This is a genomic window from Pseudomonas sp. ICMP 460 (genome assembly GCF_002723595.1).
Classification (GTDB): Bacteria; Pseudomonadota; Gammaproteobacteria; order Pseudomonadales; family Pseudomonadaceae; genus Aquipseudomonas; species Aquipseudomonas kitaguniensis.
In genome coordinates this window covers 1-105,614 of sequence record NZ_LKBR01000068.1, presented here as the reverse complement: position 1 = coordinate 105,614, position 105,614 = coordinate 1, and the positions used below count along the sequence as shown (strand labels likewise).

Genomic DNA, 105,614 nt, shown 5'->3' with positions numbered 1-105,614 from the left:
AAAAAGCAGATCTGCTGTGTACTCAAGACCCGCCCTTGATCTGCTTCTGATCTGCTTCAACCACTCAGGTCGGCTTTCAGGCCGCCGTGCTCTTGCTCTTGATCTTTGTGATCTTGATCTGAGAAGCGCCCCGTTAAACCACGATGGCCGCACGCAGGCTTGAATCCGTGGGTAACCCGGCAGGACGCCGGGTTAGCCGCGCTGGGCCAAGGATGGCCCATCGCGGCGGCCCACGGATTCAAGACTGTGGGCGGGCATGCCGAGCCTAAGCGAGGCACCGAGTGGTGGGGCGAGAGCGTTTTGGTTACTTTTGACTGGGCCGGCTTCCGGATCTATCAAAAGTGACTCGCTGTAAGAGCGAAACCGATATAAGCCATAACCCAAATAAAGGATATGTACCCAACCTGAAGAACACCCCCAAGCCCGATGCGCAACACCGCTACATCAGATCAGCCAAACAACCACTTCCACAACAGCACCAACACCACCACCGCCAACACCGGCCGCGCGATGCGGTAGGCTTTGGGGTGCTTGCGCTTCCACTGTTTGACCTGACCACTGAACTTGTCGCTGAAGGTCTTGCTCCAGGCATAGGCCTGGTTGATGCCGCCAACACGTTCGTCATCCAGATTCTGAGGCGCAGTAGCACGACCGAGTTGCTTGCTGACCCAGCGATTGATGCGCGTCATCAAACGGCTACTCAACGGGCGTTCAATGTCGCAAAACAAAATCACCCGAGTGTGTTCGGTTTCGTTCTTCACCCAGTGCACATACGTTTCGTCAAACATCACGTCTTCGCCGTCGCGCCAGGCGTAGACCTGGCCGTCAACGAAGATGCGGCAGTCGTCGGAGTTCGGCGTGGACAGCCCCAAGTGATAACGCAACGAACCGGCAAACGGGTCGCGGTGCGGGTTGAGGTGGCTGCCGCCGGGCAACAGCGCAAACATCGCACCCTTGACGTTGGGGATGCTGCTGACCAGGGCCACGGTTTTCGGGCACAGCGCCTCGGCGGATGGCAACGGTTTGTCGTACCACTTGAGGTAAAAACGCTTCCAGCCCTTCTTGAAGAACGAACCAAAGCCTGCATCGTTGTTCTTTTCCGCGGCGCGGATATAACCCTCGTCGAACAGGTGCATGGCCTCTTGGCGGATCACTTCCCAGTTGTCCTTGAGCACGTCCAGTTCAGGGAATTTGCTGCGGTCCAGGTACGGCTTGGACGGCACGGCCGAGAACAGGTACATCAAGGCGTTGTACGGGGCGAACAACGCCGAGTGGTTGACGAACTGACGCAACAACGGCAAACGGGCCTTGCCACGCAAGTGCACATACAACGTGCTGCCGATAAACAACAGCAGCACCGACAGTTTGGCGGCCAAAGAAAAGGTCATGCAGCAACTCCTGGAAATTAGCGCCTGGCGAATAACTTCCCGGTGAGGGGAAACCAAACGTAGCAGCCGCTCATCATAAACATTTGCAGCATTATGCAGAAGGCTTTGGCCGACCGACTGACATAAATCAACCCTCTGCACCCCTGATTGCGGGCCCTGCGTGGGAGACACGCAGCAAAACTGGTCAAGCCTGGTTTTCTTGATCAGTAAACAAATCGCTAAACAGCATGCTCGTTAGATAGCGCTCACCGGAGTCCGGCAATATCACCACGATGGTCTTGCCCTGCATTTCCGGCTTCTCGGCCAGGCGCACAGCCACGGCCATGGCGGCGCCGCAAGAGATACCGCACAAAATTCCTTCTTCCTGCATCAAGCGCAGGGCCATCGCCTTGGATTCCTCATCGGTCACCAGTTCCACGCGGTCGACCATCGAAAGGTCGAGGTTTTTCGGCACGAAACCCGCGCCGATGCCCTGGATCTTGTGCGGGCTGGGCTTGATCTCTTCACCGGCCAGCGCCTGGGTGATCACCGGCGATGCAATCGGCTCCACCGCCACCGACAGAATCGGCTTGCGCGCAGTGTTCTTGATATAGCGCGACACACCGGTAAGGGTGCCGCCGGTGCCGACGCCCGCGACCAGCACGTCGACGGCGCCGTCGGTGTCGTTCCAGATTTCCGGGCCGGTGGTTTTCTCGTGGATCGCAGGGTTGGCCGGGTTTTCGAACTGGCCCGGCATGAAGTAGGCCGAGGGGTCGCCGGCAACGATTTCAGCGGCTTTTTCGATAGCGCCTTTCATGCCTTTGGCCGGTTCGGTCAGCACCAGTTCGGCACCGAGAGCCTTGAGCACTTTGCGCCGCTCGATGCTCATGGACGCTGGCATGCTCAGCAGCAGTTTGTAGCCACGCGCGGCCGCGACAAACGCCAAACCGATGCCGGTGTTGCCGGAAGTCGGTTCCACAATGGTCATGCCGGGTTTGAGTTTGCCGCTGCTTTCGGCGTCCCAAATCATGTTTGCGCCAATGCGGCACTTCACCGAATAACCTGGGTTACGCCCTTCGATCTTGGCCAGGATGGTCACGCCACGTGGCGCAATCCGGTTGATCTGAACCAGGGGCGTATTACCGATGGAGTGCGCGTTGTCTGCAAAGATGCGGCTCATGACGGGGTCCTTAAGGCTATTTCAGGAAGGCCCCAAGGTTATGCCGCTGGCGTAGAGGCGTCCAGTCTGCGGAACGTTGCGCCCTGTACGCAAGTCCATCAATTATATGTAACCCGATATGGACAGAGAACCTACGCCATGAAACGTCGCTACAGTTGGCCGCTATGGACCGCCGCCGGGCTGGTGTTGCTGCTGGTCGCCTTGAACATCGCGCTGCCTTACGTGGTGCGCGATTACCTGAATGACAAGCTCGCCGACATGGGCGATTACCGTGGCGAAATCGCCGATGTAGACCTGGCATTGTGGCGCGGCGCTTACCGCATCAAAGGGCTGAAAATCGTCAAGGTCGACGGTAAGGTTCCGGTGCCGCTGGTTAACGCGCCGCTGATTGAATTTGCGGTCAGTTGGCACTCGCTGTGGTACGACCATGCGGTGGTTGCCGAGGGGCATTTTGTGCGGCCTGAAATCAACTTCGTCGACGGCGGCGCAAACAAACAGGCGTCCCAGACTGGTAAGGGCACCGACTGGCAAGCGCAGTTGAAAAAACTCCTGCCGATCACCCTGAACGAAGTGCGCATTGAGGACGGCAAGGTCGCCTTTCACAACTTCAGCTCCAAACCGCAAGTAAACATCAACGCCACTGAAATCAACGCCAGCTTGTATAACCTGACCAACGTGGTGGACCTCAAAGGCCAGCGCGATGCACGCTTTGACGGCAAGGCCATGCTGCAAGGCCAGGCGCCGCTGGAAGCCACTGCCACCTTTGACCCTTTCAATGATTTTGAGGACTTCGAATTCCGCTTCCGCGCGCGTGACCTGCAACTCACACGCATGAACGATTTCGCCTCGGCGTACGGCAAGTTCGACTTCAAGGCGGGCACCGGTGATGTGGTGATCGAAGCGCAGGCCCAGAAGGGCCAGCTCAGCGGCTACATCAAGCCGCTGTTGCGCGATGTTGAAGTTTTTGACTGGCAGCAGGACGTCGAAAACAAAGACAAAAATATTTTCCGCTCGATCTGGGAAGCCGTGGTGGGCACCAGTGAGACGGTGTTGAAAAACCAGCGCAAAAATCAATTTGCCACGCGCGTCGAACTCAGCGGCAGCGTGCACCAGCAAAATATCAGCGCGTTCTCTGCATTCGTGGCGATTTTGCGCAACGGTTTCATCCAGGCCTTCAACGCGCGGTACGAACAGCCCAAGCCGTCGACCGACTGATGCGGCGCGTGACCGGCCATTCAGAGACTGAATAAGGCGTCTGCGTTCACAGCCACCGGGGCTGCGCGGTATAGTCCGGGCATTGATGAATCTGAGGAATGAGCGATGAAGTTCGAAGGCACCCAGGCCTATGTGGCTACCGATGACCTGAAACTGGCCGTCAACGCCGCGATCACCCTGGAGCGGCCGTTGCTGGTCAAGGGCGAACCCGGCACCGGCAAGACCATGCTGGCCGAGCAACTGGCCGAATCCTTCGGCGCCAAGCTGATCACCTGGCACATCAAGTCCACCACCAAGGCGCATCAGGGCCTCTACGAGTACGACGCGGTCAGCCGCCTGCGCGACTCGCAGTTGGGCGTGGACAAGGTGCACGATGTGCGCAATTACCTGAAAAAGGGCAAGCTCTGGGAAGCCTTCGAGTCCGAGGAACGGGTGATTCTGCTGATCGATGAAATCGACAAGGCCGACATCGAGTTCCCCAACGACCTGCTGCAAGAACTCGACAAGATGGAGTTCTACGTCTACGAAATCGACGAGACCATCAAGGCCAAAAAGCGCCCGATCATCATCATTACTTCCAACAACGAAAAAGAGCTGCCGGACGCGTTCCTGCGCCGCTGCTTCTTCCACTACATCGCCTTCCCCGACCGCAGCACGCTGCAAAAAATCGTCGACGTGCATTACCCCAACATCAAGAAAGACCTGGTCAGCGAAGCGCTGGACGTGTTCTTCGACGTACGCAAAGTGCCGGGCTTGAAGAAAAAGCCTTCCACCTCGGAGCTGGTCGACTGGCTCAAACTGCTGATGGCCGACAACATCGGTGAAGCGGTGCTGCGCGAACGCGACCCGACCAAGGCGATCCCGCCGCTGGCCGGCGCCCTGGTGAAGAACGAGCAAGACGTGCAACTGCTGGAACGACTGGCGTTTATGAGCCGTCGCGGTAATCGCTGATGCTGCTCAACCTGTTCAACGAAATGCGTGCGGCCAAAGTGCCGGTGTCGGTGCGCGAACTGCTCGACCTGATCAACGCGCTGAAACAGCGGGTGACCTTCGCAGACATGGACGAGTTTTACTACTTGGCCCGCGCGATTCTGGTCAAGGACGAACGGCATTTCGACAAGTTCGACCGCGCGTTCGGCGCCTACTTCAATGGCCTCGAAAAACTCGACGACCACCTGCAGGCGCTGATCCCCGAGGAGTGGCTACGCAAGGAATTCGAACGCTCGCTGAGCGATGAAGAGCGTGCGCAGATCCAGTCCCTCGGCGGCCTCGACAAGCTGATCGAGGAATTCAAGAAGCGCCTGGAAGAACAGAAGGAACGCCATGCCGGTGGCAACAAGTGGATCGGCACCGGCGGCACCAGCGCGTTTGGCTCAGGCGGCTACAACCCGGAAGGCATCCGCGTGGGCGATGCCGGCAAGCGCCAGGGCAAGGCGGTAAAAGTCTGGGACCAGCGTGAGTACAAAAACCTCGACGATCAGGTTGAGCTGGGCACGCGCAATATCAAGATCGCCCTGCGCCGCTTGCGCAAGTTCGCGCGCCAGGGTGCGGCAGAAGAGCTGGACATCGACGGCACCATCGACCATACGGCGCGTGATGCCGGCTTGTTGAATATTCAGATGCGCCCGGAGCGGCGCAACACTATCAAGCTGTTGCTGCTGTTCGACATCGGTGGCTCGATGGACGCGCATGTGAAGATCTGCGAAGAGCTGTTTTCGGCGTGCAAGACCGAGTTCAAGCACCTTGAGTACTTCTACTTCCATAACTTTGTGTATGAAGCGGTGTGGAAGGACAACCAGCGCCGCACCTCGCAAAGCACCTCGACCCAGGATTTGCTGCACAAGTACGGCGCCGATTACAAAGTGATCTTTATTGGTGATGCGTCGATGGCGCCGTATGAAATCACCCAGGCCGGCGGCAGCGTCGAGCACTGGAATGAAGAGGCCGGCTATGTGTGGATGCAGCGCTTTATGGCCAAGTATAAAAAGCTGATCTGGATAAACCCGTACCCGAAGGACACGTGGGGGTATACGGCGTCGACCGCGATTGTGCGCGAGTTGGTCGAGGATCAGATGTACCCGCTGACGCTGCGCGGGCTGGAAGAAGGCATGCGTTTTCTCTCCAAGTAATCCGAATCCAAATCAGGATACCCATGCTGCAGGAAATCCAGTGTGGGAGGGGGCTTGCTCCCGATGGCAGTGTTTGAGTCAAAACATCAGTGACTGAAACGCCGCCATCGGGAGCAAGTCCCCTCCCACATTTTGACCTCGGTGTTTGTTAGACGGTGGCAAGGCGCTGTAGAAAGTCGCGGTGCTGGCGATGCGCGGTCTCTTGCACCACCGGCGCCAGGCGCAGTTTCTCGCCGGGCAGGTATTGCGCCAGCCGGGCCTGCGCCAACGGCGTGAGCGCACCCAAACGCGGGTAGCCGCCGATGGTCTGCCGGTCATTGAGCAACACAATGGGCTGCCCGTCCGGCGGCACCTGGATCGCCCCCAACGGAATGCCTTCAGAGATCAACGACGGCCCTTGATACTGCAACGGCGTGCCCAGCAGGCGCATGCCCATGCGGTCGGCGCGGCTGTCGATGGCCCATTCGGTGTTGAACGCGTCAAACAGGCTTTGCCCGCTGAACTGGCCAATCTGCGCACCCACAATGACCTCCAGCGGCGCCTTGGCAGGCAACCCCGGCTCACTCAGCACTTTCATCGCGCCGCCCGTGCCGGAATACGCCAGGCGCCCGCCTTCAGCCAACGCCTTGCCGAAACCGTCCAGCCCACCCAACGCCTCACGCACCACCGTGGCACAACTGCCCAGCACCTGCGGCGCAGTGAACCCTCCGGGCGCCGCCAAGTAAGCGCGCGCGCCGCTGAACGGTTGGGTGAAGCGCAAGCGCTGGCCCTTTTGCAGAATAAAACTGCGCCCGGGGCTGATCGCACGCTCATCGATGTAAGCGCCCAGGTCCGCACCGGCCAGGGCCAGCAGGCAATACTCTTGCGCCTGCACGGTAAAACCGCCCAAGGTGATTTCCACCACCGGCGCATCCAGGGCATTGCCCAGCAACCAATTGGCGCACGACATCGACACCCAATCCAGCGCGCCGCCCTGGGTCACGCCGAGGTGGCGCACGCCAAAACGGCCGGCATCCTGCAACAGGCACAGCGGCGTGCTGGCCTCGATCAACAAACGGCTCATGCCTGCGCCTCCAATGGCGTGTCATCGCCGCCCAAACGGATAAATTCGGCGTGGCTGACGGGCTCGAAACGCACAGTGTCGCCGGGTTGCATCAAGCTGTAGCCGTCGCGCTCACGGTCGAACAGCTTGGCCGGGGTGCGGCCGATCAGGTTCCAGCCACCCGGCGAGACCACCGGGTAAGCGGCGGTCTGCCGTTCAGCAATGCCGACGCTGCCAGCAGCCACGCGTTTGCGCGGCGTGCTGAGGCGTGGCGTGGCGAGCACCTCATCGACCAAGCCCATAAACGCAAAACCGGGCGCAAAGCCGAGCGCGAATACCTGGTATTGATGGGCGCTGTGGCGGCGGATCACTTCGTCTACCGCCAAGCCGCTGCGCTGGCTGAGCAAGCTCAGCTCAGGGCCGACGCTCAGGTCGTACCACACCGGCAACACGTGGCATTGGCCGCTGCCCTGGGCTTGGGGTTGCAAGTCGGCCAGGGCCTGGTCGATCAGCACCCGCGCCTCGGCCGGGGCCAATACCGTGAGGTCGTAATGCACCATCAAGGTGCTGTAGGACGGCACCAGGTCGACCAGTGCCGCGCCAAAACGCTCGCGCAGGCGCTGGGTGGCAGCGAGCATCCACGGCATATTGGCTTCGGCAATCACCTCAAACAGACGCACCATCAGACAGTCGATCGCCACCACTTCAACGCGTGGCTTCATGCTGGCCTCAACGCCTCGCGGATACGTTTCACCGCGGCCACGGAACTGGCGTTATCGCCATGCACACACAGCGTATTGGCCTGCAACAGCAAGGCGCTGCCGTCGCTGGCGGTCAGCGCTTCGCCTTGGCAAAGGGTCAAGGCTTGCTGGATGATGGTCTCGGCGTCGTGGTGCACGGCGCCCGGCAACTGGCGGGAGACCAAGTGCCCCTGGTGGTCGTAAGCACGGTCGGCGAACGCTTCGAACCACAGCATAACCCCGTATTCATCGCCCAAAGCCTTGGCCGCGCTGTTATCGCGCGTGGCCAACAGCATCAGCGGCAAGTCGCCATAGGCCGCCACAGCCTGGATAACCGCCCGCAGTTGCGCAGGGTTGGCCATCATGTCGTTGTACATCGCGCCATGCGGTTTGACGTAACTGACGCGCCCGCCTTGCGCGCGGCAGATGCCGTCCAGCGCGCCAATCTGGTAGTGCAACAGGTCCTGGATTTCCTGAGGTGTGTAGGCCATGGAGCGGCGCCCAAAACCTTGCAGGTCCTGGTACGCCGGGTGCGCACCGACTTGCACGCCGTGCTTGAAGGCCAGGCTGACGGTCTTGCGCATGATGCTCGGGTCGCCGGCATGAAAGCCGCAAGCCACGTTGGCGCAATCGATGAACGGCATGATTTCGGCGTCCAGACCCATAGTCCAGTTGCCAAAACTTTCGCCGATGTCACAGTTCAATAACAGACGGCTCACGGTGGGTGCTCCTATAGGCTGTGTATTTTTTACAGTGTGGGATTGTGGGCACGCAACGCGCAACTTGTCCTGACACCCCAACGCCGCTTATCGTGGAATAGCTCGATTTTTGGCGTTTGCCCGGCGCGGCGTCCAACTAATAAAAACCGATCCATGCATAAGAAAAGTTGATCCCATGAATTTGAAGTTCCTCGAAACCTTCGTCTGGGTGGCCAAGCTCAAGAGCTTTCGGTTGACCGCCGAAAAGCTGTTCACCACCCAGGCCTCGATTTCCAGCCGCATTGCCGTGCTCGAAAGCGAGCTGGGGGTGAAGCTGTTCCTGCGCGACTCGCGCGGCGTGAGCCTGACCCCGGAAGGCTTGAAGGTGCTCGATTACGCCGAGCAAATGATGGTGACGCTGCAGGGCTTGAAGCAATCGCTGGAAACCACCAGCAGCAAGGTCGGACGCATTCGGATCGGCGCGATGGACACGGTGATCCATACGTGGCTCAGCCCTTTGGTGGCGGAATTGATGGACCATTTTCCGCTGGTCGAAATTGAATTGATCGCCGATACCGCGCTCAACCTCAGCGATCAGCTGCAAAAGGGCTTCCTCGACCTGATCCTGCAAACCGACCTGCTGCGCCTCGAAACCGTGCGCAGCCTGGAACTTGCCAGCCACCCGATGGCGTGGATTGTTGCCAGCCATTCGATCTACAACCGTGACTACGGCTCCCTCGCTGAGCTGGCCCGGGAGCGCATCATCACTTACTCGAAAAATTCGCACCCGCACCAGGACGTGTTGAGCCTGATGCAGGCCAACGGGGTGGCCGCGCCCCGCATGAATTGTGTGAACTCGGTGTCGGCGATCACTCGCTTGCTGCGCGATGGGTTTGGAATAGGCGCCCTGCCCCCGGTGCTGGTCCGTGAGGAGCTGGCACGCGGGGAATTGGTGATGCTGCCGATGGCGCAGCGCTTGCCGAATTTGCAGGTGGTGGTGTCGTGGCGCGTCGGTGTGGAGCTGGTGGAGGAGATAGTCGGGCTGTGCCAGAAGGTAGTGGCGCGGTATGCCGAAGAGGTGGGTGAAGAGCGGATGGTGCTGAGCCCACAGGTTTCATTGAAGCAGGCGGATTAGCTGATTTAAGCGGTTATAGGTTGGGGGTGCGGCCTTGTGCACCCGGAAGCTGGCCCGGTCTTCCAACTGTGGGCGCTGTATCTTTGATGTAGCGCTGTCGCGCATCGGGCTGGTTCGGGGGTGTTCTTCAGGTTGGGTATATATCCGGTATTTTGGTTATGGCTTGTATGGGTTTCGCTCTTACAGCGAGTCACTTTTGATAGAGCGCAAAAGTAACCAAAACGCTCTCGCCCCACCACTCGGTTTCGCTCTTACAGCGAGTCACTTTTGATAGAGCGCAAAAGTAACCAAAACGCTCTCGCCCCACCACTCGGCACCTCGCTTAGGCTCGGTGTGCCCGCCCGAAGGCTTGAATCCGTGGGCCGCCGCGATGGGCCATCCTTGGCCCAGCGCGGCTAACCCGGCGTCCTGCCGGGTTACCCACGGATTCAAGCCTGCGGGCGGCCATCGTGGTTTAACGGGGCGCTTCTCAGATCAAGATCAAAAGCAAAAGCACGGCGGCCTGAAAGCCGACCTGAGTGGTTGGAGCAGATCAAAAGCGCTTTTGCATACACAGCAGATCTGCTTTTTTTTGCTTTTTGTGGGAGGGGGCTTGCTCCCGATAGCAGAGTGTCAGTCACTGCATCTGTGACTGATACACCGCCATCGGGAGCAAGCCCCCTCCCACAGTTTGAATGCATTCTGCTTGGGAGATTGGGTCAGCTTAGATGATCGTTCCCACGCTCTGCGTGGTAATGCCGCTCCGGACGCTCTGCGTCCCGCTTTTTCAGCCATAGAATCTCCCACATTTGACCGCATTCAGCGTGGGAGATTGGGTCGGCTGTCAGGCCGCCTGCTTTTGATTTTGATCTAAAGGCGCCCCGTTAAACCACGCTGGCCGAACGCAGATATTACGGAGCGGGTAAACCGGCAGGACGCCGGTTTAGCCGCGACGGGGCAGGGACGCCCCGTCGCGGCGGCCCGCTCCGTAATATCGGAGTGAGGGCATGCCGAGCCACAGCGAGGCACCGAGTGGTGGGGCGAGGACCTTTTGGTTACTTTTGGCTGGGCCGGCTTCCGGGCCTTTCAAAAGTGACCCGCTGTAAGAGCGGAACCGATACAAGCCATAACCTCAATAACGGATATGCACTCAAAACCCAAACAACAAACCTAAATAATTTTAATAGCAAAAACAATAGGTTATTTGTAGTTTGATAGGAGCGGGCTTGCTCGCTGCCACATTTAGCGCTGTGGCGGTTTTTAGAGCCCTTTAAGGTCGCGCTCTTCAATCGGCCGGCTCTGGCGCAGGCGCTTGCCGCCCAACACCACCCAGTCGATCAAGCGAAACAGGCACTCAATGCCAAACGATAACAACATCGCGCCGCCCAATCCCCAGCCCATGGCTTCAGGTGTCAGCAGAATCTGATAACTGTAGCCGTTCCAGGTTTCCAGACGAATCGCCGGGTCGGCGGCTATCGCCACCTGCAGCGCGCGAATGTACCAGGGCCCTTGCATCGCTTGAAATTGCTTGTCCAGCGCCACCTGACGGTCCAGCAAGGTGCCCAGGCTGTTGGCATCGCTGCGAAACACCGGGTCGTCACTCGCGCGGTAATGCGCCACCAGCGCCTGCAAATCACCTTTGAAGAACTGCTGCGCCGTTGCGTCAAACCCGCGCAGGCCAGTCTGCGCCTCGATCAAGTGGGCCTCGACACGCTTGGCGTAGTCGTTGATAAACCCCGGCACTTGCACACCCACCAACAGGCCAATGGCAAACAGCACCAATCGCAGATAGCTAAGCAACATGGTCGTTATCCTTACTCAGTGATGCCCTGGCTCACGCATTCACCGCGTCGCCACAGGCTCCATTGGCCCGGTTCATAGCGGGTCCAGTTTTCGTTGTCGGTAAGCGGTTCGGTCGCGATCACCGTGACCACATCATTGGGCGTGGTTTCGGCCTGAAAATCGACGATCACGTCGACATCCTTCAACCGTGCCGGACCAAACGGCGCGCGCCGGGTAATCTGCGCCAATTTGGTTGAACAGTAGCAAAACAGCCAGTCACCGTCGCTGAGCAAGCAATTGAACACGCCTTTGTTGCGGTATTCAGCACAGGCCGCGATCAGGTCAGGCAGCATCTGTTCGATGTCCACAGGCTCCGGGAACGCTTCGCGCACGCGGTTGAGCAGGTCGCAGAACGCCGCTTCGCTGTCGGTATCGCCCACTGGCCGGTAGAACGTGGCGCTCGGGTTGAAGTCGGCCAATTGACCGTTGTGCGCAAAGCACCAGTTACGGCCCCACAGTTCACGTACGAACGGGTGGGTGTTGGACAGGCACACCTTGCCTACGTTGGCTTGGCGGATATGGCCAATCACTACTTCACTTTTGATGGGATAACGCTGCACGAGCAGCGCGACTTCCGACTCGCTGCTGGCGGCCGGGTCCTGGAACAGACGCAAGCCACGGCCTTCATAGAAGGCGATGCCCCAACCGTCGCGGTGCGGGCCGGTGCGCCCGCCGCGCTGCATCAGCCCGGTAAAACTGAACACAATGTCGGTGGGGACGTTGGCACTCATGCCCAATAATTCACACATGCCAGGGCTCTCGCTGCAGGGCGGACAACGTTAAAGGCGCGGTTCGACCCGCATGCTGCCGGCAGGCGCCGGGCGACGGTACGGCTCGTCGTCTTCATCCTGGTTGGCGCGCTCGGCGGCCAACGCAGCATCGGTCGCGGCCTTGCGCTCACGGCGGGCGTTGGCGGCGCGCTCGATGGGCCAGCGGATCAACACAAAGACGATATACACGCCAGCGGCGATCAGCGTGTACATGAACAGATCGGAAACCGCCCGCCACGCGTTATTGCCGACCTTGAGCACCAGGTCCAGCGCGGTAATCGCCACGGCCGGCGCGAACTGGGTTTTGACCGGGTCAACGATGGTCGGGCTGAACAGCAGCACCGCCATCAGCAGTTGCAGCGGCTCGCGCAGCCAGCGCCAGACCCAGCGGGTCATGCGCCACCACACCAACAGGCAGCCTAAAGCGGCGAAGGCGTAAAGGCCCCAAGCGGTCAGATAGTCGTTCTCGGTCATGGTGTCCATGGCAAGGTAGGCAAACAGGCGGCTATGATAACGGCTTTTGCGTGTCTCGGCTGCAATGCCTGCCACCATCCGCCAGACAGAGAGTGATCCATGCCTTCATCGACCCACATCGCTGCCGCCCCGATTGCCCGCAAGGCCGCAGGCCAAGACCCGTACGCCTGGCTGCAAGCGCGTGACAGCGCTGAAGTACTTGATTACCTCAAAGCCGAGAACGCTTGGCAGGAGGCGCAACTCGCCGATCAACAAGCGCTGCGCGAGACCTTGTTCGAAGAGATCAAGGGCCGCATTCTCGAAACCGACCTGTCGCTGCCCTCGCCGTGGGGGCCGTACCTGTATTACACGCGCACCACCGCGGGTGACGAATACGCCCGTCACTACCGCTGCCGCCGCCCGGCGGACGACAGCAACGTGGTGGATGAAAGCACTGAACAATTGCTGCTCGACCCCAACGTGCTGGCCAATGGCGGGTTTTTTTCGCTGGGCACCTTCAGCATCAGCCCCGACCACCAGCGCCTGGCCTACAGCCTCGACACCAGTGGTGAAGAGATTTACACGCTGTTCGTGAAGGAATTGGCCACCGACAAGGTCAGCGAACTCGCGTTCGAGAACTGCGACGGCAGCATGACCTGGGCGAATGACAGCCTGACGCTGTTCTTCGGCGAGCTGGACGACACCCATCGCCCGCACAAGCTTTATCGCTACCGCCTGGATGGCACGGCGGCGCAGCAAGTGTTCCACGAGCCCGATGGGCGGTTTTTCCTGCATTGCTACCGTGCAAGCTCGGAGCGCCAGTTGCTGCTGGCGCTGGGCAGCAAAACCACCAGTGAAATCTGGGCCTTGGACGCCGACCAGCCGCACCTGGACTTTACCTGCCTGGCGCCACGCGTCGAGGACCATGAATACGATGTCGACCACGGCAAACTCGACGGCGAATGGACGTGGTTTATTCGCAGCAACCGCGACGGCATCAACTACGCGCTGTTTGTCGCCGCCGACACCGGCAGCGTGCCGACTGAAGACCAATGGCAAAACCTGATCCCGCACAGCGACGAGGTGATGCTCGACGGCGTGAGCTTGAACGCCAGCGCAATGACCCTGAGCCTGCGCATCGGCGGCCTGCCGGTAATCGAAGTGCACGCTCAGGACGTGGCGGCCTATCGCGTCGAATTGCCCGATGCGGCCTATAGCCTTTACGTGCAGAACAGCCTGGAGTTTGCCAGCCACAAGATCCGCCTGCGTTATGAAGCCCTGAACCGCCCCGCCCAAGTACGCCAGCTCGAATTGGCCACAGGCGCACAAGTGGTGCTTAAAGAAACCCCGGTGCTGGGCGCGTTCAACGCCGACGACTACGTCAGCCAGCGCCTGTGGGCCACCTCTGCCGATGGCACTCAAGTGCCGATCAGCCTGGTGGTCAAGCGCGACCAACTCGGCAAGCCAACCCCGCTGTACCTCTACGGTTATGGCGCGTATGGCCAGAGCCTTGACCCGTGGTTCTCGCATGCGCGCCTGAGCCTGCTCGAACGTGGCGTGGCGTTTGCCATTGCGCACGTACGCGGCGGTGGCGAACTGGGTGAAGCCTGGTATCGCAACGGCAAACAGGAACACAAGCAAAACACTTTCAGCGACTTTATCGCCTGCGCCGAACACCTGATCGCCCAAGGCCTGACCACCTCCAAACAACTGGCGATCAGCGGCGGCAGTGCTGGCGGCCTGTTGATCGGCGCGGTGCTCAATCAACGCCCGGCGCTGTTCCAGGCAGCGATTGCCGAAGTGCCGTTCGTCGATGTACTCAACACGATGCTCGACCCGGAGCTGCCGCTGACCATCACCGAGTATGACGAGTGGGGCAACCCTGCAGAGCCTGAGGTGTATGCGCGCATCAAGGCCTACGCACCCTACGAAAACGTCAGCGCCCAGGCCTACCCGGCCACGCTGGTGATCGCAGGTTACAACGACAGCCGCGTGCAGTACTGGGAAGCGGCCAAGTGGGTGGCCAAGCTGCGTGACACCAAGACCGACGACAACCTGCTGCTGCTCAAGACCGAGCTGGGTGCCGGCCACGGCGGGATGAGCGGGCGTTACCAGGGTTTACGTGACGTAGCGCTCGAATATGCGTTTGTGTTCAAGGCACTGGGGTTGATTTAAGGAACTTAGTGCGGCGGTTCTGTCTGAACACAGGACCGCCGACTGATTGATGGATCAATACTGCCGCTATGCCACAACCCACTTTGCTTAACGACGAAATCCGCGACATGCTCATGGACTGCGGGCTGTTCGACGCGCTGTTGCCGGAAGATTTTCACTTGGCCGCGGGCTACTTCAACATCAGCAGCATTGCTCAAGACGAGGCGATTTTTCTCGAGGGCGATGCCGGCACCTTCATGTGCATCCTCCACAGCGGCCAGGTCGCCGTGCAAAAAACCAATCACGCAGGCCAGCGCTTGACCATCGCCCCCCTGCGCAGTGGCCGGGCTTTTGGCGAAATGGCGGTGCTCGATGGTGAGCGGCGTTCGGCCAGTTGCGTGGCGGTAAGCGACAGCGTGGTGCTGAACCTGGGCAAGGATTCCCTGGAAAAAATGCTCAACGAGGCACCGCGCGTTGCCGCCAAGATCATCCGCGCGATTGCGATTGCCCTGTCCAAACGCCTGCGCATGGCCGATGGGCAATTACTCGCGCAACAGGTTTAACCGCCGGGAGTTTTCGGTTTGCTGTCGTTCTGCAGCAAGCCAGGCACGGTTTGGTCCTTCGGTGGCGTCGGCAATACGATGGGCACCAGCGCAGGTGAGCCGTTAGCGGTGGCCTTGGGGGCGACAGGCGGGGTGACCTGCGGGTATAACGTCGGCGTCGGCGTGCCCGGCGCGCCTGGGGTTGGCGCGGGTGCAACGGGCACGGTTTGCACCTCCTGAGCCTGCGCGGCACCCAATGCGAGCGCGCTCAACACAATGACCGTTAGAATGTTGCACTTCATCGATGGCTCCATGGCCTGACCGGAATGTCGTAAGGCTACTCCCAACCGCGCAAGAATGCCCTTCCCAATGAGATTTCCATGAAACGTTTCGTACTGCTCGACACCACCCCGATCCCCGACAACGGCGGTGCCTTGTGCCTGTTCGAATACGGTGAGGATTTTGTCATCAAGATCCAGGGCGGTGATGGCGGCCAGTTGATGAACACGCGCATGCACGGCTCCGAAGACGCGCTGGCGGAAATTCCCTGCCGCAAGGTCGCCGGGCGCCCCGGTTCGCGGGTATTGATCGGTGGTTTGGGCATGGGCTTTACCTTGGCCTCGGCCCTCAAACACTTGGGCAAGACCGCCGAAGTGGTGGTGGCGGAGCTGGTGCCCGGTGTTGTGGAATGGAACCGTGGGCCGCTGGGCGAAAAGTCCGGCCGCCCGCTGCTGGACCCGCGCACGGTGATCCGCATGGAAGACGTGGCCAAGGTGCTGCAGGCCGAGCCTCAGGGGTTTGACGCGATCATGCTCGACGTCGACAACGGCCCCGAAGGTCTGACGCAAAAAGCCAATAGCTGGCTCTACTCCGCCGGTGGCCTGGCCGCTTGCGCCAAAGCCTTGCGGCCCAAGGGCGTACTGGCCGTGTGGTCGGCCAGCGCCGACAAGCTGTTCAGCGACAAACTGCGCAAGGCCGGTTTCAAGGCCGAAGAAGTGCAGGTGTTTGCCCACGGCAACAAAGGCACCCGGCACACCATTTGGATTGCCGAAAAGCTCAAGGGCTGATCGCGCCGACCAAGCGGCCCGCTCCCACAAAAAGCAAAAGCAGATCGCTGTGTATGCTAAGTCCGCTTTTGATCTGCTTTAACCACTCAGGTCGGCTTAAGGCCGCCGTGCTTTGATCTGAGAAGCGCCCCGTTAAACCACGATGGCCGCGCGACAGCGCTATATCAAAGATGCCGCTGGGCCTCCCACACGTTCAACCCCCGTCAGCTTCGGGATTTGCGGTAATCGATCACATACGGCAGCTTTTTATCGACAGTTTTTTCCAGCTCACCCTGGTCCAGCTTGGTCATGCCGCCCAGTTGATGCGCAGTAAAACCACTGTCGCCGACCTGTGAGCCCGGCGCCAGGCTGACCATGCGCTTGGCGACGGCCTCGATCGCATCCTTATAGCCGCCTTTCTTGTTCAGGTTGAACGCGCTCAAATCGATCTGCGTGCGCAGCCAGTTGCCCCAGTAAAACTCCAAAAATTCCGGCGCAATCGCGCCCTCGTCCGGCTTGCCGTAGGCCGCCTTGCGGGTGAAGTACACCAGGCTGCGGAACGTGTCGTCCTGCAGGTTCTTGAAACCCAAGTGCGCTGGCAATTGCTCAGGCGCCAGCGTGCGGCCCTGATTGTCCTTAAGCCAAACCTTGCGCGCGGCCTGCATGCGCTGCCAGAACGCGGGCATGTCCGCGCTGGTGCTGAAATCGTCGGTAACCTTGACCCACATTTTCAATTGAGGCCCACCACCGGGTACTTCCCACAAGGTGGTGAAGCTGTGATGACCGTCGGTCAGGTACAACTGGCCGCCGGGTCCGACCACCACGGTTTTCATCGCATCGGGGTGGGCGCCCACCGGGTCTTTGCAACTGAAGCTTTGGGGTTGGTGCAGGTTGGCCTTTTTGGGCACTTTGTCAGCCTCGCCCTGGCCATTGGTTTCGCAGTATTCGTCGAAGACTTTGGCCGGCTTGTCGGCGAACAACGCCAGGCTGTAGCCAATCTGGTCAAACCCCACCACGGCTTGGGTGGGGTGCAGTTGTTCGAGGCTCACCTCGACGACCTGGCCAGGCTTGGGCGTTGAGAACGCTTGGGCTTGAGCCGCCAGCACGCTGAGCAGCAGCGCAGCGGTCCATGGGTATAAACGCATAGGTTTTCAGATCCTTGTGCAGGGTGTGAGCCGATACTACAAACGATTGCCGGTGCCAGGCTGTACCGCTGCTGAAAAAGCCAGCGGTCATTTACGGCGCGAGCGGCTAGAATCAACTGTATCCGTGAACCCCCAAATAGCCAGGAGCCATGATGAGCTCGACTAACCCGCCCTCCCACACTGCCAAGCTGGACCGCATTCTTGCCGATGCCCAGCGCGACCGGGAAATGGGCTACCGCGACAAAGCCTTGAAGATGTACCCGCACGTGTGTGGCCGTTGCGCGCGTGAATTTGCCGGCAAGCGCTTGAGCGAACTGACCGTACACCACCGTAACCATAATCATGATGACAACCCCCAGGACGGTTCCAACTGGGAGTTGCTGTGCCTGTACTGCCACGATAACGAACACTCGCGTTATACCGACCAGCAGTACTTCGGCGAAGGCTCCACCAGCAGCCCGACGATTGCCAAGGCGACGCACAACCCGTTTGCGGCGTTGGCCGGATTGATGAAAAAAGATGGATCATAGCGGCAAGCCGCAAGCCGCAAGCCGCAAGAAAAAGCCGATCTGCTTGCAGCTTGCAGCTTGAAACTTGCAGCTGCCTAACTTATAGCTTGCAGCTTGAAACTTGCCGCTATAATGCCGCCCTTTTAAGGCACCCTTCCCCGTGGGCAATAAACGCTACAGCTGCATCGGTCTGTATAACCCCAAATCCCCCGAAAACGTCGGTTCGGTGATGCGTGCCGCCGGCTGCTACGGCGTGGCCTCGGTGTTCTACACCGGGGTGCGTTACGAACGGGCGCGGGATTTCATCACCGACACCAAGAAAGTCCACCACGACATTCCGCTGATCGGCATCGACGACCTGAAAAAGATCCTGCCTCTGGGCTGCGTCCCGGTCGCTGTGGAACTGGTCGAAGGCGCGCGCCCGCTGCCCGAATACACCCATCCCGACCGCGCGCTGTATATCTTCGGCCCCGAAGACGGCTCGCTCGATAAAGACATTCGCAACTGGTGTGAAGACGTGGTGTACATCCCGACCACCGGCTGCATGAACCTTGCCGCCACCGTCAACGTGGTGCTCTACGACCGCTTGGCCAAAGGCAACAACACCCGCTCAGGCCCCAAATACTGATTTTTCGGGAACATCCGACGCCTGCCAACAGTCAGCTATTCACACTAGCCCTTGTTGGAGACAGACCATGAGCGACAGCAAAAACCTGCGACCTATCATCGAACACGCGCCATTTGAAAGCCAACCCGGCCAAAACGTGCACGGCTGGGAACGCATCGGCTCAGTCGCCGGCGGCGTCATGCTGGTCGGCAAAGGCCTGCGCCGTGGCGGTATCTTCGGGCTGATCCAGGTGGCAATTGGCGGCGTGGCGCTGGTGCGCGGCGTTACCGGGCACAGCTCGCTCAAAGACAAGCTGGAGCAGGGCCGCCAGGAAATGAACACCGTGCGCACAAAGATCGAGCGCGCAGGCCAAGAGTTGAAAAACTTGAAGACCAAGGCCGAAGTGGCCGCTGAAAAAGCCGTCAAAACCCCGGCCTGATCCACGCCTTGCAGAGGTGCAAGGTCAAACTGTGGGAGCGGGCTTGCTCGCGATTGCGCTGTCTCAGACGAGTATTTTTCAACTGACACAGCGCTATCGCGAGCAAGCCCGCTCCCACAAAAAAGCGCGTTTGGCCTAACCCATCAGCGCAGCAGTTTGGAATCCAGCACCACCGACGACTCGCCGATAACAGCGTCGGCCAACTGCACAAACTCGGCCGTGGTGACGCTGTTTGCACGCATCACCGCGTGTGCCAGGTCATCCAGCGAGCGTTTGTTGTGGGTTTTCACGCGGATCTCCCGGTCCAGCTCCTGCAACACCACCACCGCGCGCGAAACGGTTGCACCGCTGACGTGCTCGCCGCGCAGCGTGGTCACGTCCTTGCCTTCCTTGACCAGTCGCGCCTGGATCGCGGCATACCGATCATCGGTGATACCGCCCGCACGGCGCATCAGTTCGATGGCATAGAACTGCGCCATGCCTTCGCTGATCCAGTCACTCTTGCCGTGATCGTTAAAACGCCCGACGGCCTGCACCACTTCGCGAATCAACGGGCTGCTGCCATTTTCGCTGACTAGCGGCGTGCGGCTGTTGAGGTAGAGTGAGTCGCGCGACGCAAACACACCGCGGCGCATCGGGTCACTGGCGCCCAGCACCAGCAACTTGGCGGGGTGACGCGGAAACGCGGCCTCAATTTGCGGCCAGACGAACGTCAGCAACGTGAGCACATCCATGCGGCGCATGCCCTGGCCCTTGGGCGAAGCCACCGTGACGTCGGTGTCGCCCAAGCGTACGCGGCGGCTGCCAAGATTGCCGGCGAGCATCCAGCCGGTGGGCCGATCAAACAGGCGGGATACGTTGTCGATGCGAAAGGTGTTTTTGCCGATGCGCGGCCAGGCGGTTTCGACGCTTGCCCAGCCTGTCGGTAATTCGAACGCCAGCCGCGACACCAACTCGACGCCGTCCTGCTGGTCGAGCCGCGCCGGCGGCACCAGGTCTTCACCCCGGAACAGCGCCCAACCGGGGGTCATCCGCGCTTCATAAATGCCGGTTTTACGCGCGTGGGTCAGGCGTACACGGTAGGTCAGGCTGGCCTTGCCGGCGCTCGGTTGCCACAGGCCACGGTGGCCGTTGAGGCTCCATTGGCCGTCGGCCTTGAAGTCACTGTAGTCGCCGCCGGCGCCCAGGTCGAAGTTCAGGCTGCGCACCGCCGAACCTTGCGACACGCTCACGCGCACTTGCGCCTGATCGCTCTGCGGCAGCAGTTTGACGTGGTAGTCCAGCTCGACTTTGTTCGCGCACCACGCGGGCAGGCTCAGCGCCAGCAACACCAAAAGCGCCGCCAGCCGGGTTTGCAGCGTCATACACACGCCTCCTTTAGCCTGCACGGAAGATCAGGTAATCCTCCCAGTCGTCTTCGGGCACGCTGCCTTCGGCGAGCATGCGGCCAGACTGGGAAATGCGTTGCTGGTGCACCGCATCGCGGTCACCGCACACCAGGTGATGCCACAGCGGCAGGTCTTTGCGCTCGCTGACCAGGCGATAGCCGCAGGTTGGCGGCAACCATTTGAACTGGTCGGCCTGGCCCGGCGTGAGCTGGATGCAGTCGGGCACCGAGGCGCGACGGTTGGGGTAGTCGGTGCACTGGCAGGTTTTCAGGTCGAGCAGTTTGCAGGCGATACGCGTGTAATAGACGCTGTTGTCGTCCTCATCCTCAAGCTTTTGCAGGCAGCACAGGCCACAGCCGTCGCACAACGACTCCCATTCCTGTTGGTCGAGGTGTTCAAGGGTTTTGCGTATCCAGAAAGGTTCGACTTTGGCGGCCATGGCTCTGCATCAGTATCAGTAGGTGAAAAGGCCGCCAGTCTAGTGCCCAAGGCCGTTGCGGCCAAGCGCTTACGAGTGGCTGCGTTGCACCACTTGTCAGTCTGGCGGGGGCGCAGCAGTGTTGAGCGAGCGCGAATGCGAAGGTGACTTCAGCCTTTAACGCCGTTGAAACCCTGCCGTTGAATAACGGCAGGGCAAACCGTCAAGCGTTTGCGACGATCAGTTCATTGAAGGTTTTGCGCAGTTCGGCCTTTACCCGGTTATACGCGTCCATGATCTCCGGCACCATGAACTCGGCAGGCAGGCCATCCATATCGATGGGGTAGACTTTATTGTCTTTGCTCGAATACATGAAATTGCTCATCTGCGGATCGTTGTGATAAATGTCCATCGCTTCCATGCGCGCCAGCGCATCATCAACCAACGACCGCGCCGAAGGCGGCAAGCTTCCCTTCTCAATCTTGCTCAGGTCCACACCGTCGATTTTTTTCATTTTTATGTATTTGCGGCCCTCATCAATGATGACTTCAGCCACGCCATCGCCGTAGTACGTGTTCATGTTGACCACTTCCATGCTGGTGTAGCCTTCGGCCGTGGTTAACCGAGTAGGCCCCAGGTCCTTATAAACATGTTCGCCATCCAGGCTCGCATAAAGCGTCCCCTCCCCGCCTCGGCCAATCTCTGGCCCCAAATCGGATTTGACCGACACCGGGCTGCCGCCACGCGCGCCCAGCCGCCGCCACTGATCACCCTGCACATGCTCAAGCAACAGCGGGGTTTGCCGATTATTGTGATAAACCCGCGCCTGTACCGTGCCGTCTGCCGTGCGCGTTACCTGGCGCACTTCGTAAACGGCGGTTTGGCCGGCACTGTCGGTGTGGCGGATATGCGACAAATGCCCGTCAGCGGCAACATACACACCCTGATGATTGCGCGTTAGCCCGGTAATTCTGGACGCCGGCACGTTGAATTGGCCAAACAGGCCGTTGCTCAACTCGCCCTCCGGCACCGTCGATGCGCGGGTAATCTGGCCATTCACCGCGCGGGTTGCAGGCGTGAAATCGTCGAGCGGGCGGCCGTAGGGCAGCATCGTTTCGGCATCAAAGGCATACCATTTGCCCTTGTGTAACACGGCGCCGCCTTCAACGCTCTCACCCGCGACTTTGAACACGCCCGTGGCCGCTTCTGCATAGTGTTTACTGGCGACCTTCAACAGGGCATAACTGCCGGCCGCGCCCCTGAGCTGATTAAATTGCCGGCTCACAGCACGGCTGCTGTTGACTACCAACCTGCCACCGCTTGCGATCAAATCCCCCGCGCCGCTCAACGGGTTGAAGGCCTCGACAAGCGTTGCCCCGACAAACCTCGAAACCTTCGCCACCTTGCCCACTGTCGACACCGCACTGCCCACCACCTTGCCGGCCTGCGCAGCCTTGCCCGCGCCCAACGTGATCAGGCCAACCGCATCCATCGCCAGGTCGAAGACGCCTTGGCCAATGTTGCCATTACCAAAGTTGACGATGGCCGAGCGCAGCGGAATGAGGTTCAGGAAGAACTCGGAAATCGCCTCGTTACGCGCGCTGTCCTGATCATACGAGGTGACGCCCCTGGCCTCTTTCAACAGGTCATCATTCTTCAGGTCAAGGGCCTGCACAAACACATCGGCGATGGCATGACTGCGCGCCGAGCTGAAACTGTCAGGCGCCCGCGCGCCCTCGGGTTGCACCTGGAACTGCTCGGCGTACTTGGCTTTATCGGGCTCAAACAGCTGCGTTTTCGAGAGCACATTGGCCTCGCGCTCGTGCATTTTGTTCGCGGTAAAAGGCTCGGTGCGGCGGCGTATCAGAAAGTTTTGTTTCTGCACTGTACCGCGGCGCGTGTCGATCCGGTAAAGATCCACCTGGCCGTCACTCCCGGTGGCTTTCACCTCCAACGTGTGCCCCCTGGCGTAAAGCGCTGGCGGGGTAAATAAATCACCGGCGATCTTGTATTGGTCGGTACGGAAGAATTCCAGCTTGGCACTTTCGAGGCGCTTGCGATCTGCCAGTGGCAACGTCGAGATCAGATGCCGGACCCTGGCTTGCTGCCCGCCTTCCTGAGCGGTTATGGACGCATCGAACTGCGCCTTGAACGAGGTCGAAACATCCAGTTTGCCCTGACCGTAAAGGCTGCAAAACCGATTGATGGGCAAGCGTTTGTCATTGCTTATCCAATGATCTTCGCCCCCCAGCTTGCCCCCTTCCATCACGATATCGAGCATTGAACGCAGGCCGGGGTAGAGACCAGGGCGACCTTCCTTCAACCTGGCCTTCTGGATGTTCCTGACCTTGAAGAGGCTGACGTCCAGGCCAGGAAACGCCTCTTGAAGCTGGGCAAGCGCCATCGCTTCTCGGCTGGGAATGGGCGTTTGCAGCAAGCTGCTGGTGGTTTTCAACACGCTCAACTGGTCGTTATACGCGGCCCTCACGCGTTCCATCTGAATGGTTGACGGTGCCTGTTCAGCGGTGCCGAGAAAACCGTTGGCCACGCCCCAATTTATCAGTGCCTGACGGTCGATCTGCTGGCTGACGGCGGCGTCGGTATCGAGCTGCTCGGCGGCCAGCAAGACCTCTGCATAGCGCATGCCGAGCGTACGACCCGGGGTTTGCGCTTCGAGCCTGCCCACCGACATCGCCAAGTGTGCCCAGAGCGCGCTGGCGCAGGTCACGCCGGCCGGAATATCCCTGATCAGGAACTCCGGCGCCGTTTTGGCCAGCAGCAATGAAGCGGCCAATTGGGCGGTTTGCGTGCTCGCGCGGCCTTTCTCGACCAAGTGTTTACCCAACCCTTCAAGCACCACCGAAGGCGGTTGCCCCCAGTGCTGACTGTTCGCCAGATCAAACCCGGCAACGCTGTTGCGCGCGGGCGTGGCCAGGGACTCCGGGTCAAGCCCCAGATGGATCGCCGTCAACACATAGGCGCTGCTGCCGATGCCTGAGCCACTGCCGTCCAACCTTGACTGAATGGCTTGCCCCAGCGCCTGGGCTTTGGGTGAGCCGAGCAGTTGTTCCATCGCCAGGACCGGCGAGTTCAGCGCCGCTCCAGCCACCGCGCTGCCGCTGAGCAAATAACCGAGCGCGCCCTTCGCGCTGTCGGCCAGCGGCAAATCCGCCAAGCCGCTGCTGTTGTCGTGCATCAGGGCAATGATGTCGCGCTGGTCTTGCGCCGGCATCGCGACGGGCCACGACAGTGCGCCACTGAGGTTGCCCAGTGGATGGGCCTGTGCCTGCCTGCCGATAACGCTTTGTTGCTGCACCAGCGCTTCGAGGGTTGTCGGCACCTCCATGCCGCCACTGAGCAGATAGGCCTCAAGGCTGACCAGGCGGTTGGCAGGCAGCGCCTCGGGTGCCGGATAGGTCGAGTTCTCACACACGTACATCGTTGTGTTTTTCAACTGCGCTGCCAGCGCGGTTTCCATCTGCGCCCTGGCCCTGGATAACGGTTGGTTCGCCACGAGCTGCCGGGGCAGGTCTTGAATGATGTGGCGCAGTTTATCCGCCAGGGTTCGCCGATTACAGTGGGCTGCCAGCGTTGCGTCCAATAGCGCGGGGGGCGTCGGCGTTGGGTTAACGTGCGCCGGCACAAGCGTTGCGGGCGGTTCGCCCGTGGGCACGCTGGATGAATTTGAATGCGCGAAATGGGGCGTATAAACCCCAGGCGAAGTGAGCGTGGTCATGGTGATACCTGTCCTTAGTAAGAGAAAACCTTCAAAACGCGCAACCCTGCGCCTTCTGTGATCACTGGGTGGGGGCACCCGCGAAAGAGGTTCCATCTTGACTGTCAGGTTTTATGTACATGACCGAACGTTAAGCAATGCGCCCGATTGCCGGGCGCTGCCTTCAATAACCGCGTTCGAAGCGGACTTCTCCACGCAGCGCTTGCCTGGCCTGATACGCGCGCAGGTTTTCGACAAACAACGCGACCATCAACGCTGGCGATGTCGGCGCCGAGCTGTGCCCGGTCAGCAACAAGCCCCAGGCGGTCCAGAACGGGTGGCGTTGCGGCAACGGTTCCTGACGGCACACGTCGATGACCGCACCGGCCAGGTGCCCTTCTTTCAACGCCTCGACCAAATCGGCATCGACCACCGCCACGCCGCGCCCGACGTTGATAAACAACCCGGTCGGCTTGAATTGCTTGAACAGCGCCGCGTCGTACAAGTCATGCGTGCTCGGCGTGCTCGGCAGCAGGTTGATTACGTAGTCGACCTCACCGACCAACCGGCCCAATTGGTCGAGCCCGGCGACTTCGATAAACGGCGCCTGCTCGCGTGGGGAACTGGCGATGCCATACAGCTTGACGCCAAATGGCAGCAGAAAATCGGCAACGCTCTGGCCAATATCACCGGTGCCGACGATCAGCGCCTTGCGCCCCGACAGGCTTTGGCCCAGCCGGTTGTCCCATTTGCGTTCGACCTGGCTGACCAGCCGCGCGAGTACTTCGCGCTCGTGGCCCAGCATATACGTGAGCACAAACTCGGCCATGACCTGGCCAAAAATGCCCACCGCGCGGGTCAGTTGATAGTCACGCGGCAAGCCTTCGGCCAGCAACGGCGTGATGCCTGCCCAGGTCGATTGCAGCCATTGCGGCGTATGGCCCTGGCGCAGCAACGTGGCGAGCAAATCCGGCTGGCCAAGCCAGACAGGGCAATCGGCGGCCAGGCGCGACAGCTCGGCCGAGTCGCCGCTGGTCAACACTTCAACGTCCGGCGCCGCTTCGCTCAGCAATCGGGCGTAAAGCGGGTGATCCTGTTCAGCAATCAGAACACGCATGGTTCAAACCTTTCAAAAACAGTGCAGACGGCCGCCCGCATCCATGCGGCCACCGCCAACTAATACGAGTACAGGGGAAGCAGGTGCCCTGAACAGGGCACTGACCGATCACATCGGGTCGTTGCGGCGCAGCAGCTCTTCGGGCAAGTGTTCGATGTACTCGTCCTCGGCCGGTGGCATTTGCAGGTGGTAGCCCTGCTTATCGAGGTTCTCCAGCACTACCGTGATGTCCTCGCGCGACAGCTTGCGCTCCGGCGTCAGCACCATTTCAAAGGCCAGATGAGCCTTGCCGAACGCGACCATCAGGGGTTCCGGCACACGCTCCAGCGCATCGCTTTTGAGCACGTAAAGGTACATCCCGTCTTTTTTCAAGCTGCGATAGATCGAGCAAATTCGTTTCAAGGCTGTTCTCCGGCAGTCGCCAGGCTGTCGAGCAGCGCCTGGCCCATCAACTCGCGGCGCCAGCCACGCAGCGAGTCTGGCAATTTATACGGCCCGTCGGGGTAGCCACTTTTGACCAGCGCCTCAAGGGTTTTCTTGCGCAGCATCAGTTCCGGCGCCATCTCCAGGCGCTCAGCTTCGGCCTGGCCCAAGGCGCGCAGTTGCTTGATCAGCGTGGCGGCATCCACCGGCAGCGGTTCAGCAACGGCGGGCGGCCATTGGTCCATCGGCACGCTGCCGGCACGTTTGATCAGGTCCAGCAGAAATTGGCCATCCTGACGCACGGTGCGCGGGTGCATGTCTTCGATTTTGCCCAGCGCGGCAAGGTTATCCGGCTGGGATTTGGCCAGGGGCCACAACGAGTGTTCACGCACGATGCGGTTGCGCGGCAGATCACGGGCGCGGGCTTGCTGCTCGCGCCAGGCGCACAGCTCACGCAGCACGGCGAGTTGCGCACGCGAGAGTTTCCACGCCAGCTTGGCCTCGCGGTACACCTCGTACGGGTCGACTTCGCGGCGCAAGTTGGCCACCAGCTCGGCGCCGTCTTCCAGCACCCAGCTGTATTTGTCGTCGGACAGCTGCGGGCGCAGCCGGATATACACTTCGGCCAGGTGCACCGCGTCTTCGGCGGCGTAGCTCACCTGCGTCTCGGACAACGGCCGCTGCAGCCAGTCGGAACGGGTTTCACCCTTGGGCAGCTCGATATCGAGCACCGCTTGCACCAGCCGCGAGTAGCCCATGGAGAAACCGAGGTTCAGGTAAGCCGCAGCCAATTGAGTGTCGAACAACGGCACCGGCAAGCTGCCGGTCAGGCGCAGCAACACTTCGAGGTCTTCGCTGCAGGCGTGCACCACTTTGATAACGCCGGGGTTTTCCAGCAAAGCGGCCAGCGGTTGCCAGTTGTCGATGGTCAGGGGGTCGATCAGGTAAGCGCGTACGCCATCACCAATCTGGATCAGCCCGGCAATGGGGTAAAAAGTGTCGACCCGCATGAATTCGGTGTCGAGGGCGACGAATGGCAACTGCTGCCATTCGGCGCAATGCTGGCCGAGGCTATCGTTGTCGCAGATCCAGTGAATATCGATGGCCACACGGCTCTCCCTTGAAGAATGGCGCGCAGTATATATCGTGAAAGCGCTTAGCGAGCATCCGCAGTGCACACGCCATCATGAAAACTCCGACAGGAGCTGAAGAATAGTCCGACAGGCGGGAGTTAGCCTCTCTTACGTAGAACGTAAACACGCCAACGTTTTGAGCCCGGCAGGAACTCCTGGTGATTCAGCACCTTGAAGCCCGCCTGACGGAACTCATCCTCTACCGACGCCTGCGAGCTGACCGACACAATCACCGTGTCGCGGCTGACCCGATGGAATTCGCGCAGCAACGCCAAACGCGCGTCGCTGCTGGGTACATGGCGAAACAACTCCAGACAGAAAATGCAGTCCACCGCGTTCGCCGACAAGCCGATGGAAAACGCTGAGCCCTGGAACGTTTTGACACGCTTGAGCAGCGCCGCCGGGTGATGGGTGCACGCGTGGTCGAGCATGTGCTGGGAGTTGTCTGAAGCCAAAATCACCCGATTGATGTGTTCGGCCAGCACCGGCCAGAAGCGGCCGGAGCCACAGGCCAGGTCAAGAATCAGCCCCGGCTCGCCGGCCACTTTCAACGCCTGGCGCACCAACCGCTCATCGCGCCACACCGCCAGGCGCTTGCGCAGCGCTGGCGGGCGCGTGTCGCCGCAGACCCTGGCATGCTCGCGGTCGCAGTGTTCGGCGAATTCAATCTCGATAGAGGAAGGAGGTTGTGGCGACATCACGGGCTCATGTGGGTGGAACGGTAGTGAATGACCTTGATTCGTAGTTTAACCATTGCAACGTGAAAAAAAGGTCGAAGCCCTGCCGCGGTAAACCCGGCAACGCCCCTTGCTACCTGCGCGCGCAGCTGGAAATAATGACGCCCCCGATCATTCCCCAAGGACTCGCTTGCATGAAAGCTGCCCTAGCCCTGTGTTTATTGGCGAGCCTGGCGACTAACGCCTTGGCCGACACCGCCCCCTCGCGCCTCGATGAAGTGCTGCAGCGCGGCACGCTGAACGTCTGCACCACCGGCGACTACACGCCCTACTCCGCCCTGCGCGCAGACGGCACGTATGAAGGTATCGACATCGCCATGGCCGAATCACTGGCCAAAAGCCTCAACGCCAGCATTCACTGGGTGCCGACTACGTGGAAAAGCCTGATGCCGGACTTTCTGGCGCAGCGCTGCGACATCGCCGTGGGCGGTATTTCGGTGTCGCTGGAGCGCCAGAAAAAAGCCTTCTTCAGCCAGACGCTCGGCGTCGACGGCAAGATCCCGCTGGTGCGGTGCGCCGAGGTACAGCGCTACCAGAGCGTCGAACAGATCAACCAGCCGCAGGTGCGTGTGATCGAGCCGGCGGGCGGCACCAACGAGGCATTTGCCCGCGCCCATTTGGCCAACGCGCACATCCGCCTGCACGACAACGTGACTATTTTTGACGAGTTGCTCGCGGGCAAGGCCGACGTGATGATCACCGACGCCAGCGAGGCGCGCTTCCAGCAAAAGCGCAAGCCGGGGCTGTGTGCGGTCAACCCTGAGCGGCAGATGCAGTACGGCGAAAAAGCTTACTTGCTGCCCCGCGATGATGTGGCCTGGAAAAGCTACGTCGACCAGTGGTTGCACCTGAGCGTGGCCAATGGCGTTTATGCCGGCATTCTCGATCAATGGCTGGCGGCGCCCTGAGTCACGCCGGTCTACGCTGTTGTCACACCTATAATAATGAGGGATGAGCAATGAAAGGACTGTTCCGACTCACCTGGTTGCTGCTGTTGTGTTTCAGCCAGGTGCACGCCGACACGGCAGAAGATACCGACGCCCACGCCGCCAAGGCATTGCTGGCAAAGGCCTTGGCGTATTACCAGAGCAATGGCGACAAGGCGTTTGCCGCGTTCAGCCGCCAGGGCGAGTTTATTGACCAGGACCGTTATGTGTTTGTAGTCGACACCCAAGGCGTGTTGCTGGCGAGTGGCGGCCCATCCTCTGCATTGATCGGCCGCGATGTGTCTGAAGTGCTGGGGCCGGATTTGCGTCAGTCATTCAAGGACGCGCTGGCGGTGCCCGAAGGTCAGGGTGTGCAACAAGCCGACTACCGCTGGCAGAACTGGAACGACGGCAAGGTTGAGCACAAACATGTGTTTTATCAGCGCGTCGGCGCACGGATTCTGGCGGTGGGGTATTACTTGCCACGCGCTACGCCGGAGCAGGCGCGGGCGTTGAGGGACAAGGCGGTAAAGGCCTTGGCCAAGGATGAAGCGGGCACGCTGAAGGCGATCAATTCGTTGCAAGGCGGGTTTCTGCAGGATGACTTGTATGTGTTTGTGGTGGACCTGAATACCGGCCGCTATGTGGCGCATGGGACGAATGCGCGCTTGGTGAATACGGATTTCGCCAAGGTCAATGACCCGGACGGCAGGCCGGTGGGGGAGCCGATTTTGAAGCTGATGGCTGAGCAGGGTCAGGGCGAGTACACATACCGCTGGAAAAACCCGGTGACTGACCGGGTCGAGAACAAGCACGCGTATTTGCGCAAGGCGGGGCATTTGATGGTGGCTGTGGGGTATTACAGCCCTTGAGCTTGAGTACACATCGGTTATTTGGAAAAGCGCTTTTGTGGGAGCGGGCTTGCTCGCGATTGCGCTGTGTCAGTTGAAAAATATTTATCTGAAACACCGTCATCGCGAGCAAGCCCGCTCCCACTGTTGACCGAGTTGAGCCGTAAGCGGCCGTTACGCAAATAACGAAATTACCGCGCCTTATCGCCGCGCCCGCGCAAAAGCCTGTCAGGCATCGCAACAGCGGCCGCCAGCCCCAACAGCGAGACCGCCGCACTGACCATCAACAAATGCCGAAACGTCAGCGCCAGCTCCCCACGCAACGCATCCTGCGCTGGGCCGGGCGCGGCGTTGAGGCCGTCGAGCAATACGTTGCCGGAACTGCCCTCGCCGCCCAGCGCGCCACTCGCCAAATGCGCAAAACTTGAATCCTGCAACAATGCCAGCAACAGCGCCGACATACAGGCCACGCCCACCGCCCCACCCAGGGAGCGGAACAGGTTGGTGGTGCTTGTGGCCACGCCAATATCGCGCTGCTCCACCGAATTCTGGGTGCCCACCAGCGACGTCGGGAACTGCATGCCCGCCGCAATCCCGCACAGCAGCATAAACACTGCGGTCAGCCACACATCCTGGGGCGCGCTGTACGCCATGCCCAAAATCGCCAACGGGCTCAGCAATGCGCCGGCCAGAATCATCGGTTTATAACGCCCCGTCACCGAGGTCAGGCGCCCGGCCGTGTAGGCGCCCACCGGCAAACCAAACGCCAGCGGCAGCAGATGCAAGGCCGCGCTGTCGGCCCCGGAGCCGGTCACCGTCTGAAACCGCAGCGGCATCAACACCGTCAGGGAAATCGCCTGAAAGCTGGTAAAGAAAATCGTGCACCAACACAACACCGCGCTGCGGTTGGCGAACAAATGCATGGGCAACAAAGGCTCCGGCGCGCGGCGTTCGTGCCACACAAACACGCTGAGCGCCAGCAACGCGCAGCCCAACAAACCCAGCACTTGCGGGTCTCGCCAGCTATGGCCCTGGCCGATTTCAGTGATGCCCAGCAGCAAGGCCGTCAGGCCGATGATCATCAGCAAGGTGCCGAGGTAGTCGATAATCGGCTTGCGTTGCGGCACCGGCAGCCCCACCAGAGTGCGGTGGGCCACATACCAGGCGCCTGCGCCCAGCGGCAGGTTGATCAAAAACACCCAGCGCCACGACAGGTACTCGGTCATGTAGCCGCCCAACACCGGCCCGGCCACGCTGGCCACCGCGTACATGCTGCTGAAGTAGCCTTGATAACGCCCGCGTTCGCGCGGCGGGATGATGTCGCCGATAATCGCCTGGCTGACCGAGATCATGCCGCCAGCGCCGATGCCCTGAAGCACCCGCGCCAGCACCAGTTGCTCCATGCTTTGCGCCATGCCGCAAAACAGCGACGCCAGCGTGAACAGGCCCATGCCGATCAGCATCATCGGCCGCCGCCCGTACAGATCACCGAGCTTGCCGTAGATCGGCACCGCCACGGTCATTGCCACCATGTAGCCGGCGATCACCCAGGCCAACAGGTTAACGTCATGGAACTGCGCGGAAATGGCCGGCATCGACACAGCAACAATGGTTTGGTCCAAGGCCCCGAGGAAGATCGCCAGCATCAAGGCGGCAAGCACACTGCGTATGGCAGGAACCGGTGGTGCGGGTTGATTCAGGTTAGTCACGGCAGACCCTTCGAGCAAAACCCGCAGGTAAAGAAGGGCCCTGCGGGAATGCTCAACATACTACTGGATAGCAGCCTATTCGATAGCTTCGTAAGGAAGTCCGACGTAATTTTCAGCGATGGTTTTTCGACCGGCCTCTGAGTCGATGAAATACCCCAGTTCGCTTTCGGCGATGCGCTGGCTGAAGCCATCCGCCTCGGGAAACTGATGCAGCATCGAGGTCATCCACCACGAGAACCGCTCGGCCTTCCACACCCGTCGCAGGCAGATCGCCGAATAGGTGTGCAGCAAGTCCACGCGCCCCTCGCGATACACCTTGAGCAAAATCCGAAACAGCGTGCTCACGTCACTTGCCGCCAGGTTCAAGCCCTTGGCCCCGGTGGGCGGGACGATGTGCGCGGCGTCCCCGAGCAGGAACAGGCGCCCGTATTGCATCGGCTCCACGACAAAGCTGCGCAGCGGCGCGATGCTTTTTTCGATGGAAGGGCCGGTGACCAATTGCTCGGCCAAAGAACTGGGCAAGCGGGTTTTTAGTTCATCCCAGAAGCGCTGGTCCGACCAATCATCAACGCGTTCTTCAGTCGGCACTTGCAAGTAATACCGGCTACGGGTCGGCGAACGCATGCTGCACAGCGCAAAGCCGCGCGGGTGCTTGGCGTACACCAACTCGGCATGCACCGGCGGGGTGTCGGCGAGAATGCCCAGCCAGCCGAACGGGTAGGCCCGCTCGAACACCTGCAGCGCCTGCGCCGGGATCGACTGGCGCGCCACGCCATGGTAGCCATCGCAACCGGCGATGTAGTCGCACTCCAGGCGAAACGCCTCGCCCTGATGCTCGAAGGTCAGCCAGGGTCGATCACTTTTAAGGTCATGCGGCTGCACGTTGTGCGCTTCGTACAGGGTGATCGCGCCAGCAGCTGCGCGCGCGGCCATCAGGTCGTGGGTGACTTCGGTCTGGCCGTAGATCATCACCGACTGGCCGCCGGTCAGGACGTTGAGGTCGATATGCGTAAGCTGGCCATCCAGCGCCAGTTCGAACCCGTTGTGCACCAAGCCTTCGGCGTCCATGCGCTGGCTCACGCCCGCCTCGCGCAGCAAATCGACCATGCCTTGCTCCAGCACGCCAGCACGGATGCGGCCCTGCACATACTCGGCGTTCTGGCGCTCCAGGATCAGGGTTTGGATACCGGCGTTATGCAGCAGTTGGCCGAGCAACAGTCCGGAGGGACCGGCGCCAATAATGGCGACTTGGGTGGTCAGCGTTTTCATTATTTTTGTGGCCCGCATGCGTCACCCGAACGGATCAGGTGAAAGAGTTGTCATTGGTGTTGTTGCTGACATTTTTCACTTGAGTTGACGCCACAGGAAGGTGAAAACTGAGACAAAGCCTGCGCTTTTTGCCAATCGGGGCGATTACCGAACCACTATCCTGAGTATCGGATTGAAACCATGACCAAAACTGCCAGTACCGCGATTCCGGTCTTCAAGCTTTACGGTGAAAGCCAGCAATGGCCGACCCCGGATTTGTTGCACTGTGAAACTATTTCTCGGCGCAGTCGGGAATACCAGTGGGAAATCCAACCCCACCGGCACGCGGATCTGTGCCAGTTGTTGTACGTGCATAAAGGTCAGGCGCAACTGCAAATCGAGGGCCAGCGCACCACGCTGAGTGAAGCCACGTTGCAGGTGCTGCCGCCGCTGTGTGTGCACGGGTTTCGTTTTTCGGAGGATGTGCAGGGTTACATCGTGACGCTGGCGGCGCCGCTGGTCAGCCATTTACAGAAACAACTGGGCGCGACAGTGGACGGCTTGCAAGCCCTCGGCAGCTACCCGGCGGGCAAGGACAGCGACTACCTGAACGCACAGTTCGCCCGCCTGCAGGACGAATATGCGAATGAGCAACCGGCGCGCGACATGATGCTGCACGCCCTGGTCAGCGTGCTGCTGGTGTGGATCAGCCGCCAGGCCATCCAGCGCCGCCACCCTCGCGCGCCGCGTGGCCGCGAATACTTTCGGCGTTTCACCCAACTGGTTGAGCAGCATTACCGCGAACACCCGAAGATTGAGGATTTGGCCCACAAGCTGGGCATCTCGGTCTCGCACCTGAATGGCACGTGCCGGGAATTGGGCGGGCAGCCAGCGTTGCAGATCATGCACGACCGCCAGCTACTGGAAGCCAAGCGCCTGCTGACCTACACCAGCATGACCATCAATGAGATGTCGGAGGTGTTGGGGTTTTCCGACCCGACCAACTTCTCGCGGCTGTTCCGCCGACGGGTCGGGTTTTCGCCCAAGGCGTTTCGCGAGCAATTAAAGGCTGAACAGGCTACCTGAGCGCGCTGAAACTGCCGGTGTGCGGAACGCATAGGTCGTGATGGCAACTGATCGCGAAGCTCGGCTGCATGCGCGTTTGTTCAACGCGCAAGGCGGCGAAGCCGTACAGCGCGGTGGTCAGGGCAGACAGGATAAAAATCATCACGTACTTTCTGGTTTTTAGGGTCATGGCACAGACCTCTGAACGGATCTACGGGGTGCTGCTTTAAGCATAGGTCAGTCAGGGCGAGTTGCCATTATTGGGCGCCATTCAAACTGTTTATGTCGGCTCAGAGACCGACATCCCAAGCGGGCTCTTCCGGGAACCACTGCACCAGAAAATCCAGCAAGCTGCGCAGCGCGGCAGGCATGTGTTTGCGTGACGCATACACCGCGTAAATGCTCATCTGCCGAGGCTCGGCCTCGGGCAACAGGCGCACCAGTTCGCCAGCCCGAATGCAGTCACCGGCCTGGTAACTGGGCAGCATCGCCACGCCCGCCCCGGCCAGCGTCAACTGCAACAAAGTGCTGGCCTCGTTAGAGGTGATATTGCCGCTGATGGGCACCGAGACGTGCTCGCCGTGCTCTTCGAAATGCCACAGGTGTTTACCGAAATAGCTGTGGGTCAGGCAGTTGTGCCGAGCCAGCTCCTCGACTTTTTGCGGGGCCGGATGCTCCAGCAAATACGCAGGCGTTGCACACACCACCGAACGGCACACGGTCAGGCGCCGGGCGATAAGGTTGGGGTCCAGGTCATTACTGGTGCGGATGGCCAGGTCAATGCGTTCGTCCACCAGGTTCACTGTGCGGTCGAGCATCTGCAAGTCGACCGTGACCAACGGGTAGCGCTTGACGTATTCGGCGATGGCCGCCGCCAGTTGCGCCTGACCGAACGAGGTGCTGACACTTAGCCGCAACAAGCCACGGGGCGCGTCGTCGGGTGCGCTGACGGCGGCTTGCAGGTCGCCGCAAAGTTCCAGCAACTGGCGGCAGCGCGGCAAGGTTTCACCACCGGCGGCGGTCAGGCTGAGCTTGCGCGTGGTGCGGTGCAGCAGGCGCGCGCCGACCCAGTCCTCCAGCTCGGCGAGGTAACGCGAGACCACCGGCCGTGACAGGTCGAGATGGTCGGCAGCGGCCGATTGGCTGCCCAAATCGACCACAGTCACAAACACCCGCATTGCTTGAAGACGATCCATGATTTGCACGCTTTTAGAAACAAACTATGTGCGAGCATCGCATTTTTTGTTGTGTTTGGTGCAACTAAGCTCTGTGCATCCCTTAGCGATTGCTGGAGCTGCCCCCAATGTCACGCATGTTAACCACCCTCAAGCGCCTGACCCTGGCGACCACCGCGCTGGCCTTCGCCGCCCAGGCGTCGGCAGCCGCCCTTACGCTCGACGTGTACAACCCAGGCGCTGAAGCCATCTTCCCGGTCAGTTCGGTATTGGTCAGTGGCGCCAAAGACGCGATTCTGGTGGACGCGCAATTCGGCAAAAGCCAGGCCGAGCAACTGGTGCAAAAAATCCGCGCCAGCGGCAAACACCTGACCACCATCTACATCAGCCACGGCGACCCGGACTACTACTTCGGCCTCGACACCCTGACCGCCGCCTTCCCCGACGCCAAGGTGCTGGCGCCGCAGCCGGTGGTCGACCATATCAAGGCCACGGTGGCCGGCAAGCTGGAATTCTGGGGGCCGAAAATGGGCGCCGACAAACCGGCCAAAACCATCGTGCCGCAAGTGCTTGAAGGCCACAGCCTGACGCTCGAAGGCCAGCCATTGGAAGTGATCGGCCTGGACGGCGCGCAGCCGGATCGCAGCTTTGTGTGGATCCCCTCGATCAAGGCAGTAGTGGGTGGCGTAGTGGTCGCCGAAAACATCCACGTGTGGATGGCCGACACGCAGAGCGCGCAGTCCCACAAAGACTGGTTGGCGACGCTGCAACGCATCGAACAACTGAAACCGCTCACGGTGATTCCGGGCCATTACCTGGGCAGCCCGTCACTGAAATCGGTGGCCTTTACCGCCGACTACATCAAAGCCTTTGACCTCGAAACCGCCAAAGCCAAAGACTCCGCCGCCTTGATCGCGGCCATGAAAAAACGCTACCCGAACCTCGCCGACGAAAGCTCGCTGGAACTCAGCGCCAAAGTCGCCAAGGGCGAAATGAAGTGGTAAATGGTTTTTAAACCCTGACTGACTGGAGAACTGCATGAGCAAGATCGCAATCATTGGTGCTACTGGCCGTGCCGGTAGCCAACTGCTGGAAGAAGCGCTGCGCCGTGGGCATACCGTTACAGCCATTGCGCGTAATACCGACACGCTGACTGCGCGCCCAGGCGTGACCGTCAAGCAAGTCGACGCGCTGAATGCCGAGGCGTTGCAACAGGCCGTCAGCGGCAGCGATGTGGTGATCAGTGCGGCGCACTTCGCCACGCTGCCGGCCAGTGCCGTGATCGGCCCGGTAACCAAAGCCGGTGTAAAACGCCTGCTGGTGGTGGGCGGTGCGGGTTCGTTGCTGTTGCCGGATGGCAGCCGCGTCATCGACAGCCCTGGCTTCCCCGCTGAATACAAAGCTGAAGCCAGCGCCGGGGCTGAATTCCTCGACGTGCTGCGTCAGGAACAGCACCTGGATTGGACGTTTTTGTCGCCGTCTGCGGAGTTTGTAGAGACCGAGCGCACCGGCAACTTCCGTGTCGGCCAGGATGAGCTGCTGGTGAGCGCTGAAGGCCGAAGCTGGATCAGTTTCGCCGACTACGCCATTGCGTTGATTGATGAAGTGGAAACACCAAAGCATTCGCGCCAGCGCTTTACCGTGGGTTACTGAGCCACAGCGCATTGAGCGGGCTAATGCTGTGAGTTAGCCCGCTCAGTGTGCAAACCCGTTCACTGCAAAAACCTGCCGTCTGCAATTTTTAGATAGCGCCTGCGATTTTCTCGTTTGCCCCTCTTGCCCATGCGTGGCCTGATCTGGCCTTGTCTATTCAAGGCCTGCCCATGGAAACCGTTCACGCAAAACCCAACACCAGCGTTTGGCTGATGCTCAGCATTGTCATGGTCGCCCTTAACCTGCGCCCATCAATGGCCGCCATCGGGCCTTTATTGTCATCGATTCGTGGCGAGGTGCCGCTGAGTTTCAGCGGCGCGGCGTTGCTGACCATGCTGCCGGTAATGGCCATGGGCTTGGCGATGTTCTTCGGCATGGGCCTGGCCAAGCGTTTTGGCGAGCACCGCAGCACAGTGCTGGCGTTGCTGGTGATTGGCCTGGCCACACTGTCACGGCTGTTTGTGGATTCGGCCTCGGCGCTGATCGCCAGCGCGATTGCGGCAGGTGTCGGTATTGCGCTGATCCAGGCCTTGATGCCGGCGCTGATCAAGACACACTTTCGCAACAACGTTTCACTGTTCATGGGCGTTTACGTCACCGCCATCATGGGTGGCGCAGCGCTGGCGGCTTCGTTCGCACCTTTTGTGCAAGTGCACACCGGCAGTTGGCGCATCGGCCTGGCAATTTGGGCGGCACTCGCGTTGCTGGCACTGCTGTTCTGGTCTGCGCAGCGTTCGGCAATGCCTGCATTACCGCAAGCCGATTACCGCCCGCAAGAAACGTTTTTCGGGAATCGCCGGGCGTGGTTGCTGGCGATCTTTTTCGGCCTCGGTACGGCGTCCTACACCTGCGTGCTCGCGTGGCTGGCGCCGTACTACGTGGAGCTGGGCTGGAGCGAGCAGAACGCCGGTTTGCTGTTGGGTTTCTTGACCGCGATGGAGGTGGTGTCCGGGCTGGTGACGCCGGCTATCGCCAACCGCCGCCAGGATAAACGCGGCGTGGTCGCCGTGCTGCTGGTACTGATCATCCTCGGTTTTTGCGGGCTGATTTTAAGCCCGCAACACATCAGCCTGCTGTGGCCGTGCCTGCTCGGCTTGGGTATCGGCGGCTTGTTCCCGATGAGCCTGATCCTGTCCCTCGACCACGTGAACAACCCGCGCCGCGCCGGTGGCCTGACCGCGTTTGTGCAAGGTATTGGTTACTTGATTGCTGGCCTGTCGCCACTTATTGCCGGGATGATCCGCGATCAATTGGGCAGCTTCGAATGGGCCTGGTGGTCGCTGACGGCGGTAATCGCGGTGATGCTGGCGATCGTCACGCGGTTTAACCCAAAGCATTACGCGCAACATATCCGCTGACGTCGTGTTGCCAACATAATTTGTCCCACGCCAAACATACAAATCCCCTACAAAGCTTTCTATTGGCACGACCGTTCCGTTAAGCTTTTGCCCTTGTCGCGCGCTGCCTCAGTGCCAAGGATTACCGGACGGAATGGATGCTAAACAGTAATTTGCTCAGAAAGCTCGATATGCAGGACTTGATGGTGTTTATCGCCGTCTACGACCAGAGCAGCGTTACCGAGGTGTCTGAAACGCTGTTCGTCAGCCAGTCCACCGTGAGCTACAGCCTGAAGAAACTGCGCACCAGTTTTGAGGATGAACTGTTTATCAACACGCGCGCGGGCATGCGCCCTACGGACAAAGCCACCACCATGTACGGGCATGTGCAGGAGATCCTCAAAAGCATCAACCTGTGCCACGCCGGTCGCGAGGCCTTCGACCCGGCGCACAAGGCCGTGACCTTCAACGTGTGCGCGCCGGAATACTTCGAACAGTTGATTTTGCCGCGCCTGTTGAAAAACTTCGACCGCGCCGACCTGCCGGTGATCGTCAATGTGCAGAAGCTGGAAGCCGAGATCCCCGCCAATGACCTGCGCGAAGGCCGCCTGGACCTGGTGATCGGCTTCGGCCCGAACTTTCACCGCGCCCACAAAGAGTTCAAAACGCAGAAGCTGCTGGAGGACGACTTGGTGTGTGTGTTCGATAAACGTTGGGCACCGCAGGCGCCGGCGTTCAGCCTGGAGGCGTTTACCGAGCGCCGCCACGTGTTCCCCACGCCGTGGACCTCCGACACCAACATGATCGACGGCTGGCTTGCACGCCAGTCTCACAAACGTCAGGTAATCGCCCGGGCCAACAGCTACAGCGCAGCGCTGAAGATGATCACCGGCACCGACTTTATCCTCACCCTGCCCCGCCGTGTGCAACAGCAATTGGCGCCAGCAGCGGTGTTCGGCCATTGCGAAGCCCCCGAGGGTTTACCGGGGTTCACTCTGGACATGCACTGGAACCCGACCAGTGCGCAAGACAGCGCCAATACGTGGTTCAGAGAACAAGTGGTAAAAGTCTGCGCGGACCAAGCGTTAGTTTAAGCGCCCTCGCCGCGCTTAATTGCGCTCAGCCGATCGCGACTTTGCTGTAGGAGTCGCGGTCCATGTCTACCAGCAGCACACTCAGTTGAACCTGAATATCCGCTGGCCAGTCGCCCATATCCTGCAACACCGCCAGCAGGCTTTCCGACAGTTGCTTTTTGACCTGCGGTGAGCGCCCGCTGAGCAGCGACAGTTTTAACGCGATAAAACCGCGCGGGGCGATGGACGTGCCGACCTGGAAACTCTCAAGCTTGATTGCGCGGCTTTTGATATCGAACTCGGCGCCGAACTGCCCGGACGCCATTAGCACGTTGTTGAGCCGCAACAGGGTTTTTTCGACGGCAAGGTCCGGCAGGTTGGCGGTGTATTCCAGATGCAAGTGCGGCATGAAAGCTCCTGATGGTTGTGGGTATAGAGTGGTACGTATAGCACAAGGCCGAACCGGCCCCGCGCGCGTGCAGCGTGAAGGCGACGCCATCGATGGGTCTGCCTGATGAAGCTACCTCAGGAGGTTGCCGCCAGCGTCTCGCGCTGGCTCATGAACGCCTCCAGCCGCGAGCGCATCCAGCGTTCCGCCGGGTCGGTGTCCACGTGGCTGAGCCAGACCATCGACAAATCCAGGGTCGGCGTTTCGAACGGAAACGCCTCGCAAAACAACTGCCCGCCAGCGGCCATGGCGTGAGCGGTGTAGTCCGGCAGGCTGGCGATCATGTCGGTGCCGGCAAGCAGCGCCGGCAACGCGCTGTATTGCGGCACCGACAGTACCACGTGACGCTTGCGGCCAATCTCTGCCAGCCATTCATCGGCAAACCCGGACACGTTGGCGGTGTGGGACACCAGCACATGCGGCCGTGCGCAATATTCGTCGAGGGTCAGCGGTGTGTCCGAGGCATCGGCACGCAACAGGCACGGCCGTATATGCCGCAACAGTTTGCGTTTGGCATTCGCCGGCAGGCCGCGTGTCTGGGTGATGCCAACGGTAATATCGCCGGACGCCAGCAGGTCCGGGATGCGCCAGTAATCAACGTGCTGCACCACGAACACCACCGACGGCGCTTCCTGGCGCAAGGCCCGCAGCAACGGTGGCAGCAGGCCGAATTCAACGTCATCGGACAGGCCGATGCGAAAGGTCATGGTGCTGATGGACGGGTCAAAATCGTGGGTCAGGCTCAGCGCCGACGACAATGAATCAAGGGCCGGCGACAGGTGCTTGATGATCTCTTCTGCGCGGGCGGTAGGCTCCATGCGATGGCCGACGCGAATGAACAGCGGGTCATTGAACAGCGTGCGCAGCCGGTTAAGGGCAGAACTGATGGTCGGCTGGCCGAGAAACAGCTTCTCTGCTACCCGGGTTACATTGCGTTCGAGCATCAATGTTTCAAAGACCACCATCAGATTGATGTCGGCCTTGCGTAATTCATTGCGATTCATTCGGCGCTCGCCCCATTCCCCAAGACAGCCCGCAGTGTAGAAAGCCCGCGGGGCTGCGTCTATTAGACGCCGCGAAAACACCTCCGATCTACTGTGGGAGCGGGCTTGCTCGCGATGGCGGTGTGTCAGTCAACAGATTCGTCGGCTGGTGCACCGCCATCGCGAGCAAGCCCGCTCCCACATTTGACTGAGTTCAGTTAGTGAGATCGGAGCGATTGAGCGGTTTGGGGCGTTCAGGGTTTGAGCGGGCGTTCCTGATCTTGCTCGGAAAGCTCCGTGCCGTCGTCCGGGTGCTTCCAGGTCTGGGGCTTTTCTTCCTCGCGCTGTCGGGGTTGCTCACGCGTGGGCTTATCATGCGGTTCGTGTTCGTCAGCCATTGGCACCTCCCTTCATCAAGCATTGATCAGCATTTCAAGCATAGATCAGGCGCGGGATTTTGGAGGTGTGGCGGGATTGATAGTCTGCGCGCATCAATCTATCCAAATTACTCACTTATCATTTCTAAATGTGTCAGCCACTATCCGCGGTCTTAAGCGAGACAAGCACTTTAAAAAGAACGCTGGAGACACAAAACCATGACTAGCCCTTCCCGGCCCGATTCTGCCCGTTCGAAAGTTGGTGCGGTTTTCCGCGTAACTTCCGGTAACTTCCTCGAACAGTTCGATTTCTTTCTGTTCGGCTTCTACGCCACCTACATCGCCGCTGCGTTTTTCCCCGCCGCCAATGAGTTCGCTTCATTGATGATGACCTTCGCCGTGTTCGGCGCAGGCTTCTTGATGCGTCCACTCGGCGCAATTATTTTGGGTGCTTACATCGATGATGTCGGTCGCCGCAAAGGGTTGATCGTGACCTTGTCGATCATGGCCAGCGGCACGCTGTTGATCGTGCTGGTGCCGGGTTATCAAACCATCGGCCTGTGGGCACCGCTGCTGGTATTGCTGGGTCGCTTGCTGCAAGGCTTCTCGGCCGGTGCGGAACTGGGCGGCGTGTCGGTTTACCTCTCCGAAATGGCCACGCCAGGCCGCAAGGGTTTCTACACCAGCTGGCAATCGGGCAGCCAACAGATCTCCATCGTGGTCGCCGCTGCACTCGGCTATGGCCTGAACGTGTGGATGGAACCTGCGGTCGTTGCCGATTGGGGCTGGCGCATTCCGTTTGCCGTCGGTTGCGTGATCATCCCGTTCATCTTCGTGCTGCGCCGTAACTTGCAGGAAACCGAAGAGTTCGCCAACCGCACGCATCGCCCCACCATGCGCGAAGTACTGGCCACGTTGGCGAAAAACTGGACGATGGTGATTGGCGGCATGCTGATGGTGGCCATGACCACCACCGCGTTCTACCTGATCACCGTGTACGCGCCGACCTTCGGCAAAACCGTGTTGAAACTGAGCACCTCGGATGCCCTGCTGGTGACGCTGCTGGTGGCGGTGTCGAACTTTGTCTGGCTGCCGATTGGCGGCACCTTGAGCGACCGCTTTGGCCGCAAGCCGGTGTTGGTCGCCATGACCGCGCTGACCGTCCTCACCGCTTACCCTGCGCTGTCGTATGTGGTGAACGCGCCGAGCTTCGCGCACATGCTCGAAACCTTGCTGTGGTTCTCGTTCCTGTACGGCATGTACAACGGCGCGATGATCCCGGCGCTGACCGAAATCATGCCGGTGGAAGTACGCGTGGCCGGTTTCTCCCTGGCGTATAGCCTGGCCACCGCGATTTTTGGCGGGTTCACCCCGGCGATCTCGACCTGGTTCATTCACATCACCGAAGACAAGGCCTCGCCGGCCTATTGGATGATGTTTGCCGCGTTGTGCGCCCTGTGCTCGACCCTTGCGCTGTATCGCCGCGCCAACGCCCGTGGGCAAGTGATGCAGGGGGCTGTGTGATGACAGCGCTGCGCAACACACTCACGGCCCTGGCCCTCGGCGCCCTGGCGCTGACGGCACAGGCGGAAGAACTCAAGGTGATGACCTCGGGCGGTTTCACCGCCGCGTATCAATTGCTCGGCCCGCAATACGCCAAGCAAAGCGGCGATACGCTCCAGACCTTCCTCGGCCCGTCGATGGGCAAGGCGCCGGAAGCGATTCCCAACCGCCTGGCGCGTGGCGAACATGCCGATGTGGTGATCATGGTCGGCTACGCGCTGGATGACTTGATCAAACAGGGCAAGGTCGACAAGGCCTCGCGCGTGGAACTGGCGGATTCGCGCATCGGCATGGTAGTGAAGCAAGGCGCGGCCAAACCTGCGATCGGCACCGATGCCGAACTGAAGGCGGTGCTGAGCCAAGCCAAGTCCGTGGCGTATTCGGACAGCGCCAGCGGCGTGTATGTAGAGCAGGAGCTGTTCAAGAAGCTCGGCATGCCGGCCAAAGGCAAGATGATCGAACGCATCCCGGTGGCTTCAGTGGTGGCCAAGGGTGACTACGAGGTGGGCTTGCAGCAGGTCGCGGAATTGTTGCCGGTGCCGGGCGTGACGTACGTCGGCAAAATCCCGGAAGACGTGCAATCGGTGACGCGCTTTGCCGCCGGCATTCCGGTTAACGCCGAACACCCGGCGCAGGCCAAGGCGCTACTGCAATTTATGGCGTCGCCCGAGGCGCAACCGGTGGTGCAATCCACCGGCCTGGACTCGGTATCACGCTGACCGAAACGGCATCTCGCGCACTAACCGCTCCAACTCCAGCGCCGCTGGCGGCAATGTCCGCCCGCGGCGTTTGATCAAGCCCACATTGCGCATCACCTGCGGTTCCACCAGCGGCACACTCACCAGAATCGGGTGCGTGCCCGCCGGCATCGCAATCGACGGCACCATCGCCACGCCCAACCCCGCCTCCACCAGCCCGATCATCGTGGTCACGTGGTGCGTCTCGCAGATACTCGGTTTTTTCACGCGTACACCGCGCAAGGCCTGATCGAGCAAAAAGCGATTGCCCGAGGTTTTATCCACGGTGATGTAGTCGTGCTCATAGGCCTCGGCCCAGGCCACGCTTTCACGCTCGGCCAACGGATGATCACGCCTGCACGCCAGCACGTAGCGCTCCTGCAACAGCAGCTCGAATTCCACTTCATCGGACAAGCTGCCGCTGAAACTCACGCCGAAATCCGCCTCACCACTCTCCACCGCATTGCACACCTCGCCCGCGCTGGCATCCAGCACGCGCAGGCGAATCTTCGGGTACAGCGTGTGAAACGCAGAGATCACATGGGGCATGAAGTAGTAAGCGGTGGACGGCACACAGGCAATGGTGACGTTGCCCATACGCGTGGACGCAACGTTGCTGATGCCCATCAAGGCGATGTCGAGGTCATCGAGCATGCGCTCGACTTGCGGCAGGAACGCCCGCCCAACCATGGTCAGGCTGACCCGCCGCGTGGTGCGCTCGAAGAGTTTTACATCCAGCGCAGACTCAAGCTTTTCGATACGCCGGCTGAGCGCGGGCTGCGAAATACGGATCGCCTCGGCGGCACCGCGAAAACTGCCCTTGTCTACCACGGCGCGGAAGGCTTGGAGGTCGTTGAGGTCGAAGTTGATGATCACGAAAAAGGCCAGTGTGGTCGATGTGGCGGGCATTATCGTATGGACGGTCACCGGGCGCCATGCGTGGCTGGGGCCGCGAGGGCTAATAACCCTACTTCAAATATGAAGTCATACATATCAGTGAGTTATTTGCCGGCCGGCGCCACACCGCCGCGAAAAAGCGTCAATACTTGCGGCTTGAATGACGCAACCGGAGAGACAGATGCGCATGAAAACCTGCCAACATTCAGAATTTTTTTGGACGGGCAATAATGGCTGCCGCTGAATATGCGACTGAAAGTGAAGTAGTTCGCGATAGCCTCAAAGCGCTGCTGACGCGTGACCGAGCCATGAAAGACTGGTTGCGCGACCAGGTTATTCCGGCGGCTGCCGCCCTCAAGGCTGACCCTGGGCGGGCAAGGTCGGCCACGCAAGCTCGCGAACACATGGCAGCCCGACGACAGCGTAATGAATAAACAAGGAAGATCAATGTGAAGGGCACCGTTTTTTTGTATAGGCCTCTGCGGTGGGGCTTGAGCCTGCTCGGCCTGATGGGCATTGCAGCCTTGGGCTTTTTCGCCTGGCAAAGCTTTTACCCCGTCAGCGCGGCCACCGGTTGGAGTGTCAAGACGGTGCATCGCGATGTACCGAAAGCCGCCTCGCTGATGCCGTTACCGGACGGCTCGTTGATGGTCAGCCAGGAACTCGACGATGCGCAAGGCAGCATCGTGCGCATCCACCCCGATGGGCACCGCGAAGTGGTGGTGGCCAACCTGTCCAAACCTGACGGCATGTTCGCTGCTCGCGGTGGCTGGGTGTTCAGCCAGGAAACCGGCAACGCCCCCGTCAACTTTCTGAAGGACGGCGCGGTGACTGAGCTGTTTCGCGGCGAAAACGTACAAGGCTTGTGGGGCGAGGGTGATGACCTCTACGCCATCGAAGACCGCAAGCAAGACGGGCGAATCCTGCGCTATCGCTGGAGCGACCAATCGCTGACCGTGCTGCGTGACCAACTGCACGAAGGCGAGTCCATCACGCGCTGCACCGATGGGCGAATGCTCTACACAGAAAAGGCAAAGGGCGTGGTGCGCGAACTGACCGATGACGGCAGTGACCCGGTGGTGCTGGCAGGCTTGAACAAACCGACGTTCTTGATGTGCGACCAACGCGGCTTGTGGATCAACGAAGACTCGACCCACCGCGCAAGGTTACTGCTGGTGAGCCCGGAGGGAAAACAGCGCACCATCCTTACGTTTTTAAAGGCGCCGCAGTCCATCGTCGCGACCGGTCGAGGCACCTACCTGCTGGCCGAGGGTGGCCGCAATCGGGTGTTGGAATTAGTGCCCGACACCCGCGCGGTCGCCCCTTGACAGGCTACAGCTGAAACCGCGCCACCGCCTGGTTCAGCTCCACCGCCAAACGCGCCAGCTCATGGCTGGAACCGTTGATTTGCCCCGCACCGGAAGACGACTGCGCCGACAAATCACGGATATTCACGATGTTGCGGTCCACCTCCTTGGCCACCTGCGCCTGCTCCTCGGCGGCACTCGCGATCACCAGGTTGCGCTGGTAAATCTGGTCGATGGAGTCGGTGATCTGACTCAACGCGCCGCCCGCCCCTTCGGCGAGAATCAAGGTGTCGGTGGCACGCTGTGTGCTCGACTGCATGGACGTCAACGCCTGGTTGGAGCCGGTACGCATGGCAGTCACCATCTGGTCGATTTCCAGGGTCGATTGCTGCGTACGGTGAGCCAACGCCCGCACCTCATCAGCCACCACCGCAAACCCACGGCCAGACTCACCGGCACGCGCGGCCTCGATGGCGGCGTTCAGCGCCAGCAGGTTGGTCTGCTCGGCGATGGAGCGAATCACGTCAAGCACCTTGCCGATATCGCGCGATTGCTCGGCGAGGTTTTGCACCAGGGTCGAGGTTTCACCGATGTTGCTGCTCAGTGCCTGAATCGCGGTAACTGTCTCGCCGACACGGTGCTGACCTTCACGCGCTGTTTCGTTGGAGAGCCGGGTCGACTCGGAGGTTGAAACCGCATTGCGTGCCACCTCTTCAGCGGCCGAGGTCATCTCATTGACCGCCGTAGCCGCCTGTTCAATTTCTGCGGTCTGCTGTTGCAGGCTGCGGCTGCTCTGATCGGTAATACCATTGAGGTCGGTGGCGGATGCGGCCATTTGCCCGGCCGACTGCCGAATCAGTTGCAAGGTGCTGCGCAGACTACCCTGCATGCTTTGCAGCGCCACGAGCAAACGGGTCACTTCATCGTTGCCGGTGACTTGCACGGTCTGGGTCAAATCACCCTGCGCCACGTTTTCAGCCGCGCGCATCGCCTGCCCCAATGGACCGACAATGCTGCGGGTCAGCAACCAGGCCAGGGCCACCGTGCTCAGAGCCGCCAGTATCACGAAGCCGAACACCATGGTGCGCGAGCGGCTGTATTGCGACTCGGCCGTCTGGCCCTGCTGGTTAATCTGCGCGTTGTAGTAGTCAGCCAAGGCATTCAGCTGGCTGCCCGAGCCATCGACCACGGTTTTCATGTCCACCAGCAACAACTTGTTGAGCTCGGCGCCCTGTTGCTTGTCGGCGAGCACAAAGGACTGCGCGAGCCCCTGCTGATACTGGCGCAAAGAGACTTGGAACTGGTCGTAGAGCGCACGCACTTCCGGGGTGTCGATCACGGCATTGAGGTCCGCGAGCCTCTTCGTCAGGTCCTGGCTGCGCGTGTCCATCTGGCTGCGGTATTGCGGCATGCTCGCAGGGTTGGGGTCGAGCGCCATACGCAAAGAGATTGTACGAATGCGCAGCATGATTTCGCGAATGTCAGACACCAGCCGCATCTTCGGCACCAAACCTCTTTCAACCTGCACCGCGCTTTCGCGAATGCTCGCCATGTTGGAAAGTGCGAAGAACCCGAGCATCGCCACGAGCAAAGCAATCAAGGCAAAACCCAGACCCGCACGGCGGGCAATGGACAGGCTGCGAAGTGACATTTTGGCGCTCTCTTTTATTAGGCATACGACATCGTATGAGAGTGTTTCGGCCAACGCAGCAAGGACTTTAGCGGTGTATTGAGTGGGCGAAGCGCCTCTGAATCAAACGCTCAAAGATGGGTGATCACGTCGCTATTCATTGACGTATTTTGGCGGTCATTTCATGCGCCGCAGAGGCTCGAAAAGGTGTAGCAGATCAAGCGTGAAGACACTGTCAGCCCTTGGGCAATTGCCACCTGATACACGCCCAGTAATTCGCACGATGATCATCAACACAGCACCGCCCGACAATGAAAAAGCCCCAAGGCTTAACGCCTACGGGGCTTTGCTGTGTAACGGTGCTGCGATAAATACGTGTATTCAGTTGCCCCGCGCTCTGTTGGCTTGGGAGAGCACCGAGGCAGCCAGGGATTTTGTATCCTCACTGTATTTATCGCTCTGAAGCGCCTTCCCGGCTTTTTCTTCCATGTGCGCACTCGTCTGCTTGTCGGTACCACTCTGAGCCAACGCTGAGGCAGCAAGGCTTTTGGCGATGGCTGAGGCGTTTGGATTACTCAGCACCTCTGCTGCCAACGTCGCCATTTTGCCGGAGGTCTTTTTCGTATTTTTGCTCATGATGCATTTCCTTTGCAGTGTGGGAATTTCTACCTGAAAAACCGTTGAGCCCAAGGTAGTCAGTTACGCAGAGGCTCGCAACGCGTGCGCTGTAGGCAATGTTGGAGAAACATGTAAGAAAGGCGTAATAGCGCGGCCAACCACCTCAGAGGGGTCGAATTGATTGCACTGATGGTGACTATCAAAACGACGGCCTAGTTGATTGCTGAAACCCATTTATATAATCGCCGCCTATTTTCCTGTCCCCACGCCTGAAGTCAGGCGCTCTCCCCCCGGAACCCAACATAATGCCAAGCGCAAGCCCCGCCCTAAGCGGCCGCCCCGAACATAGCCAACAAAGTGTCGTACAGCAGTGGCTGGCGATTCTCTCGGTTGCCGTGGGCGCCTTCGCCTTAGTCACCAGCGAATTTCTGCCGGTGGGCGTACTCAACGACGTCGCCAGCGACCTCGGCATCAGTGCCGGCCACGCCGGCCTGATGGTCACGCTGCCCGGCATCATGGCCGCCCTCGCCGCGCCGTTGCTGTCGGTGTTCATTGGCGCGATGGACCGCCGTTATCTGCTCATCAGCCTGACGCTGATCATGATCGTCGCCAACACGGTCGTGGCCTACGCGAGCGACTTCAGCCTGTTGCTGTTCGGCCGCGTCCTGCTGGGCATCAGCATCGGCGGTTTTTGGGCAACCGCCATCGCCCTCAGCAGCCGCCTGGCGCCCAAGGGCGTGGGCGTTGCCCAAGCCACCTCGATCATCATGGTCGGTGTGACCCTGGCCACCGTTCTGGGCGTGCCCGTAGGCACTTGGCTGAGCGGCCTGATGGGCTGGCGCATGACCTTCCTGGTCACCGCACTGGTGGGCATACCCGTGCTGTTGGCGCAGGTATTTTTGCTGCCCCGCCTCACCCCGGAAAAAGCCATTCAGATCCGCGACCTGCCGGCCTTGTTTATCAACCCGCAAGCCCGAGTCGGCTTGATCGCCGTACTGCTGATCGGCCTCGCGCACTTTGCCGCATACACCTACGTCGCGCCGTTCTTCAAAAACAGTGCCGGCTTCGACGGCCCGACCATCGGCTCACTGCTACTGCTGTTCGGCGTGGCTGGCGTAGCGGGCAACATCTTTGCCGGTTTCGCCGCCAACCGCAGCGTGCGTTACACCCTGCTGCTGGTCGCGTTGATGATCGGCACCAGCACCGCGCTATTCCCCTACTTCGCCACCGGCATGACCGGCGCAGCCATGCTGATCGTCCTCTGGGGCTTCGCCTTCGGCGCCTTCCCGGCCTGCGCCAGCATCTGGATGTTCGTCGTAGCACCCAAGGACGTCGAACGCGGCATGCCGCTGTTCGTCGCCTTGTTTCAAGTGATTATTGCCTTGGGCTCATTCTTCGGCGGACGGATTGTTGATCAAATGGGCAGCTCGGTGCTGTTGAGCCTGGCCACAGTGCTGGTCGGCTGCGGTTTTGTGACCGTGCTTGTGCTGGGGCGTAGCGTTAGTAATAACGTGGTGGCGCAACCTGCTTAATCAGGCGATGCCCACTAAAAAGCCTGCTGAGCATCGAGCTCAGCAGGCTTTTTTTGTTTCAGATGCTGGTCATTATTTGCCTGGTTTATCTGCCGGGAAATCACGCTCAAGCACAGAATGCACCAGCGCTTGGGCATTCTCGATCAATTGCGCCAAGCCCATGATTACGGGTGACTGCGTGCTGTGCGGATCTTCGGCGCATTGATAGGCGGTTTGCAGTGCGGATGAAAGGATTTCGGAGGCGTTTGCCAGGGCTTCTTCGGTGCCGATGTCAGCGCCTACGTTGAATATTTTACGAGGCTTGTCGTCTGAAATGGCGTTGAAGGCATCAGTTGGTTTGGGCGTGATCTTTTTCATGATGTAGCTCCACGTAATGAAAAGGAGCTACCACTCCCTGCTGTCAAACAGGATTGGGTGGCAGCTGTACGCGGGTTGACAGACCGGAAACGTGGAAACCCGGCGCACCCGAAGGTGCCCCACGTACAGCCGCCATATCAGATGGGCACAGACAGGCAAGAGTCTGGAACCAAGTTTTGGGGATGCACAGAGATCGCACGTTATTCGGTCTGTCAAAACCGGTCGCCATGAGGGCGACGGCGGAAGGGTATCGCCCTGCCTCAGCCAGCGCAACCCTGCATAGTCCCGTTTGAGATTCAGCAAAAGAACCGCCAGGCTCAGTTCATAAACAAGGTTAAGATACCAAGACAGCCCAATTTCTACCAAATTCTGAGCAAGTCTATACGTGGCTAAGTGAGCTATAAAAGCGTAAGGCTTCGCAAATAAAAGTAACAAACGCTTACCACCCACGAGCCATCCCGCTGCGTAAATTCATATATTCATTTGCTGGAAAAAATCACATCAAAAAAATGCGAAGTCAAACTTATACAACTGAATAAATGGCGGGCTGTCCCAAACACCGATCCTGTGCATTTTCCAAAGCGCCCTTTACGGGGGAGTCTGATACAGTTGGCCCCCAGTAAATTCAATGACAGGGAGTCAAGTATGGCGAAGCCAGCCGCACGCATCACCGATCCGACCACCTGTCCTGTGCCTGGGCATGGCCCCAAAGTCATCTCTTCCGGTTCTCCCGACGTGTTCTTCGACGGACTAGCAGCCGCAACCAGAGGTGATTCTTGCACTTGCGGCAGTGCTTTAACCTCAGGCGTATCAGCGACGGTGTTCATTAATGGCAAGAATGCTGCTGTGGTCGGGACCGTTGGCAGCCATGGCGATGTAGTGATTGGAGGCTAGGGTACGGTAATTATCGGTGACTCCCATACACCAGCACCTTTCATCCCGCCTAGCCCTATGCCCCTCCATGGCAATTGGATCGGTTTTAAAATCCCGACCACCGAGAGCTATGAAGGGCTTTCCTGTACTGCACACTTCGAAGACGGATCAGTGATGCCGGGCGTGTTTGACGCGAAAAATACAGTTAGATTCTTAAACCCTACAGGTAAAGCCTGTACCGCAATTGATTACGGAACTGAAGAGCCTTCAGATGGCATTTCAATTCTCGATAACATTCTCAATAAAACTCAGGGATAAGGATCATCTCGTGACGGAACCGATGCTCATTACCGGCAGCTACATTTTAAAACGAGAGCACGACCTCCACAGTTCGCCATTGGAAATGGCGATAGCGGGTATGGAAGGTGCGGCAGCACGCTTTGCCACCGATGCTATAAAGGACGCCAACACTCGCCTAAAATACCAAAGCAAAATCCAAGAAATGTCTCGATTGGTTGAGGCTGAGGTTATGGCAGGCAAACTCACCGCGAAAGACGGTGTAGCGTATTGTCAAGAAATGCGTAACAACATCATGAATGAGCATCGAAAATTCACGTCAGCCCAAGGCGTCGCTGTCGCGGAAAACATAAAACTAAACGGGCCTACACTTCAAACCACCCTCGACAAATATGCACATTCACTTTATAAGAAAAAGTTTGATCTTTTGACTGATGTAGAAAAATCCAAAGTCCACCACTTGATTTTTAAAAAGTCCGGCGTCGATAATCTCAAGGTCACTCGTGGCACTAAAATCATGAGAGTGACAGGTAAAGTAGCGTGGGTAATTACCGCCGCATTCGCTGCCTCTGAAATTTATAAAGCAGATGACAAAGCCAAAGAAACCGGACGTCAGGGGATGATTCTGGGCGGAGGTGCAGCGGGCGGCGCAATGGCAGGATTGAGTGTATCGTTGCTTTGCGGCCCAGGAGCCCCTCTCTGCGCTATTGCTGTCGTACTGGCCGGCAGTCTTGCTGGGGGCATACTTGGTGAATATGCAGCGGATAGTCTTGATGACGAACTGGAGGAGTTCCTGACATGGGGCGTTCGATGACAGAGGAGCAGCGGTCATACGTCTACTGGGCATTATCCGACGCATTTGTGGATACCGAGGTTGACTACCAGGCCATAGCGCGTGAGACAGAAGCCTACGACCCAGAAGAAATAAAGCGAATTCTCTATCATGAAGTAGCTCCTGTTTGCCATACGAACCTTGAATCTGTAATACCTGTTATATGGTCAGCCTTCAACTTGGAAAGCTTAGAACGAGATATAAAAAACATGTTGGACGCTCGAAAAAAAAGCTACTTCAGGCAGCAGAAAGATAGACTTTTGATTCGCTGGCTCGAATTTCGATACAAATATATATGGACAGAAATAATTAAACATTACCAAAAAGACAACTCCAATCTCCCTGTGTGAAAACTAGCCAAGAAGATAAAAGCAAAAATATTTAAGCGCTCCATAGCCCCTACATTTAAACTGCTCGAATTATATCGGACGCTGCGCTTGCGATTCTTTCAAAAAAACATTGGCCATGATACGACCCGGCGCCGAAGGCGTCGTCGCGGGTCGGCTACACGCACTTGTGCGTCAGCGACTGTTCGGACTCAAGTCCGAGCGAACAGCTGATGTTCTGCGCTTGCAGACGAATCCACTGGTCGACGAAGTTTGCGTTGAGGTCATGGCTGAGTGCGATGCTGACAATCGAAGCGCCCGGCTGGGCACACATAGAATGACTTGGGCTTTGAAGGACTTGGAAAAGGAACGGCATGTTGGCTGCATGAAATAACCGCTTAAGCGCTAAAATTGATGAGCTTACCGCTGACGAGCGTAAATCGTTGAAAGCTGCAATCGAGCACTGGAGATAGCTATGAGCAAGCTTTTTGATGAGCTGATGGAAAGTGTTCAAGAAATGAACGAGATCCTGCGAGGGGAACGTAAACCATCCCGCGAATTCCATGTTGATGCGACGCAGGTTAAAGAAATTCTCAAGGCAACAGGGCCAGCAAAGGCATCGTTAAAAGCCATTCATAACGACCCGGTGCATGTTCTGAACGCTTTGGCCACTTAAGCCAGGCGACGTGGTAGGTTCCGCATGGAGCGAGACGTGAGCGCGATTACGCAATCCGTGAGTTTCCCAGAGACAGTATCGACAAAAAAGCCTGCTGAGCATCGAGCTCAGCAGGCTTTTTCAGTTTCAGATGCAGGTCATTATTTGCCTGGTTTATCTGCCGGGAAATCACGCTCAAGCACAGAATGCACCAGCGCTTGGGCATTCTCGATCAATTGCGCCAAGCCCATGATTACCAGTGACTGCGTGCTGTCCGGATCTTCGGCGCATTGATAGGCGGTTTGGCGTGCGGATGAAAGCATTTCGGAGGCGTTTGCCAGGGCTTCTTCGGTGCGGACGTCTGCGCCAACGTGGAAGATCTTGCGGGGGGAAAACTCGGAATCTGAATCGAGGTTGGTCATGTTCATTGTGTAGCTCCTGTATGCAATGGGAGCTGTCACATCCTGCTGTCAAACAGGAACAGGTGGCAGCTATGCGCGGGTTGACAGACCGGTATACAGGACCCGGCGCACCCGAAGATGCCCCACGCACAGCCGCCATAAAACGACGTCACAGCAGAAGAAGCCTGTAATCGTATGGAGGTCGCACACCTGTACATCGGTCTGTCAAAACCGGTCGCCATGAGGGCGACGGCGGAAGGGTATCGCCCTGTCTCACCTAGCGCAACCCTGCATGAAAACTGCAACAATTTGCGTAGCTCTTGGGCTGGCTGTGCGGAGTAATACCAGGTTGTTCGTGACCTCCTTCACAAAACCGTGCACACACTGACATTGAAGTTCTAGCCGCTTACCGGGCAGGACGCGCGCCAAACTGAATCACTAGCACGCAAAAGGAAGTGAATATGACCGAAGTATGGAATCTGGAAGCGTTGCGGGCACAGGTCAAAATTCGACAGCCTGAGGCAAGCAAAAGGCTTGTCCAGCGCTAAGCTTGAAGAAAGCCCGCAGGTTTCTTTGGATTGAATCGTACAATCGAAAACGAAAAAGCCCCGTAGCTTGTTCAGCTACGGGGCTTTTTCTATGTAATGGCGGAGAGATAGGGATTCGAACCCTAGGTACCGGTGAAGGTACAACGGATTTCGAATCCGTCCCATTCGGCCACTCTGGCATCTCTCCAACGGCGCGCATCATAACAGTGTGTTTCGCGGAAGCAAACCCCAAAAGCGATTTTTTTCCGTTCTATCAGATGCTTGCGTGGATTAAAGCGGTACGCCGAGGCGGTTGGCGACTTCTTCGTAGGCTTCGATGACGTCACCGAGGCCTTGGCGGAAGCGGTCTTTGTCCATCTTCTTCTTGGTGTCTTTGTCCCACAGGCGGCAGCCGTCCGGGCTGAATTCGTCGCCCAGGACGATGGAGCCGTCGTGGAACACGCCGAATTCCAGTTTGAAGTCGACCAGCAGCAGGCCAGCGTCGTCGAACAGCTTGCTCAGCACTTCGTTGACCTTGAGGGACAACTCTTTCATGCGCGCCAATTGCTCGGCGGTGCCCCAGCCGAAGGCCACAACGTGGGATTCGTTGATGAACGGGTCGCCCTTGGCGTCGTCCTTCAGGAACAGCTCAAACGTGTAAGGGTTGAGCTTGAGGCCCTCTTCCACGCCGAGGCGTTTGACCAGGCTGCCGGCGGCGTAGTTACGCACGACGCATTCGACCGGGATCATATCGAGCTTTTTCACCAGGCATTCGGTGTCGCCCAGCAATTTGTCGAATTGGGTCGGGATGCCGGCCGCTTCGAGTTTCTGCATGATGAAGGCGTTGAACTTGTTGTTCACCATGCCTTTGCGATCAAGCTGTTCGATGCGCTTGCCGTCGAACGCCGAGGTGTCGTTGCGAAACAGCAGGATCAGGCGGTTGGCGTCGTCGGTTTTGTACACCGACTTGGCTTTGCCGCGGTAGAGTTCTTCACGTTTTTCCATGATGGGCTCCGCTTTGAGTGAGGTGGGCTAGGCGATGTGTCGCCAGTCGAGCCCTGAATCTTGATCGGCCAATTGCAGCCAGTCCGGGTCGCACCCAAGGGTGTCGACAAAACATTGCCGGGCAAGCGTCGGCAGGTTGTTCTTGCTGCTCAGGTGGGCCAGGACCAGGTGTTGCAGGTCTTGCCAGCCCAACTCATACACCAGGTACGCGGCCTGGTGGTTGTTCAAATGCCCCAGCTCGCCGCCCACCCGCTGCTTGAGAAAGTACGGGTAGTGCCCACGCGCCAGCAGGTCTCGGCAGTGGTTGGACTCGATCATCAATGCATCGAGGTCGCGGTAACCGTCCAGCACCTTGGCGCAGTAGGAGCCCAGGTCGGTGAGCACGCCGAAACGTCGCTCGCCGTCACTGAATACGTACTGTGTCGGCTCCTGTGCGTCGTGCGCCACAGCAATCACATTGATGCTCAACGCGCCAATTTGCAGCTGCTCGCCACCGGCCAGGAAACCTGCGGGTTCTATGGGTTTGCGCATCCCGCGCAAGGTGCCGCGACTCAGGTACACCGGAAGATTGTAGCGCCGAGACAGCAAACCCACGCCATGCACGTGATCGGCATGTTCGTGGGTTACCAGAATCGCGCTCAGTTGCGAGGGGTGAACCCCCAAACGCAACAGGCGCCGCTCGGTTTCTTTTAACGAGAAACCACAATCCACCAGCACATACGTGTCGTCATGTGCGACCAGCGTGCCGTTCCCTTGGCTACCGCTGCCGAGAACGGCAAAACGCATCGGATCAGCCCAGGTTGTCCTGAATCACGCCCAACACTTTGCGCGCTGTTTCAGCTGGCGCGACAGTGTTGATGTTTTTCTCGACGGTGACTTGTACGCTTTCGCCAACCTTGCTCAAACGAACCTGGTAACGCTCAGCGCGAGTTTCAACTTCTTCCTTGGTCGGCGTGGTGCCGAACAATTTGCCGAAGAAACCTGGCTCGTCATCTTTCTTCACGGCCTTTTCAGCCACGTTGATGTAGTACAGGCCAAGGCTGCGGTTGATGTCTTCAACGCGCCAAGGGCCCTTCTCCAGCGCGCGGCCTACACTGGCCCAGGCACGGTCGAGGTCTTCACCCAGGTTGAGCACCACGTTGCCGCTGCCGTCTTCGGTGAGGCTGACGCGGTTAGGCGTGTCGTAATCGCGTGCGGCGAGCAGGGAAACGGAACCGCCCTTCTCGGAGATACGGCTCATGCTGGCCAGCATTTCGTCGACCAACGCGGCGTCAACGCCCAAGTTGACCGAACGCGGGGTGAAGTCGACGTTGGCGGTGCTGCCGGCTGGGCGCTCGGCGCTGACCACGTAGACTTCACTGGTGTTGCGCTGCACGCCGGGCTCGATGCGTACACGCACACGGGCTTCGTTGTCAGCGGCTACACCGCCCGCCTGCAGGCGCTGGGCCATGTTGGCGGAGAGTTCGCTGCTGCGCTGCCATGCCGTGGTGAACTCACCGGTCTGCGGGCGTTGCTGGTCAATGCGAAAACCGTTGTCCTGGAAGAACTGCACGGCCACCGGCCAGACTTCGGCAGGCGGGCGTTGCGCGATGATCCAGCGGTTGTCGCCACTCTTTTGCAGGCTGTAGTCGCTGGCGTCAGCCACGGCCGTGATCGGCTGTGGGCGTGGCACCACGTACTCACCCTTGGCGGTGTCGTCGGCAACGTTGCGCGGGATAGGCAGCAACGGGTCAAGGCGCTTGGCGACATTGACGTCCGGCGGCAGTTGCATCGGTTTGGTTGCTTGTGCTTCCAGGTAATCGCTGCCGCGGTCACGGAAGTAACCATCCGGGCCCCAAATCCAACCGCAGCCACTGGTGCTGGAGATAATCAAGGCAAGTGCGGAAAGTCCGGCCAATCGCTTCATGCGTAGTGCTTCCTCAATTAAACCAGGACGCCGGACTGGCGCAGGGCCTGTCGCAGCGGTTCGTGACAGGCTTCGCTGAGCCGGGTGAGCGGCAGACGGATACCGTCCGGCATCAAGCCCATTTCAAACAGCGCCCATTTCACGGGAATAGGGTTGGATTCGATAAACAGTGTTTTGTTGAGCGGCATCAGCTTCTCGTGGATGGCACGGGCGGTAACGGCGTCACCGGCGATGGCGGCGGCGCACATCTCGCTCATGGCACGCGGGGCGACGTTGGCGGTCACCGAGATATTGCCTTTGCCACCCAGCAGGATCAGCTCGACAGCCGTGGCGTCGTCACCGGAATACACCAGGAAGTCGCTGCTCACGCCGGCCAGGATGTCTTTGGCACGTTGCAGGTCGCCGGTGGCTTCCTTGATACCGATGATGTTCGGCACGCTGGACAGGCGAATCACGGTCGCCGCCTGCATGTCGCAAGCAGTGCGGCCGGGTACGTTGTAGAGGATCTGCGGAATATCAACCGCTTCGGCAATGGTGCGAAAGTGCTGATACAGGCCTTCCTGGGTCGGCTTGTTGTAGTACGGCGTCACCAACAGGCAGGCATCGGCGCCGGCCTTCCTGGCGTTTTTGGTCAGCTCGATCGCTTCACGCGTCGAATTGGCGCCCGTACCGGCGATCACGGCGATGCGGCCCGCGACACGCTTGACCACAAATTCGATCACCTTGATGTGTTCTTCCACATCCAGCGTGGCCGATTCACCTGTGGTCCCGACCGCCACAATGGCGTTGGTGCCTTCTTGCAGGTGGAAGTCCACCAGTTTGCCCAGGCTATCCCAGTCGAGATGACCTTGTGCATCCATGGGTGTGACCAGTGCCACCATACTGCCCGCAATCATGCAACCGCTCCTGCCGGAAAAAGAGAGCCGTAATGGTACTGGCGCCAAGATGCTTGTACAAGCGAAGTACCGCCTGAGGACGCGTTCTGGATCAACTAAACGACGGGCAATGCCATCATTGGGCCAAAGCCTGCTCTGAAGCACGTTGAAATCCGACCGATCACGCAATGAAAACGCCACCTCCTATCCCTTGGCGACGCTTTTCGCTACCCTTCATGCTTTGATCGATACGGCCCGCACAGTATCGACCGCTCATCGTTTAGGAAGGCTGCATGTCCACCCCCACAGTTCGCGAACAATTCCTTGTTATCAGTGCCCTCGGCGCCAACCCCATGGAGCTGACCAACGTCCTGTGCCGCGCCAGCCATGAAAATCGCTGCGCCGTTGTAACCTCGCGCCTGACTCGCCATGGCGAGTGCAGTGCGCTGGTGCTGCAGATTTCCGGCACCTGGGACGCCCTGGCGCGCCTGGAGACCGGCTTGCCGGGCTTGGCCAAGAAGCATGACTTTACGGTTAACGTGGTACGCAGCGCCGCGCTGGAAAATCGCCCACAGGCCCTGCCTTATGTCGCGTATGTCAGTTCGGCTTACCGCTCGGACATCGTCAACGAGCTGTGCCAGTTTTTTATCGACCACAATGTCGAACTCGAAAACCTGACCTGCGACACCTATCAGGCCCCGCAAACCGGCGGCACCATGCTCAATGCCACGTTCACCGTGACCTTGCCGGCAGGCGTGCAGATCAGCTGGCTGCGTGACCAGTTCCTGGATTTCGCCGATGCCTTGAACCTCGACGCACTGATCGAGCCATGGCGCCCACAAAACCCAATGTAAGGACGTACTCATGCCGGTAGCGATCGACACACCCGTGGCCGACTTCGAAGCCCAGGCCACCAGTGGCCAGACCTTCAGCCTCGCCGCCCTCAAGGGCAAGCAAGTGGTGATCTACTTCTACCCCAAAGACAGCACCCCGGGCTGTACCACCGAAGGCCAGGCTTTTCGTGACCAGTACGCAGCGTTCAAGGCCGCCAATACAGAAGTGTTTGGCGTGTCGCGCGACAGCGTGAAGTCCCACGAAAACTTCAAGGGCAAGCAGGAGTTTCCGTTCGAGCTGATCAGCGATAAAGACGAAGCGGTTTGCCAGCTGTTTGATGTGATCAAGCTGAAGAAACTGTACGGCAAGGAATACCTGGGCGTAGATCGCAGCACTTTCCTGATCGACCAGGATGGCGTGCTGCGTCAGGAATGGCGCGGCGTGAAAGTGCCAGGGCATGTGGATGCCGTGCTGGCAGCGGCGCAGGCCTTGAACAAAGCTTGAATTCTGTCTGTGGCGAGCGGGCTTGCTCGCGTTGGAGTGCGAAGCGCTCCCACTCTTTTTAGGGCCGCTGCGCAGCCCAACGGGAGCAAGCCCCCTCGCCACAACAAGCCCCTTGCCACAGCAGGCACACTGGCCACAACAAGCCCCCTGCCACAGTCAGGTCGCTGCTGTTACAACAATGGCGCCACAACCGGCTCTCGCCGTGGCCACGCATCCAGTACGGCCTTGAACAGCGTCGCCAGGGGAATCGCAAAAAATACTCCCCAAAAACCCCACAACCCGCCGAACAACAACACCGCGCAGATGATCGCCACCGGGTGCAGGTTAACCGCCTCCGAGAACAGCAGTGGCACCAGTACATTGCCGTCCAGGGTCTGGATAATCCCGTAAACCGCCATCAGGTAGATAAACTGGTCACTCCAGCCCCACTGGAACAACGCGATCAACGTCACTGGCACCGTCACCACCACCGCGCCAACATACGGCACCACCACCGACACGCCCACCAGCAATGCCAGCAGCGCCGCGTAGTTCAGGTCCAAGGCTATAAAGGCGATGTAGGTGACGCCCCCGCAGATAACAATCTCAATGACCTTGCCGCGGATGTAATTGGCGATCTGCCGGTTCATCTCCTCGGCCACCCGGGTAATCAGCGCGCGTTCACGCGGCAGGTAACCGCTGACCCAACGGCCGATCATTGCGCGGTCCTTGAGGAAGAAAAACACCAGAATCGGCACCAGCACCAGGTAGATCATGATGTTGACCAGCAGCGGCAGGCTCGACAGGGAAAAGGTCAGCGCCCATTGCCCGAACTTGCCGATCTCGCCGCGTGCCAGCTCGATGGCCTGCAACACCTGCTCATCCGACACCAGGTGCGGATAGCGCTCCGGCAACAGCAGCAACAGTGATTGCCACTTGGCGAGCATGCCCGGCAGCTCGTTGAACAGGGTGATCAACTGATGCCACAGCAGGGGCAACACCACCACGATAAACACCACCAGCACACCCATGAACAATGCAAACACCAGCCCCACCGCCACCCCGCCCGGCAAACGCAAACGCTCCAGGCTGGTGACCAAGCCTTGCATCAGGTACGCCAGCACCATCCCCGCCAACACCGGCGCCAACATCCCACCTAACGTGAGTACGGCGCTAAAGGCCAGGAACAGCAAAACGGCCAGCACCACGGCTTCTTCATCCGAGAAGTAGCGCTGAATCCAGTCTCGTAACACTTTGAACATCAATTAACCTCGGGTGGTGGGGCAAACGGCTCAGGCCTTGCGCAACCAATAACGGTACACACCGGCGAGGTCGTCCTCGTGCAGCAGGGTATGCCCGGCCAACTTGGCGAACGTGCGAAAATCGCGCTGGGAGCCTGCGTCTGTGGCGGTCACTTTAAGCACCGCACCACTGGCCAACCTGTTCAGTTCCAGCTTGGCCTTGAGCAACGGCAACGGGCAATTGAGGCCACTGGCATCGAGTTCGGCATCAAAGGCTACAGCGTCAGTCATGGTTTTACTCCGGGCAAGCGTTTGGGGTGCTTAGAATATCTGGTCCCACGCTCAGTGTCCGGCTACAGTAAGCTCTTTGTCGAAAGGCCCTGTGCATGACTTTTTTGCGCCCCACCCTGCTGACGCTGGCCTGCCTGCTGGCCTCTCCAGGCTTCGCTGACGACCTGCCGTCACTTGGCGACGCCAGCTCTGCCATTGTCTCGCCACAACAGGAATACCAGTTGGGCCGCGCATGGCTGGCCTACCTGCGGGGCCAGGTCTCGCAGCTTAATGACCCACAGCTCAAGGATTACGTCGAAACCAGCGTGTACAAGCTGGTAGAGACCAGCCAGGTGAATGACCGGCGCCTGGAGTTCATCCTGATCAACAGCCCGCAGCTCAACGCGTTTGCCGCACCCGGCGGCATTGTCGGGGTTAACGGCGGTTTGTTTCTGAACGCACAAACCGAAGGTGAATATGCCTCGGTACTCGCCCACGAATTGGCCCACTTGTCCCAGCGCCACTTTGCCCGTGGCGTGGAAGCGCAGTCGCGCATGCAGCTCCCGATGATGGCCGCGCTGCTCGGCGGCATCATCGCTGCCGCAGCGGGCGCGGGTGATGCCGGTATTGCCGCGATTGCCGGCAGCCAGGCGGCGGCCATTCAGGAGCAACGCCGGTTCTCGCGCCAGAACGAGCAGGAGGCTGACCGTATCGGCATCGTCAATCTGGAAAAGGCCGGTTACGACCCGCGCTCCATGCCAACCATGTTTGAACGCCTGATGCGCCAATACCGTTTCGACGCCAAGCCGCCGGAGTTCCTGCTGACTCACCCGGTGACCGAATCGCGTATCGCCGACACCCGCAACCGCGCAGAGCAAGCCAAAGCCGGCGGCAAGGAAGACAGCTTGCGCTATCAACTGATTCGCGCACGCGTGCAACTGCAATACGAAGACACCTCAGGCCTCGCCGCCAAGCGCTTCCGGGCGCAATTGGACGAGAACCCGAAAAACGATGTGGCGCGTTATGGCTTGGCCATCGCCCAGATCAAAGGCACGCAGTACAAAGAGGCGCGCGAAACTTTGCAGCCGCTGTTGGCCAAGGCACCCAACGACATCACCTACAACCTGGCGCAAATCGAGCTGGACATCGCCAATAACCGCTTGCCCGATGCGCAGCAACGCACCGATCAGATGCTCACCCAGTACCCTGGCAACTATCCGCTGAACCAGGTGCGAGTGGACTTGCTGCTCAAGCAGAACCGCACCGCCGATGCCGAAAAGGCACTGGATGCCCTGCTCAAATCGCGCCCTGATGATCCGGACGTGTGGTACCAGGTCGCCGAAACGCGCGGCTTGTCCGGTAATATCATCGGTTTGCATCAAGCCCGCGCCGAGTACTTCGCGCTGGTGGGTGATTTCCAGCAGGCTATTCAGCAACTGGACTTTGCCAAGCGCCGGGCAGGCAACAACTTCCCCTTGTCCTCGCGCATTGATGCACGCCAACGCGAGCTGATCGAACAGGAACGCTTGGTCAAGGGGATGATGAGCTAAAGCTGTCACCCACAAAAAAGCCCCGCCTTCGTTAACCGAAGGCGGGGCTTTTTGTTGTTACCGGGTTACCGGCTGGCGGATTACTCGGCCAGCTTGAAGGTGATGAAGCTTGCGCGGCCCTGACGCAGAACCCGCATCGACACCGAACGGTTCTTCGGCAGCGCCTTGGCGATGTCGGTGAACTGCTTGGTGCTGTCGATGGCTTGGTTGTTCAGGTGCGTAATCACGTCACCCGGCTGCAAGCCAATCAGAGAGGCAGGGCCGTCCTGCACTTCTTTGATGACTACGCCACTTTTAAGGTCGAAGCTCTTCTTCTGCTCATCCGTCAGCTCAGCCACGGCGATGCCCAGGCGGTTACTGCTGCGCTCAGCGCCAGGCTTCGCATTGCCCAAAGCATCCAGGGCAGCACCCTCTTCAGGGATGGCACCAACGGTCAGCTCTACGTTTTGGCGTTTGCCTTCACGAATCACTTCCAGCTTGGCTTTACTGCCCGCCTTCAGTGCGCCTACCAAGTGCGGCAAGTCTGCCGACATGATGATCGGCTGGCCATTCATGCTCAGTATCACGTCGCCCACTTGCAGGCCACCTTTGGCAGCCGGGCCATCATCCTGGATCTGCGCGACCAGTGCACCGGCCGGCTTATCGAGGCCGAAGGACTCAGCCAGGTCTTTGTTCACTTCCTGAATCACTACGCCCAGCCAGCCACGGCTAACCTTGCCACCGCTTTTCAGTTGATTGGAAACGTCCATGGCCACGTCAATCGGGATGGCGAAAGAAACGCCCATGAAACCACCGGAACGGGTGTAGATCTGCGAGTTGATCCCGACCACTTCACCCGCCAGGTTGAACAGCGGACCACCCGAATTACCCGGATTGATCGGCACGTCGGTCTGGATGAAAGGCACGTAGTTTTCGTTTGGCAGGCTGCGACCGATGGCGCTGACGATGCCCTGGGTCACGGTATGGTCAAAGCCAAACGGCGAACCGATCGCCACTACCCACTGCCCAGCCTTCAGGTCCTGGGATTTACCGAGTTTCAATACCGGCAAATCTTTGCCTTCGATTTTCAGCAAAGCCACATCGGAACGCGGGTCAGTGCCCACAAGCTTGGCTTTCAGCTCACTGCGATCAGCCAGGCGCACGAGAATCTCGTCAGCGTCGGCAATCACATGGTTATTGGTGAGAATGTAGCCATCGGGCGAAATGATGAACCCCGAGCCCAAGGACTGCGCCTCACGCTGGCCACCACCGCCACCGCCACCGCCACGCGGGGAACGCGGCTGTGGCATGCCACGCTCGAAGAACTCGCGCAGCATCGGCGGCAAGCCCTCAAGGTCCGGCATCTGCTGGTTCGAGACTTTGCGATCCGGCAGTTTTTGCGTGGTACTGATGTTCACCACAGCAGGCGATGCTTGCTCCACCAATTGGGTGAAGTCAGGCAGTTCGACCGCTTGCGCGGGCACGGCCTGACCCAGCACCAACACCGTGGCGACTATGGATAGATAAGACTTCAAACGTGGTATCGACATACAGCTCCCGTTACGACGAGCAGGGTTGAGCGACAGGGTTCAAGAAACGCCGAAAACTGCGACCGGCATCTTTGTTCCGCGAACAAAACAAGGCCAGCGCCGTTAAGCCCTGACCTATAAAAAACATGGGGGATTTTTGCAAGTGAAAATACTGATCCAGAAATTTCATGCTCTCAGCACTCGACCAAGCATACGCTCAGACTGAAAGGTCAGGATGAACACAGGATTAACAATTCACTGCTTGGTGACTGCCTTTTCGCCACGCACCGAAAGCGCAATGCGCTCGGCGGTGCCGATCGGGATTTCCCCCACAACCGTCACCATTACTTCGCCATCGACGGTGTTCAGGCGGCGAGACACCGCCACCGTCGGGCCTAACTGCGTGCGTGTTTCATTCACAGTGGCGCCGTCAGTTGATTCAACAAACACCGAAAAACGCGCAAGCCCATCTTCGAACATCAAGCTGTCGACAGTCGATTTTGTGTGGGGATCTTTGCGCGCAATGCTGTTGGTAAGCTGGAAACCAGGAGGCAGCCAATCCAGATGCCATACTTGGGTAGCAGGCACTTCAAGCGCTTTGCTGGTCGAGAGCGCTACCGGTGCGCAATCGCCCGTAGGCTGCAAGTCTGCATCAGAGGGTGCTGGCGAAGTGTTCAGTCGCGTGAACTGAAAGCGCTCCAACAATTGCCCCTGATCATTGAGCAACAGGGACTTAAGCGGCAGCGCTGTTTCGCGATCCAGGTGCAATTCAAAACCATAGCGGTAGGGATCGCGCGGAGTGATCGATACGATTACCGCTTTCCGGCCAGCCACGCGAGATTTGCCAATGACGGCAAGTTCGTAAAATTGAGTTAGTTTTTTTGGATCAAGTGCGCGCGAAGGCGCTTCAGGCGAATTACCAAGGCCGGCAACCAGAGTGCCACTGACGCATTGCGTGTGGCCATCTACACGCACGACTTCCTGGGCAGAACCGTCGAGTTGCAAAAGCCGCTCGCGGACTTGGCCATTCTGGACACGGTGCCAGATGTCATGGGTAGAAAAACTACCGTTGCGTTCGTAGACAAAGGTGCCTTTAAAACTTTGCTGCTGCTCGGCACGCCCAAGTCGAGTCAGCCAGTTTTGGGCTTCATCGGCATGGGCGGGGAGTGCAAAACAACCACTAAGCAAAAACGTAAGGAGCGGTATGGCGCGCATAGGGCTCCTTAGCGGTCTAGCGGTTTTCCAGGCTTGCAGCACGAGCGTATGGCAGAGCGCTTTCAGTGCCTTTCAGGGCAGATTCCTGCGCATGTTGACGCAGATAGCCTGGAAGACGCTGATCTTGCCAGCCGGATTGCCCTTGCAGCACACCGGTGGCCATGGGGCCGGTGGTGTCTGAGCTTTCCTTGTAGCCAGCCAGTACCGCTGGGCCTTTGACTTGCGGACCGGCCATGACCGGCTGCTGGGTCTGTTGGGCCAATTCGGCACCCGCGATTTCGTCTTGGTTGTACAGACGAACACCGGCCAGCACAGCAACAGTTACCGAAGCAGCGACTGCCAAGCGACCCAGGCTACGCCAAGGACCACGAGCAGCTTTTGCCGGAACGGCTTCATCAGCCAGCGCGGCAGAAACGGCCGCAGCAATATCCAGACGAGGGATTAGAAGATCCTTGTGCATCACCGCCCGAGCGACTTGGTAACGAGACCAGGTATCACGGGTTTCAGCATCATCAAATGCAGTAAGCACTCGACGAAGTTCCAGTTCATCCGCTTCGTTATCCATCACTGCGGACAGCGATTCCTGCAGGGCATCACGACTCATGGCGGTTCCTCTCTTGGCTGTCGCCGCTGTCTTTAGTTTTCCTGCAACAACGGTTGCAAGGCTTTGTCGATGGCTTCCCGGGCCCGGAAAATCCGTGACCTTACAGTCCCCACCGGACATTGCATGACGCTCGCAATGTCTTCGTAACTCAGACCATCGAATTCACGTAAAGTTAACGCCGTACGCAAATCTTCTGGCAGTTGCTGAATTGTGCGATGAACGGTTCCTTCGATCTCGTCGCGCAGCAATGCACGCTCCGGCGACTCGAGATCTTTGAGGCCGTGGTCACCATCATAAAATTCAGCATCTTCTGAACTAACATCACTATCGGGTGGGCGACGACCGCGAGACACCAGATAGTTCTTCGCCGTGTTAATGGCTATGCGGTAAAGCCACGTATAAAACGCACTGTCACCGCGGAAATTGCCCAGTGCACGGTACGCCTTGATAAAGGCTTCCTGTGCAACGTCCTGCGCTTCATGGGTGTCGTGCACAAACCGCACGATCAACCCGAGAATTTTGTGCTGGTATTTCAGCACTAGCAGATCAAATGCCCGCTTGTCGCCGCGTTGAACGCGCTCGACGAGCTGCTGATCCTCTTCCTGGGTTAGCATGAACACTCCTCGTTGTACTGGGAGGAGGCTTGCATAACTAAACGATCAGGCTTGCAAACATAGACTCGGACTTTTCGCAAAAGTTCTCCCCCTCCAAGCAAGTTTCCGGCGCGCACTGATTTGGCACACACGAAAAACGCAGTACGGGCAATGCCGACTGCGCGAATAATCTTGTCGCCGGTTTTATGACGCGTCCAATGCTCCCGACGGGCCAATAAAATCAACGCTTTCCCAGCTTCCGGGCAACCTGCTATTGAGTCGGGGCTTATGCAAAAAGTTCCCGATTCAATAACCGTTCGAGTTTACCCTAGCTGTGCTTCGTAATCTCACATTGCCACGAATGCCTTGCTATTGTGCCGCTCCCCCCCTCTATATACTAGTGGCCCGTGTGACCCTTTGATTCGCCGATCCGGGCGTCGTGTATGCGCCAGCCTTTGGATCGCTATTTGCGGAATCCCTGAAATGAGCCAACAGTTTCAACACGATGTTCTGGTAATCGGTAGTGGCGCGGCTGGCCTGAGCCTGGCACTGACCCTTCCCGGCCACCTGCGCATTGCCGTCCTGAGCAAAGGCGACCTGGCCAACGGCTCGACATTTTGGGCTCAGGGCGGTGTCGCCGCCGTGCTGGACGACACCGATACCGTGCAATCGCACGTTGAAGACACACTCAACGCAGGCGGCGGGCTGTGCGACGAAAACGCTGTGCGTTTTACCGTCGAGCATAGCCGCGAGGCTATCCAGTGGCTGATTGATCAGGGCGTGCCGTTCACGCGTGACGAACACGCAGGCAGCGACGACGGCGGATTCGAGTTCCACCTGACCCGTGAAGGCGGGCACAGCCATCGCCGCATCATTCATGCTGCCGATGCAACCGGCGCCGCGATCTTCAAGACGTTGCTCGACCAAGCCCGCCAACGCCCCAACATCGAGCTGCTGGAGCAACGAGTAGCCGTCGACTTGATCACCGAAAAACGCCTCGGGCTGGAAGGCGATCGCTGCCTTGGCGCCTACGTGCTCAACCGCGCCAGCGGCGAAGTCGACACCTACGGCGCGCGCTTCACCATTCTCGCCTCAGGCGGCGCGGCCAAGGTTTACCTGTATACCAGCAACCCCGACGGCGCCTGCGGTGACGGCATCGCCATGGCGTGGCGCTCTGGCTGCCGGGTGGCCAACCTGGAATTCAACCAGTTCCACCCTACCTGCCTGTATCACCCGCAGGCCAAAAGCTTTCTGATCACCGAAGCCCTTCGCGGCGAAGGCGCGCACTTGAAACTGCCCAATGGCGAACGCTTCATGCAGCGCTTCGACCCGCGCGCAGAACTGGCGCCGCGCGACATCGTGGCGCGCGCTATCGATCACGAGATGAAGCGCTTGGGCATCGACTGCGTTTACCTGGACATCAGCCACAAGTCCGAAGCCTTCATCAAGACCCACTTTCCCACCGTTTACGAGCGCTGCCTGGCGTTTAACATTGACATCACCCAAGGCCCGATCCCGGTGGTGCCGGCCGCGCACTACACCTGCGGCGGTGTGATGGTCGACCAACACGGTCGCACCGACGTACCCGGCCTGTATGCGATTGGCGAAACCAGCTTCACCGGCCTGCACGGCGCCAACCGCATGGCCAGCAACTCGCTGCTCGAATGTTTCGTCTACGCCCGCTCAGCGGCCGCCGACATTCTCGAACAACTGCCACGCATCGCCGTGCCGGCTGCCCTGCCTCGCTGGGACGCCAGCCAGGTCACCGACTCGGACGAAGACGTGATCATCGCCCACAACTGGGACGAGTTGCGCCGCTTCATGTGGGACTACGTGGGGATTGTGCGCACCAATAAGCGCTTGCAACGTGCGCAACACCGCGTGCGCTTGCTGCTGGACGAGATCGACGAGTTTTACAGTAACTACAAAGTCAGCCGCGACCTGATCGAGTTGCGCAACCTGGCGCAAGTTGCAGAGTTGATGATCCGCTCAGCCATGGAGCGCAAAGAAAGCCGCGGCCTGCATTACACCCTCGACTACCCGCAGATGCTGCCCGAGGCACGCGACACTATTCTGGTGCCAACCACCTACGGCGGCTGAACTTAAGACGTACGCGCAGGCGCCGGTGCACATCGGCGGCTTGCGCATCGATTGGCACACAGATCGAACGCACGCGCCACTCGCCTCGTACCCGGTAACGCAGCACCACGATCAACGGCAAGGCCAGGCTGTCGGGGCGCAATTGCACGCTGTGCCAGCCTCGCGCGGTGCTCCACAACTGCCAGCCGTCTTCGTCACGGCGCAGGCCACGAATCGACGAACGGTGAGTGAGCAGCACATGCCGCGGTAGAACCCAGGCAGCGTGAATCAGGCACAGCACTGCGCCAACGCTTGAGTACGGCAAATCGACAACGAGCAAGGCGCCCAGCGCGAACAACTGGGCAACAAGATACGCCGCCAGCAACAGCCGTGAGGCGCGCCAGCGGCATTCAAAATGGTTATTTTGGCTGAACACGGTCCAGAATTATCCGAACCATGCGCTGCAGCTCAGGATCTTCAGATTCAGCGCGCTCCATGAACCAGCCAAACATGTCCTGATCTTCACACGTCAGCAGCCTGACGTAGAGGTCGCGATCCACCTTATCAAGCGTCGCGTAAACCTCCTTGGTAAAAGGCACCAACAACACATCCAACTCCAGCATGCCGCGACGGCTGTGCCAGTAGAGGCGATTGATTTCTACGTCTTCGACCATGGAACGCTCCTCAAATAGTGCGCAAGTATACAGGCACGACCGCTGCGCAACAGTCGGCTTTAGTAGCCTGATACGGAAACTATCCATTTGGCGGGCGCCCCTCTATGATGCACCCATGACTTTTCGACCTGCGATGACCCATGGCTGACTCTGCTTTTTTCTGCGCCCTGTCCCACGAAGGCGTTCTGGCTGTTCGCGGTGCTGATGCCGCCAAGTTCCTGCAAGGGCAGCTGACCTGCAACCTCAATTACCTGAGCGATACGCAGGCCAGCCTTGGCGCGCGCTGCACGCAAAAAGGCCGCATGCAGTCGAGCTTTCGTATCCTGCTGCAAGGTGATGGCGTACTGCTGGCCATGGCCACCGAGCTGCTCGAACCGCAATTGGCGGATTTGAAAAAATACGCCGTATTCTCCAAGTCCAGGCTCACCGACGAAAGCGCGGCCTGGGTACGTTTCGGCCTGTCACAGGCGGATCACGCCCTGGCCAGCCTCGGCCTTGACCTGCCGGCCGAGACGGACAGCGTAGTGCGCACCGAAACCTTCATCGCGCTTCGCGTTTCCCCAGGCCGGGCCGAACTCTGGGTGCCCATCGAGCAAGCCGAAGCCGTACGCAACTCATTGGCCACACAGTTGCAACACGCTGACTTGAATGATTGGCTGCTGGGCCAAATCCGCGCCGGCATCGGCCAGGTCATGCCTCAGACCCGCGAACTGTTTATCCCGCAGATGCTTAACCTGCAGGCCGTCGGCGGCGTAAGTTTCAAAAAAGGCTGTTACACCGGCCAGGAAATCGTCGCGCGCATGCAGTATCTGGGCAAGCTCAAACGTCGCCTGTATCGCCTGAGCGTGAACGCGGCCGAATTGCCGGAGCCAGGCACCGCCCTGTTTTCGCCCAGCCATAACAGTTCGATTGGTGAAGTCGTCATTGCAGCGAAAGCTGACCAATCGATTGAACTTCTGGCCGTGTTGCAAGCCGAAGCTGCCGACAGTGGCAAGGTCTGCGTAGGCTCCCTGGAAGGTCCCGGTGTGCAGTTGCTTGACCTGCCTTACTCACTGGACCGCGATCGAGAGATCCAGCGTTAACCGTCGCCCCCTTTTTGCAATACCCTAGAGAGCATCAATGAGCACGCTGGCGGAAAAAGTCCAACAGGCTTTGGTGACGGCCATCGACAACGATGACCTGGTTCTGCCGACATTGCCGGAAGTGGCCCTGAAAATTCGTCAGGCCGCTGAAGACCCGGAGATCAGCATCAGCCACTTGAGCAAAGTGATCGGTCGCGATACCGCGCTGTCCGCACGCCTCATAAAAGTGGTCAACAGCCCATTGCTGCGTGCCACTCAGGAAGTCACCGACCTGCACACCGCCATCACTCGGCTGGGCACCAACTACAGCAGCAACCTGGCGATAGGCCTGGTGATGGAGCAGATTTTCCACGCCCGCTCTGAAGTCGTTGAACAAAAAATGCATGATGTGTGGCGCCGCAGCCTGGAAGTGGCAGGCGTGAGCTATACCTTGTGCCGCAATTACAGCCAGCTCAAGCCAGACCAAGCTGCGCTCGGTGGTTTGGTACACCAGATTGGCGTATTGCCTATCCTTACCTACGCCGAAGACCATTACGAACTACTCGCCGACCCGGTCAGCCTCAACCACGTGATCGACAGTATTCACCCGTTGCTGGGCGACAAGCTGTTGGGCGGCTGGGATTTCCCGGAAATGCTCGCAAAACTGCCTGGTCAATACCTGGATCTGGAGCGCGACTCGGCCCGCCTTGACTACATCGACCTGGTACAAATTGCCGTGCTGTATTGCCACGCAGGCACCGACCATCCGTTGGCGAGTGTGCACGTTTCCACCTTGCCTGCGATGAAAAAACTGCGCATCGACCCCTACAGCGAGACGCTGCGCGCCGAGCTGGATGAAGCACGGTCGATGTTTTACTGATCAGCCCGCGATAAAACTCACGCGCACTTTCAAGCCGGCCAGCTCACCATCGTGCAGGCTGATTTGCGCCAAATGCGCGCGGCAGATTTCCCCGACAATCGCCAGCCCCAAGCCCGAGCCCATGCTCTGCTGGTTGCGCCGGTAAAACCGCTCGAATACCCGGTCCCGCTCGTCCAGCGGGATGCCCGGGCCATCATCTTCTACTTCCAGGATCGCGGGCGCCGAGACCCGCAAGATGACATTGCCGCCCGGTGGCGTGTGGGCCAGGGCGTTATCGACCAAATTGCTCAGCAGCTCATTCAGCAAGATGGGCTCACCGCGCAACCACACAGGCTCGTCCGCCTCCAACGCCAAGGCAACGCCGCGCGCGTGGGCCAACGGCGCCATGGCCATCCCCAACTCGCGTGCCAACTGGCTGAGGTCGAGCAGTTGCGCGCCGCCTTCGGCAATCGCCCGCGCGCCGTTTTCGATACGCGCCAGCGACAGCAATTGATTCGCCAAATGAGTCAGGCGGTCGGTGCCTTGTGCAGCGGTTTCCAAGGTGCTGTGCCAGGTGGCCGGCGCGTCGCTGCGCAGGCCCAGTTCCAGCCGCGCCTTGAGCGCTGCCAGCGGGGTGCGCAGTTCGTGGGCGGCGTCGGCGATAAACTGCGCCTGGCGCTCGAACTGGCCGCGCAGGCGCTCGGTAAAGTGGTTGAGCGAACGCACCAGCGGGCCAAACTCAAGCTGCACCTCTACCAGCGGCAACGGCCGCAGGTCGTCGGGCTGGCGCTCTTCCACTGCCGTGCGCAGGCGCTCCAGCGGGCGCAGTGCCGCACTCACGGCAAACCACACCAACAGCAACGCGCCGATCGCCAACATCCCGAGGCGCAGCAACGTGTCGGCCAGCAGGCTACGGGCCATGCTCTCGCGCGCCTCGTCGGTTTCCGCCACGCGAATTTCCGCCATGCCATTCATGTTCGGCTCGGAGACCGCCTTGAGCAGGCTGACCACACGCACCTCTTGGCCTTGATAGGTGGCGTTGTAAAACCGCGCCAACGCGGGGTAATTGTCGGTGCGCGGCGTGCCGGGTGGCGGGCCGGGAAGGTTTTCGTAACCGGAGATCAGCTTCTTGTCAATGTCATTGACCTGATAATAAATACGCCCGGCGCTGTCGTAAGCAAAGGTGTCCAGCGCCACATAAGGCACATTGGCACTCAAGGTGCCATCGACTTGCGTCAACCCGGCGGCGATGGTGCGCGCCGAAGCCAAAAGCGTGCGGTCATAGGCGGTGTCGGCCGCCTCGCGACCGTTCCAGTAGGCACTCATGCCGCTGGCAAGCATCAACACCACCAGCAACAGCGCCAAATTCCACAGCAGCCGCCAGCGCAGGCTGCTGGGCTTATGCATCGCGGGCTTCCAACAGGTAGCCGAGGCCGCGGAAGGTCACGATGGCGATGGGTTGGCCGTCGAGCTTTTTACGCAGCCGGTGCACATAGATTTCGATTGCGTCGGGGCTGGCTTCTTCATCCAGGCCGAACACTTGGGACGCCAATTGCTCTTTGCTCATCACGCGGCCGGGGCGAGCGATCAGCGCTTCAAGCACCGCTTGCTCACGCGAGGTCAACGTCAACAGTTCGCCGCCCACAGTGAAACGCCGCGTATCCAGGTCGTAAACCAGCACGCCGCACGCCTGCTGACGCTCACCGCCCAACACGCTGCGGCGTAACAGCGCCTTGACCCGCGCTTCCAGCTCCGTGAGTTCAAACGGCTTGGCAAGGTAGTCATCGGCGCCGAGGTTGAGGCCGTGTACGCGGTCCTTCACGTCGCTGCGCGCGGTCAGCATCAGCACAGGCAGATTTTTCCCACGCGCTCGCAGACGGGCCAGCACCTCAAAACCGTCCATGCGCGGCAGCCCCACATCGAGCACCACCACCGCGTATTCCTCGCTGCTCAAGGCCAGGTCCGCGGCGACCCCGTCGTGCAGCACGTCGACAGTCAAACCCGTGCTCTTGAGCGCCTGGGCGACACTTTCGGCGAGCTGCAAATGGTCTTCAACCAAGAGTACACGCATGGATTTTTACCTCGTTCGGGCATGGTCAACACCACGCTTTGCGGGGCAGTTTACAGGCGCCGCCTACCCTGTGAAGCCCGAAAACATTGAAAGGCAGCTGAAAGGTTAGTGAAAGCTTCGCCCTTTAGCATCCAGCGACGGTCGGTCATGCCTGCATGCGTTCCCTGCCGAGTTACCTGGTCCGTAGCGCTGAAAAAACGCCCCGAAGCGTTTTCGCCAAAAAATAAGAACAATAACGGAGTACACCACCATGCTGTCGACACAGCCCCAGGCACTCGCGCCTGCTCGTTTTTCTTGCCTCTCCCACACCGCCTTTGCCAGTGCCGCCGCCCTTGCTGGCTTTTCGCCGCTCAGCCAGGCTGACTTCTTCGAAGACAGTAGCGCCAGCCTCGAAACCCGCAACATGTACTTCAACCGCGACTTTCGCGACGGCACCAGCGCCCAGCAATCCAAGCGTGATGAATGGGCGCAGGGCTTCATGCTCAACCTGCAATCGGGCTACACCGACGGCACTGTCGGTTTTGGCGTGGACGCGCTGGGCATGCTCGGGGTCAAGCTCGACTCCAGCCCCGATCGCACCGGCACTGGCCTGTTGCCGACACACGATGATGGCCGCGCCGCCAATGAGTACAGCAAGCTGGGCCTGACCGGCAAGGTGAAGGTCGCAGCCACCGAGCTTAAGGTCGGCGCGCTGATCCCCGAACTGCCAACCCTCAAGCCCAATGACGGGCGTATCCTGCCGCAGACCTTCAACGGTGGCCTGCTCACCTCCAAAGAATTCAAGAACCTGGTGTTCACCGGCGGCCGCCTGGATAAAGCCAAGGACCGCGACGCCACGCATTACCAAGACATCACCCTGAATAACCGCAACAGCCGTTTTGTCAGCGGTGCCAGCGGCAAACACTTCAATTTTGGCGGCGCGGATTACAGGTTCGCCGACAAGATCACCGGCAGCTACCATTTTGCCCAGCTCGACGATGTTTACCGCCAGCACTTCCTCGGCCTCGTGGCCGCACGCCCGATGGGGCCAGGCACCTTCGCCAGCGACCTGCGCCTGGCGATCAGCGATGACACCGGCGGCGCGCGTGGCGGCAAAATCGACAACACCTCGTTCAGCAGCTTGTTCAGCTATGCCCTTAACGGCCATAAGCTCAGCGCCGGCTACCAGCGCATGTTCGGTGAAAGCGCTTTTCCCTACGTGGATGGGAGCGATCCTTACCTTGTCAACTTCGTGCAGATCAACGACTTTGCCGGCGCCGAAGAACGCTCCTGGCAGGCGCGTTACGATTATGACTTCGCCAAGCTGGGCATTCCCGGCCTGAGTTTTATGAGCCGTTACCTTTCGGGTGACAGCATCAAGCTCAAAAATGGCGACACCGGCAAGGAGTGGGAACGCAACAGCGAGGTCAAGTACGTGGTGCAAAGCGGCGCGCTCAAGGATGTTGCCGTGCGCCTGCGTAACGCTACGTACCGCTCCAACTATTCAGCGCGTGATGCGGATGAAGTGCGGGTGCTGGTGAGCTACAGCGTAGCGCTCTGGTAAGTCATGCCTTAAAAGTCGTGGTTTTAGTAGCAACTAGTAACAACTAATAAAAATAAAGACGGAGATAAAAAATGAGCTTTTCACTGCGTAAACTTTCCCTCGCCGCAGGCTGCTTGCTGTTCGCCGGCCAACTGCTCGCCGCCGATGAACCCAAGCGCCCGGAATGCATCGCCCCGGCCTCCCCCGGCGGTGGTTTTGACCTGACCTGCAAGCTGGCGCAAAGCGCGCTGGTCAACCAGAAGTTGCTGAGCAAACCGATGCGCGTCACCTACATGCCCGGCGGAGTGGGCGCGGTGGCGTATAACGCAGTGGTGGCACAGCGCCCTGCAGACGGCGGCACGTTGGTAGCATGGTCCAGCGGTTCGTTGTTGAACCTGGCCCAAGGCAAATTTGGCCGCTTCGATGAAAGCGCCGTGCGTTGGTTGGCGGCGGTCGGCACCAGCTACGGTGCCATCGCGGTGAAAAGCGATTCGCCCTACAAGACCCTTGATGATCTGGTTAAGGCCTTGAAGGCCGATCCAGGCAGCGTTGTCATCGGTTCCGGCGGCACCGTCGGCAGCCAGGACTGGATGCAAACCGCGCTGATTGCCAAGGCCGCCGGGATCAACCCGCGCGAACTGCGTTACGTGGCGCTTGAAGGCGGCGGTGAAATCGCCACGGCCCTGCTCGGTGGCCATATCCAGGTCGGCAGCACCGACATCTCCGACTCCATGCCGCACATTCTCAGCGGTGACATGCGCCTGCTCGCGGTGTTTGCCGAAAATCGCCTGGACGAGCCGGAAATGAAGAACATTCCTACGGCCAAAGAGCAAGGCTACGACATCGTATGGCCCGTGGTACGCGGCTTCTACCTCGGGCCAAAAGTCAGCGACGCCGACTACGCCTGGTGGAAAGACGCGTTCGACACACTGCTGGCCTCCGAAGAATTCGACAAACTGCGTGACCAGCGCGAGTTGTTCCCGTTTGCCATGACTGGCCCGGAGCTGGACACCTACGTGAAAAAACAGGTGGCTGACTACAAAGTGCTGGCCAAAGAGTTCGGCCTGATCCAGTAATCACCGGTCTTTCACTCGGCCGCGCCTTGCCTGATGAGGCGCGCGGCCCAGGAGTTCAACATGCTCTTACAACGCATTTTTGCCGCTGTGATGCTGCTGGTCTGCGCGGTTCTCGCGCTGATGGCCTGGCCGTATCAAGCGGCGTTTTCCTACGAGCCGGTCGGGCCTCGGGCTTACCCACTGTTGATGCTCGGGCTGATGAGCCTGGGCCTTGTCTACATGCTGTTTCGCCCGCAGCCGACCAAACATACCGAAGAAGAACCGGCACTGGACCGCGACACGCTGGTCAAGATCGGCGCTTGCGTGGCGCTGTTGCTGGTGTTTGCCGGTACCTTCGAACCGCTGGGCTTCATCCTAAGCAGCATCCTGATCGGCATCCCAATGGCGCGCCTGTATGGTGGCCGCTGGTTGCCCAGCGTGGTGATAGTCAGCCTGATGGCCGTGGGTCTTTATTTGCTCTTCGATAAAGCCATGGATGTACCGCTGCCCCTCGGCCTGCTTGAAGTTCTGGAGAACTGATATGGATACGTTCAGCTATTTGGGCCAGGGCTTCGGCGTTGCACTGACGCCTTACAACCTGATTACCGCCTTGTGCGGCACCTTGATCGGCACGGTGGTCGGCCTGCTGCCGGGGCTTGGCCCGATCAACGGCGTGGCGCTGTTGATCCCCATCGCGTTTGCCTTGGGCTTGCCTCCGGAGTCGGCATTAATCCTGCTGGCGGCCGTGTACCTGGGCTGCGAGTACGGCGGCCGTATCAGTTCGATCCTGCTGAACATTCCGGGCGAAGCCTCCACCGTGATGACCACCCTCGACGGCTACCCGATGGCCCGTAAAGGCCTGGCCGGTGTGGCGCTGTCACTGTCGGCGTGGAGTTCGTTCATCGGCGCGTTTATCGCCACCTGCGGCATGGTGCTGTTTGCGCCGCTGCTGGCAAAGTGGGCGATTGCGTTCGGCCCGGCGGAATATTTCGTACTGATGGTATTCGCGATCGTCTGCCTCGGCGGCATGGCCGGTGACAAACCGCTGAAGACCTTTGTGGCGGCGCTGATCGGCCTGTTCCTTTCGGCCGTGGGCATTGACGCCAACAGCGGCGTGTACCGCTTTACCGGCGACAATATCCACCTCACCGATGGCATCCAGTTTGTGGTCCTGGTATTGGGCTTGTTCTCGATCAGCGAGATTCTGTTGCTGCTGGAAAAAACCCACCGTGGCCAGGAAGCGGTAAAAGCCACCGGGCGGATGATGTTCAACCTCAAGGAGGCGTCCTCTGTTTTCGTGGTTAACATCCGTTGCGGCCTTTTGGGCTTCATCATGGGCGTATTGCCGGGTGCCGGTGCCACACTCGCCTCAGCCGTTGCCTACATGACCGAAAAACGTATCGCCGGTGCCAGCGGCAAATTCGGCCAGGGCGACATGCGCGGCCTGGCAGCGCCGGAAACCGCGATTGGCGCTTCGGCCTGCGGCGCGCTGGTGCCAATGCTGACCCTTGGCGTACCCGGTTCAGGCACCACGGCGGTGATGATCGGCGCGCTGTCGCTGTACAACATCACGCCCGGCCCGCTGCTGTTCCAACAGCAACCGGACATCGTCTGGGGCCTGATCGCGTCGTTGTTTATCGCCAACATCATGCTGGTGATCCTCAACATTCCGATGATCCGCATCTTCACCCGTATCCTCGCCGTGCCGAACTGGGCGCTGGTGCCGGTGATCGCCATCATCACCGCGATTGGTGTGTACGCGGTGCACGCCACCACCTTCGACCTGTTCCTGATGGTCGGTATCGGCATCTTCGGCTACATCCTGCGCAAGCTGGACTTCCCGCTGTCGCCGGTGCTGCTGGGCTTTATCCTCGGTGGCCTGATGGAGCAGAACCTGCGCCGCGCGCTGTCGATCTCCAACGGTGCGCTGGACATCCTCTGGTCGAGCCCGATCACCTTTGGTGTATGGGTGCTGACTGCGCTGATGCTGGCCTTCCCGTTGGTGCGCATCTACCGCAAACGTGCGCTGGCGCGGCGTGCCGTGGCCGATGTCTGAGGTCACCTTTAAACACTGGTGGGGAACACCGCTGGTCGGCCTGGCCGGCGGTTACCTGGCCAGCCTGGTCGGCTGGCCTTTGCCGTACATGGTCGGCTCGTTGCTGGCGATTATCCTGGTGCGCTGCCTCACGCCGTGGCAATTGGCGGAAATTCCCGGCGGGCGCAAATGCGGTCAATGGGTGGTGGGCATTGGCATAGGCCTGCACTTCACGCCGGTGGTGATCGAGCAGGTGATGAGCCACTTCGGCCTGATTTTTTTTGGTGCATTGGTCACCAGCCTGTCGAGCGTCGTCGGCGTGTGGTTGATGCGCCGCAGTGGCGAAGACCGCGCCACCGCGTTTTTTTCCAGCATGCCGGGCGGTTCCGGTGAGATGGTCAACCTGGGCGCGCGTAATGGCGCGGTGCTCAGCCGTGTCGCGGCGGGCCAGAGCTTGCGCGTGTTGGTGGTGGTGCTGTGTGTACCCGCGATCTTCAAGTATTTGCTGGAGGGCGGCACACCGCAATTTCACCCGGCGCCGGTAAGCTGGGCGTGGCTGGCGGTGTTGTTTCCGATTGGCGCGTTGGTGGCGTGGGGCTGGCAGCGTTTGCGTCAGCCCAACCCTTGGCTGTTCGGGCCGCTTTTGGTAAGCGCTACCGCCAGCGTTGTCTGGGACTTGCACATAGGCCTGCCGAACGGCGGCAGCCAGATCGGCCAATGGCTGATCGGCAGCGGTCTGGGCTGCCATTTCAACCGTCAGTTCTTTCGGCGCGCGCCGTCGTTTATGGCGCGTACGCTGCTCGGCACAGCCCTGACCATGGTGCTGGCGACGTTGGCGGCCGTCGGCTTGAGCGCGCTGACGCAGTTGGATTTGCGCTCACTCACCCTGGGCATGATGCCGGGCGGGATTGCTGAAATGAGCCTGACGGCCGAGACGTTGCAACTGTCGGTGCCCTTGGTCACGGCGATGCAGGTAATGCGTTTGTTGTTTGTGCTGTTTCTGGCGGAGCCCCTGTTCCGGCACTGGAACCGTCAGCCTGAAAAGGTTTGAAGCCTTGTGTCATTAAAATGTGGGAGCTGGCTCCCACATCCCATTACCTTAAGCCTCAAAGGGGCGGTAACCGCCACTCAATCGGCGTCTCGCCATTCTGCTCAAGAAATTTATTGGTACGGCTGAAGTGCCCGCACCCCAAAAACCCTCGATAGGCCGACAACGGCGACGGATGCACTGACGTCAACACCAAGTGCTTGGTCGCATCCACCAGCTTTTGCTTACCCTGTGCATGAGCCCCCCACAACAAGAACACCAAGTGCGGCTGATGCTCGCTGACCACCTCAATAATCCGGTCAGTAAAAAATTGCCAGCCCTTGCCCGCGTGCGCGTTCGCGTTGGCTCGCTCAACCGTCATGGTGGTATTGAGCATCAACACACCCTGGTCCGCCCAACTCTGCAGGCAACCATGATTAGGAATGTCGATATTCAAATCGCGCTTAAGCTCTTTGTAAATATTGACCAAGGACGGCGGCGCAGGCACGCCAGGCTGCACCGAAAAGCATAACCCATGCGCCTGACCAGGCCCGTGGTAAGGGTCTTGCCCGAGGATCACCACCTTGACCTTGTCCAAAGGCGTTGAATTAAGCGCATTGAAAATCAACGGACCAGGCGGGTAAATCTCTTTGCCTGCCGCGTGTTCCTGGCGCAAAAACTCGCGCAACTGGGCCATGTAGGGCTGCTCGAACTCATCACGCAGCGCGTGTTTCCAGCTCGGTTCGAGTTTGATACGGTCGCCTTCGGTCATGATCGAATCATCGTCTAAAAAAGAATGCGCGAACCCTAGGAAAGCCCACCCCGCTTGTCAATTGATCTGACACACAACCGGCACTTTCCTTTGAAGCGATCATACTGAACCTTCACTTTCTGGATTGAGGTCGCGATGAACCTGCACTTCGAAGAACTGGCCTGCAGCAACGGTGCCCACCTCGGCATTGCCAGCCTGGACGCTGAAAAGTCCCTGAATGCCCTCTCATTACCGATGATTCAGGCCTTGGGCGAACGCCTGGATGCCTGGGCCAAAGACCCGAATATTGTCTGTGTACTGCTGCGCGGCAATGGGCCAAAAGCTTTTTGCGCCGGCGGCGAAGTGCGCAGCCTGGCACAGGCCTGCCGTGAAGAGCCGGGCGTTGTACCGCCTCTGGCCGCGCAGTTTTTTGCGGCGGAATATCGCCTCGACTATCGCCTGCACACCTACCCCAAACCGCTGATGTGCTGGGGCCACGGTTACGTGCTGGGCGGTGGCATGGGCTTGTTACAAAGTGCGGCGGTGCGAATCGTGACGCCCAGCAGCCGTTTGGCGATGCCCGAGATCAGCATCGGCTTGTACCCGGATGTCGGGGCCAGTGGGTTCCTGTCGCGCCTGCCGGGCAAGCTCGGCCTGTTCTTTGGCCTCACGGGTGCGCATATCAATGGTCGCGATGCGATGGACCTGGGCTTGGCCGACCGTTTTTTGCGCGATGACCAGCAAGACGAACTGATCGAAGGCCTGCTGCAACTGAACTGGCAGGAACAAACTGCGATGCAACTCAACAGCCTGCTCAAGGCGCTCGCGCAGGAAGCCGTCAGCCAGCAACCCGAAGCGCAATGGCTGCCACGCCGCGCGCAGATCGACGAGTGGCTGGACGTGGGCGATGTGCGTTGTGCCTGGCGCGCGTTGAGCCTGCTAAGCGACCACGCCGACCCGCTGTTCAGCCGCGCAGGCAAAACGCTCAGCGAAGGATGCCCGCTGACCGCGCATCTGGTGTGGGAGCAAATCCTGCGGGCGCGACACCTATCGTTGGCCCAGGTGTTCCAGATGGAATACACCGTGAGCCTCAATTGCTGCCGTCATCCGGAATTCAGCGAAGGGGTTCGGGCGCGCTTGATCGACAAGGATCAACAGCCGCATTGGCATTGGCCGGATATAAACACGGTGCCGGACGCTGTGGTGCAAGCGCACTTTCACAAGGCCTGGGAAGGCAGAAACCCTCTGGCAGACTTGTCGGACTACTGACAGCAATCAGTTGAGCATGCCAACCTTGAATGCACAGTTGTCCGGCTGGCTGTCCTGGCAGATGTAAACATACTGCTCCAATGGATCTCTGGCGAGTTGCCAATGCAGGGTCGCGGTCAGTGACACCGTGTTGAGTGTGCCTGGCAGTTCATATCGCAACGCCACCACCTGGCCGCTGCCCATGCGGTACATGCACTTGTCCAAGTGGCCGTTCTCGCGCTCCTGGCCTTTGCCCGGAGTAAACAGTGCGCCGATGAACCGATCGGCAAAATCATCAGACTCGACCTTGGAGCTTTGCCACAGCGCCTTTCCACTAAGGGCCTGGAAATAGCCATCCGTAAACTTGACCGAAGAGGGATAAGGGCACCCCTGCTCCGCCTGTACCTGTGTAACCCCTGCCATCAACAGAGAAAACAAACACGCTAATCGCTTGATCATTGGGCGCTCGCTCCTTTTTAACCCGCTGGTTTCCTGGACACTTACAGCGGCGCTCACGCAGTTAAATACATCTGAATCACATTAGATACCTGTTAGAACTGACAGTACCGATAAACGGCAGGCAAAAAAAAGCGGCGCTTGGCGCGCCGCTTTAAGTCAACCGCTGTCAACGATGGCCGCCGCGACCACCGCCATGATCGTGTCCACGGCCGTGCCCGCCATTGCCGCCGCGGTCACCCCAAGCCTGATTTGGGTACGGCCGGTAACCGGGCCTTGGGTAATAACGCGGTGCCGCCTGGTAATAACGCGGTGCCGGCTGGTAGTAACGCGGCGCCGGATAGTAACGCGGCGATGGCGCGTAGTAGCTGCGCCCATATTGGTAAGTGGGGCCGCCGTAATAGTAGGCCGGCGCAGGGGCGGTGTAGACCTCGGAGCGGTAGTAAGTGGCACCGCCATCGTAATAGGGCACACACGCAGAAAGGGTCAGACCGAGTACAGCACTAAGAAGCAGTCGTCGATACATGGCGGCCTCCTGGACCGCGGAAGAGCTCATCCAGCGACGCTGGAAAGCGGCATTCAGCTTTCACCGAATGACGAAATGTCTGACATCAAAAACCGAATCTGGTGCGTTTTGGTAATGGTTTGAAACATCTGAGTCGACACTCGATCGATCGGTTTTTCACGCAGCGGGTAGAGAACCCGTCTATCAAACGAGTGTATCGATTCAGTCATTTTATTTTGGCTGAAACTTCTGCATTTGCAGTGATGTCACTGTGACATCGCCTTTGGACACGGAGCGCCAGCGCGAGGTCCCTTTTATTACTACCGCTGGATTCGACCCATGAAAATCTCAACCAAGCTGTTGCTTTCGTTTGTACTGTGCGCTTTCGTCACCCTGGGGGTGGGTTTACTGGGTATCAAAGGGGTCGTTCGGCTCGCCAATGCTCTGGATTTAACCTTCTCCAACAACCTTGTATCGGTCAGTAATACGGCAGCCACCCTGAATGGCTTTGTCGCCCACAACCGTGGGCTGTACCGGTTGCTCGACGCCAGCCATGGCGACGTCGCCGCGCAAGACCGCGACCGTGTCCGCCAGGATATCGCCGACCAACTCAAGCGCAGCCAAGACGCCTATGCCACTTACCGCGCCACGCCGCTTGAAGATGATGAACGGGCTGCCGGTGACAAGCTGGATCTGCTCTGGCCCGCCTACGTCAGCAACTCCGAGCAAATTATCGGGTTGATGGATACCGGCAAGACTGAACAGGCGCGCGCGCAACTCAACTCCTCCAACAATGAACTCTTCAGGCAGGCGCGCGAGCTGATCCGCGTGATGATCGACTCCAATAACCGCCAGATCAAAGAAGGCGCCGAATCCGCCGATGAGCTACGCGGCAGCGCGTTGACCTGGATGATCAGCGGCATTGTGCTGGCGTTCATCATCGCAATCACGGTGGGTTTGCTGATCACCCGCCTGATCACCCGCCCTATCGCACAAGCCGTAGAGAGCGCGCAACGCATTGCCAAAGGTGATCTCACCCAGCCCATCCTCACCGAGCGCAACGACGAAGCCGGGCTGCTGTTGATGGCGCTGTCCGACATGCAGGGCGGCTTGAAAAGTACGTTGCTGGAAATCGCCAATGCGTCCGACCAGCTCGCGTCGGCAGCCGAAGAACTGAGCGCCGTCACCGATGAAAGCACGCGTGGCCTGACGCGCCAGAATGACGAAATTCAACAAGCAGCCACGGCCGTGAACCAGATGACGGCGGCGGTAGACGAAGTGGCGAGCAATGCTGTGTCGACGTCGCAAGCTTCCCGCCAGGCCACCACCGAAGCCGAGGATGGGCGCAAGCAAGTGGAGCAGGCCGTGTCGGGGATGGGTTCGATGGTGGTCGAGATCAACGACTCGACGCAATCGGTCGTGGACCTCGCCAACCAGGTGCGCGAGATCGGCAAGGTGATTGACGTGATCCGTGGCATCGCCGACCAGACTAACCTGCTGGCGCTCAATGCTGCCATCGAAGCCGCGCGTGCCGGCGAGCAAGGCCGAGGGTTTGCAGTGGTGGCCGATGAGGTGCGGGCGTTGGCGCATCGCACCCAAACCTCCACGGTCGATATTGAAAAAATGATTGGCGAGGTCCAGGTTGGCGCCGACGAAGCGGTGGCCGCGATGAACAAGAGCCTGACGTGGGCGAACAACACTCAGAGCCTGGCGGAAAACGCCGGCGAAGCGCTGCAGCGAATCACTGCCAGCGTGTCGAAAATCAACGAACGCAACCTGGTGATCGCTTCGGCCTCCGAAGAGCAGGCCCAAGTGGCGCGCGAAGTAGACCGCAACCTGCTTAACATCCAGGACCTGTCGACCCAGACCGCCGCCGGCGCCCACCAGACCAACGCCTCCAGCCAAGACCTGTCGCGCCTGGCCACCTCGTTCAATACGCTGGTCAGCAAGTTCCAGCTCTAGGCGCTGCATTACCGATGCCTGCGCGCCAGCTTGGCGAACAGGCGTCGGCCTTACGACGGCTGGCGCCGCTACCTGCGCAGCTTGCAATAGCGGCGCGGCGCTGTATCGTGCAGGCAACTGCGGCCTTGCCCGACGCCTGCCTGAACTGAACGATGACCACACCCACGCTTTGCCCCGCTTGCGGTGCCCGCAACGACTGCACCCTGGCCGACCCGCGCACCGCCGACCAAGCCTGCTGGTGCTACAGCGTCACTATCGACCCTGCGGTGCTCCAAGCCCTGCCCGATGCACTGCGCAACACCGCCTGCCTGTGCCCGCGTTGCGCTCAGGTGGATGTGCAGTTGCGTGGGGCTGAGCCTGCGTAATGCGCGTTGACCGTTACCTCAGCAACCTGCCGCGTTTCAATCGTCAGCAAGTGCGCTTGTTGTTGGTTGAACGGCGGGTGACGGTCGATGGCATCGCTGTCAGCGACCCACACCATGAAGTGCGCGAATTCAGCCGCGTGTGCGTCGACACCGAGGTGTTGCAGGCAGGCAAACCGGCGCGCTATTTCATGCTGCACAAGCCCCAAGGCTGCGTCAGCGCCACCTCGGACCCCCACCACCGCACCGTACTCGACCTGCTGGATGTACCGGACAAAGGCGAACTGCATATTGCCGGCCGCCTGGACTTCAACACGACGGGGCTGATGCTGATCACCAACGACGGCCAATGGTCACGACGCTTGACGCAACCGAAGACCAAACTGCCCAAGGTCTATCGGGTTCAAACCGAGCAGGATATCGGGCCTGAATATGCGCTGACGTTTGCGGCGGGGGGGGATTTTGCGTTTGAAGACCTCCCCACCCACCCCGCCGAGCTGGAACTGCTCGGCCCGAGGACGGCGCGCCTGAGCATCATCGAAGGGCGTTATCACCAGGTGAAACGCATGTTCGGGCATTTCAATAATAAGGTAATCGCCCTGCATCGAGAGCGAATCGGCAAATGGGTGCTGGATGCAGCACTGGCGCCGGGCGAGTACCGTGCACTGACCGACGACGAAATCTGACCGACCTGGGCGCTGACTTTTCAGGCGTATGCCTACCTGTCACAAAGCTTGTGCAGAGTGATCTGCGCGCCCTACCCGCTTGCCAGGAGTCTTACGACATGAGGCCAGAAATCGCTGTGTTGGATATACAGGGTCAGTATCGGGTTTACACGGAGTTCTATCGCGCGGACGCTACTGAAAAGACCATCATCCTGGTCAACGGCTCCATGGCCACTACGGCATCCTTCGCCCAAACCGTGAAAAGTCTGTACCCGCAATTCAATGTGGTTTTGTACGACCAGCCCTACGCCGGTCGCTCCAAAATCCATAACCGCCATGAGCAGATGCTGACCAAGGAAGTTGAAGGCCAGATCCTCCTGGAACTCATCGACCACTTCGCCGCCGAACACGTGCTGTCGTTTTCATGGGGCGGCGCCGCCGCCCTGATCGCCCTCGCCCACCGGCCCCGCCGCGTAGAAAAGGCCGTGATCAGCTCGTTCTCGCCGGCGATCAACGCGCCGATGCGCGATTACCTTGAACGCGGCGTCGACTACCTCGGCAACCTCGACCGCGACCGCGTCGGCCACCTGGTCAACAGCACCCTCGGCAAACACCTGCCGTCGCTGTTCAAACGCTTCAACCACAAACACGTCAGCAGCCTGGCCGAGCACGAGTACGGGCAGATGCACTTCCACATCAGCCACGTACTCAACAGTGATCGACTGTGCTACCTCAAGGCAGCCAGGCAGATCGATATTCCGGTGCTGTTTTTAAATGGCGAATGGGACGAGTACACCAGCGCCGAAGATGCCAGGCTGTTCGCCCAGCATGTGCCTGACAGCAGCTTCAGCACTATTCAGGCGACCGGGCATTTTCTGGACATGGAGCATAAGGCGGCGTGTCGGGATAGCCGGGAGGCGGTGGTAGGCTTTTTAAAACCGCAACGGCAGGTGGGCCAGTTGCGTTATCACCGTGATCACACACAGCATGCGTGGGCGATATGAAACCGGGCCGTTCGGCGAGTGCGCGCAACCCACACATTTTTCGAAGAAAAACTTCAAATTGCGGCAAACATCTGGTACAAAGTCAGCCGCTCTGAGCGGGTATAGTTTAGTGGCAAAACGAAAGCTTCCCAAGCTTTAGTTGAGGGTTCGATTCCCTCTACCCGCTCCACTCAGATTTCGCTCGCGTCAGCCTGTTTTCGACGAAGCAAGCCCAAAAAACCGGTCTTTGAAGGCCGGTTTTTTTATGCCCGCGATTTGAGATAACAGAGATCAGCGACGCTAAACCTGTACAAATCAATTATTTTGTACAAGTATCAATACCGAGCGTTGGCGCTGCGCCACGCACGACCACGGAGCCGGACAATGACGCGTCTACTGGTTTCATTGTTGTTGGTATTGAGTGTAAGCAGTTGCGGCAGCGTAGGGGTCGACCACTATGCAGACCAGCAACCGCAATTGGACCTGGAGCGTTTCTTCAGCAAGCCGGTGAAGGCGTGGGGCATATTCCAGAAGCGTTCGGGCGAAGTGGCCAAGCGCTTTGAGGTGAATATCGCCAGCCGGCGTGAGGGCAACACTTTAATTCTCGACGAACGCTTCCTCTACAGCGATGGCACGCGCCAGCAGCGGGTGTGGACGCTTACGCCGGACGGTCCGGGGCGCTGGCGCGGGCGGGCTGGGGATGTGGTCGGCGAGGCTATCGGCGAAGTCGCGGGCAACGCGCTGCGCTGGCGCTACCGCCTCAACCTTCCAGTGGATGGCTCGGTGTACGAAGTCAGCTTTGACGACTGGATGTACCTGATGGACGAGGACACGCTGATCAACCGTTCCAGCATGTCCAAATTCGGCGTCGAATGGGGCCAGGTCACCTTGTTCTTTCGTCGCCAATAAACGATCCGAAGCGAGCGTGAATCATGAATATACAAATGCTGACCGACCTCGCCGTGAAAGGCGAGGTACGTGAACTGGAGTTGCTGTCGCTGGAAGGTGGCTTTTATATCGCGCGTATCCGGCTGGATCACGCCGAGATGACGCTGCTCGACCATGACGGCAAGCCGCTGCGCATCGGCTCCACCACGCATCTGCGCGACCTGTTGCAGCGGGTTCCGCCGTTTCCATGTGTGCTGGTGCAGCACTGCGTACACGACGAAATGTGCGGTGTACGAGAAGGCCCGATTGGCGCGTTGCGTATTCCATTTACGCTGGCTTCTTCTCTTTAATCAGGCGTTTTTCGCCTTTCTCGCGCAGGTTTTACACACTCGGTAACGCCTGCGAAAGACCTCGCAACACCTCTGTCCGGCGCCGTTTCCAGGGGCTCATACACTGCATTCAACGCTCACCGAAGCGCCGGTCATCGACCGTCGGTAGGTAGAGTGTTGATAATTTATTTTTAGTGGTTATAGTCACCACTAACACACACCACAAGGAGGTGCTGTGGATAGCCGATATTTGATAGGTCACATTGTGGCGGACGGCTGGTATCTGGTACGCACCCGGGGCAGTCATCACCACTTTAAACACCCGACGAAACCTGGGTTAGTCACGATTCCTCATCCCAGGAAAGACCTGTTGGACAAAACTGCCAAGAGCATTTTGAAACAGGCCTTGTTGAGTTAACCGCCCCGGAGGGCAACAGACATGCTTTACCCGATCGCAATTTCAACCGGTGACGAAGCGCACGCCTGGGGCGTGGAGGTTCCGGATATTCCTGGCTGCTACTCGGCCGGCGATGACCTGGACGACGCCATGGCCATGGCGCGCGAAGCCATCGAAGGGCACTTCGAAATCCTCGCCGAAGAGGGCTCGCCGATTCCCGCCGCGCAAAAGGTTACCTTGCATGCGGCCAACCCGCAGTACGCCGGCTGCACGTGGGCAGTGGTAGACATCGATGTCACCCGGTACCTGGGTAAAGCGCAGAAGCTGAACATTACCCTGCCGGGTTATCTGCTGAACCGCATCGATGAATACGTGCTGAATCACCCTGAAGAAAAAAGCCGTTCGGGGTTTCTGGCGTCGGCGGCGCTCAAGGTACTGCAACAGGGCCGGTGATCGAATCGAATTCAACCGCAAGAAATGTAGTTCTATGCCGGGCAAGGTGCTCTAGATTCACACCACACCTGCGCCAAGGAGCCCGCTCATGCTTTACCAATACACACTAATGCCCTCGCCTGTCGGCCAGCTCACGCTGGTGGCGCATGATGGCAAGCTCAACGCGATCCTGTGGGAACACGAGCGCGCCAACCGCGTGCGCCTGGGTGAGTTGCACCACAGCCACGACAGCCCGGTGCTGTTGGAAACAGAGCGCCAGTTAGAGGAATATTTTGCCGGCACGCGCACTCAATTCGCACTGGAACTGGACTTCACCGGCACGCTTTTTCAGCAGCAAGTCTGGCAGGCGCTACTGACGATACCGTTTGGCGAAACCCGCAGCTACAGCCAGATCGCCCGGCAGATAGGTAACCCGAGCGCCGTGCGCGCGGTGGGCGCCGCCAATGGGCGCAACCCAATCTCGATTGTTGCGCCCTGCCACCGCGTGATTGGCGCTTCAGGCGCGCTGACGGGCTTCGCCGGTGGGCTGGCGGCCAAGCAGTATTTGCTTGCACTGGAAGGCACAGGCCAGGCGGAACTGGCGTTCTAGCGGCTCGGCGACAAAAACGTACAACTTTGCCACCCGGTTAATTGTAAAAAGAAATTTCAGAAGAGTGCTGCGGTCCATACGTTCATCACCCACCCCATTAAGGAAAACGGTCATGAAATTCTCCGCAGTCTCGCAATCCCTGTCCCGCTGGGCAGGCAGCGCTCGGACGTTCTATGCCGCCGTCGCGCTGATCTTTCTGTGGAGCTTGAGCGGCCCCTATTTCCACTACAACGACACCTGGCAGCTGATCATCAACACCTCGACCACTATCATTACCTTCCTGATGGTGTTCCTGATCCAGAACACGCAAAACCGCGACAACGACATCCTGCACATCAAGATCGACGAGCTGCTGCGTGTCTCCAAGGATGCGCAGAGCGCTGTGCTGAGCCTCGACGGCCTCGACCGCAAAGAGCTCGAAAAACTGCGCAATGATTACCGCAGCATCGGCGCCACCGGCAGCATCAACCTCAACAGCAGTTGCGGTGAAGCCGTCGACGATGCGGCACCGAATAAAACCAATTTGAACCAGGCATAAAAAACGGCGGCTAGACATGTCCAGCCGCCGTTTTTTTCATTTCAAGTCACGGGTTCAACCGTCGCCTTGATGACTTTTACCGTAGGTCGACGCCAGGGCGCGGGCTTTTTGCAGGCGCTCTTCGAGCTTGGGCAGTGTCTCATCCACCAGCGCCTTTATTTCCGGCACATTCGACGCCGCGCCTTCCTTTTTGAACAGGGCGATGGCGTCTTCGTTTTCCTTGACCTGTTGCGCGGTGTAAGCGGCGTCGAAAGAATCGCCGTCCTTGAGTTCGGGCATCAGCGTTTCCGCCTTGTCGACGATCTTCTCGCGCGGCGCTACCGGCAGGTCAAGCTTCTTGGCGATGGCTGCCAAGTGTTGGTTGGCCAGGGTGCGCTCGTTGATCACCTCGATGGTGTAATCCTTGATCTCTTGGGACGAGGTTTTGGCGTGGGCCATGCGACTGGTTTCGATATCGGCCATACCTTTGGCCGAAGCCTGCTCGATGAATTCAGCAGGCGTCTGGGCGAAAGCATTGCTGGCGCCGAGGCCCAGCAGCATCGCGAAACTGGCGGTGCGTAACCGGATAGCCATGCGGCTCATGATGGGTTCCTCCAGGGCAAAAATAAGTGCAGGCGCAATACTGCCCTGCCCTGAATTCGAATTTCATGGGCGACAAAGGTTTAGAAAAAACTTGCCAGTGCGACGAACGGTCTTCGTCGCATCAGGCTGGCTTGCTCGCGAAAAGCCCCGGTAATGCGTGCGCCAGCGCATTGATCGCGAAGCCGATAAACATCACCCCGCAGAGCCTGGTGATCAGAATTTCATGGCGTTGATACACCGTGCGCACTCGCTGGGCGCCGACTACGCCGATCAAAATCGCGTAGGCCAGCACGCCGCCGACGAAGCTCAGGAAGATCAACCAGGGCAGCATCGACCACGTTAACAATTCAGCGCGGCTCGACAGCAGCGCGGTGAACGTCGCCACTGCCACCGGGTAGGCCTTGGGGTTGGTCAGACCGAACAAAATACCGTGCCAGAATGGATGCCGCGCGGCACCTTGAGCGGTATCGCCGCTGCGCCGCTGGGTGCGAATAGCGCGCCAGCCAAGCCAGAACAAATACACGCCGCTGAGCACACCGAGTACATCAAACGCACTGCTGCCGATTTCGCGGGCGCCAACGATGGCGATCAACGCCGTACTGCACCACACCACGTCTCCGAGCAAATGCCCACACAGGAAACCCGCGCCAGCGCGACGCCCGCGAGCCGCGCCAATACCGAACACTGCCAGCACGCCCGGGCCAGGCGTAATCCCGTAGATAAAACCCGAAGCGAGTACAGCGAGCAACAAGGATGGCGTCATGGCTAGGACTCTGACAAACGGTTGAGAGGTGGATGGATTCTGCCCGTTCTGTGGCTACGGGTAAAACTTCATTCCTGCATAAGGCTGGGTGCGACAGGCCTGCAAACGCGAGGCCAAATCGCCGACATGCGCTTCAAGCTTATGCCCGTCGGGGTCGAGAAAATAAAACGACGCGCCTTCGCTGCGGTTGTCGCGCCATTCCTGTACACCGCCGGCTCGCAAGCGCGCCACCAGTGCGCTGAAATCATCCACATGCGCGGTGAACGCGTAGTGCGTGTATTCAGCCATGGGCGCTGAGGAGCGCGACGGGTCGAGCGACAAACACAGCCATAATCCCGGCAACGAGAGGTACGCGCCGTTATCCCAGGTGGCATCGAGCCGAAGCTGCAACAGCTCATGGTAGAAGCTGACGCTGCGCTTCAAATCGGTCACCGCAAGGGTCAGGTGGTTGAGGCCGCAGAGCATGATTTTTTCCTGTTATGGGCTGCCTTCGGACACCACACCCTGCACCTGTTCGATCAACCACTGCAACCCGCAATCGCAGGCGCGTCGGGGTTTATTGCGTTGGCCATCGCCGGGCAGATGTTCGCCTCACTGCTACTCGATCACTTCGGCCTGTTTGGCCTGGTGGAGCGCCAATTGATGACAACCCGAGTGCTGGGAACGCTGCTGTTGATTGGCGGTCGCGTTGATTCAGTTCGGCGCCACACCGGCGCGCGGCCTTGCAACAGCGGGCTGATCAGCCTTGTGCAAGGCAAACCGCGCAGTCAACGTGACTCGCTGGCCAAACGGTTGATTTCGGCTTGTTCCACCACCGCGTGCGGCGGGCCATGGCGCACTGCGGCCAACATCGCCTGGCCAACGGTTTCGGTACTCACCACCCAGCCTGGCTTGAGCCGGCGCACTACCGAGAGCAACGGCCCAAGCACGGCATAAAACCTTTGATACAGCGGGGTTTTTGAGCGCACACCGTGCAACGGCTGAATCACTCCCGGTCGAAACACGTACACCGCCTTGAACGGCAGGCGCATCAAGGCGTTTTCGGTCTTGCCTTTGACCCGCGCCCACATCGACTTGCCCGCTTCGGTACTGTCGGTGCCGGCGCCGGACACGTAGATAAACGTCATCTGCGGGTTGAGCCGCGCCAAGGTGCTGGCGGCCAACAGCGTGAGGTCATAGGTGAGGTGGGTGTAGCGGGTTTCATTCATGCCTGCCGACGACACGCCGAGGCAAAAAAAGCATGCGTCAAAGCCTTGCAGCAAGTTTTCCAGCGGGTGGAAGTCGAGCATGTCGCTATGCAATACCTGGTGCAGCTTGCCATGCTCCTGGGTCAACGGCGTGCGGCCGACGGCGACGACTTCCTGTACGTCCGCGGCCAGCAGGCACTCGCGCAGCACGCCTTGGCCGACCATGCCGGTGGCGCCGAATAGCAGAACTCTCATCAGGGGACCTCAGCGGCAAGCCGCACGCTTCATGCTCAAGTTGGATGCCGCTCAACCTGTAGCTTAACGCGTGCAGCGTGCGACTGCGCCCTTTAGAACGCGCTGCGAAAAATCTCTTCAATCTGACGCTGATCGGCGCGCCGTGGGTTGGTCAGGCCGCACGCATCCTTCAACGCATTGGCGGCCAGCAGCGGAATGTCCTGCAACCTGGCGCCCAATTCGCGCAACCCGGCCGGGATCTCGACATCCACGGCCAAGGTGCGAATCGCGACGATGGCGGCCTGGGCGCCCTCCTCCGGTGTGTTGCCTTTGATGTCAGCGCCCAACGCGCGCGCCACATCGCTCAAGCGCTGGGCACTGACGCTGGCGTTGAAGCTTTGCACGTGCGGCAGCAGCACCGCGTTGCACACGCCGTGCGGCAAGTCGTAGAGGCCGCCGAGTTGGTGCGCCATGGCGTGCACAAAACCCAGCGACGCATTGTTGAACGCCATCCCGGCGAGGAACTGCGCATACGCCATGTTTTCGCGTGCGGCCTTGTCGCTGCCGTTGTGCACCGCCGTGCGCAGGTGGGCGCTGATCAGTTCGATAGCCTTGATGGCGCAGGCGTCAGTGATCGGCGTGGCGGCGGTCGACACGTAGGCTTCGATGGCGTGTGTCAGGGCGTCCATGCCGGTGGCGGCGGTGAGGCCTTTGGGCATGCCGACCATCAGCGCCGGGTCGTTGACCGACAGCAGTGGCGTGACGTTGCGGTCGACGATGGCCATTTTCACTTGGCGGGTTTCATCGGTGATGATGCAGAACCGGGTCATCTCGCTGGCGGTGCCGGCGGTGGTGTTGATGGCGACCAGCGGCAGTTGCGGTTTGCCCGATTGGTCGACACCTTCGTAGTCACCAATGTGCCCGCCATTGGTGGCGCACAGCGCGATGCCCTTGGCGCAGTCGTGCGGCGAGCCGCCGCCCAGCGACACCACGAAGTCGCAGGCGCTTTGCTGCAACAGCGCCAGGCCGTTCTCGACGTTTTCCACATTCGGGTTGGGCTTGGCGCCGTCGTAGATCACCGACTCGATGTCGTGCAGCGCGAGTTTCTCGGCGATCATGCCGGCCACGCCCGCCTTGGCCAGGCCGGCGTCGGTGACAATCAGCGCTTTGCGAAAGCCGTAATTGCGGATCGCAAGCATGGCTTCGTCGAGGCAATCGGTGCCCATGATGTTGACGGCGGGGATGAAGAAGGTGCTGCTCATGGCGAATCCTCAGAGGCTTTATACCGACAGCATCAACCTCAGTGGCCTGCGGCATATTGACCAGGATCAACGCTGGCTCGTGATAAAGTTACCCTTCAGCCGATTTTGAGTAGACCCGCCGCAATGAAGGATTTCCAGGATATTGACGCCCACCTTGAAGACTGGAGCGAACTGCGCAGCACCGTCGACTTCAACGGGATTCTGATCGGCAACGGCGCCAGCCGGGTCATTTGGGAAGACTTTGCCTACGACTCGCTGTTCGAAAACGCCCGCACCGTCGAAGAAAAACCGCTGAGCGCGTCCGAACTGAGCGTGTTCGACGCCCTGCAAACCCGCAGTTTCGAGCAAGCCCTCGGCGCGTTGAAAACCACCAGCCGGGTCAACAAGGCGCTGGCGGTCAGCTCGGCGGCACCGCGCAATCGCTACTACGCGATCAAGGAAGCGTTGATCAATACCATCCACGCCGTGCATATCCCATGGCGCCTGGTACAGCCCTCGACGCTGGCGACGATCAGCGCGGAACTGGCGCAGTACCGCAGCGTTTTCACCAGCAACTACGACTTGCTCAACTACTGGGCGATCCTGCACACGCCGGGCATTGACGATCTGTTTCGCAGCGCCGACGCCAGCTTCGACCTGCGCAACACCCACACCGACGCCACGCGCATTTTGTACCTGCACGGCGGCCTGCACCTGGTGCGAAACCTCGACGGCACCGCGCGCAAATTGCCCACCACCGACAGCACGTTGCTCAGCGGTTTTGCGATCAACAACACGATCAAGACCCTCGACGACGTGCCGCTGTTTGTCAGTGAAGGCAAGGTCGAGGAGAAGCTCAAGACCATCCGCAGCTCGGACTATCTGTCGTTCTGTTATGAGCAATTGCTCAGCCATGAAGGCGCGCTGTGCATCTTCGGCCATGGCTTGGGGCCACAGGACCAACACTTGGTGGATGCGCTTCGTCAGGCCAACCTGACCACGCTGGCCATTTCGATATCGGGGCGCAGCGACGGGTTTATCCGCCAGCAGAAGCGCCGTTATTCGGAGTTGTTTGATGGCACCGGAGTGCACTTGAAGTTCTTCGCGGCGCGCACTCACCCGCTGGGCAGTTCTGCGCTGTCAGTGCCGGTCGAACGCTGATCACCTGCACCCAGCGGCTAGCTAAAGCGGGGTTCTGCTGCCCTTTAAACAGGTGTAGAGACCTAATATAGCGCGACAAATGATAATAATTCTCGATATGATCCGCGACTTTTCTACGTCGTGCTTCGTCAAGAAGGATACTCATGTCGCGCCCCAAACCCGACCCGTTGTCGGCCGATGCCTTTCGCGGGTTTTATGCAGATATTCTGTATTTCCTGCGCAAGCGCACGGACAACGCCAGCGACGCGGCAGACATGACCCAGGATGTCTTTACCCAATGGCTGGACTACCGCGACCGGGCCAAGGTCGAGCAGCCTCGGGCGTTTCTGTTCCAGATGGCGCGCAACCTGCTGCGCGACCATTGGCGCAAGCAGAAGGTACGGCAAACCGTCCACGCAGAGCAGGCCGACAGGGGCACCGAGCCTGCCACCGATGAGCAAAACGAGCCCATGGCCGCAGCGCTGCGCTGGCAACGGCTGGAACAGTTGAAAGAAGTCCTCGCCGAACTCTCGCCCCGCAGGCGAGAAGCCCTTATGCTGCACCGCTTCGAAGGCTTGAACCAGGCACAGATCGCCGAGCGCATGGGCATTTCGACCAGCATGGTAGAAAAGCACATCGCGTTTGCCCTGCTGCATTGCAAGCGACGCCTTCAACACGACCGCGGCACGGAGCAGCCAGAATGAACCGCCTGAGCGACATTGACGCATTGGACATCGAAGCGAGCGACTCCATCGATGCCCAAGCCGCCAGTTGGTTTGCCCGCAACCGCAATCACCCCGGGCGTGCCGACCGTAAAGCGTTTGCCGCCTGGCAGGCAACGCCAGCCAATGCGCGTGCCTACGCTGAATTCGAGCAACTGTGGGCCGACCTTGCCCAGTTGCAGCAACTGAACAAACCCGTGCCGCTGCCCACGCGCGCGCCGTCGGTATGGCGCCCTGCCCTTGGCGTGGCGGCCGCACTGGTCTGCGCGGTAATCGCCAGCCCACTCGGCGCGCCCCGCGAGCTCTACCACAGCCACATTGCCGCGCACACCAAAGGCATGCGCACGCTTGGCCTGCCCGACGGCAGCACGCTGTTCGTGAATGCCAATACGCGCCTGCGTGTGGACTTCAGCGCCGAGCAACGCATCGTGCATCTGGACAAGGGCCAACTGTACATTGAGGTCGCCGCCGACAAAGAGCGCCCGTTGTACGTGCAAGCCGGCGAGGCGAACGTGCGCGTGGTCGGCACCGGGTTCGATGTGCGGCGCAGCCAGCAGCAACTGGTGGTCAGCGTGGCCCATGGCCAAGTGGCCTTTACGCCCGCGCCCAAAAGCCCGGTTGCCTTGCTTGGCGCCCGTCAACGCGCGGCCTACAGCTACGCCAAGGGCAGCGTGCAACAGCAAACGCTCAGCGTTGAGGAAGTGGCCGATTGGCGCAGCGGGCACTTGTCGTTTCGCAATCGCGAGTTGGCCAGCCTGATCGATGAGTTGAGCCTGTACCGTCCGCAAGCGCCATTGCAGGTCAGCCATGCCGTCGCACAACTGAAGGTCTCGGGCAACCTGGACGTGAATGACCCGGACGCCCTGCTCAACGCCCTGCCCGCCCTGTTACCGGTGAAAACCGTGACGTCAGCCGATGGCATCGTGAGAATCGAGGCGGTCAAGTAAGCTCAGCAAGCGTCCACTTGAGAATATTTTGCATTCGCATGTGTGGTTTTTTTCGCCTGCCGCGTCTTCCTCCCGTCTGCGTTTGATACGCACACCTTTTGGCTATTTAGCCACCCTGGGGGATTCCATGTTTCGCGCGCCTTGCCACGCTTCGCAGCTGTTTCTTCGACCGACGCTTATCGCCACCTGCCTGGCGTTCAGCCTGAGTGCCGAGGCCGAGTCGGTTAAGCTGCAATTGCCCGCCCAGTCGCTGGCGACCTCGTTGAGCCAAGTGGCGCAGCAGGCGAAAATCCAGCTGTTGTTCGATGAAACGCTGCTCAAGAACGTGCAGGCGCCGGCGCTCAACGGTGAGTTCAGCGCGGAAGCGGCGATTCGCAGCCTACTGAAAAACGGCGCGTTCACCTTGATCAAAGTCGGCACTACTTACGTGGTGCGCCCCGACCAGGGCAAGACCACCCAAAGCGGCGCGATCCAACTGGACGCCCTCAGCGTGATCGGCACCGGCACCGACGTCGACTCCAACACCGTTAACCGCTCCACCCTGAGCCAGGCAGACATCGACCGATACCAGGCCAACAACATTCCAAGCCTGTTGCAAACCCTGCCCGGCGTGAGCCAGGGCGGCTCGCTGAAACCGGGCGGCCAGACCATCAACATTCGTGGCTTTGGCGATGCCGAAGACGTGCCGCTGACCGTCGACGGCGCAACCAAAAGCGGCTTTGAGCGCTACCAGCAGGGCACGGTGTTTATCGAGCCCGAGTTGATCAAAAGCATTGAAGTCGAGAAAGGCCCCAACTCCCCGTTCACCGGCAACGGCGGTTTTGGCGGCACGGTCAACATGACCACCAAGGACGCCCCGGACCTGCTTGAAGACGGTCGCAACAGCGGCGCGATGCTCAAATACGGTTACTCCAGCAACGACCACGAACAGGTCTACAGCGGCGCCGTGTACGGCCGCACCGACGACGGCCGTTTCGATGCCTTGGCGTACCTGACCCAACGCGACGGCGGCGACATGAAAGTCGCCGCCGAGCTGCCGAACGAGAACAACCAATACCCGATCAACCCCAAACGCCTGCCGAACACCGCGCAGGATGTGGATGGCAAGCTGTTCAAGGTCAACGCACACCTAACCGATGAGCACAGCGTTGGCGTGTCTTACTCACGCTCCCAGAGCAATCGCTGGACACCGTTTTCGGCGGCCAGCTACCCGACGCCGCCGACCCAGGCCAACATCGACCGCTACGGCTACGAAGGTGCGTTGAAGCGTTTTTTAGCGCAGCGTGACACCACCGACACCACTTGGTCTGGCAAGTATGAATACACGCCGCTGAACAACCCGCTGGTGGACCTGACCGTCAAATACTCGCAGTCCAACACCGACCAGACCGACGAGCGCGACGCCACCGCGTTTTACCAACTGGCCAGCGGCGGGCGCAAGATGGACACGGCCTACACCGACAAGCACCTCGACATCCGTAACGTCAGCCTGTTTGACACCGGCCCCTTGCAACATGCGCTGACCACCGGGGTGCAGGTCCGCAAGCACATCCGCGAAACCGAGATGTGGATGCCCGGTGCCACTTACGACACCGCACGCTACAACTATGGGCATTTCCAGCCGGGCTTTATGCCGCACGGCAAGGTCGACACCAACAGCTTCTTCATTCAGGACGCGCTGACCGTGGGCGACGTGACGATCACTCCGTCCCTGCGCTACGACCATGTGCGCAACCGCGGCGAAGGCAACGATGCGCCGTACTACAACAACCCGGACCCGGCCATCGGCCACGATTACAGCGACCGCACCTACACCGGTTGGTCGCCACGCCTGGCGCTGTTCTGGAACGTGACCCCGCACCTGGGGCTGTTCGCCAACTGGAGCAAAACCTGGCGTGCGCCGGTGATCGACGAGCAGTATGAAGTGCAAGGCCTGGGCAACCGCACCGCTACCAGCGTTGACCTCGACCCGGAACGCATCAGCTCAATCACCGCGGGCAGCGTTTTAAGCTTCGACAACCTGATTGCCCAGAGCGATAACCTGCAAGTGCGCACCACCCTGTTCCACAACAAAGTCAACGATGAAATCTTCAAGGCCACCGGCGTCGGCTGCCAGAACCAGGCGATTAATGGCGGCACGATTTCCACGGCTTGCCCAGCGGGGGCGATGCCCAATTACCGCAACATCGGCGGCCTGACGATCAAGGGTTTTGAGCTGGAGTCGTTCTACAACTCCACCTACCTGTTCGGCTCGGTGTCGTTCGCCTATGCCAAAGGTCAACACGAAGGTGCCTACACCAACCCATGGGGCCCGGACGTGTCGGCACGCGATATACCGCCGACCAAATGGGTGGTGGTACTCGGCACCCACCTGCCGGCGTGGGACGCGCAAGTCGGCTGGATGGGCCAGTTCGTCGGCGCCACCGACCGCCTGCCCAGCGACAAATATTCCAGCGGCCCGGGCAGCAGCGTGGGCGACCTGTTCTACGACCAATACGCCAACAAGGCCTACAACACTCAAGGCCTGTTCGCCAAATGGAAACCGCAACAGGCTTACCTCAAAGGCACCGAGGTAAACGTCACCGTGGACAACCTGTTCAACAACAACTTCCGTCCGGCCTTGAGCGGCGACCGCGCCTACACCAAAGGCCGTGATGCGAAGATCAGCGTCACGCGGTTCTTCTAAAGGCTGACACGGTTAATGGGTGTGCGGGCTTGCTTGATGGCGGTGTGTCAGATAAGTATTTTTCAACTGACCCACCGCCATCGCGAGCAAGCCCGCTCCCACAGAAAGCAAAAAAAGCAGCTCTGCTGTGTATGCAAAAGCCGCCTTTGATCTGCTTAAACCACTCACTGTTAAACCACGATGGCCGCCCACGGATTCAAGCCTGCCTGATGTGAAAGCAGGTGTTCAGTTCAGGTAGCCGTCCGCACGCAGCAAGGTTTCCAGGCAGTGCTCGGTGATGTGGTAGAACGCCTTCAACGCCTGGATTTTCTCCAGCAACTGCGCGTTGTCCAGCGGCTGGTTGCGCTTGACCGCCAGGATCATCTTGTTCTTGTTGGTGTGTTCCAGCGAGATGAACTCGAACACCTTGGTCTCGTAGCCGCAGGCTTCAAGGTACAACGCGCGCAAGCTGTCGGTGACCATCTCCGCCTGCTGCCCCAAATGCAGGCCGTATTGCAGCATTGGCTTGAGCAACACCGGGCTTTGGATCTGCAAGCGAATCTGCTTATGGCAGCACGGCGAGCACATGATGATCGACGCACCCGAGCGGATGCCGGTATGAATCGCGTAGTCGGTGGCAATGTCACAGGCGTGCAGCGCAATCATCACGTCCAGCTCACTGGGCGCCACGCTGCGCACGTCACCGCATTTGAAAACCAAACCGGGATGCTCCAGGCGCGCGGCGGCGGTGTTGCACAAGCTGACCATGTCTTCGCGCAGCTCGACGCCCGTCACTTCGCCCTCGGCCTTGAGCGTGTTGCGCAGGTAATCGTGAATTGCGAAGGTCAGGTAGCCCTTGCCCGAGCCGAAATCGGCCACGCGCACCGGCTGGTCCAGCTTCAACGGTGAGGTGGTCAGCGCATGGCTGAACACTTCGATGAACTTGTTGATCTGCTTCCACTTGCGCGACATCGCAGGGATCAGCGCCTGCTTGGCGTCGGTAACGCCGAGGTCGGCGAGGAACGGCCGGCTGAGGTCAAGGAAGCGACTTTTCTCGCGGTTGTGCTCAGCGGTAGGTGCCTCACGCAACTGCTGCGGCTTGCTTTTGAACAGCGAGCTTTTGTTCTTCTTGCTGTATTCCAACTGAGCTTCGTCGGTCAGCGACAGCAAGTGCGCGTTCTTGAACGACGCCGGCAACAGCTCGGCAATCGCTGCCACAGCGTCGGCCAGCGCGAAGTTCTTGGTGATGTCACGGGTCTTGTAGCGGTAGACGAAAGACAGGCACGGCTGCTCCCTGACCGTCACCGGCTTGATAATCAGCCGCTGCAACTCGGCTTCCTCGCCTGCGTACTTGGCCAGCACCAGCTTGATAAACGCATGCTGCGCGAGGCTTGCGCTGAGCAGTTCGATGAACTGGGCGTGATGATCCGGCGCAGGGCGGGCAGGTTGAGCGGTGACAGACATGAACAAAAACGCCTCGGGCTGAGAATGCCGGGCATTTTAGGGTGGATAGGGCTTCAGGGCACGGGCTTATTTGATCAACGGTTAATTCAAATGTGGGAGGGGGCTTGCTCCCGATGGCGGTAAATCAGCCAATGAATGGGTTGACTGACACAGTGCAATCGGCAGCAAGCCCCCTCCCACATTTTAAATCAGCGGCGTTTGGATTATTCGAGGACGATCAGGCGATTGGGCAACTCATTACGCGCCTGCGTCACCGGCACATGCACCTTGAGCAACTCGCCACAGGCCTCGATACACGCAATAAACCCCGCCAACGTCTGCCCCTGTTTCACCTGCTGGGTGAACGTCTTGACGATGCCATCCCAACTGTCGTCATGCATGCGTTTGGAAATACCTTCGTCCACCAGGATCTCCACATAGCGCTCCGCCTCGCTGACAAAAATCAGCACACCGGTGCCGCCGACCGTGTGGTGCAGGTTCTGCTCCAGAAACTGCCGCCGCGCCAGGTTCGAGGCGCGCCAGTGGCGCACGGATCGCGGGATCAACCGCGTGGTGATTTTAGGCAAACGAAACACCAGGCACAGCACGATAAACGTTGCCCACTGCGCCAACAGCAAGGTGTACATGGTCAGGTAGCCCGACAAATAATGCACCACACCGGGCACCACCAGGGCGATCAGGCTGGCCCACAGCAACGGGATGTAGGCGTAATCGTCGGCACGCGCGGCCAGCACCGTGACCAGTTCCGCGTCGGTGTTTTTTTCGACCCGGGCGATTGCCTCGGCGACCTGGCGTTGTTCGTGTTCACTCAGTAATGCCATGGTTGATGCTCTGTTCCAGTTATTGTCATTACCAGCCGCCCGAGGCACCGCCACCGCCAAAACCACCGCCGCCGCCTCTGAAGCCACCCCCACCGCCGCTGCTACCGCCACCGCCGCGCCCACTGCTGCTGAGGATAGCCAACAGGATCGCGCCCACCGGCAGGCCCATGCGATTGCACAGCCACAACACGCCGATCAGCAAGACAAACAAGCCGATGGAAAACCCTGGGTTATCCTTGGCAAAATTCGCGTCCGCCACATGCGCCGGCACTGCCAACGGCTCACCGCCGACCACCTGCACCATCGCCGCAACGCCGTCGCTGATGCCCTGGCTGAAATTGCCGGCCTTGAACTTGGGCGCGATCACCTGGTTGATGATCACCCACGACTGCGCATCCGTCAGCACGCCTTCGAGGCCGTAGCCGACTTCGATGCGCAGCTTGTGCTCATCGCGGGCGACAATCAGCAGCGCACCGTTGTCCTTGCCCTTTTGGCCGATGCCCCACTGGCGGCCCAGTTGGTAACCGTAGTCTTCAATCGGCACGCCCTGCAGGTCGGGCACCGTGACCACCACAACCTGGGCGCCACGGCTTTGCTCCAACGCCTGCAATTGCTGGGTGATTTGCTCGCGCGTTGCCGGGTCGATCATTTGAGCGCTGTCTACCACCCGCCCGGTCAATGCCGGGAAGGTCAGCGCCGCCTGAGCGGCGCCCACGCAGGCCAACAACCACAGCGCCACGCCTATCCGTAATAAACGCATCGACACCTCGCAACAGCCTTATTTGAACTTCACTTGCGGCGCTTTATCAGCGTCGGCACTGGTGGCTTCAAACGTGGCGCGAATCGGCAAGTCGCTGTACATCACGCTGTGCCACAGGCGACCAGGGAAGGTGCGAATCTCGGTGTTGTACGCCTGCACTGCCTGGATAAAGTCGCGACGCGCGACGGCAATCCGGTTTTCGGTGCCTTCAAGTTGCGATTGCAGGGCCAGGAAGTTCTGGTTGGCCTTGAGGTCCGGGTAGCGCTCGGATACCACCATCAAGCGGCTGAGTGCGCCGCTGAGGCCGTCCTGGGCTTGCTGGAACTGCTTGAGTTTTTCCGGGTTGTCGAGCGTGCTGGCGTCCACTTGAATCGAGGTGGCCTTGGCCCGCGCTTCAATCACCGCGGTGAGCGTGTCTTGCTCATGAGCCGCGTAGCCCTTGACCACTTCCACCAGGTTGGGGATCAGGTCGGCGCGCCGTTGGTACTGGTTCTGCACCTGGCCCCAGGCGGCCTTGGCCTGTTCGTCCAGGGTGGGAATGGTGTTGATGCCGCAACCGCTGAGCACGCTGCTGATCAGAAGCAAAGCTGCGGCCTTCAGGCCCCAGCGCGAATAGTGTGCTGCTTGCATGGTGGTTCTCCTGGCGTAACGTGATGGTATTTGATCGCTGACCCTATCGATCACGCGCTTAAGGCATAATCGGCTACCACTACTGGATTGCATCGAATCAATCAGCTAAAAGATGCCCTGGGTGACTGATAGTTCATAAAGAGCGCCGACGTGTGGCGTTTTTACTGCCGTAACACTCAAACAACAACATATGTTCCCCACATTTTGGCAGAACAGCGCATTTTTGCTGTGCAGTGAGCCGAAAAAGGATATTCATGAAAAAGCTGTGTTTGCTCGGCCTTGTTGCCACTCTGGCCGCTCACCCCGTTTGGGCAGAAACAACGCCTGCTGCGCTTAAAGACAAGGACGCGTTTGTCAGCGACTTGCTCAAGCAGATGACCCTTGATGAAAAAATCGGTCAATTGCGCCTGATCAGCATCGGCCCCGAAATGCCCCGCGAAATGATCCGCAAGGAAATCGCCGCCGGCCACATCGGCGGCACGTTCAACTCGATCACCCGCCCGGAAAACCGTCCGATGCAGGACGCGGCCATGCGCAGCCGGTTGAAGATCCCGATGTTCTTCGCCTACGACGTGATCCACGGCCACCGCACGATTTTCCCGATCAGCCTGGCCCTGGCCTCAAGCTGGGACATGGACGCCATCGGCCGCTCCGGGCGCATTGCCGCCCAGGAAGCCGCCGCCGACAGCCTCGACATCACCTTTGCGCCGATGGTCGACATCTCGCGCGACCCGCGCTGGGGCCGTACCTCTGAAGGGTTTGGCGAAGACACGTACCTGACGTCGCGTATTGCCGAGGTGATGGTCAAGGCCTTCCAGGGCACCAACCCGGCGAATGCCGACAGCCTCATGGCCAGCGTCAAGCACTTTGCCCTGTACGGCGCGGTGGAAGGCGGTCGCGACTACAACGTGGTCGACATGAGCCCGGTCAAGATGTACCAGGACTACCTGCCGCCGTACCACGCGGCAATCAAGGCCGGGGCCGGCAGCGTGATGGTGGCGTTGAATTCGATCAACGGCGTGCCCGCCACCGCCAACACCTGGCTGATGAACGACCTGCTGCGCAAAGACTGGGGCTTCAAAGGCCTGGCCGTCAGCGACCACGGCGCAATCGTCGAGCTGATCAAGCACGGCGTGGCCAAGGACGGGCGTGAAGCCGCCAAGCTGGCCATCAAGGCCGGTATCGACATGAGCATGAACGACTCGCTGTACGGCAAGGAATTGCCGGGGCTGCTCAAGTCCGGCGAGATCGAGCAAAGCGACATCGACAACGCCGTGCGCGAAGTGCTCGGCGCCAAGTACGACATGGGCCTGTTCAAAGACCCGTACCTGCGAATCGGCAAGGCCGAAGATGACCCGGCCGACACCAACGCCGAGAGCCGCCTGCACCGCAGCGACGCACGCGACATCGCGCGCCGCAGCCTGGTGTTGCTGAAAAACCACAACGACACCCTGCCGCTGAAAAAATCCGCGACCATTGCACTGGTCGGCCCGCTGGCCAAGGCGCCGATCGACATGATGGGCAGTTGGGCCGCCGCCGGTAAACCTGAACAATCAGTGACCCTGCTCGACGGCATGAATGCGGTGATCGGCGAAAAAGGCAAAGTGATCTACGCGCGTGGCGCCAACATCACCAACGACAAGGCCGTGGTCGACTACCTCAACTTCCTCAACTTCGATGCCCCGGAAGTGGTGGATGACACCCGCCCGGCGCAGGTGCTGATCGACGAAGCGGTCAAAGCCGCCAAGGAGGCCGACGTGGTGGTTGCCGCCGTGGGCGAATCGCGTGGCATGTCCCACGAGTCTTCCAGCCGTACCGACCTGAACATTCCGCAAAGTCAGCGCGACCTGATCAAGGCCCTGAAAGCCACCGGTAAACCGCTGGTACTGGTGCTGATGAATGGCCGCCCACTGTCGATTGTCGATGAGAACCAACAGGCCGACGCCATTCTGGAAACCTGGTTCGCCGGCACCGAAGGCGGCCACGCCATCGCCGACGTGCTGTTCGGGGACTACAACCCGTCGGGCAAGCTGCCGATCACCTTCCCACGTTCGGTGGGGCAGATTCCGACGTACTACAACCACCTGACCATCGGCCGGCCGTTCACTCCAGGCAAGCCGGGCAACTACACCTCGCAGTACTTCGATGACACCACCGGGCCACTGTTTCCGTTTGGTTATGGCCTGAGCTACACCACGTTCAGCCTGTCGGACATGGCGCTGTCGTCCACCACGCTGAACAAGACCGGCAAGCTCGACGCCAGCGTCACGCTAAAAAATACCGGCAAGGCAGACGGCGAAACCGTGGTGCAGTTGTATATCCAGGACGTGGCCGGCTCGATGATCCGCCCGATCAAAGAGCTGAAAAACTTCCAGAAAGTCATGCTCAAAGCGGGTGAAGAACGCACGTTGCACTTCACCATCACCGAGGACGACTTGAAGTTCTATAACGCCCAGCTCAAGTTCGCCGCGGAACCTGGCGAGTTCAATGTGCAGATCGGCCTGGACTCCCAGGCGGTGCAGCAGCAGACCTTCGAACTGTTGTAAAACAGCTTCAAGCGGCAAGCTTCAAGCGGCAAGAAAGAGCAGTTCTGCTTTTAGCTTGCAGCTTGCAGCTTGCAGCTTGCAGCTTGCAGCTTGCAGCTGGTGGCTTGCAGCCGTTGCTAACTCCTTCTGTCCAACAGGTTCACCACCAACCGATCAATCCAGCCCCACACCCGCTGCTTCACCCGCCGCCACAACGGCCGCGACTTCCAAGCCGCTAGGCTGACCGCCTGGCTCTGGGCAAAATCACGCTCGAAGCTGCCCGCCACCGCAGCCGTCAATTGCGGGTCCAGCGCTTCCAGGTTGGCTTCCAGATTGAAGCGCAAATTCCAGTGGTCGAAATTGCACGAACCGACGCTGACCCAATCATCCACCAGCACCATTTTCAGATGCAGAAAACACGGCTGGTATTCAAAAATCTGCACGCCCGCCCGCAACAGACGCGGGTAATAACGGTGCCCGGCGTAGCGCACCGACGGATGATCGGTGCGCGGGCCGGTGAGCAGCAAACGCACATCCACGCCGCGCCCGGCGGCACGGCGCAGCGCCCGGCGCACGCTCCAGGTCGGCAGAAAATACGGCGTAGCCAGCCAGATACGTTGCTGTCCGCTGTTCAAAGCGCGGATCAGCGATTGCAAAATATCGCGGTGCTGACGCGCGTCGGCATACGCGACGCGGCCCAGGCCCGGCCCGGTCGCCGGCACCTTGGGCAGGCGCGGCAAGCCGAAATGCGTGGCGGGCTTCCACTCCCGGCGCGCCGCATTGGCGTGCCATTGGCGGTCGAACAGCGCCTGCCAATCGAGTACCAGCGGGCCGCTGATTTGCACCATCACCTCATGCCAGTCGGCGGTATCTTGCCCCGGCGTCCAGAACTCATCGGTAACGCCCGTACCGCCCACCACAGCGATGCTCTGGTCAATCAGCAACAGCTTGCGATGGTCGCGGTACAGGTTGCGCATCCAACGCCGCCAGCTCAGGCGATTGTAGAACCGCAGCTCCACACCGGCATCGATCAGGCGCTTACGCAAGCCAAGGGTAAAGGCCAGGCTGCCGTAATCATCAAACAGGCAGCGCACGCGCACGCCACGCTCGGCAGCTTGCACCAACGCCTGCACCATCGCGTCGGCACAGGCCCCGGCTTCCACCAGGTACAACTCCAGCTCGACTTGCTGCTGCGCGCCGGCAATGCCTGCGAACATCTGCGGGAAAAAACTCGGCCCGTCGATCAGCAACTCAAAACGGTTGGCGCTACGCCACGGGAACACCGCGCCGCTCACGTCAACGCGCCGTAAAGATCAGCACCGCACCGACCGGCACCGACAAACTGATCGACTTAAGCCCCGCCGCCTTACGCAGCGCAGCAACGCCCGGCACCAGCTCGAAATCTTCGGCATGCAGCACTACCGGCTCCAGCGTCACCACCTGAAAGCGCCGGTCGTCCAGGCGCGTGGCCAACAGTTCAGCGCTATAGGTTTGGGTTTTGCCATGCAAGGTCACCGACAGCGGCAAGCGCAACTCCAACTGCGCGCCGGGGGCCAAATCGTTGATTGGTTGCAGGTTGATCTGCGCACTGATCAGCGCTTCGGGGAACGTCTTGATCTCGAACAGCTCATTGCGCATGCGCTCGTCACGCAGAGGAATGCCGCTGTTGACCGATTCCATCTCTACCTGCAACTGCGCAGCACCTTTGCCGTCGACCTTGCCGTGCAGCACCAGGAAGCGATGGACTTCAGCGATTTCGGTGTTTTTGGTGGTGACGAACGACAAGCGCGAGGACTCGTTGTCCAGGTACCAGTCGGCGTGGGCAGGCAGCGCGGCGGCGGCCAGCAAGGCAAAAGCCAGGGGTTTGAGATTGAACATAAGAACTCTGAGGCAAAAACCTGAGCGAACCTTAAGCGCAATATCACAAGCGGCGCAAATCCAATGTGTGAGGCCCCACTGCATCGTTGATGTAGCGCTGTCGCGCAGCAAACGGGCTCGGGGTTTTGTGGGAGCGGGGTTG

General features: G+C 59.6%; 110 protein-coding genes, 2 tRNA genes and 2 pseudogenes. 55 read left to right on the top strand and 59 right to left on the bottom strand.

The genetic code is table 11. The features are described from left to right. Positions 1-449: 449 nt before the first annotated feature. Positions 450-1,388: an aspartyl/asparaginyl beta-hydroxylase domain-containing protein gene (locus AO240_RS25535; protein WP_099240233.1), complete on the bottom strand. Its 939-nt coding sequence runs from the start codon at positions 1,386-1,388 to the stop codon at positions 450-452. A gap of 184 nt (positions 1,389-1,572) precedes the next feature. Beyond that, entirely contained in the window at positions 1,573-2,547 is a 975-nt protein-coding gene (cysK, locus tag AO240_RS25530) for a cysteine synthase A (RefSeq protein WP_099240231.1), read from the bottom strand. A 138-nt stretch (positions 2,548-2,685) separates the two neighbouring features. On the opposite strand from cysK, the gene AO240_RS25525 reads away from it, so the two are divergent. The 3 genes from AO240_RS25525 to AO240_RS25515 all read left to right on the top strand — a co-directional run bounded on the left by AO240_RS25525 (position 2,686) and on the right by AO240_RS25515 (position 5,891). Continuing rightward, complete coding sequence (locus AO240_RS25525; RefSeq protein WP_099240230.1) at positions 2,686-3,762, top strand: DUF748 domain-containing protein; 1,077 nt, start codon at positions 2,686-2,688, stop codon at positions 3,760-3,762. Positions 3,763-3,867: 105 nt separating this feature from the next. Continuing rightward, positions 3,868-4,713, top strand: coding sequence for a MoxR family ATPase (locus tag AO240_RS25520; protein ID WP_099240228.1), 846 nt, complete (start codon positions 3,868-3,870; stop codon positions 4,711-4,713). Further along, positions 4,713-5,891: a VWA domain-containing protein gene (locus AO240_RS25515; protein ID WP_058411047.1), complete on the top strand. Its 1,179-nt coding sequence runs from the start codon at positions 4,713-4,715 to the stop codon at positions 5,889-5,891. The genes AO240_RS25520 and AO240_RS25515 overlap by 1 nt, the downstream gene beginning before the upstream one ends. Positions 5,892-6,039: 148 nt before the next feature. On the opposite strand, the gene AO240_RS25510 is transcribed toward AO240_RS25515, so the two are convergent. The 3 genes from AO240_RS25510 to AO240_RS25500 are packed head-to-tail and all read right to left on the bottom strand — an operon-like array spanning position 6,040 to position 8,392. Then, positions 6,040-6,954, bottom strand: a complete 915-nt coding sequence (locus tag AO240_RS25510) for a biotin-dependent carboxyltransferase family protein (RefSeq protein ID WP_099240226.1) — start codon at positions 6,952-6,954, stop codon at positions 6,040-6,042. Continuing rightward, the gene (pxpB, locus tag AO240_RS25505; RefSeq protein ID WP_099240224.1) at positions 6,951-7,655 is read right to left on the bottom strand and encodes a 5-oxoprolinase subunit PxpB; all 705 of its coding nucleotides are present in this window, start codon (positions 7,653-7,655) and stop codon (positions 6,951-6,953) included. Before pxpB ends, AO240_RS25510 begins: the two co-directional genes overlap by 4 nt. Further along, positions 7,652-8,392, bottom strand: coding sequence for a 5-oxoprolinase subunit PxpA (locus AO240_RS25500; protein WP_099240222.1), 741 nt, complete (start codon positions 8,390-8,392; stop codon positions 7,652-7,654). Before AO240_RS25500 ends, pxpB begins: the two co-directional genes overlap by 4 nt. Positions 8,393-8,567: 175 nt before the next feature. Here AO240_RS25500 and AO240_RS25495 point away from each other — a divergent pair, with 175 nt between their 5' ends. Further along, positions 8,568-9,506 (top strand): LysR family transcriptional regulator, encoded by a 939-nt coding sequence (locus tag AO240_RS25495; protein ID WP_099240220.1) that lies wholly within the window; start codon positions 8,568-8,570, stop codon positions 9,504-9,506. Between the two features lie 1,239 nt (positions 9,507-10,745). Here AO240_RS25495 and AO240_RS25485 read toward each other — a convergent pair. Genes AO240_RS25485 through AO240_RS25475 form a run of 3 tightly spaced genes read right to left on the bottom strand, consistent with a single transcriptional unit; the run spans position 10,746 to position 12,649 of the window. Next, on the bottom strand, positions 10,746-11,288 hold the full coding sequence (locus AO240_RS25485; RefSeq protein ID WP_099240218.1) for a DUF2937 family protein: 543 nt from the start codon (positions 11,286-11,288) through the stop codon (positions 10,746-10,748). An 11-nt stretch (positions 11,289-11,299) separates the two neighbouring features. Beyond that, the gene (locus tag AO240_RS25480) at positions 11,300-12,076 is read right to left on the bottom strand and encodes a class II glutamine amidotransferase (RefSeq protein WP_099240216.1); all 777 of its coding nucleotides are present in this window, start codon (positions 12,074-12,076) and stop codon (positions 11,300-11,302) included. 30 nt (positions 12,077-12,106) lie between these two features. Then, positions 12,107-12,649 carry an MFS transporter gene (locus AO240_RS25475; protein ID WP_099240214.1) on the bottom strand — a complete coding sequence of 181 codons (543 nt, stop codon included), beginning with the start codon at positions 12,647-12,649 and terminating at the stop codon, positions 12,107-12,109. Between the two features lie 21 nt (positions 12,650-12,670). Between AO240_RS25475 and AO240_RS25470 the strand changes: the two genes are divergently transcribed. Beyond that, positions 12,671-14,725, top strand: a complete 2,055-nt coding sequence (locus tag AO240_RS25470; protein ID WP_099240212.1) for a S9 family peptidase — start codon at positions 12,671-12,673, stop codon at positions 14,723-14,725. Between the two features lie 68 nt (positions 14,726-14,793). Next, positions 14,794-15,267 carry a cyclic nucleotide-binding domain-containing protein gene (locus AO240_RS25465; RefSeq protein ID WP_099240210.1) on the top strand — a complete coding sequence of 158 codons (474 nt, stop codon included), beginning with the start codon at positions 14,794-14,796 and terminating at the stop codon, positions 15,265-15,267. Here AO240_RS25465 and AO240_RS25460 read toward each other — a convergent pair. Then, the gene (locus tag AO240_RS25460; protein WP_058411057.1) at positions 15,264-15,548 is read right to left on the bottom strand and encodes a hypothetical protein; all 285 of its coding nucleotides are present in this window, start codon (positions 15,546-15,548) and stop codon (positions 15,264-15,266) included. The genes AO240_RS25465 and AO240_RS25460 overlap by 4 nt on opposite strands. Before the next feature lie 78 nt (positions 15,549-15,626). On the opposite strand from AO240_RS25460, the gene AO240_RS25455 reads away from it, so the two are divergent. Next, positions 15,627-16,313, top strand: coding sequence for a spermidine synthase (locus tag AO240_RS25455; protein ID WP_058411058.1), 687 nt, complete (start codon positions 15,627-15,629; stop codon positions 16,311-16,313). 203 nt (positions 16,314-16,516) lie between these two features. Here the strand turns inward: AO240_RS25455 and AO240_RS25450 are convergent, their stop codons facing one another. After that, positions 16,517-17,437 (bottom strand): ParB/Srx family N-terminal domain-containing protein, encoded by a 921-nt coding sequence (locus AO240_RS25450; protein WP_099240208.1) that lies wholly within the window; start codon positions 17,435-17,437, stop codon positions 16,517-16,519. Between the two features lie 152 nt (positions 17,438-17,589). Between AO240_RS25450 and AO240_RS25445 the strand changes: the two genes are divergently transcribed. From AO240_RS25445 to AO240_RS25435, 3 genes are all read left to right on the top strand, one after another. Further along, positions 17,590-17,967: a YajD family HNH nuclease gene (locus tag AO240_RS25445; protein ID WP_058411060.1), complete on the top strand. Its 378-nt coding sequence runs from the start codon at positions 17,590-17,592 to the stop codon at positions 17,965-17,967. 139 nt (positions 17,968-18,106) lie between these two features. Continuing rightward, a complete protein-coding gene (locus AO240_RS25440; protein WP_099240206.1) occupies positions 18,107-18,574 on the top strand; it encodes an RNA methyltransferase in 468 nt (155 codons plus the stop codon). A 67-nt stretch (positions 18,575-18,641) separates the two neighbouring features. Next, on the top strand, positions 18,642-18,992 hold the full coding sequence (locus AO240_RS25435; protein ID WP_099240204.1) for a DUF2892 domain-containing protein: 351 nt from the start codon (positions 18,642-18,644) through the stop codon (positions 18,990-18,992). 143 nt (positions 18,993-19,135) lie between these two features. On the opposite strand, the gene AO240_RS25430 is transcribed toward AO240_RS25435, so the two are convergent. The 7 genes from AO240_RS25430 to AO240_RS25400 all read right to left on the bottom strand — a co-directional run bounded on the left by AO240_RS25430 (position 19,136) and on the right by AO240_RS25400 (position 27,884). After that, positions 19,136-20,356, bottom strand: coding sequence for a hypothetical protein (locus tag AO240_RS25430; RefSeq protein WP_099240202.1), 1,221 nt, complete (start codon positions 20,354-20,356; stop codon positions 19,136-19,138). A 13-nt stretch (positions 20,357-20,369) separates the two neighbouring features. Further along, a complete protein-coding gene (locus AO240_RS25425) occupies positions 20,370-20,819 on the bottom strand; it encodes a YcgN family cysteine cluster protein (protein ID WP_099240200.1) in 450 nt (149 codons plus the stop codon). Positions 20,820-21,021: 202 nt separating this feature from the next. Continuing rightward, positions 21,022-24,534: a hypothetical protein gene (locus AO240_RS25420; protein ID WP_143505465.1), complete on the bottom strand. Its 3,513-nt coding sequence runs from the start codon at positions 24,532-24,534 to the stop codon at positions 21,022-21,024. Between the two features lie 163 nt (positions 24,535-24,697). Beyond that, positions 24,698-25,630 (bottom strand): D-2-hydroxyacid dehydrogenase, encoded by a 933-nt coding sequence (locus AO240_RS25415; RefSeq protein WP_099240195.1) that lies wholly within the window; start codon positions 25,628-25,630, stop codon positions 24,698-24,700. Between the two features lie 108 nt (positions 25,631-25,738). Beyond that, on the bottom strand, positions 25,739-26,032 hold the full coding sequence (locus tag AO240_RS25410) for a YcgL domain-containing protein (protein ID WP_099240193.1): 294 nt from the start codon (positions 26,030-26,032) through the stop codon (positions 25,739-25,741). Then, positions 26,029-27,162 carry a ribonuclease D gene (gene rnd / locus AO240_RS25405; RefSeq protein WP_099240191.1) on the bottom strand — a complete coding sequence of 378 codons (1,134 nt, stop codon included), beginning with the start codon at positions 27,160-27,162 and terminating at the stop codon, positions 26,029-26,031. The genes AO240_RS25410 and rnd overlap by 4 nt, the downstream gene beginning before the upstream one ends. Positions 27,163-27,284: 122 nt before the next feature. Beyond that, the gene (locus tag AO240_RS25400) at positions 27,285-27,884 is read right to left on the bottom strand and encodes a class I SAM-dependent methyltransferase (RefSeq protein ID WP_099240189.1); all 600 of its coding nucleotides are present in this window, start codon (positions 27,882-27,884) and stop codon (positions 27,285-27,287) included. Positions 27,885-28,057: 173 nt separating this feature from the next. Between AO240_RS25400 and AO240_RS25395 the strand changes: the two genes are divergently transcribed. Both AO240_RS25395 and AO240_RS25390 read left to right on the top strand, forming a co-directional pair. Continuing rightward, complete coding sequence (locus tag AO240_RS25395) at positions 28,058-28,831, top strand: transporter substrate-binding domain-containing protein (protein ID WP_099240187.1); 774 nt, start codon at positions 28,058-28,060, stop codon at positions 28,829-28,831. A gap of 50 nt (positions 28,832-28,881) precedes the next feature. Then, entirely contained in the window at positions 28,882-29,721 is an 840-nt protein-coding gene (locus tag AO240_RS25390; RefSeq protein WP_099240185.1) for a cache domain-containing protein, read from the top strand. A gap of 170 nt (positions 29,722-29,891) precedes the next feature. On the opposite strand, the gene AO240_RS25385 is transcribed toward AO240_RS25390, so the two are convergent. Next, positions 29,892-31,409, bottom strand: coding sequence for an MDR family MFS transporter (locus AO240_RS25385; RefSeq protein ID WP_099240365.1), 1,518 nt, complete (start codon positions 31,407-31,409; stop codon positions 29,892-29,894). Between the two features lie 75 nt (positions 31,410-31,484). Next, positions 31,485-32,678, bottom strand: coding sequence for a 4-hydroxybenzoate 3-monooxygenase (pobA, locus tag AO240_RS25380; protein WP_099240183.1), 1,194 nt, complete (start codon positions 32,676-32,678; stop codon positions 31,485-31,487). Positions 32,679-32,858: 180 nt separating this feature from the next. Between pobA and AO240_RS25375 the strand changes: the two genes are divergently transcribed. Beyond that, on the top strand, positions 32,859-33,743 hold the full coding sequence (locus AO240_RS25375) for a helix-turn-helix domain-containing protein (protein WP_099240181.1): 885 nt from the start codon (positions 32,859-32,861) through the stop codon (positions 33,741-33,743). On the opposite strand, the gene AO240_RS28710 is transcribed toward AO240_RS25375, so the two are convergent. Further along, complete coding sequence (locus AO240_RS28710; RefSeq protein ID WP_162839863.1) at positions 33,736-33,912, bottom strand: hypothetical protein; 177 nt, start codon at positions 33,910-33,912, stop codon at positions 33,736-33,738. The genes AO240_RS25375 and AO240_RS28710 overlap by 8 nt on opposite strands. A gap of 100 nt (positions 33,913-34,012) precedes the next feature. Then, complete coding sequence (locus AO240_RS25370; RefSeq protein WP_099240179.1) at positions 34,013-34,918, bottom strand: LysR family transcriptional regulator; 906 nt, start codon at positions 34,916-34,918, stop codon at positions 34,013-34,015. A gap of 116 nt (positions 34,919-35,034) precedes the next feature. On the opposite strand from AO240_RS25370, the gene AO240_RS25365 reads away from it, so the two are divergent. From AO240_RS25365 to AO240_RS25350, 4 genes are all read left to right on the top strand, one after another. Beyond that, positions 35,035-35,901, top strand: a complete 867-nt coding sequence (locus AO240_RS25365; RefSeq protein ID WP_099240363.1) for an MBL fold metallo-hydrolase — start codon at positions 35,035-35,037, stop codon at positions 35,899-35,901. Between the two features lie 34 nt (positions 35,902-35,935). Continuing rightward, positions 35,936-36,550 carry an NAD(P)-dependent oxidoreductase gene (locus AO240_RS25360; protein ID WP_099240177.1) on the top strand — a complete coding sequence of 205 codons (615 nt, stop codon included), beginning with the start codon at positions 35,936-35,938 and terminating at the stop codon, positions 36,548-36,550. Positions 36,551-36,720: 170 nt separating this feature from the next. Further along, entirely contained in the window at positions 36,721-37,908 is a 1,188-nt protein-coding gene (locus AO240_RS25355) for a cyanate transporter (protein ID WP_099240175.1), read from the top strand. Between the two features lie 137 nt (positions 37,909-38,045). After that, positions 38,046-38,981 carry a LysR family transcriptional regulator gene (locus AO240_RS25350; protein ID WP_099240173.1) on the top strand — a complete coding sequence of 312 codons (936 nt, stop codon included), beginning with the start codon at positions 38,046-38,048 and terminating at the stop codon, positions 38,979-38,981. Between the two features lie 25 nt (positions 38,982-39,006). On the opposite strand, the gene AO240_RS25345 is transcribed toward AO240_RS25350, so the two are convergent. From AO240_RS25345 to AO240_RS28705, 3 genes are all read right to left on the bottom strand, one after another. Further along, positions 39,007-39,369, bottom strand: a complete 363-nt coding sequence (locus AO240_RS25345; protein WP_058411079.1) for a 5-carboxymethyl-2-hydroxymuconate Delta-isomerase — start codon at positions 39,367-39,369, stop codon at positions 39,007-39,009. A 116-nt stretch (positions 39,370-39,485) separates the two neighbouring features. Then, positions 39,486-40,412, bottom strand: coding sequence for a LysR substrate-binding domain-containing protein (locus AO240_RS25340; RefSeq protein WP_058411080.1), 927 nt, complete (start codon positions 40,410-40,412; stop codon positions 39,486-39,488). A 233-nt stretch (positions 40,413-40,645) separates the two neighbouring features. Next, entirely contained in the window at positions 40,646-40,789 is a 144-nt protein-coding gene (locus AO240_RS28705) for a hypothetical protein (RefSeq protein WP_177445867.1), read from the bottom strand. A 198-nt stretch (positions 40,790-40,987) separates the two neighbouring features. Here AO240_RS28705 and AO240_RS25335 point away from each other — a divergent pair, with 198 nt between their 5' ends. Together AO240_RS25335 and AO240_RS25330 are read left to right on the top strand one after the other, a co-directional pair. Next, on the top strand, positions 40,988-42,292 hold the full coding sequence (locus AO240_RS25335; protein ID WP_099240171.1) for an MFS transporter: 1,305 nt from the start codon (positions 40,988-40,990) through the stop codon (positions 42,290-42,292). Further along, entirely contained in the window at positions 42,292-43,050 is a 759-nt protein-coding gene (locus AO240_RS25330; protein WP_177445866.1) for a substrate-binding domain-containing protein, read from the top strand. Before AO240_RS25335 ends, AO240_RS25330 begins: the two co-directional genes overlap by 1 nt. Here the strand turns inward: AO240_RS25330 and AO240_RS25325 are convergent. Further along, positions 43,042-43,944, bottom strand: a complete 903-nt coding sequence (locus tag AO240_RS25325; protein ID WP_058411276.1) for a LysR family transcriptional regulator — start codon at positions 43,942-43,944, stop codon at positions 43,042-43,044. The genes AO240_RS25330 and AO240_RS25325 overlap by 9 nt on opposite strands. A gap of 251 nt (positions 43,945-44,195) precedes the next feature. On the opposite strand from AO240_RS25325, the gene AO240_RS25320 reads away from it, so the two are divergent. Together AO240_RS25320 and AO240_RS25315 are read left to right on the top strand one after the other, a co-directional pair. Then, positions 44,196-44,399 (top strand): type II toxin-antitoxin system ParD family antitoxin, encoded by a 204-nt coding sequence (locus tag AO240_RS25320; protein ID WP_256586055.1) that lies wholly within the window; start codon positions 44,196-44,198, stop codon positions 44,397-44,399. Between the two features lie 75 nt (positions 44,400-44,474). Next, positions 44,475-45,293: a hypothetical protein gene (locus AO240_RS25315; protein WP_099240361.1), complete on the top strand. Its 819-nt coding sequence runs from the start codon at positions 44,475-44,477 to the stop codon at positions 45,291-45,293. A 4-nt stretch (positions 45,294-45,297) separates the two neighbouring features. Here AO240_RS25315 and AO240_RS25310 read toward each other — a convergent pair whose 3' ends face one another. Further along, positions 45,298-46,923 carry a methyl-accepting chemotaxis protein gene (locus AO240_RS25310; RefSeq protein ID WP_099240165.1) on the bottom strand — a complete coding sequence of 542 codons (1,626 nt, stop codon included), beginning with the start codon at positions 46,921-46,923 and terminating at the stop codon, positions 45,298-45,300. A 360-nt stretch (positions 46,924-47,283) separates the two neighbouring features. Further along, positions 47,284-47,538 (bottom strand): hypothetical protein, encoded by a 255-nt coding sequence (locus AO240_RS25305; protein WP_099240164.1) that lies wholly within the window; start codon positions 47,536-47,538, stop codon positions 47,284-47,286. A 287-nt stretch (positions 47,539-47,825) separates the two neighbouring features. Between AO240_RS25305 and AO240_RS25300 the strand changes: the two genes are divergently transcribed. After that, a complete protein-coding gene (locus AO240_RS25300) occupies positions 47,826-49,052 on the top strand; it encodes an MFS transporter (RefSeq protein ID WP_099240162.1) in 1,227 nt (408 codons plus the stop codon). Between the two features lie 72 nt (positions 49,053-49,124). Here the strand turns inward: AO240_RS25300 and AO240_RS25295 are convergent, their stop codons facing one another. Next, positions 49,125-49,409, bottom strand: a complete 285-nt coding sequence (locus tag AO240_RS25295) for a DUF6124 family protein (RefSeq protein WP_099240161.1) — start codon at positions 49,407-49,409, stop codon at positions 49,125-49,127. 645 nt (positions 49,410-50,054) lie between these two features. Between AO240_RS25295 and AO240_RS25290 the strand changes: the two are divergent. From AO240_RS25290 to AO240_RS25280, 3 genes and pseudogenes are all read left to right on the top strand, one after another. Continuing rightward, positions 50,055-50,600, top strand: a pseudogene (locus AO240_RS25290) (PAAR domain-containing protein). A gap of 10 nt (positions 50,601-50,610) precedes the next feature. After that, positions 50,611-51,393 carry a hypothetical protein gene (locus AO240_RS25285; RefSeq protein WP_099240159.1) on the top strand — a complete coding sequence of 261 codons (783 nt, stop codon included), beginning with the start codon at positions 50,611-50,613 and terminating at the stop codon, positions 51,391-51,393. Continuing rightward, the gene (locus AO240_RS25280; RefSeq protein ID WP_099240158.1) at positions 51,378-51,761 is read left to right on the top strand and encodes a hypothetical protein; all 384 of its coding nucleotides are present in this window, start codon (positions 51,378-51,380) and stop codon (positions 51,759-51,761) included. The genes AO240_RS25285 and AO240_RS25280 overlap by 16 nt, the downstream gene beginning before the upstream one ends. Positions 51,762-51,915: 154 nt before the next feature. Here the strand turns inward: AO240_RS25280 and AO240_RS28565 are convergent, their stop codons facing one another. Further along, positions 51,916-52,071 (bottom strand): hypothetical protein, encoded by a 156-nt coding sequence (locus AO240_RS28565; RefSeq protein ID WP_158231402.1) that lies wholly within the window; start codon positions 52,069-52,071, stop codon positions 51,916-51,918. A 141-nt stretch (positions 52,072-52,212) separates the two neighbouring features. Here AO240_RS28565 and AO240_RS25275 point away from each other — a divergent pair, with 141 nt between their 5' ends. Next, complete coding sequence (locus tag AO240_RS25275; RefSeq protein ID WP_099240156.1) at positions 52,213-52,413, top strand: hypothetical protein; 201 nt, start codon at positions 52,213-52,215, stop codon at positions 52,411-52,413. Positions 52,414-52,553: 140 nt separating this feature from the next. Here AO240_RS25275 and AO240_RS25270 read toward each other — a convergent pair whose 3' ends face one another. The 6 genes from AO240_RS25270 to dapA all read right to left on the bottom strand — a co-directional run bounded on the left by AO240_RS25270 (position 52,554) and on the right by dapA (position 57,127). Further along, a complete protein-coding gene (locus AO240_RS25270) occupies positions 52,554-52,820 on the bottom strand; it encodes a DUF6124 family protein (protein ID WP_256586054.1) in 267 nt (88 codons plus the stop codon). Positions 52,821-53,438: 618 nt separating this feature from the next. Beyond that, a tRNA-Ser gene (locus AO240_RS25265) sits at positions 53,439-53,528 on the bottom strand. A gap of 83 nt (positions 53,529-53,611) precedes the next feature. Beyond that, positions 53,612-54,325 carry a phosphoribosylaminoimidazolesuccinocarboxamide synthase gene (purC, locus tag AO240_RS25260; RefSeq protein WP_058413280.1) on the bottom strand — a complete coding sequence of 238 codons (714 nt, stop codon included), beginning with the start codon at positions 54,323-54,325 and terminating at the stop codon, positions 53,612-53,614. Between the two features lie 27 nt (positions 54,326-54,352). After that, positions 54,353-55,111 (bottom strand): MBL fold metallo-hydrolase, encoded by a 759-nt coding sequence (locus AO240_RS25255; RefSeq protein ID WP_058413281.1) that lies wholly within the window; start codon positions 55,109-55,111, stop codon positions 54,353-54,355. Positions 55,112-55,115: 4 nt separating this feature from the next. After that, complete coding sequence (gene bamC, locus AO240_RS25250) at positions 55,116-56,231, bottom strand: outer membrane protein assembly factor BamC (RefSeq protein ID WP_099240154.1); 1,116 nt, start codon at positions 56,229-56,231, stop codon at positions 55,116-55,118. 17 nt (positions 56,232-56,248) lie between these two features. Next, on the bottom strand, positions 56,249-57,127 hold the full coding sequence (gene dapA, locus AO240_RS25245) for a 4-hydroxy-tetrahydrodipicolinate synthase (protein ID WP_099240152.1): 879 nt from the start codon (positions 57,125-57,127) through the stop codon (positions 56,249-56,251). Positions 57,128-57,399: 272 nt separating this feature from the next. On the opposite strand from dapA, the gene AO240_RS25240 reads away from it, so the two are divergent. Continuing rightward, complete coding sequence (locus AO240_RS25240) at positions 57,400-57,960, top strand: glycine cleavage system protein R (RefSeq protein ID WP_003172487.1); 561 nt, start codon at positions 57,400-57,402, stop codon at positions 57,958-57,960. A 10-nt stretch (positions 57,961-57,970) separates the two neighbouring features. Continuing rightward, positions 57,971-58,444: a peroxiredoxin gene (locus AO240_RS25235; protein WP_099240149.1), complete on the top strand. Its 474-nt coding sequence runs from the start codon at positions 57,971-57,973 to the stop codon at positions 58,442-58,444. Positions 58,445-58,614: 170 nt separating this feature from the next. On the opposite strand, the gene AO240_RS25230 is transcribed toward AO240_RS25235, so the two are convergent. Next, the gene (locus AO240_RS25230; RefSeq protein ID WP_099240147.1) at positions 58,615-59,685 is read right to left on the bottom strand and encodes an AI-2E family transporter; all 1,071 of its coding nucleotides are present in this window, start codon (positions 59,683-59,685) and stop codon (positions 58,615-58,617) included. A gap of 30 nt (positions 59,686-59,715) precedes the next feature. Further along, positions 59,716-59,955: a sulfurtransferase TusA family protein gene (locus tag AO240_RS25225; protein WP_058413286.1), complete on the bottom strand. Its 240-nt coding sequence runs from the start codon at positions 59,953-59,955 to the stop codon at positions 59,716-59,718. Positions 59,956-60,050: 95 nt separating this feature from the next. Between AO240_RS25225 and AO240_RS25220 the strand changes: the two genes are divergently transcribed. After that, complete coding sequence (locus tag AO240_RS25220) at positions 60,051-61,484, top strand: M48 family metalloprotease (RefSeq protein WP_099240145.1); 1,434 nt, start codon at positions 60,051-60,053, stop codon at positions 61,482-61,484. Between the two features lie 80 nt (positions 61,485-61,564). On the opposite strand, the gene AO240_RS25215 is transcribed toward AO240_RS25220, so the two are convergent. From AO240_RS25215 to rpoE, 4 genes are all read right to left on the bottom strand, one after another. After that, positions 61,565-63,013 (bottom strand): DegQ family serine endoprotease, encoded by a 1,449-nt coding sequence (locus tag AO240_RS25215; RefSeq protein ID WP_099240143.1) that lies wholly within the window; start codon positions 63,011-63,013, stop codon positions 61,565-61,567. Between the two features lie 234 nt (positions 63,014-63,247). After that, a complete protein-coding gene (locus AO240_RS25210; RefSeq protein ID WP_099240141.1) occupies positions 63,248-64,207 on the bottom strand; it encodes a MucB/RseB C-terminal domain-containing protein in 960 nt (319 codons plus the stop codon). A 16-nt stretch (positions 64,208-64,223) separates the two neighbouring features. Then, the gene (locus AO240_RS25205) at positions 64,224-64,811 is read right to left on the bottom strand and encodes a sigma-E factor negative regulatory protein (RefSeq protein ID WP_099240139.1); all 588 of its coding nucleotides are present in this window, start codon (positions 64,809-64,811) and stop codon (positions 64,224-64,226) included. 32 nt (positions 64,812-64,843) lie between these two features. Continuing rightward, a complete protein-coding gene (gene rpoE, locus AO240_RS25200; protein WP_003172477.1) occupies positions 64,844-65,425 on the bottom strand; it encodes an RNA polymerase sigma factor RpoE in 582 nt (193 codons plus the stop codon). Between the two features lie 462 nt (positions 65,426-65,887). Here rpoE and nadB point away from each other — a divergent pair, with 462 nt between their 5' ends. Continuing rightward, entirely contained in the window at positions 65,888-67,504 is a 1,617-nt protein-coding gene (nadB, locus tag AO240_RS25195; RefSeq protein ID WP_099240137.1) for an L-aspartate oxidase, read from the top strand. Here the strand turns inward: nadB and AO240_RS25190 are convergent. Further along, the gene (locus tag AO240_RS25190) at positions 67,473-67,919 is read right to left on the bottom strand and encodes a protein YgfX (protein ID WP_099240135.1); all 447 of its coding nucleotides are present in this window, start codon (positions 67,917-67,919) and stop codon (positions 67,473-67,475) included. The genes nadB and AO240_RS25190 overlap by 32 nt on opposite strands. Continuing rightward, positions 67,903-68,157, bottom strand: coding sequence for a succinate dehydrogenase assembly factor 2 (locus AO240_RS25185; protein ID WP_058413293.1), 255 nt, complete (start codon positions 68,155-68,157; stop codon positions 67,903-67,905). Before AO240_RS25185 ends, AO240_RS25190 begins: the two co-directional genes overlap by 17 nt. A gap of 140 nt (positions 68,158-68,297) precedes the next feature. Here AO240_RS25185 and AO240_RS25180 point away from each other — a divergent pair, with 140 nt between their 5' ends. Both AO240_RS25180 and AO240_RS25175 read left to right on the top strand, forming a co-directional pair. Next, the gene (locus AO240_RS25180) at positions 68,298-69,239 is read left to right on the top strand and encodes a folate-binding protein YgfZ (protein ID WP_099240133.1); all 942 of its coding nucleotides are present in this window, start codon (positions 68,298-68,300) and stop codon (positions 69,237-69,239) included. A 37-nt stretch (positions 69,240-69,276) separates the two neighbouring features. After that, on the top strand, positions 69,277-70,098 hold the full coding sequence (locus tag AO240_RS25175; protein WP_058413295.1) for an HDOD domain-containing protein: 822 nt from the start codon (positions 69,277-69,279) through the stop codon (positions 70,096-70,098). Here AO240_RS25175 and AO240_RS25170 read toward each other — a convergent pair whose 3' ends face one another. Together AO240_RS25170 and AO240_RS25165 are read right to left on the bottom strand one after the other, a co-directional pair. Continuing rightward, positions 70,099-71,484 carry a sensor histidine kinase gene (locus tag AO240_RS25170; protein ID WP_099240131.1) on the bottom strand — a complete coding sequence of 462 codons (1,386 nt, stop codon included), beginning with the start codon at positions 71,482-71,484 and terminating at the stop codon, positions 70,099-70,101. Further along, entirely contained in the window at positions 71,477-72,148 is a 672-nt protein-coding gene (locus AO240_RS25165; protein ID WP_099240129.1) for a response regulator, read from the bottom strand. The genes AO240_RS25170 and AO240_RS25165 overlap by 8 nt, the downstream gene beginning before the upstream one ends. A gap of 250 nt (positions 72,149-72,398) precedes the next feature. Here AO240_RS25165 and AO240_RS25160 point away from each other — a divergent pair, with 250 nt between their 5' ends. The 5 genes from AO240_RS25160 to AO240_RS25140 all read left to right on the top strand — a co-directional run bounded on the left by AO240_RS25160 (position 72,399) and on the right by AO240_RS25140 (position 77,811). After that, positions 72,399-73,691, top strand: a complete 1,293-nt coding sequence (locus AO240_RS25160) for an OprD family porin (protein WP_099240128.1) — start codon at positions 72,399-72,401, stop codon at positions 73,689-73,691. Positions 73,692-73,762: 71 nt separating this feature from the next. Next, positions 73,763-74,746, top strand: a complete 984-nt coding sequence (locus AO240_RS25155) for a tripartite tricarboxylate transporter substrate binding protein (protein WP_099240127.1) — start codon at positions 73,763-73,765, stop codon at positions 74,744-74,746. A 60-nt stretch (positions 74,747-74,806) separates the two neighbouring features. Further along, on the top strand, positions 74,807-75,265 hold the full coding sequence (locus tag AO240_RS25150) for a tripartite tricarboxylate transporter TctB family protein (RefSeq protein ID WP_099240126.1): 459 nt from the start codon (positions 74,807-74,809) through the stop codon (positions 75,263-75,265). A 1-nt stretch (position 75,266) separates the two neighbouring features. Next, positions 75,267-76,781 (top strand): tripartite tricarboxylate transporter permease, encoded by a 1,515-nt coding sequence (locus AO240_RS25145; RefSeq protein ID WP_099240124.1) that lies wholly within the window; start codon positions 75,267-75,269, stop codon positions 76,779-76,781. Further along, complete coding sequence (locus tag AO240_RS25140; protein WP_099240357.1) at positions 76,774-77,811, top strand: AbrB family transcriptional regulator; 1,038 nt, start codon at positions 76,774-76,776, stop codon at positions 77,809-77,811. Before AO240_RS25145 ends, AO240_RS25140 begins: the two co-directional genes overlap by 8 nt. Before the next feature lie 55 nt (positions 77,812-77,866). Here AO240_RS25140 and ung read toward each other — a convergent pair whose 3' ends face one another. After that, the gene (gene ung / locus AO240_RS25135; protein WP_058413302.1) at positions 77,867-78,559 is read right to left on the bottom strand and encodes a uracil-DNA glycosylase; all 693 of its coding nucleotides are present in this window, start codon (positions 78,557-78,559) and stop codon (positions 77,867-77,869) included. Between the two features lie 135 nt (positions 78,560-78,694). Here ung and AO240_RS25130 point away from each other — a divergent pair, with 135 nt between their 5' ends. Further along, a complete protein-coding gene (locus AO240_RS25130; RefSeq protein ID WP_099240122.1) occupies positions 78,695-79,807 on the top strand; it encodes an enoyl-CoA hydratase/isomerase family protein in 1,113 nt (370 codons plus the stop codon). A gap of 6 nt (positions 79,808-79,813) precedes the next feature. On the opposite strand, the gene AO240_RS25125 is transcribed toward AO240_RS25130, so the two are convergent. Together AO240_RS25125 and AO240_RS25120 are read right to left on the bottom strand one after the other, a co-directional pair. Then, the gene (locus tag AO240_RS25125) at positions 79,814-80,245 is read right to left on the bottom strand and encodes a DUF3757 domain-containing protein (protein ID WP_099240120.1); all 432 of its coding nucleotides are present in this window, start codon (positions 80,243-80,245) and stop codon (positions 79,814-79,816) included. A 166-nt stretch (positions 80,246-80,411) separates the two neighbouring features. Continuing rightward, positions 80,412-80,768 (bottom strand): hypothetical protein, encoded by a 357-nt coding sequence (locus AO240_RS25120; protein WP_099240118.1) that lies wholly within the window; start codon positions 80,766-80,768, stop codon positions 80,412-80,414. Positions 80,769-81,086: 318 nt separating this feature from the next. Between AO240_RS25120 and AO240_RS25115 the strand changes: the two genes are divergently transcribed. The 11 genes from AO240_RS25115 (at position 81,087) to AO240_RS25065 (ending at position 87,913) form a co-directional block, all read left to right on the top strand. Then, positions 81,087-82,709, top strand: a complete 1,623-nt coding sequence (locus AO240_RS25115) for a methyl-accepting chemotaxis protein (RefSeq protein ID WP_099240116.1) — start codon at positions 81,087-81,089, stop codon at positions 82,707-82,709. A gap of 152 nt (positions 82,710-82,861) precedes the next feature. Continuing rightward, positions 82,862-83,074 carry a cysteine-rich CWC family protein gene (locus tag AO240_RS25110; protein ID WP_058413307.1) on the top strand — a complete coding sequence of 71 codons (213 nt, stop codon included), beginning with the start codon at positions 82,862-82,864 and terminating at the stop codon, positions 83,072-83,074. Beyond that, positions 83,074-83,757: a 16S rRNA pseudouridine(516) synthase gene (locus AO240_RS25105; RefSeq protein WP_099240114.1), complete on the top strand. Its 684-nt coding sequence runs from the start codon at positions 83,074-83,076 to the stop codon at positions 83,755-83,757. The genes AO240_RS25110 and AO240_RS25105 overlap by 1 nt, the downstream gene beginning before the upstream one ends. A 98-nt stretch (positions 83,758-83,855) precedes the next feature. Beyond that, positions 83,856-84,740 (top strand): alpha/beta fold hydrolase, encoded by an 885-nt coding sequence (locus tag AO240_RS25100; RefSeq protein WP_099240112.1) that lies wholly within the window; start codon positions 83,856-83,858, stop codon positions 84,738-84,740. Between the two features lie 95 nt (positions 84,741-84,835). Then, positions 84,836-84,909: transfer RNA gene (locus AO240_RS25095), tRNA-Gly, on the top strand. Positions 84,910-85,103: 194 nt separating this feature from the next. Beyond that, entirely contained in the window at positions 85,104-85,628 is a 525-nt protein-coding gene (locus tag AO240_RS25090; protein ID WP_099240110.1) for a DUF3833 domain-containing protein, read from the top strand. A 23-nt stretch (positions 85,629-85,651) separates the two neighbouring features. Next, entirely contained in the window at positions 85,652-85,957 is a 306-nt protein-coding gene (locus AO240_RS25085) for a DUF6482 family protein (protein ID WP_099240108.1), read from the top strand. Positions 85,958-86,171: 214 nt separating this feature from the next. After that, the gene (locus AO240_RS25080) at positions 86,172-86,354 is read left to right on the top strand and encodes a type II toxin-antitoxin system HicA family toxin (protein ID WP_058413312.1); all 183 of its coding nucleotides are present in this window, start codon (positions 86,172-86,174) and stop codon (positions 86,352-86,354) included. A gap of 21 nt (positions 86,355-86,375) precedes the next feature. Continuing rightward, positions 86,376-86,786: a type II toxin-antitoxin system HicB family antitoxin gene (locus AO240_RS25075; protein ID WP_058413313.1), complete on the top strand. Its 411-nt coding sequence runs from the start codon at positions 86,376-86,378 to the stop codon at positions 86,784-86,786. An 88-nt stretch (positions 86,787-86,874) separates the two neighbouring features. Beyond that, a complete protein-coding gene (locus AO240_RS25070; RefSeq protein ID WP_099240106.1) occupies positions 86,875-87,375 on the top strand; it encodes a methylated-DNA--[protein]-cysteine S-methyltransferase in 501 nt (166 codons plus the stop codon). 112 nt (positions 87,376-87,487) lie between these two features. Beyond that, on the top strand, positions 87,488-87,913 hold the full coding sequence (locus AO240_RS25065; RefSeq protein WP_058413315.1) for a low affinity iron permease family protein: 426 nt from the start codon (positions 87,488-87,490) through the stop codon (positions 87,911-87,913). A 54-nt stretch (positions 87,914-87,967) separates the two neighbouring features. Here the strand turns inward: AO240_RS25065 and AO240_RS25060 are convergent, their stop codons facing one another. The 3 genes from AO240_RS25060 to fos all read right to left on the bottom strand — a co-directional run bounded on the left by AO240_RS25060 (position 87,968) and on the right by fos (position 89,723). Beyond that, positions 87,968-88,495 carry a DUF4142 domain-containing protein gene (locus AO240_RS25060; protein ID WP_099240104.1) on the bottom strand — a complete coding sequence of 176 codons (528 nt, stop codon included), beginning with the start codon at positions 88,493-88,495 and terminating at the stop codon, positions 87,968-87,970. A gap of 121 nt (positions 88,496-88,616) precedes the next feature. After that, on the bottom strand, positions 88,617-89,258 hold the full coding sequence (locus AO240_RS25055) for a LysE family translocator (RefSeq protein ID WP_099240102.1): 642 nt from the start codon (positions 89,256-89,258) through the stop codon (positions 88,617-88,619). A gap of 54 nt (positions 89,259-89,312) precedes the next feature. Beyond that, a complete protein-coding gene (fos, locus tag AO240_RS25050; protein ID WP_099240100.1) occupies positions 89,313-89,723 on the bottom strand; it encodes a fosfomycin resistance glutathione transferase in 411 nt (136 codons plus the stop codon). A 78-nt stretch (positions 89,724-89,801) separates the two neighbouring features. On the opposite strand from fos, the pseudogene AO240_RS29115 reads away from it, so the two are divergent. Beyond that, positions 89,802-89,997 (top strand): annotated as a pseudogene (locus AO240_RS29115) (DMT family transporter); the annotation flags it as partial. A 28-nt stretch (positions 89,998-90,025) separates the two neighbouring features. Here AO240_RS29115 and AO240_RS25040 read toward each other — a convergent pair. Both AO240_RS25040 and yiaY read right to left on the bottom strand, forming a co-directional pair. Next, positions 90,026-90,700: an NAD(P)H-binding protein gene (locus AO240_RS25040; protein ID WP_099240098.1), complete on the bottom strand. Its 675-nt coding sequence runs from the start codon at positions 90,698-90,700 to the stop codon at positions 90,026-90,028. A 92-nt stretch (positions 90,701-90,792) separates the two neighbouring features. Then, entirely contained in the window at positions 90,793-91,941 is a 1,149-nt protein-coding gene (gene yiaY, locus AO240_RS25035; RefSeq protein ID WP_099240096.1) for an L-threonine dehydrogenase, read from the bottom strand. Between the two features lie 123 nt (positions 91,942-92,064). On the opposite strand from yiaY, the gene AO240_RS25030 reads away from it, so the two are divergent. The 4 genes from AO240_RS25030 (at position 92,065) to AO240_RS25015 (ending at position 97,415) form a co-directional block, all read left to right on the top strand. After that, positions 92,065-93,081 carry a DUF4917 family protein gene (locus AO240_RS25030; RefSeq protein WP_099240094.1) on the top strand — a complete coding sequence of 339 codons (1,017 nt, stop codon included), beginning with the start codon at positions 92,065-92,067 and terminating at the stop codon, positions 93,079-93,081. 143 nt (positions 93,082-93,224) lie between these two features. Then, the gene (locus tag AO240_RS25025; protein ID WP_099240092.1) at positions 93,225-93,764 is read left to right on the top strand and encodes an RNA polymerase sigma factor; all 540 of its coding nucleotides are present in this window, start codon (positions 93,225-93,227) and stop codon (positions 93,762-93,764) included. Continuing rightward, positions 93,761-94,729 (top strand): FecR domain-containing protein, encoded by a 969-nt coding sequence (locus tag AO240_RS25020; RefSeq protein WP_099240090.1) that lies wholly within the window; start codon positions 93,761-93,763, stop codon positions 94,727-94,729. Before AO240_RS25025 ends, AO240_RS25020 begins: the two co-directional genes overlap by 4 nt. Before the next feature lie 127 nt (positions 94,730-94,856). Further along, positions 94,857-97,415: a TonB-dependent receptor gene (locus AO240_RS25015; protein ID WP_099240088.1), complete on the top strand. Its 2,559-nt coding sequence runs from the start codon at positions 94,857-94,859 to the stop codon at positions 97,413-97,415. A 225-nt stretch (positions 97,416-97,640) separates the two neighbouring features. Here the strand turns inward: AO240_RS25015 and AO240_RS25010 are convergent, their stop codons facing one another. The 4 genes from AO240_RS25010 to AO240_RS24995 form a co-directional block, all read right to left on the bottom strand. Then, positions 97,641-98,858, bottom strand: coding sequence for an SAM-dependent methyltransferase (locus AO240_RS25010; RefSeq protein ID WP_099240086.1), 1,218 nt, complete (start codon positions 98,856-98,858; stop codon positions 97,641-97,643). A 203-nt stretch (positions 98,859-99,061) separates the two neighbouring features. Next, positions 99,062-99,679: a TPM domain-containing protein gene (locus AO240_RS25005; protein WP_099240085.1), complete on the bottom strand. Its 618-nt coding sequence runs from the start codon at positions 99,677-99,679 to the stop codon at positions 99,062-99,064. A 28-nt stretch (positions 99,680-99,707) separates the two neighbouring features. After that, entirely contained in the window at positions 99,708-100,439 is a 732-nt protein-coding gene (locus AO240_RS25000) for a YgcG family protein (protein ID WP_099240355.1), read from the bottom strand. Between the two features lie 18 nt (positions 100,440-100,457). After that, entirely contained in the window at positions 100,458-101,069 is a 612-nt protein-coding gene (locus AO240_RS24995) for a LemA family protein (protein ID WP_099240083.1), read from the bottom strand. Between the two features lie 254 nt (positions 101,070-101,323). Here AO240_RS24995 and bglX point away from each other — a divergent pair, with 254 nt between their 5' ends. Then, positions 101,324-103,615 (top strand): beta-glucosidase BglX, encoded by a 2,292-nt coding sequence (gene bglX, locus AO240_RS24990; RefSeq protein WP_099240081.1) that lies wholly within the window; start codon positions 101,324-101,326, stop codon positions 103,613-103,615. A gap of 116 nt (positions 103,616-103,731) precedes the next feature. Here the strand turns inward: bglX and AO240_RS24985 are convergent, their stop codons facing one another. Then, the gene (locus AO240_RS24985; RefSeq protein ID WP_099240079.1) at positions 103,732-104,889 is read right to left on the bottom strand and encodes a phosphatidylserine/phosphatidylglycerophosphate/cardiolipin synthase family protein; all 1,158 of its coding nucleotides are present in this window, start codon (positions 104,887-104,889) and stop codon (positions 103,732-103,734) included. Position 104,890: 1 nt separating this feature from the next. Continuing rightward, positions 104,891-105,472, bottom strand: coding sequence for a YceI family protein (locus AO240_RS24980; RefSeq protein ID WP_099240077.1), 582 nt, complete (start codon positions 105,470-105,472; stop codon positions 104,891-104,893). Positions 105,473-105,614: the final 142 nt, after the last annotated feature.

Bases quoted from the DNA above. Each gene is read 5' to 3' on its own strand.
- AO240_RS25535 (WP_099240233.1), bottom strand. From the start codon at position 1,388: ATGACCTTTTCTTTGGCCGCCAAACTGTCGGTGCTGCTGTTGTTTATC.
- cysK (WP_099240231.1), bottom strand. From the start codon at position 2,547: ATGAGCCGCATCTTTGCAGACAACGCGCACTCCATCGGTAATACGCCC.
- AO240_RS25525 (WP_099240230.1), top strand. From the start codon at position 2,686: ATGAAACGTCGCTACAGTTGGCCGCTATGGACCGCCGCCGGGCTGGTG.
- AO240_RS25520 (WP_099240228.1), top strand. From the start codon at position 3,868: ATGAAGTTCGAAGGCACCCAGGCCTATGTGGCTACCGATGACCTGAAA.
- AO240_RS25515 (WP_058411047.1), top strand. From the start codon at position 4,713: ATGCTGCTCAACCTGTTCAACGAAATGCGTGCGGCCAAAGTGCCGGTG.
- AO240_RS25510 (WP_099240226.1), bottom strand. From the start codon at position 6,954: ATGAGCCGTTTGTTGATCGAGGCCAGCACGCCGCTGTGCCTGTTGCAG.
- pxpB (WP_099240224.1), bottom strand. From the start codon at position 7,655: ATGAAGCCACGCGTTGAAGTGGTGGCGATCGACTGTCTGATGGTGCGT.
- AO240_RS25495 (WP_099240220.1), top strand. From the start codon at position 8,568: ATGAATTTGAAGTTCCTCGAAACCTTCGTCTGGGTGGCCAAGCTCAAG.
- AO240_RS25485 (WP_099240218.1), bottom strand. From the start codon at position 11,288: ATGTTGCTTAGCTATCTGCGATTGGTGCTGTTTGCCATTGGCCTGTTG.
- AO240_RS25480 (WP_099240216.1), bottom strand. From the start codon at position 12,076: ATGTGTGAATTATTGGGCATGAGTGCCAACGTCCCCACCGACATTGTG.
- AO240_RS25475 (WP_099240214.1), bottom strand. From the start codon at position 12,649: ATGGTGGCAGGCATTGCAGCCGAGACACGCAAAAGCCGTTATCATAGC.
- AO240_RS25470 (WP_099240212.1), top strand. From the start codon at position 12,671: ATGCCTTCATCGACCCACATCGCTGCCGCCCCGATTGCCCGCAAGGCC.
- AO240_RS25465 (WP_099240210.1), top strand. From the start codon at position 14,794: ATGCCACAACCCACTTTGCTTAACGACGAAATCCGCGACATGCTCATG.
- AO240_RS25460 (WP_058411057.1), bottom strand. From the start codon at position 15,548: ATGAAGTGCAACATTCTAACGGTCATTGTGTTGAGCGCGCTCGCATTG.
- AO240_RS25455 (WP_058411058.1), top strand. From the start codon at position 15,627: ATGAAACGTTTCGTACTGCTCGACACCACCCCGATCCCCGACAACGGC.
- AO240_RS25450 (WP_099240208.1), bottom strand. From the start codon at position 17,437: ATGCGTTTATACCCATGGACCGCTGCGCTGCTGCTCAGCGTGCTGGCG.
- AO240_RS25445 (WP_058411060.1), top strand. From the start codon at position 17,590: ATGAGCTCGACTAACCCGCCCTCCCACACTGCCAAGCTGGACCGCATT.
- AO240_RS25435 (WP_099240204.1), top strand. From the start codon at position 18,642: ATGAGCGACAGCAAAAACCTGCGACCTATCATCGAACACGCGCCATTT.
- AO240_RS25430 (WP_099240202.1), bottom strand. From the start codon at position 20,356: ATGACGCTGCAAACCCGGCTGGCGGCGCTTTTGGTGTTGCTGGCGCTG.
- AO240_RS25425 (WP_099240200.1), bottom strand. From the start codon at position 20,819: ATGGCCGCCAAAGTCGAACCTTTCTGGATACGCAAAACCCTTGAACAC.
- AO240_RS25420 (WP_143505465.1), bottom strand. From the start codon at position 24,534: ATGACCACGCTCACTTCGCCTGGGGTTTATACGCCCCATTTCGCGCAT.
- AO240_RS25415 (WP_099240195.1), bottom strand. From the start codon at position 25,630: ATGCGTGTTCTGATTGCTGAACAGGATCACCCGCTTTACGCCCGATTG.
- AO240_RS25400 (WP_099240189.1), bottom strand. From the start codon at position 27,884: ATGTCGCCACAACCTCCTTCCTCTATCGAGATTGAATTCGCCGAACAC.
- AO240_RS25395 (WP_099240187.1), top strand. From the start codon at position 28,058: ATGAAAGCTGCCCTAGCCCTGTGTTTATTGGCGAGCCTGGCGACTAAC.
- AO240_RS25390 (WP_099240185.1), top strand. From the start codon at position 28,882: ATGAAAGGACTGTTCCGACTCACCTGGTTGCTGCTGTTGTGTTTCAGC.
- pobA (WP_099240183.1), bottom strand. From the start codon at position 32,678: ATGAAAACGCTGACCACCCAAGTCGCCATTATTGGCGCCGGTCCCTCC.
- AO240_RS25375 (WP_099240181.1), top strand. From the start codon at position 32,859: ATGACCAAAACTGCCAGTACCGCGATTCCGGTCTTCAAGCTTTACGGT.
- AO240_RS28710 (WP_162839863.1), bottom strand. From the start codon at position 33,912: ATGACCCTAAAAACCAGAAAGTACGTGATGATTTTTATCCTGTCTGCC.
- AO240_RS25370 (WP_099240179.1), bottom strand. From the start codon at position 34,918: ATGGATCGTCTTCAAGCAATGCGGGTGTTTGTGACTGTGGTCGATTTG.
- AO240_RS25365 (WP_099240363.1), top strand. From the start codon at position 35,035: ATGTTAACCACCCTCAAGCGCCTGACCCTGGCGACCACCGCGCTGGCC.
- AO240_RS25360 (WP_099240177.1), top strand. From the start codon at position 35,936: ATGAGCAAGATCGCAATCATTGGTGCTACTGGCCGTGCCGGTAGCCAA.
- AO240_RS25355 (WP_099240175.1), top strand. From the start codon at position 36,721: ATGGAAACCGTTCACGCAAAACCCAACACCAGCGTTTGGCTGATGCTC.
- AO240_RS25350 (WP_099240173.1), top strand. From the start codon at position 38,046: ATGCTAAACAGTAATTTGCTCAGAAAGCTCGATATGCAGGACTTGATG.
- AO240_RS25345 (WP_058411079.1), bottom strand. From the start codon at position 39,369: ATGCCGCACTTGCATCTGGAATACACCGCCAACCTGCCGGACCTTGCC.
- AO240_RS25340 (WP_058411080.1), bottom strand. From the start codon at position 40,412: ATGAATCGCAATGAATTACGCAAGGCCGACATCAATCTGATGGTGGTC.
- AO240_RS28705 (WP_177445867.1), bottom strand. From the start codon at position 40,789: ATGGCTGACGAACACGAACCGCATGATAAGCCCACGCGTGAGCAACCC.
- AO240_RS25335 (WP_099240171.1), top strand. From the start codon at position 40,988: ATGACTAGCCCTTCCCGGCCCGATTCTGCCCGTTCGAAAGTTGGTGCG.
- AO240_RS25330 (WP_177445866.1), top strand. From the start codon at position 42,292: ATGACAGCGCTGCGCAACACACTCACGGCCCTGGCCCTCGGCGCCCTG.
- AO240_RS25320 (WP_256586055.1), top strand. From the start codon at position 44,196: ATGGCTGCCGCTGAATATGCGACTGAAAGTGAAGTAGTTCGCGATAGC.
- AO240_RS25315 (WP_099240361.1), top strand. From the start codon at position 44,475: ATGGGCATTGCAGCCTTGGGCTTTTTCGCCTGGCAAAGCTTTTACCCC.
- AO240_RS25310 (WP_099240165.1), bottom strand. From the start codon at position 46,923: ATGTCACTTCGCAGCCTGTCCATTGCCCGCCGTGCGGGTCTGGGTTTT.
- AO240_RS25305 (WP_099240164.1), bottom strand. From the start codon at position 47,538: ATGAGCAAAAATACGAAAAAGACCTCCGGCAAAATGGCGACGTTGGCA.
- AO240_RS25300 (WP_099240162.1), top strand. From the start codon at position 47,826: ATGCCAAGCGCAAGCCCCGCCCTAAGCGGCCGCCCCGAACATAGCCAA.
- AO240_RS25295 (WP_099240161.1), bottom strand. From the start codon at position 49,409: ATGAAAAAGATCACGCCCAAACCAACTGATGCCTTCAACGCCATTTCA.
- AO240_RS25280 (WP_099240158.1), top strand. From the start codon at position 51,378: ATGGGGCGTTCGATGACAGAGGAGCAGCGGTCATACGTCTACTGGGCA.
- AO240_RS28565 (WP_158231402.1), bottom strand. From the start codon at position 52,071: ATGTGTGCCCAGCCGGGCGCTTCGATTGTCAGCATCGCACTCAGCCAT.
- AO240_RS25275 (WP_099240156.1), top strand. From the start codon at position 52,213: ATGAGCAAGCTTTTTGATGAGCTGATGGAAAGTGTTCAAGAAATGAAC.
- AO240_RS25270 (WP_256586054.1), bottom strand. From the start codon at position 52,820: ATGAACATGACCAACCTCGATTCAGATTCCGAGTTTTCCCCCCGCAAG.
- purC (WP_058413280.1), bottom strand. From the start codon at position 54,325: ATGGAAAAACGTGAAGAACTCTACCGCGGCAAAGCCAAGTCGGTGTAC.
- AO240_RS25255 (WP_058413281.1), bottom strand. From the start codon at position 55,111: ATGCGTTTTGCCGTTCTCGGCAGCGGTAGCCAAGGGAACGGCACGCTG.
- bamC (WP_099240154.1), bottom strand. From the start codon at position 56,231: ATGAAGCGATTGGCCGGACTTTCCGCACTTGCCTTGATTATCTCCAGC.
- dapA (WP_099240152.1), bottom strand. From the start codon at position 57,127: ATGATTGCGGGCAGTATGGTGGCACTGGTCACACCCATGGATGCACAA.
- AO240_RS25240 (WP_003172487.1), top strand. From the start codon at position 57,400: ATGTCCACCCCCACAGTTCGCGAACAATTCCTTGTTATCAGTGCCCTC.
- AO240_RS25235 (WP_099240149.1), top strand. From the start codon at position 57,971: ATGCCGGTAGCGATCGACACACCCGTGGCCGACTTCGAAGCCCAGGCC.
- AO240_RS25230 (WP_099240147.1), bottom strand. From the start codon at position 59,685: ATGTTCAAAGTGTTACGAGACTGGATTCAGCGCTACTTCTCGGATGAA.
- AO240_RS25225 (WP_058413286.1), bottom strand. From the start codon at position 59,955: ATGACTGACGCTGTAGCCTTTGATGCCGAACTCGATGCCAGTGGCCTC.
- AO240_RS25220 (WP_099240145.1), top strand. From the start codon at position 60,051: ATGACTTTTTTGCGCCCCACCCTGCTGACGCTGGCCTGCCTGCTGGCC.
- AO240_RS25215 (WP_099240143.1), bottom strand. From the start codon at position 63,013: ATGTCGATACCACGTTTGAAGTCTTATCTATCCATAGTCGCCACGGTG.
- AO240_RS25210 (WP_099240141.1), bottom strand. From the start codon at position 64,207: ATGCGCGCCATACCGCTCCTTACGTTTTTGCTTAGTGGTTGTTTTGCA.
- AO240_RS25205 (WP_099240139.1), bottom strand. From the start codon at position 64,811: ATGAGTCGTGATGCCCTGCAGGAATCGCTGTCCGCAGTGATGGATAAC.
- rpoE (WP_003172477.1), bottom strand. From the start codon at position 65,425: ATGCTAACCCAGGAAGAGGATCAGCAGCTCGTCGAGCGCGTTCAACGC.
- nadB (WP_099240137.1), top strand. From the start codon at position 65,888: ATGAGCCAACAGTTTCAACACGATGTTCTGGTAATCGGTAGTGGCGCG.
- AO240_RS25185 (WP_058413293.1), bottom strand. From the start codon at position 68,157: ATGGTCGAAGACGTAGAAATCAATCGCCTCTACTGGCACAGCCGTCGC.
- AO240_RS25180 (WP_099240133.1), top strand. From the start codon at position 68,298: ATGGCTGACTCTGCTTTTTTCTGCGCCCTGTCCCACGAAGGCGTTCTG.
- AO240_RS25175 (WP_058413295.1), top strand. From the start codon at position 69,277: ATGAGCACGCTGGCGGAAAAAGTCCAACAGGCTTTGGTGACGGCCATC.
- AO240_RS25170 (WP_099240131.1), bottom strand. From the start codon at position 71,484: ATGCATAAGCCCAGCAGCCTGCGCTGGCGGCTGCTGTGGAATTTGGCG.
- AO240_RS25165 (WP_099240129.1), bottom strand. From the start codon at position 72,148: ATGCGTGTACTCTTGGTTGAAGACCATTTGCAGCTCGCCGAAAGTGTC.
- AO240_RS25160 (WP_099240128.1), top strand. From the start codon at position 72,399: ATGCTGTCGACACAGCCCCAGGCACTCGCGCCTGCTCGTTTTTCTTGC.
- AO240_RS25155 (WP_099240127.1), top strand. From the start codon at position 73,763: ATGAGCTTTTCACTGCGTAAACTTTCCCTCGCCGCAGGCTGCTTGCTG.
- AO240_RS25150 (WP_099240126.1), top strand. From the start codon at position 74,807: ATGCTCTTACAACGCATTTTTGCCGCTGTGATGCTGCTGGTCTGCGCG.
- AO240_RS25145 (WP_099240124.1), top strand. From the start codon at position 75,267: ATGGATACGTTCAGCTATTTGGGCCAGGGCTTCGGCGTTGCACTGACG.
- AO240_RS25140 (WP_099240357.1), top strand. From the start codon at position 76,774: ATGTCTGAGGTCACCTTTAAACACTGGTGGGGAACACCGCTGGTCGGC.
- ung (WP_058413302.1), bottom strand. From the start codon at position 78,559: ATGACCGAAGGCGACCGTATCAAACTCGAACCGAGCTGGAAACACGCG.
- AO240_RS25130 (WP_099240122.1), top strand. From the start codon at position 78,695: ATGAACCTGCACTTCGAAGAACTGGCCTGCAGCAACGGTGCCCACCTC.
- AO240_RS25125 (WP_099240120.1), bottom strand. From the start codon at position 80,245: ATGATCAAGCGATTAGCGTGTTTGTTTTCTCTGTTGATGGCAGGGGTT.
- AO240_RS25120 (WP_099240118.1), bottom strand. From the start codon at position 80,768: ATGTATCGACGACTGCTTCTTAGTGCTGTACTCGGTCTGACCCTTTCT.
- AO240_RS25115 (WP_099240116.1), top strand. From the start codon at position 81,087: ATGAAAATCTCAACCAAGCTGTTGCTTTCGTTTGTACTGTGCGCTTTC.
- AO240_RS25110 (WP_058413307.1), top strand. From the start codon at position 82,862: ATGACCACACCCACGCTTTGCCCCGCTTGCGGTGCCCGCAACGACTGC.
- AO240_RS25105 (WP_099240114.1), top strand. From the start codon at position 83,074: ATGCGCGTTGACCGTTACCTCAGCAACCTGCCGCGTTTCAATCGTCAG.
- AO240_RS25100 (WP_099240112.1), top strand. From the start codon at position 83,856: ATGAGGCCAGAAATCGCTGTGTTGGATATACAGGGTCAGTATCGGGTT.
- AO240_RS25090 (WP_099240110.1), top strand. From the start codon at position 85,104: ATGACGCGTCTACTGGTTTCATTGTTGTTGGTATTGAGTGTAAGCAGT.
- AO240_RS25085 (WP_099240108.1), top strand. From the start codon at position 85,652: ATGAATATACAAATGCTGACCGACCTCGCCGTGAAAGGCGAGGTACGT.
- AO240_RS25075 (WP_058413313.1), top strand. From the start codon at position 86,376: ATGCTTTACCCGATCGCAATTTCAACCGGTGACGAAGCGCACGCCTGG.
- AO240_RS25070 (WP_099240106.1), top strand. From the start codon at position 86,875: ATGCTTTACCAATACACACTAATGCCCTCGCCTGTCGGCCAGCTCACG.
- AO240_RS25065 (WP_058413315.1), top strand. From the start codon at position 87,488: ATGAAATTCTCCGCAGTCTCGCAATCCCTGTCCCGCTGGGCAGGCAGC.
- AO240_RS25060 (WP_099240104.1), bottom strand. From the start codon at position 88,495: ATGAGCCGCATGGCTATCCGGTTACGCACCGCCAGTTTCGCGATGCTG.
- AO240_RS25055 (WP_099240102.1), bottom strand. From the start codon at position 89,258: ATGACGCCATCCTTGTTGCTCGCTGTACTCGCTTCGGGTTTTATCTAC.
- fos (WP_099240100.1), bottom strand. From the start codon at position 89,723: ATGCTCTGCGGCCTCAACCACCTGACCCTTGCGGTGACCGATTTGAAG.
- AO240_RS25040 (WP_099240098.1), bottom strand. From the start codon at position 90,700: ATGAGAGTTCTGCTATTCGGCGCCACCGGCATGGTCGGCCAAGGCGTG.
- yiaY (WP_099240096.1), bottom strand. From the start codon at position 91,941: ATGAGCAGCACCTTCTTCATCCCCGCCGTCAACATCATGGGCACCGAT.
- AO240_RS25030 (WP_099240094.1), top strand. From the start codon at position 92,065: ATGAAGGATTTCCAGGATATTGACGCCCACCTTGAAGACTGGAGCGAA.
- AO240_RS25025 (WP_099240092.1), top strand. From the start codon at position 93,225: ATGTCGCGCCCCAAACCCGACCCGTTGTCGGCCGATGCCTTTCGCGGG.
- AO240_RS25020 (WP_099240090.1), top strand. From the start codon at position 93,761: ATGAACCGCCTGAGCGACATTGACGCATTGGACATCGAAGCGAGCGAC.
- AO240_RS25015 (WP_099240088.1), top strand. From the start codon at position 94,857: ATGTTTCGCGCGCCTTGCCACGCTTCGCAGCTGTTTCTTCGACCGACG.
- AO240_RS25010 (WP_099240086.1), bottom strand. From the start codon at position 98,858: ATGTCTGTCACCGCTCAACCTGCCCGCCCTGCGCCGGATCATCACGCC.
- AO240_RS25005 (WP_099240085.1), bottom strand. From the start codon at position 99,679: ATGGCATTACTGAGTGAACACGAACAACGCCAGGTCGCCGAGGCAATC.
- AO240_RS25000 (WP_099240355.1), bottom strand. From the start codon at position 100,439: ATGCGTTTATTACGGATAGGCGTGGCGCTGTGGTTGTTGGCCTGCGTG.
- AO240_RS24995 (WP_099240083.1), bottom strand. From the start codon at position 101,069: ATGCAAGCAGCACACTATTCGCGCTGGGGCCTGAAGGCCGCAGCTTTG.
- bglX (WP_099240081.1), top strand. From the start codon at position 101,324: ATGAAAAAGCTGTGTTTGCTCGGCCTTGTTGCCACTCTGGCCGCTCAC.
- AO240_RS24980 (WP_099240077.1), bottom strand. From the start codon at position 105,472: ATGTTCAATCTCAAACCCCTGGCTTTTGCCTTGCTGGCCGCCGCCGCG.